At 73.2% G+C, this 94,464-nt stretch carries 99 protein-coding genes; 54 read left to right on the top strand and 45 right to left on the bottom strand.

Going from position 1 to position 94,464, the window contains the following annotated elements; genetic code table 11:
- Positions 1-66: 66 nt before the first annotated feature.
- Positions 67-426, bottom strand: a complete 360-nt coding sequence (locus HCJ94_RS22305) for a hypothetical protein (RefSeq protein ID WP_168002987.1) — start codon at positions 424-426, stop codon at positions 67-69.
- 97 nt (positions 427-523) lie between these two features.
- A complete protein-coding gene (locus HCJ94_RS22300; RefSeq protein ID WP_168002986.1) occupies positions 524-1,063 on the bottom strand; it encodes a GNAT family N-acetyltransferase in 540 nt (179 codons plus the stop codon).
- 206 nt (positions 1,064-1,269) lie between these two features.
- Here HCJ94_RS22300 and HCJ94_RS22295 point away from each other — a divergent pair, with 206 nt between their 5' ends.
- Entirely contained in the window at positions 1,270-1,974 is a 705-nt protein-coding gene (locus HCJ94_RS22295; RefSeq protein ID WP_168002985.1) for a VOC family protein, read from the top strand.
- Positions 1,975-2,052: 78 nt separating this feature from the next.
- Here the strand turns inward: HCJ94_RS22295 and HCJ94_RS22290 are convergent, their stop codons facing one another.
- A complete protein-coding gene (locus tag HCJ94_RS22290; protein ID WP_168002984.1) occupies positions 2,053-4,212 on the bottom strand; it encodes a transporter substrate-binding domain-containing protein in 2,160 nt (719 codons plus the stop codon).
- 216 nt (positions 4,213-4,428) lie between these two features.
- Positions 4,429-5,415, bottom strand: coding sequence for a DMT family transporter (locus tag HCJ94_RS22285; RefSeq protein WP_168002983.1), 987 nt, complete (start codon positions 5,413-5,415; stop codon positions 4,429-4,431).
- Between the two features lie 81 nt (positions 5,416-5,496).
- Here HCJ94_RS22285 and HCJ94_RS22280 point away from each other — a divergent pair, with 81 nt between their 5' ends.
- Positions 5,497-6,396: a LysR family transcriptional regulator gene (locus HCJ94_RS22280; protein ID WP_168002982.1), complete on the top strand. Its 900-nt coding sequence runs from the start codon at positions 5,497-5,499 to the stop codon at positions 6,394-6,396.
- Between the two features lie 49 nt (positions 6,397-6,445).
- Here the strand turns inward: HCJ94_RS22280 and HCJ94_RS22275 are convergent, their stop codons facing one another.
- The gene (locus tag HCJ94_RS22275; protein ID WP_168002981.1) at positions 6,446-7,186 is read right to left on the bottom strand and encodes a transglutaminase domain-containing protein; all 741 of its coding nucleotides are present in this window, start codon (positions 7,184-7,186) and stop codon (positions 6,446-6,448) included.
- A 97-nt stretch (positions 7,187-7,283) separates the two neighbouring features.
- Here HCJ94_RS22275 and HCJ94_RS22270 point away from each other — a divergent pair, with 97 nt between their 5' ends.
- Positions 7,284-8,429, top strand: coding sequence for a sensor histidine kinase (locus HCJ94_RS22270; RefSeq protein WP_168002980.1), 1,146 nt, complete (start codon positions 7,284-7,286; stop codon positions 8,427-8,429).
- A complete protein-coding gene (locus tag HCJ94_RS22265; RefSeq protein WP_168002979.1) occupies positions 8,426-9,088 on the top strand; it encodes a response regulator in 663 nt (220 codons plus the stop codon). Before HCJ94_RS22270 ends, HCJ94_RS22265 begins: the two co-directional genes overlap by 4 nt.
- Positions 9,089-9,117: 29 nt before the next feature.
- Here HCJ94_RS22265 and HCJ94_RS30960 read toward each other — a convergent pair whose 3' ends face one another.
- Positions 9,118-9,540, bottom strand: a complete 423-nt coding sequence (locus tag HCJ94_RS30960) for a DUF6223 family protein (RefSeq protein WP_168002897.1) — start codon at positions 9,538-9,540, stop codon at positions 9,118-9,120.
- Between the two features lie 424 nt (positions 9,541-9,964).
- On the opposite strand from HCJ94_RS30960, the gene HCJ94_RS22255 reads away from it, so the two are divergent.
- Positions 9,965-10,975 (top strand): trypsin-like serine peptidase, encoded by a 1,011-nt coding sequence (locus HCJ94_RS22255; RefSeq protein ID WP_240944422.1) that lies wholly within the window; start codon positions 9,965-9,967, stop codon positions 10,973-10,975.
- Entirely contained in the window at positions 10,972-12,045 is a 1,074-nt protein-coding gene (locus HCJ94_RS22250) for an NAD-dependent epimerase/dehydratase family protein (protein ID WP_309227381.1), read from the top strand. Before HCJ94_RS22255 ends, HCJ94_RS22250 begins: the two co-directional genes overlap by 4 nt.
- 30 nt (positions 12,046-12,075) lie before the next feature.
- On the opposite strand, the gene HCJ94_RS31545 is transcribed toward HCJ94_RS22250, so the two are convergent.
- Both HCJ94_RS31545 and HCJ94_RS22240 read right to left on the bottom strand, forming a co-directional pair.
- The gene (locus HCJ94_RS31545) at positions 12,076-12,546 is read right to left on the bottom strand and encodes a class F sortase (protein WP_373684400.1); all 471 of its coding nucleotides are present in this window, start codon (positions 12,544-12,546) and stop codon (positions 12,076-12,078) included.
- Between the two features lie 331 nt (positions 12,547-12,877).
- Positions 12,878-13,552 (bottom strand): hypothetical protein, encoded by a 675-nt coding sequence (locus HCJ94_RS22240; RefSeq protein WP_168002976.1) that lies wholly within the window; start codon positions 13,550-13,552, stop codon positions 12,878-12,880.
- A 206-nt stretch (positions 13,553-13,758) separates the two neighbouring features.
- Here HCJ94_RS22240 and HCJ94_RS22235 point away from each other — a divergent pair, with 206 nt between their 5' ends.
- A complete protein-coding gene (locus tag HCJ94_RS22235) occupies positions 13,759-14,544 on the top strand; it encodes a class I SAM-dependent methyltransferase (protein WP_168002975.1) in 786 nt (261 codons plus the stop codon).
- A gap of 16 nt (positions 14,545-14,560) precedes the next feature.
- Here HCJ94_RS22235 and HCJ94_RS22230 read toward each other — a convergent pair whose 3' ends face one another.
- Positions 14,561-15,175, bottom strand: coding sequence for a GNAT family N-acetyltransferase (locus HCJ94_RS22230; protein WP_168002974.1), 615 nt, complete (start codon positions 15,173-15,175; stop codon positions 14,561-14,563).
- Between the two features lie 130 nt (positions 15,176-15,305).
- On the opposite strand from HCJ94_RS22230, the gene HCJ94_RS22225 reads away from it, so the two are divergent.
- Positions 15,306-15,767, top strand: a complete 462-nt coding sequence (locus tag HCJ94_RS22225; protein ID WP_168002973.1) for an SRPBCC family protein — start codon at positions 15,306-15,308, stop codon at positions 15,765-15,767.
- 91 nt (positions 15,768-15,858) lie between these two features.
- Here the strand turns inward: HCJ94_RS22225 and HCJ94_RS22220 are convergent, their stop codons facing one another.
- The gene (locus HCJ94_RS22220) at positions 15,859-17,127 is read right to left on the bottom strand and encodes an IS110 family transposase (protein ID WP_168002972.1); all 1,269 of its coding nucleotides are present in this window, start codon (positions 17,125-17,127) and stop codon (positions 15,859-15,861) included.
- A gap of 179 nt (positions 17,128-17,306) precedes the next feature.
- On the opposite strand from HCJ94_RS22220, the gene HCJ94_RS22215 reads away from it, so the two are divergent.
- Positions 17,307-17,690, top strand: coding sequence for an ArsR/SmtB family transcription factor (locus HCJ94_RS22215; RefSeq protein WP_205801699.1), 384 nt, complete (start codon positions 17,307-17,309; stop codon positions 17,688-17,690).
- Positions 17,691-17,705: 15 nt separating this feature from the next.
- On the top strand, positions 17,706-18,149 hold the full coding sequence (locus HCJ94_RS22210) for an SRPBCC family protein (RefSeq protein WP_168002971.1): 444 nt from the start codon (positions 17,706-17,708) through the stop codon (positions 18,147-18,149).
- Between the two features lie 52 nt (positions 18,150-18,201).
- On the opposite strand, the gene HCJ94_RS22205 is transcribed toward HCJ94_RS22210, so the two are convergent.
- Both HCJ94_RS22205 and HCJ94_RS22200 read right to left on the bottom strand, forming a co-directional pair.
- Positions 18,202-18,639 carry a VOC family protein gene (locus tag HCJ94_RS22205; RefSeq protein WP_168002970.1) on the bottom strand — a complete coding sequence of 146 codons (438 nt, stop codon included), beginning with the start codon at positions 18,637-18,639 and terminating at the stop codon, positions 18,202-18,204.
- A 1-nt stretch (position 18,640) separates the two neighbouring features.
- The gene (locus HCJ94_RS22200; RefSeq protein ID WP_168002969.1) at positions 18,641-19,225 is read right to left on the bottom strand and encodes a DinB family protein; all 585 of its coding nucleotides are present in this window, start codon (positions 19,223-19,225) and stop codon (positions 18,641-18,643) included.
- Between the two features lie 62 nt (positions 19,226-19,287).
- Between HCJ94_RS22200 and HCJ94_RS22195 the strand changes: the two genes are divergently transcribed.
- Positions 19,288-20,247 (top strand): helix-turn-helix transcriptional regulator, encoded by a 960-nt coding sequence (locus HCJ94_RS22195; RefSeq protein WP_168002968.1) that lies wholly within the window; start codon positions 19,288-19,290, stop codon positions 20,245-20,247.
- A gap of 25 nt (positions 20,248-20,272) precedes the next feature.
- Here HCJ94_RS22195 and HCJ94_RS22190 read toward each other — a convergent pair whose 3' ends face one another.
- On the bottom strand, positions 20,273-20,863 hold the full coding sequence (locus HCJ94_RS22190; RefSeq protein ID WP_168002967.1) for a carboxymuconolactone decarboxylase family protein: 591 nt from the start codon (positions 20,861-20,863) through the stop codon (positions 20,273-20,275).
- Positions 20,864-21,121: 258 nt separating this feature from the next.
- Between HCJ94_RS22190 and HCJ94_RS22185 the strand changes: the two genes are divergently transcribed.
- The 5 genes from HCJ94_RS22185 (at position 21,122) to HCJ94_RS22165 (ending at position 25,605) form a co-directional block, all read left to right on the top strand.
- Positions 21,122-22,078 carry an alpha/beta fold hydrolase gene (locus HCJ94_RS22185; protein ID WP_168002966.1) on the top strand — a complete coding sequence of 319 codons (957 nt, stop codon included), beginning with the start codon at positions 21,122-21,124 and terminating at the stop codon, positions 22,076-22,078.
- Between the two features lie 72 nt (positions 22,079-22,150).
- Positions 22,151-22,864: a DUF1223 domain-containing protein gene (locus HCJ94_RS22180; RefSeq protein ID WP_168002965.1), complete on the top strand. Its 714-nt coding sequence runs from the start codon at positions 22,151-22,153 to the stop codon at positions 22,862-22,864.
- 5 nt (positions 22,865-22,869) lie between these two features.
- The gene (locus tag HCJ94_RS22175; protein WP_240944420.1) at positions 22,870-23,757 is read left to right on the top strand and encodes a redoxin family protein; all 888 of its coding nucleotides are present in this window, start codon (positions 22,870-22,872) and stop codon (positions 23,755-23,757) included.
- 41 nt (positions 23,758-23,798) lie between these two features.
- A complete protein-coding gene (gene msrA / locus HCJ94_RS22170; protein ID WP_168002963.1) occupies positions 23,799-24,317 on the top strand; it encodes a peptide-methionine (S)-S-oxide reductase MsrA in 519 nt (172 codons plus the stop codon).
- A 58-nt stretch (positions 24,318-24,375) separates the two neighbouring features.
- Positions 24,376-25,605 carry an epoxide hydrolase family protein gene (locus HCJ94_RS22165; protein WP_168002962.1) on the top strand — a complete coding sequence of 410 codons (1,230 nt, stop codon included), beginning with the start codon at positions 24,376-24,378 and terminating at the stop codon, positions 25,603-25,605.
- Positions 25,606-25,677: 72 nt separating this feature from the next.
- Here the strand turns inward: HCJ94_RS22165 and HCJ94_RS22160 are convergent, their stop codons facing one another.
- A complete protein-coding gene (locus tag HCJ94_RS22160) occupies positions 25,678-26,187 on the bottom strand; it encodes a DUF8737 domain-containing protein (protein ID WP_168002961.1) in 510 nt (169 codons plus the stop codon).
- A 430-nt stretch (positions 26,188-26,617) separates the two neighbouring features.
- Between HCJ94_RS22160 and xynA the strand changes: the two genes are divergently transcribed.
- Positions 26,618-27,592, top strand: coding sequence for an endo-1,4-beta-xylanase XynA (gene xynA / locus HCJ94_RS22155; RefSeq protein WP_168002960.1), 975 nt, complete (start codon positions 26,618-26,620; stop codon positions 27,590-27,592).
- Positions 27,593-27,666: 74 nt separating this feature from the next.
- Here xynA and HCJ94_RS22150 read toward each other — a convergent pair whose 3' ends face one another.
- The gene (locus HCJ94_RS22150) at positions 27,667-28,659 is read right to left on the bottom strand and encodes a hypothetical protein (RefSeq protein WP_168002959.1); all 993 of its coding nucleotides are present in this window, start codon (positions 28,657-28,659) and stop codon (positions 27,667-27,669) included.
- A 97-nt stretch (positions 28,660-28,756) separates the two neighbouring features.
- The gene (locus HCJ94_RS22145) at positions 28,757-30,235 is read right to left on the bottom strand and encodes a glutamate-cysteine ligase family protein (RefSeq protein ID WP_168002958.1); all 1,479 of its coding nucleotides are present in this window, start codon (positions 30,233-30,235) and stop codon (positions 28,757-28,759) included.
- Between the two features lie 188 nt (positions 30,236-30,423).
- Here HCJ94_RS22145 and HCJ94_RS22140 point away from each other — a divergent pair, with 188 nt between their 5' ends.
- Positions 30,424-30,762, top strand: a complete 339-nt coding sequence (locus tag HCJ94_RS22140) for a DUF3817 domain-containing protein (RefSeq protein WP_168002957.1) — start codon at positions 30,424-30,426, stop codon at positions 30,760-30,762.
- 12 nt (positions 30,763-30,774) lie between these two features.
- On the opposite strand, the gene HCJ94_RS22135 is transcribed toward HCJ94_RS22140, so the two are convergent.
- Together HCJ94_RS22135 and HCJ94_RS22130 are read right to left on the bottom strand one after the other, a co-directional pair.
- Positions 30,775-31,635, bottom strand: coding sequence for an alpha/beta fold hydrolase (locus tag HCJ94_RS22135; RefSeq protein WP_168002956.1), 861 nt, complete (start codon positions 31,633-31,635; stop codon positions 30,775-30,777).
- Between the two features lie 65 nt (positions 31,636-31,700).
- Entirely contained in the window at positions 31,701-32,249 is a 549-nt protein-coding gene (locus HCJ94_RS22130) for a hypothetical protein (protein ID WP_168002993.1), read from the bottom strand.
- A 144-nt stretch (positions 32,250-32,393) separates the two neighbouring features.
- On the opposite strand from HCJ94_RS22130, the gene HCJ94_RS22125 reads away from it, so the two are divergent.
- From HCJ94_RS22125 to HCJ94_RS22115, 3 genes are all read left to right on the top strand, one after another.
- Positions 32,394-33,518: a baeRF2 domain-containing protein gene (locus HCJ94_RS22125; RefSeq protein WP_168002955.1), complete on the top strand. Its 1,125-nt coding sequence runs from the start codon at positions 32,394-32,396 to the stop codon at positions 33,516-33,518.
- 649 nt (positions 33,519-34,167) lie between these two features.
- Positions 34,168-35,571 (top strand): hypothetical protein, encoded by a 1,404-nt coding sequence (locus tag HCJ94_RS22120; protein ID WP_168002992.1) that lies wholly within the window; start codon positions 34,168-34,170, stop codon positions 35,569-35,571.
- Positions 35,572-35,795: 224 nt separating this feature from the next.
- On the top strand, positions 35,796-36,932 hold the full coding sequence (locus tag HCJ94_RS22115; RefSeq protein WP_168002954.1) for a SigB/SigF/SigG family RNA polymerase sigma factor: 1,137 nt from the start codon (positions 35,796-35,798) through the stop codon (positions 36,930-36,932).
- Between the two features lie 133 nt (positions 36,933-37,065).
- Here HCJ94_RS22115 and ctaD read toward each other — a convergent pair whose 3' ends face one another.
- The 5 genes from ctaD to HCJ94_RS22090 form a co-directional block, all read right to left on the bottom strand.
- Positions 37,066-39,066, bottom strand: a complete 2,001-nt coding sequence (gene ctaD / locus HCJ94_RS22110; protein WP_168002953.1) for an aa3-type cytochrome oxidase subunit I — start codon at positions 39,064-39,066, stop codon at positions 37,066-37,068.
- A gap of 107 nt (positions 39,067-39,173) precedes the next feature.
- Positions 39,174-39,902: an ATP-binding protein gene (locus tag HCJ94_RS22105; protein WP_168002952.1), complete on the bottom strand. Its 729-nt coding sequence runs from the start codon at positions 39,900-39,902 to the stop codon at positions 39,174-39,176.
- Positions 39,903-39,995: 93 nt separating this feature from the next.
- Positions 39,996-40,457: a DUF4383 domain-containing protein gene (locus HCJ94_RS22100; RefSeq protein ID WP_168002951.1), complete on the bottom strand. Its 462-nt coding sequence runs from the start codon at positions 40,455-40,457 to the stop codon at positions 39,996-39,998.
- Between the two features lie 77 nt (positions 40,458-40,534).
- Positions 40,535-41,692 (bottom strand): glycosyltransferase, encoded by a 1,158-nt coding sequence (locus tag HCJ94_RS22095; protein WP_168002950.1) that lies wholly within the window; start codon positions 41,690-41,692, stop codon positions 40,535-40,537.
- A 76-nt stretch (positions 41,693-41,768) separates the two neighbouring features.
- A complete protein-coding gene (locus HCJ94_RS22090) occupies positions 41,769-42,752 on the bottom strand; it encodes a glucosyl-3-phosphoglycerate synthase (protein ID WP_309227382.1) in 984 nt (327 codons plus the stop codon).
- A gap of 226 nt (positions 42,753-42,978) precedes the next feature.
- On the opposite strand from HCJ94_RS22090, the gene HCJ94_RS22085 reads away from it, so the two are divergent.
- From HCJ94_RS22085 to HCJ94_RS22060, 6 genes are all read left to right on the top strand, one after another.
- Positions 42,979-43,989 (top strand): Gfo/Idh/MocA family protein, encoded by a 1,011-nt coding sequence (locus HCJ94_RS22085; RefSeq protein ID WP_168002990.1) that lies wholly within the window; start codon positions 42,979-42,981, stop codon positions 43,987-43,989.
- Entirely contained in the window at positions 43,982-45,070 is a 1,089-nt protein-coding gene (locus tag HCJ94_RS22080) for a zinc-dependent alcohol dehydrogenase (RefSeq protein WP_168002949.1), read from the top strand. Before HCJ94_RS22085 ends, HCJ94_RS22080 begins: the two co-directional genes overlap by 8 nt.
- 165 nt (positions 45,071-45,235) lie before the next feature.
- The gene (gene secA2, locus HCJ94_RS22075; protein ID WP_168002948.1) at positions 45,236-47,527 is read left to right on the top strand and encodes an accessory Sec system translocase SecA2; all 2,292 of its coding nucleotides are present in this window, start codon (positions 45,236-45,238) and stop codon (positions 47,525-47,527) included.
- Positions 47,528-47,714: 187 nt separating this feature from the next.
- The gene (locus HCJ94_RS22070; protein ID WP_168002947.1) at positions 47,715-48,455 is read left to right on the top strand and encodes a GAF and ANTAR domain-containing protein; all 741 of its coding nucleotides are present in this window, start codon (positions 47,715-47,717) and stop codon (positions 48,453-48,455) included.
- A gap of 73 nt (positions 48,456-48,528) precedes the next feature.
- Positions 48,529-49,029: a DUF2231 domain-containing protein gene (locus HCJ94_RS22065; protein WP_168002946.1), complete on the top strand. Its 501-nt coding sequence runs from the start codon at positions 48,529-48,531 to the stop codon at positions 49,027-49,029.
- A gap of 42 nt (positions 49,030-49,071) precedes the next feature.
- On the top strand, positions 49,072-49,830 hold the full coding sequence (locus tag HCJ94_RS22060; RefSeq protein WP_168002945.1) for a class I SAM-dependent methyltransferase: 759 nt from the start codon (positions 49,072-49,074) through the stop codon (positions 49,828-49,830).
- A 6-nt stretch (positions 49,831-49,836) separates the two neighbouring features.
- On the opposite strand, the gene HCJ94_RS22055 is transcribed toward HCJ94_RS22060, so the two are convergent.
- Both HCJ94_RS22055 and HCJ94_RS22050 read right to left on the bottom strand, forming a co-directional pair.
- Positions 49,837-50,784, bottom strand: coding sequence for a DUF3500 domain-containing protein (locus HCJ94_RS22055; RefSeq protein WP_168002944.1), 948 nt, complete (start codon positions 50,782-50,784; stop codon positions 49,837-49,839).
- Between the two features lie 150 nt (positions 50,785-50,934).
- Positions 50,935-51,291: an ankyrin repeat domain-containing protein gene (locus HCJ94_RS22050; RefSeq protein ID WP_205801708.1), complete on the bottom strand. Its 357-nt coding sequence runs from the start codon at positions 51,289-51,291 to the stop codon at positions 50,935-50,937.
- Between the two features lie 179 nt (positions 51,292-51,470).
- Here HCJ94_RS22050 and HCJ94_RS22045 point away from each other — a divergent pair, with 179 nt between their 5' ends.
- The 8 genes from HCJ94_RS22045 (at position 51,471) to HCJ94_RS22005 (ending at position 57,149) form a co-directional block, all read left to right on the top strand.
- Entirely contained in the window at positions 51,471-51,923 is a 453-nt protein-coding gene (locus HCJ94_RS22045) for a cysteine dioxygenase (protein ID WP_168002942.1), read from the top strand.
- Between the two features lie 26 nt (positions 51,924-51,949).
- Positions 51,950-52,438, top strand: a complete 489-nt coding sequence (locus HCJ94_RS22040) for a rhodanese-like domain-containing protein (protein WP_168002941.1) — start codon at positions 51,950-51,952, stop codon at positions 52,436-52,438.
- Positions 52,439-52,486: 48 nt separating this feature from the next.
- Positions 52,487-53,029, top strand: coding sequence for a winged helix-turn-helix domain-containing protein (locus HCJ94_RS22035; protein WP_168002940.1), 543 nt, complete (start codon positions 52,487-52,489; stop codon positions 53,027-53,029).
- A 386-nt stretch (positions 53,030-53,415) separates the two neighbouring features.
- Positions 53,416-54,027, top strand: a complete 612-nt coding sequence (locus tag HCJ94_RS22030; RefSeq protein ID WP_168002939.1) for a winged helix-turn-helix domain-containing protein — start codon at positions 53,416-53,418, stop codon at positions 54,025-54,027.
- A gap of 126 nt (positions 54,028-54,153) precedes the next feature.
- The gene (locus tag HCJ94_RS22025) at positions 54,154-54,783 is read left to right on the top strand and encodes a nucleoside/nucleotide kinase family protein (RefSeq protein ID WP_168002938.1); all 630 of its coding nucleotides are present in this window, start codon (positions 54,154-54,156) and stop codon (positions 54,781-54,783) included.
- A gap of 264 nt (positions 54,784-55,047) precedes the next feature.
- The gene (locus HCJ94_RS22020; RefSeq protein WP_168002937.1) at positions 55,048-55,446 is read left to right on the top strand and encodes a TraR/DksA family transcriptional regulator; all 399 of its coding nucleotides are present in this window, start codon (positions 55,048-55,050) and stop codon (positions 55,444-55,446) included.
- Between the two features lie 37 nt (positions 55,447-55,483).
- Entirely contained in the window at positions 55,484-56,353 is an 870-nt protein-coding gene (locus HCJ94_RS22015) for a DUF72 domain-containing protein (RefSeq protein ID WP_168002936.1), read from the top strand.
- A gap of 364 nt (positions 56,354-56,717) precedes the next feature.
- Positions 56,718-57,149, top strand: coding sequence for a DUF2267 domain-containing protein (locus HCJ94_RS22005; protein ID WP_168002934.1), 432 nt, complete (start codon positions 56,718-56,720; stop codon positions 57,147-57,149).
- Positions 57,150-57,212: 63 nt separating this feature from the next.
- Here HCJ94_RS22005 and HCJ94_RS22000 read toward each other — a convergent pair whose 3' ends face one another.
- Together HCJ94_RS22000 and HCJ94_RS21995 are read right to left on the bottom strand one after the other, a co-directional pair.
- The gene (locus HCJ94_RS22000; RefSeq protein WP_168002933.1) at positions 57,213-58,007 is read right to left on the bottom strand and encodes a DUF72 domain-containing protein; all 795 of its coding nucleotides are present in this window, start codon (positions 58,005-58,007) and stop codon (positions 57,213-57,215) included.
- 8 nt (positions 58,008-58,015) lie between these two features.
- Positions 58,016-58,768, bottom strand: coding sequence for a PIG-L deacetylase family protein (locus tag HCJ94_RS21995; RefSeq protein ID WP_168002932.1), 753 nt, complete (start codon positions 58,766-58,768; stop codon positions 58,016-58,018).
- Positions 58,769-58,982: 214 nt separating this feature from the next.
- Between HCJ94_RS21995 and HCJ94_RS21990 the strand changes: the two genes are divergently transcribed.
- Both HCJ94_RS21990 and HCJ94_RS21985 read left to right on the top strand, forming a co-directional pair.
- Positions 58,983-59,273, top strand: a complete 291-nt coding sequence (locus HCJ94_RS21990) for a hypothetical protein (RefSeq protein ID WP_168002931.1) — start codon at positions 58,983-58,985, stop codon at positions 59,271-59,273.
- Between the two features lie 10 nt (positions 59,274-59,283).
- A complete protein-coding gene (locus HCJ94_RS21985) occupies positions 59,284-60,606 on the top strand; it encodes a cupin domain-containing protein (RefSeq protein ID WP_168002930.1) in 1,323 nt (440 codons plus the stop codon).
- On the opposite strand, the gene HCJ94_RS21980 is transcribed toward HCJ94_RS21985, so the two are convergent.
- The 5 genes from HCJ94_RS21980 to HCJ94_RS21960 all read right to left on the bottom strand — a co-directional run bounded on the left by HCJ94_RS21980 (position 60,603) and on the right by HCJ94_RS21960 (position 65,850).
- On the bottom strand, positions 60,603-61,262 hold the full coding sequence (locus tag HCJ94_RS21980) for a hypothetical protein (RefSeq protein ID WP_168002929.1): 660 nt from the start codon (positions 61,260-61,262) through the stop codon (positions 60,603-60,605). The genes HCJ94_RS21985 and HCJ94_RS21980 overlap by 4 nt on opposite strands.
- Complete coding sequence (locus HCJ94_RS21975) at positions 61,259-63,934, bottom strand: FtsK/SpoIIIE domain-containing protein (protein WP_168002928.1); 2,676 nt, start codon at positions 63,932-63,934, stop codon at positions 61,259-61,261. The genes HCJ94_RS21980 and HCJ94_RS21975 overlap by 4 nt, the downstream gene beginning before the upstream one ends.
- The gene (locus tag HCJ94_RS21970) at positions 63,927-65,051 is read right to left on the bottom strand and encodes a hypothetical protein (protein WP_168002927.1); all 1,125 of its coding nucleotides are present in this window, start codon (positions 65,049-65,051) and stop codon (positions 63,927-63,929) included. The genes HCJ94_RS21975 and HCJ94_RS21970 overlap by 8 nt, the downstream gene beginning before the upstream one ends.
- A gap of 8 nt (positions 65,052-65,059) precedes the next feature.
- On the bottom strand, positions 65,060-65,320 hold the full coding sequence (locus HCJ94_RS21965) for a hypothetical protein (protein WP_168002926.1): 261 nt from the start codon (positions 65,318-65,320) through the stop codon (positions 65,060-65,062).
- 125 nt (positions 65,321-65,445) lie between these two features.
- On the bottom strand, positions 65,446-65,850 hold the full coding sequence (locus tag HCJ94_RS21960; protein ID WP_168002925.1) for a hypothetical protein: 405 nt from the start codon (positions 65,848-65,850) through the stop codon (positions 65,446-65,448).
- Positions 65,851-65,978: 128 nt separating this feature from the next.
- Here HCJ94_RS21960 and HCJ94_RS21955 point away from each other — a divergent pair, with 128 nt between their 5' ends.
- Genes HCJ94_RS21955 through HCJ94_RS21945 form a run of 3 tightly spaced genes read left to right on the top strand, consistent with a single transcriptional unit; the run spans position 65,979 to position 69,063 of the window.
- The gene (locus HCJ94_RS21955; RefSeq protein ID WP_168002924.1) at positions 65,979-68,531 is read left to right on the top strand and encodes an ATP-dependent Clp protease ATP-binding subunit; all 2,553 of its coding nucleotides are present in this window, start codon (positions 65,979-65,981) and stop codon (positions 68,529-68,531) included.
- A 14-nt stretch (positions 68,532-68,545) separates the two neighbouring features.
- Positions 68,546-68,713 carry a hypothetical protein gene (locus HCJ94_RS21950; RefSeq protein WP_168002923.1) on the top strand — a complete coding sequence of 56 codons (168 nt, stop codon included), beginning with the start codon at positions 68,546-68,548 and terminating at the stop codon, positions 68,711-68,713.
- Positions 68,713-69,063, top strand: a complete 351-nt coding sequence (locus HCJ94_RS21945; protein ID WP_168002922.1) for a DUF3140 domain-containing protein — start codon at positions 68,713-68,715, stop codon at positions 69,061-69,063. Before HCJ94_RS21950 ends, HCJ94_RS21945 begins: the two co-directional genes overlap by 1 nt.
- A 74-nt stretch (positions 69,064-69,137) precedes the next feature.
- Here HCJ94_RS21945 and HCJ94_RS21940 read toward each other — a convergent pair whose 3' ends face one another.
- The 3 genes from HCJ94_RS21940 to HCJ94_RS21930 all read right to left on the bottom strand — a co-directional run bounded on the left by HCJ94_RS21940 (position 69,138) and on the right by HCJ94_RS21930 (position 71,087).
- On the bottom strand, positions 69,138-69,383 hold the full coding sequence (locus HCJ94_RS21940; RefSeq protein ID WP_168002921.1) for a hypothetical protein: 246 nt from the start codon (positions 69,381-69,383) through the stop codon (positions 69,138-69,140).
- Positions 69,384-69,402: 19 nt separating this feature from the next.
- Entirely contained in the window at positions 69,403-70,401 is a 999-nt protein-coding gene (locus tag HCJ94_RS21935) for a LysR family transcriptional regulator (protein WP_168002920.1), read from the bottom strand.
- A gap of 77 nt (positions 70,402-70,478) precedes the next feature.
- Positions 70,479-71,087, bottom strand: a complete 609-nt coding sequence (locus tag HCJ94_RS21930) for a hemerythrin domain-containing protein (protein WP_168002919.1) — start codon at positions 71,085-71,087, stop codon at positions 70,479-70,481.
- A gap of 153 nt (positions 71,088-71,240) precedes the next feature.
- Here HCJ94_RS21930 and HCJ94_RS21925 point away from each other — a divergent pair, with 153 nt between their 5' ends.
- Both HCJ94_RS21925 and HCJ94_RS21920 read left to right on the top strand, forming a co-directional pair.
- Positions 71,241-72,569 carry a M20/M25/M40 family metallo-hydrolase gene (locus HCJ94_RS21925; RefSeq protein ID WP_168002918.1) on the top strand — a complete coding sequence of 443 codons (1,329 nt, stop codon included), beginning with the start codon at positions 71,241-71,243 and terminating at the stop codon, positions 72,567-72,569.
- 55 nt (positions 72,570-72,624) lie between these two features.
- Positions 72,625-73,281, top strand: a complete 657-nt coding sequence (locus HCJ94_RS21920; protein WP_168002917.1) for a hypothetical protein — start codon at positions 72,625-72,627, stop codon at positions 73,279-73,281.
- Positions 73,282-73,402: 121 nt separating this feature from the next.
- Here the strand turns inward: HCJ94_RS21920 and HCJ94_RS21915 are convergent, their stop codons facing one another.
- The 3 genes from HCJ94_RS21915 to HCJ94_RS21905 all read right to left on the bottom strand — a co-directional run bounded on the left by HCJ94_RS21915 (position 73,403) and on the right by HCJ94_RS21905 (position 74,983).
- A complete protein-coding gene (locus HCJ94_RS21915) occupies positions 73,403-73,594 on the bottom strand; it encodes a DUF5703 family protein (protein WP_088993715.1) in 192 nt (63 codons plus the stop codon).
- A 103-nt stretch (positions 73,595-73,697) separates the two neighbouring features.
- Positions 73,698-74,564, bottom strand: coding sequence for an SseB family protein (locus tag HCJ94_RS21910; protein WP_168002916.1), 867 nt, complete (start codon positions 74,562-74,564; stop codon positions 73,698-73,700).
- Complete coding sequence (locus HCJ94_RS21905; RefSeq protein ID WP_168002915.1) at positions 74,561-74,983, bottom strand: YbaB/EbfC family nucleoid-associated protein; 423 nt, start codon at positions 74,981-74,983, stop codon at positions 74,561-74,563. Before HCJ94_RS21905 ends, HCJ94_RS21910 begins: the two co-directional genes overlap by 4 nt.
- Before the next feature lie 94 nt (positions 74,984-75,077).
- Here HCJ94_RS21905 and HCJ94_RS21900 point away from each other — a divergent pair, with 94 nt between their 5' ends.
- Genes HCJ94_RS21900 through HCJ94_RS21890 form a run of 3 tightly spaced genes read left to right on the top strand, consistent with a single transcriptional unit; the run spans position 75,078 to position 77,399 of the window.
- Positions 75,078-75,407, top strand: a complete 330-nt coding sequence (locus HCJ94_RS21900) for a hypothetical protein (RefSeq protein WP_168002914.1) — start codon at positions 75,078-75,080, stop codon at positions 75,405-75,407.
- Entirely contained in the window at positions 75,404-76,465 is a 1,062-nt protein-coding gene (locus HCJ94_RS21895) for a WXG100 family type VII secretion target (protein WP_168002913.1), read from the top strand. The genes HCJ94_RS21900 and HCJ94_RS21895 overlap by 4 nt, the downstream gene beginning before the upstream one ends.
- A 22-nt stretch (positions 76,466-76,487) precedes the next feature.
- A complete protein-coding gene (locus HCJ94_RS21890) occupies positions 76,488-77,399 on the top strand; it encodes a hypothetical protein (RefSeq protein WP_168002912.1) in 912 nt (303 codons plus the stop codon).
- A 50-nt stretch (positions 77,400-77,449) separates the two neighbouring features.
- Here HCJ94_RS21890 and HCJ94_RS21885 read toward each other — a convergent pair whose 3' ends face one another.
- Positions 77,450-78,421 (bottom strand): aldo/keto reductase, encoded by a 972-nt coding sequence (locus tag HCJ94_RS21885; protein ID WP_168002911.1) that lies wholly within the window; start codon positions 78,419-78,421, stop codon positions 77,450-77,452.
- A gap of 191 nt (positions 78,422-78,612) precedes the next feature.
- On the opposite strand from HCJ94_RS21885, the gene HCJ94_RS21880 reads away from it, so the two are divergent.
- Positions 78,613-79,665: an LLM class F420-dependent oxidoreductase gene (locus HCJ94_RS21880; RefSeq protein ID WP_168002910.1), complete on the top strand. Its 1,053-nt coding sequence runs from the start codon at positions 78,613-78,615 to the stop codon at positions 79,663-79,665.
- Positions 79,662-80,498: an undecaprenyl-diphosphate phosphatase gene (locus tag HCJ94_RS21875; protein WP_168002909.1), complete on the top strand. Its 837-nt coding sequence runs from the start codon at positions 79,662-79,664 to the stop codon at positions 80,496-80,498. Before HCJ94_RS21880 ends, HCJ94_RS21875 begins: the two co-directional genes overlap by 4 nt.
- A gap of 91 nt (positions 80,499-80,589) precedes the next feature.
- Here the strand turns inward: HCJ94_RS21875 and HCJ94_RS21870 are convergent, their stop codons facing one another.
- Entirely contained in the window at positions 80,590-81,174 is a 585-nt protein-coding gene (locus HCJ94_RS21870; protein ID WP_168002908.1) for a hypothetical protein, read from the bottom strand.
- Between the two features lie 481 nt (positions 81,175-81,655).
- Between HCJ94_RS21870 and HCJ94_RS21865 the strand changes: the two genes are divergently transcribed.
- The 4 genes from HCJ94_RS21865 to mshC all read left to right on the top strand — a co-directional run bounded on the left by HCJ94_RS21865 (position 81,656) and on the right by mshC (position 85,178).
- Positions 81,656-82,372 (top strand): MSMEG_4193 family putative phosphomutase, encoded by a 717-nt coding sequence (locus tag HCJ94_RS21865; RefSeq protein ID WP_168002907.1) that lies wholly within the window; start codon positions 81,656-81,658, stop codon positions 82,370-82,372.
- 109 nt (positions 82,373-82,481) lie between these two features.
- Positions 82,482-83,057: a DUF3090 domain-containing protein gene (locus HCJ94_RS21860; protein ID WP_168002906.1), complete on the top strand. Its 576-nt coding sequence runs from the start codon at positions 82,482-82,484 to the stop codon at positions 83,055-83,057.
- Positions 83,054-83,872, top strand: a complete 819-nt coding sequence (locus HCJ94_RS21855) for an SCO1664 family protein (protein ID WP_168002905.1) — start codon at positions 83,054-83,056, stop codon at positions 83,870-83,872. Before HCJ94_RS21860 ends, HCJ94_RS21855 begins: the two co-directional genes overlap by 4 nt.
- 67 nt (positions 83,873-83,939) lie before the next feature.
- Positions 83,940-85,178 (top strand): cysteine--1-D-myo-inosityl 2-amino-2-deoxy-alpha-D-glucopyranoside ligase, encoded by a 1,239-nt coding sequence (gene mshC, locus HCJ94_RS21850; RefSeq protein ID WP_168002904.1) that lies wholly within the window; start codon positions 83,940-83,942, stop codon positions 85,176-85,178.
- Between the two features lie 120 nt (positions 85,179-85,298).
- Here the strand turns inward: mshC and HCJ94_RS21845 are convergent, their stop codons facing one another.
- A complete protein-coding gene (locus HCJ94_RS21845; protein ID WP_168002989.1) occupies positions 85,299-86,090 on the bottom strand; it encodes a GntR family transcriptional regulator in 792 nt (263 codons plus the stop codon).
- A 153-nt stretch (positions 86,091-86,243) separates the two neighbouring features.
- Positions 86,244-87,113 carry a PAC2 family protein gene (locus HCJ94_RS21840; RefSeq protein WP_168002903.1) on the bottom strand — a complete coding sequence of 290 codons (870 nt, stop codon included), beginning with the start codon at positions 87,111-87,113 and terminating at the stop codon, positions 86,244-86,246.
- A 262-nt stretch (positions 87,114-87,375) separates the two neighbouring features.
- Here HCJ94_RS21840 and metH point away from each other — a divergent pair, with 262 nt between their 5' ends.
- Positions 87,376-90,891, top strand: coding sequence for a methionine synthase (gene metH / locus HCJ94_RS21835; RefSeq protein ID WP_309227378.1), 3,516 nt, complete (start codon positions 87,376-87,378; stop codon positions 90,889-90,891).
- 77 nt (positions 90,892-90,968) lie between these two features.
- Here the strand turns inward: metH and HCJ94_RS21830 are convergent, their stop codons facing one another.
- The 3 genes from HCJ94_RS21830 to HCJ94_RS21820 all read right to left on the bottom strand — a co-directional run bounded on the left by HCJ94_RS21830 (position 90,969) and on the right by HCJ94_RS21820 (position 92,565).
- Complete coding sequence (locus HCJ94_RS21830; protein ID WP_240944423.1) at positions 90,969-91,430, bottom strand: DUF1877 family protein; 462 nt, start codon at positions 91,428-91,430, stop codon at positions 90,969-90,971.
- A gap of 449 nt (positions 91,431-91,879) precedes the next feature.
- Positions 91,880-92,086 carry a bleomycin resistance protein gene (locus HCJ94_RS21825; RefSeq protein ID WP_168002901.1) on the bottom strand — a complete coding sequence of 69 codons (207 nt, stop codon included), beginning with the start codon at positions 92,084-92,086 and terminating at the stop codon, positions 91,880-91,882.
- A 2-nt stretch (positions 92,087-92,088) separates the two neighbouring features.
- Positions 92,089-92,565: a VOC family protein gene (locus HCJ94_RS21820; protein WP_168002900.1), complete on the bottom strand. Its 477-nt coding sequence runs from the start codon at positions 92,563-92,565 to the stop codon at positions 92,089-92,091.
- A gap of 329 nt (positions 92,566-92,894) precedes the next feature.
- Here HCJ94_RS21820 and HCJ94_RS21815 point away from each other — a divergent pair, with 329 nt between their 5' ends.
- Both HCJ94_RS21815 and HCJ94_RS21810 read left to right on the top strand, forming a co-directional pair.
- Positions 92,895-93,272, top strand: coding sequence for a nuclear transport factor 2 family protein (locus HCJ94_RS21815; RefSeq protein ID WP_168002899.1), 378 nt, complete (start codon positions 92,895-92,897; stop codon positions 93,270-93,272).
- A gap of 97 nt (positions 93,273-93,369) precedes the next feature.
- Positions 93,370-94,116, top strand: coding sequence for a neutral zinc metallopeptidase (locus tag HCJ94_RS21810; protein WP_168002898.1), 747 nt, complete (start codon positions 93,370-93,372; stop codon positions 94,114-94,116).
- The last annotated feature ends 348 nt before the right edge of the window (positions 94,117-94,464 follow it).

Genomic DNA, 94,464 nt, shown 5'->3' with positions numbered 1-94,464 from the left:
GCGTTGCGCGGCTCGCGACGCTGGTGGGCCTCACCCGGTGAGCGTGCCGCGTCGGGGATGGTTGGCCTACTGGCCGAAGGTGGAGCGCAGGTTCTCGTTGATCAGTAGGTTGAGCCGCTTCCGCAGGTGCCCGAGCAGCGACGGGTCCGGTAGGGGCTCGGCGACCAGGAGCGTCCAGCGCAGCTGGGTTCCGTAACTACCGTCGGCCGCCAGGTGGAAATGCACCTCGGCGTCTGGCCGCCGTGGCCACAGGGACGACCAGACGACCAGGTGCGGGTGCTCAGCGCGCACGACCCGGGGTGCCTGTTCGTCGTCGAGCAGCCGCAGCCAGGGACGCGCGGGATCACGGTCGGGCGTCGTGAGCGCCTCGAAGACGACGGCCAGTGGGGGCGGCTGGTGACGCATGCGGCTGCCGGCTTCGAGCATGCCCCAGCGTAGCGACGCGTCGCCCGGTGGCACCGCGCTCCCGCTCGCGGTCCGGCCGGGCGTAGTTCCGGATCGAACCGGGTGGGCAGCCGCCCGGCTACGGCTTCCAGTCGCGCCGGAGCAGGCCGTAGAGCACAAAGTCGGCGAAGCCGTCGCCGTCGTACTCGCGCTCCCGCTGGATGCCCTCCTGCGTGAAGCCGCACGCCTCCGCGGTCCGCCGCATGGCCACGTTGCTGGCCAGCGTCTCCAGTTCCAGCCGGCGCAGGTTGCGGTTGCGGAAGCCGTACCGGCAGAGCAGCCGGATCACCTCGGTCCCGTACCCCTGGCCGCGCGCCTCGGGGACCAGCGCGATGCCGAGATGGGCGTACCCGTTGAACGTGTTGATCCCCCACAGCACGCCGCGACCCAGGAACGTGCCGTCGGCCACGGTCTCGGCCAGCAGGAACACCGGCGACTGGCCGTCGGGCGGCTCGGTGGTTTGCTTCTCCAGCCACGCCCGGAGCTGGCCGACGTGGCGCGGCAGGAACGGCTCGCCGTCGGTGATCAGGTGCAGCTCGGGATCGCTCTTCAGAAGGAACAGGTTCGGCGCGTCGTCAGGCGTGGGTGGGCGCAGTCGGACCCGTTCGGTGGCGAACACGGCACGACGCTAACAGCCGGCATGGCGAGCATCGACTGGGTTATCTGCCACAACTCCATACGCCGTTCGATCGGAAAGGGCGGCATGGCTGCGGGGCCCCCCGGGCGCGGGCTGGCGGAAGGGATTCGCTGGTGACGTTGGTCGGCCCGACCCGGTGACCAGCTTATTTCGTTGTTGCCCTGCTGGCCCGTCTCTACGGTGGCCTGATGAGCTCGCGACTGGTGGCGGTGACCTTCGATGCGCGCGATCCGGCTCGCCTGGCGCGGTTCTGGGCCGGCATGCTCGGCCGGGACGTCGTCGAGGACGCCGGCGGCGCGCTCCTGCCCGGCGACGACACCCAGCTCAGCCTCCGGTTCGCCCCGAGCCGCGCGGAACTGGTGCGGCCGAACCGCATGCACCTCCACCTGACCAGCGACAGCCCCGCCGACCAGCAGCACCGGGTGGCGACGGCGCTGCGGCTCGGCGGCGGCCACCTCGACGTCGGGCAGCGCCCCGAGGAGCGGCACGTCGTCCTGGCCGACCCCGAGGGCTACGAGTTCTGCGTGATCCCACCCGGCAACAACTTCCTCGCCGGGTGTGGCCTGCTCGGGGAACTCGCCTGCGACGGCACCCGCGAGGCCGGCCTCTTCTGGAGCGAGGCGCTGGGCTGGCCGCTGGTGTGGGACCAGGACGAGGAGACCGCGATCCAGTCACCGCACGGCGGCACGAAGGTCGCGTGGGGCGGCCCGCCGGTAGCCCCGAAACAGGGGAGGAACCGGCAGCGCTTCGACCTCGCCGTGGCCGGCGGCGACCAGCAGGCGGAGGTCGAGCGGCTGGTCTCCCTCGGGGCCACCCGACTCGACGTCTACGACGACGACGCCGTCGTGCTGGCCGATCCGGACGGCAACGAGTTCTGCCTGAGAGGGAACTGACCACGCGCGGTCTCCCAGCGCCGGCCGGCTGGCGTGCGAGTGCACAGCGTTGGAGGCGGACACGAGTTCGTTGGACGGTCATCGCAAGGGTGCGCCGACGTGGATGATGCACCGCGGATCCTCCAGCGTCGACGGGCGTTGCTGGCGCGCGAGCGCCTTCAGCAGCGATTCGCGCAGGGGCAGGCCGAACACCGTCGTCGAGTCCCCCGGCAGGTCGGTCAGGCTGGGGCACGAGATTCGTGACCTGACCTCGTCGTTGCGGACCGCTTCGACCCCGCCGGCGTCGGAGAGGACGGTGGTGTACTCGTCGTCGACGGAGACCACGTACCCACGCAGATGGCGCAGCGGCGGGTCCACCGCCGCGACGTCCGGGTCGGCGGCCGTCCCGGTTCGACTCGGTCCCGGCGTGCTGCTCGGCGGCGCCGGCGGGGCGACCTGCAGCGCGGTGGACGGCAGGATCGGCGTGGTCACCACGGCGTACACGACACCGAGCGCGAGCACCGCGGCCAGAGCGGCACTCGTCCGGAGGAAGGCCGGAACGTGCGTGGGCCGCAGGGGCGTGTCGACCCCGGCCAGGAGCAGCAGCACCGGCCAGCTGATGGTCAGGGCGAGCGCGGGTTCGCCCCGGGCGAGTGCCCGGAGGGCGAGCGCGCCGGTGATCATCCCCAAGGCCCACAGGGCGAGCCACCGCGGCCAGCGTGCCGTGGCCACCGGTCGCTCCGTGACCGCGGGTTGGCGAGCGACGCGGAGCGCCAGCGCCCAGGCCGGGGCGAACACCAGGGGCGTGCTGGCGGCGGCGGCCACCATGGACGCCCAGATCATCCAGCCGGGGGTCCGTGCGGTCCAGCGAGCCACCGCGTACGCGGCGCACAGGCGCTGCCGGTCGGCCCGGTCGACCGCGCTGCTGAGCACCACCGCGCCGACGGTGACGAGCAGCGCGGGCACCGCAGGGAAGATCCACACCACGGAGAGACTGACCGTCGCGAGAAAGTTGATCGGGTTCACGCTCTGGGCCAGCATCAGCGTGAACTGGCGGTCGCCGCCGGACTGAATCCACAGGTAGAGCGCCGAGACGGCGACCGGCACACCGAACAGCAGCGACCATGCCCCGGGCGACAGCGGACTGCTCCTGGTCAACTGGGCCGCCGTCGGCCCGCCCGGCGGTGCCGGTGGATCAGCGGGTACGGAGGTCGCCGGGCCCGGTCCGGCCTTGAGCTGGACGGAGCGCCGCGCCACGCGGCGGCGGCGTCGGTACGCGGATGTTCTCGACCGGCGCGCCGACCGTGATGTGTCGGTGGTGACCCCAGGCGGCATCCCGACGGGCGGACTGCTCTCGCGCGGTCCGTCTCCGGCCCCGCGCAACATGATTCCCTCCGGCCGTGGCTGACGGCCGGTGAACCCACCCTTGGCGAGATGGCGGTCGGCGGCCTGCTGCCAGGCGCCCTCCACCCCCCGGACGTAGCTGGCGTGCAGGAACGAGTTGACGACCGTCCTCAGAAACGGATCCCCGGGGACGACGCCGATGAAGTAGGGCTGCACCTGCTGCTCCGCAGTCAGTGGGAAGAGCTTCAGCCGCCCGCCCGCGGCGCGGACGTGGCCGCGTAGCAGGATGTCCTCACCAGCGACAGCGTCCAGGCGGCCGGCGAGCACCTCGGCGAGGCAGTCGCGGGTGGTCGAGTGACGGAACGGCACCGAACCCGTCCGCACGACGGCGTGCTCGGCGATTGATCCCGTGACCACACACAGTGACTGCTTCTTGGCCGGTGGCGGCCACGTGGTCCGGGTCGCGACGACCAGGCCCCCCTCCAGGTACGGGCCGGCCAACTGGACGAGTTCTTCCCGCTCCGGCGTCCTGAGCAGGCCGGCGAACACGAGGTCGACGTGGCCGTTCACCAGGGCGGAGAGCCGATCGGTCGGGTCCACCGCCCGGAAGCGGACGGTCATACCGAGCGAACGTGCCAGGGCGAGGGCGAGGTCGACGTCGAAGCCGTTGCTCGCCCCGTACAGGTCGCGCGCGGCCCCGAGTGGCTGGTCGACGAGGACGCCGATCCGCAGCTCCTGGCGACCTGCGACCGAGGAACGGCTCAGGTAGTCCGAAACGGTCGCCGACTTCGGTTCGTCCACGGCGAAAGTGATCGTTGAAACCGCCGCCAGCACCAGGGCGACGAAGACCAGGATGCCTCGCGACGGCATCGACGGGCGGGCACCACCCAGGCGTGGGCGAGCGGGAACACGCATGCCACCATCCGGTCATCGACGGGCGGTGTCCTTACCGACCGCGGTTGACGTACGACCGGCCACCGGGCTGCCGCTGACCGCTGATCAGATCACCGACCGTACTGTGCCACGCACCTTGTGCGAGTCATCGCGGCTGTCTCCAACCGGACACCGGCGGCGGGATCGGGCTCGCGGTCGAGCCGGATGCGCTGAGCGCTTGTCATCTCGTCGTGTCGGTCAGCGGCGCGTGGCGAGGACCACGCCGGTCAGGCAGAGCGCGCCGCCGAGCAGGGCGAGCGGCGCCGGCACCTCGCCCAGCAGCGTCCAGGACAGCAGCACGGTCACCGGCGGCGCCAGGTAGGTCGCGGCGGTGGTGCGCCCGGCGGTCCAGCGGGACAGGACGTAACCCCAGGCGAGGAAGCCGACCGCCGTCGGGAACACGCCCAGGTAGAGCATGCCGAGGGTGGCCGCCGGCGGGGCGGTGGCGAGCTGTCCGAGGAGCGTGGGGGCGAACGGCAGCAGCGCCGCGGTCCCGGCCAGCGCGCCGAGCCAGGTCATCGTCACGGCGTCCACCCGCGCCAGCAGGCGCTTCTGGAGCAGTACGCCGAAGGCGTACAGCAGGGCGGAGAGCAGCGCCAGCGCGACGCCGACCTTGTCGGCGTGCCCGGTGAAGCCGCTGGCCGCGATCAGGGCGACGCCGGCGAAGGCGATCGCCACCCCGACGCCGAGCCGGCCGGTGAGCCGCTCGCCCAGGACGAGGACCGCGGCCACCGCGACGAGGATGGGTGCGACCGCCACCAGCAGTGCCGCCGTCCCGGCGTCGACCAGCCGCTCGGCAGCGTTGAGCGCCACGTTGTACCCGCCGAACCAGGCCACGCCCCAGAGCGCGACCAGCCCGAGGGTGCCGCCGCGAGGCAGGGCGGCCCGGCTGGGCGCCGGGGCGTCCCGCACAGCGTGCTGGGGTCGGGTGCGTCGCAGCCGGGCGGTGAAGGCCACGAACGCGCTCAGCGCGATGGACGCCGCCGCCATGCGGCCCAGCGCCATGGCGCCGGGGGAGTAGTCGTGGCCGGCGAAGCGGATGCCGACGAACGCCGACGCCCACAGGAACACCGTGGTCCCGGCGGCGGCGACGGTCGGCCAGGACCGGGGGTACGCCGGGCGGGCGCGGTCGCCCTCGGTGGTGTCCGGCCGGCTCGGGGCGGCGGTGAGCTGCGCAGGCGTCATGTGCCGATTCTCGTGCGCCCGAATGTTCAGCACCAGCGACTGTTCCTTCACAACTGTTTAGCCAGGCTTTACTGTTGTGGCGTGCTCGACGTCCACCGCCTCCGTGTCTTCCGCTCCGTCGTCGCGTCCGGGTCCGTCCAGGCGGCCGCCGCCAACCTGGGCTACACCCCGTCCGCCATCAGCCAGCACCTCACCGCGCTCCAGCGCGAGACGGGCCTCACCCTCCTCGCCCGAGCGGGGCGGGGCCTGCGGCCCACCGCCGCCGGGCACGCCCTCGCCGCCGAGGCGGACCGGGTGCTCGACCGCCTCGGTGCGGCCGAGTCGCTGATCGCGGACCTGCGAGCAGGCCGCACCGGCGCACTGTCCATCGCGTACTTCGCGTCGGTGGGTGCCGCGTGGATGCCGCTCGTGGTGCGGCGCGTCCTCACCGAACACCCCGGTGTGCGACTCGACCTGGAACTGCGCGAACACATTCCGGACAGCCGGGAGGAACGCGCCGACCTCCAGGTGGTCGTGGCGGGCGCCGACTTCGACCCCGGCTCGGGCTTCACCGCCCACCATCTCCTCGACGACCCGTACGTGGCCGTGCTGCCCGCCGGGCACCACCTCGCCGGGCAGGAGGAGGTGGACCTGGCCGACCTCGCCGACGAGCGGTGGGTCGACAACGACTTCGCCCGCGGCTGGTGCCGCGCCAACCTCATCGAGGCCTGCACCGCCGCCGGCTTCAGCCCGACCTTCCGGGTCGAGGCGCACGACTACCCGACGGCGCTCGCCTTCGTCGCGGCCGGCATCGGCCTCACGGTGCTCCCGGCGCTCGGCGCGGCACACCTGCCCCACGGCGTGACCAGCGTCCGGGTGGTCCGTCCGACGCCGCTCCGGTCGATCCACGTGGTGGTGCACGACGCGGTCGAGCACACACCGCCGGTGCGGACGGCGCTCGCCGCGCTGCGGGAGGCCGCCGCCTCCGCGTACGGGCAGTAGGCCCATCTCCAGATGAGCCGCCGGCATCGTGCGCCGGCCGGCGGCCGGTTCACCCGCGGCGCAGGTCGACCGTGGTGGAGACGCCGGTGACGGGGGAGACGCTGCGGATCTCGGGGCCGGGGCGCAGGCGGGCGTCGGCCGCGTACCGGTCGGCGAGCGCCTTCTCCGCGGCCTCGTCGCCGTCGTCGGCGGCCAGCAGCAGCGCGGCGATCTCGTCGGCGAGCGTGAGATCCGCGCCCGCGATGTCGCCGGTCATCGCGCCGAAGCCGTCCCACAGCAGCAGTTCGTCCTTCTGCCGGTGGGCGAGTTCGTGCAGGACGTAGTCGTAGATGAACCAGGCACCGGCCGGGTCGAGTTCCGGGTCGGCCCAGACCCAGCGCTCGCCGTTCCAGTACTCCACCAGCACGTGGTCGTGGTGCCAACCGGGCGTGAAGTAGGAGGCGAAGCCGACCCGGCTGCGGGCGGGGACGCCGTGCTGCCGCAGCACGGCGACGGAGAGGAGCGTGTGGTCCCGGCAGCAGCCCGCGACGCGGTCGGCGACCGGACGCGCGGTGGTGAGCGGCAACGGGAAGCGGGACTGGTCGGTGTCGAGGATGCGGTCCACCCAGCGGCGGTTCACCTCGTCCATCCGGTCCGCGGGCAGCTCCACGCCACCGGCGCGGTAGTGGACGATCACGTTGCGGGCGGTCGCCGCGACGGTGGCGATGTCGGCGGGCACGGCGTCGAGGAGGAGACGGTGATGCCGGGGGTCACTGTAGGGGGAGTGCGTCCGGTAGTCGTCGATGTCCATGCGGTGAGCCTTCCCCATGACATCGTGTCAGGGTCAACACGTGCACTCCCGTTTCCTCGGCCTGGAATCCCAGCGGCGGGAGGTTAGGCTTCGGCGCATGGTGACGTGGCGATGGCACGGCCGCGCGGCGAACATCGCCCTGGTGCTCGTGGTCGGCCTGGTCGCCTTCGTCGGCCTGGTGGTGCAGTCGCGTGGCATCGACACCGCCGCCGAGTGGGCGGCGCTGCTGGCCGTGCTGGCCGCCTCCGGTGCGCTGCACTTCCGCCGCGCTCATCCGGTAACGGTGGGCGTGGTGGCGTTGGCCGCCGTCGGCGCGTACGGGGCGTTGCTGCACCGGCCCGGGCCGATCATGCTGGTGTTCGTCGTGGCGCTCTACACCGTCGTCGACGAGGGACACCTCACGGTCGCCATCGGGCTCGGCCTCGCCTCGGTGGTCGCCTTCGCGGTCGCGGACGGCAACAACAGGACAGCCGACGGCGGGAACGGGGCGACACTGCTGCACGCCGGTTGGCTCGTCGCCGTCATCGCCGGCGTGACCCGCAACCGCCGGGCCTACCTCGCCGAGGCGCAGGCCCGGGTGCTCGCCGCGGAGCAGAGCAAGGAGGAGGAGGCTCGGCGCCGGGCGACCGACGAACGGTTGCGCATCGCCCGCGAGCTGCACGACGTGCTCGGCCACCACCTCTCGCTGATCAACGTGCAGGCGAGCGCCGCGCTGCACCGTCCCGACCCCACCCGGTCCGAGCAGGCGCTGATCGCGATCAAACAGACGAGCAAGGAGACGCTGCGGGAGTTGCGTACGGCGCTGGGCATCCTGCGGCAGGAGGGTGAGGCGCCGACCGCGCCCGCACCCGGCCTGAACCGCCTCGACGAGCTGGTCACGACGGCTGGACGGTCCGGTTTGGAGATCCGCACCGAGCTGGCCGATATCCGGCCGCTGCCACCGGAGGTCGACCTGGCGGCGTACCGGATCGTCCAGGAGGCGCTCACCAACGTGGCCCGGCACGCCGGTGCGACCGCGGCGGTGGTCCGGGTCCGGCCCGACCACGACGAGGTGGTGGTGGAGGTCGAGGACGACGGCACCGGCGCACCGGGCCCCGCCGGCAACGGGATCCACGGCATGGGCGAGCGGGCCCGGGCGCTCGGCGGTTCGCTGACCACGGGCCCCGGGCCGGACGGCGGCTTCCGGGTGCGCGCCCGCCTGCCGCTGCGGCCCGGGCCGGCGCCGGCGGGAGCGCCGTCGTGATCCGGGTGCTGGTCGCCGACGACCAGACCCTGGTACGCGCCGGGTTTCGGTCCATCCTGGACGGCGAGGACGGCATCGAGGTGGTCGGCGAGGCCGCCGACGGTGCCGAGGCGGTGCGGCTCGCCCGGCACCTGCGGCCGGACGTCGTCCTCATGGACATCCGGATGCCCGGGCAGGACGGGCTGGCCGCCACCCGGGAGATCACCACGAGCTCCGACGTCCGCGTGATCATCCTGACCACGTTCGACCTGGACGACTACGTCTACGGCGCGCTGCGGGCGGGCGCGAGCGGCTTCCTGGTCAAGGACACCGAGCCGGCGGAGCTGATCCACGCGGTGCGGGTGGTGGCGCGCGGTGACGCACTCATCGCGCCGTCGATCACCCGCCGGCTGATCTCCGAGTTCACCGCCCGGGTCACCCACCCGGACCCGGGCCCGCGGCTGAGCGCGCTCACCGAGCGGGAGCGTGAGGTGATGGCGCTGGTCGCCGCCGGCCTGTCCAACGACGAGATCGCGGCGCGGCTGGTGCTGAGCCCGGCCACCGCGAAGACACACGTCAGCCGGATCATGACCAAGGCCCAGGTCCGCGACCGGGCCCAGCTGGTGATCCTCGCGTACGAGTCCGGGCTGGCCGTTCCCGGCTGGCTCGCCCCCTCCTGACGACGATCCCGCGGGGCCGGGGCGGCCGGTCAGACGGTGCGGCGGGAGCGAACCAGCGCCAGCCCGCCGAGGACGACGGCGACCAGCCCCACCACCAGGGCCACGTAGGCCCCGCCGCGACCGTTGCCGGTGCCGATGCCACTGTCGGACGTGGCCACCACCAGCCCGCCGAGGGCCACGCCGATCAGCCCCGCCAGCAGGGCCACCGTGGCTCCCAGCCGGCCGGAGCCGGTGCCGACACGACTGGCGGGACGGGCCAGAGCCAGCCCGCCGATGACCACGCCGGCCAGCCCCAGCACGGCGGCGACGCTGGCCCCGAGTCGCCCGGCGCTCATGGTGTAGGCGCTGGCGGCGATCGGCTGGGCCGAGACGTGCGCGGCCGCCGGGGCGGCAGACCCGAACCCCCCGAGCACGGCGGACGCGGTGGCGACAAGCAGGTGACGGACGTACATCGAGGACCCCTTCGCTCGCGTGACGAGTACCGGCGGCAGCGTATGTGCGGGTGTGGTCACCGGTCGTCATGCCGGAGTTGCCAGTGGGCGTACCACCGGGGTTGCGCGCGCTCGCGGCGTCGTACCACCGCGGTTGTCTTCCCCTCCACTCCGGATCGAATGGGGATTTCGATTCGTTGCCGGATTCGCAATTCCCACTCGTCGGCAGGAACAAGCGGAGAACGCGGATTCGCGACGCTGGGATTTGCGCGGCCGACGACGAACCCGCTGCTCAAGCTGGGCGCCGTTCTCATTTCCGTGAAGATTGCCATTCATGTTCTCGGTCGCCAAAAAGTCAGTGTCAGGTAGCTGCCATCCCATTACATTGCGGCGTCGATACATTTCGGTGGCCCAATTGGGGGCACCGAGAAAAAGGGGGCAGCACTTGAAAACAACCCTGCGATGGTCCGCAACGGCCGGCCTGGCACTCGCGCTGGTCGTGACCGGACCGACGGCCGCCGAGGCGAAGCCGACCACAGTGGACCGGAACGGCAACGCCACCACCGTCGCCCGCACCAGTGACGGTCGTGCGATCACCAACGCGAAGATCGCCGAGGAGGTCGCCGCGTTCTGGACGCCGGAGCGGATGGCCGGCGCCGTCGACCTGGACATCAAGAAGCCCGCAAGCGCCACCGAGTCGCCGGACCGGGCGCCGAGGCCCAAGGGACCGGCTGGCACGGTCGCGCCCGTGGCGTCGACCATCGCCAGCGACGATGACGTCAGCATCCAGCTCAACGAGTCACAGACCACCGGCAAGGTCTACTTCACCACCCCCACCGGCGGCACCGCCTCGTGCTCGGCGAGCACCGTCAACAGCGGCAAGCGCCGGCTGGTCATGACGGCGGGTCACTGCGTCCACCAGGGCCGCGGCGGGCAGTGGTACAGCAACTGGCAGTTCGTGCCGCGGTACCGCAGCGGTGCCCGCCCGTTCGGCACGTTCGTGGCCTACCAGCTCACGGCCCGCACGGCGTGGGTCGCCAACAGCAGCCTCGACGAGGACATGGGCATCGCCATCATGCACAACGGCGGTAACTGGGGTCTGAAGGTCGTCGACACGGTCGGCGGCAACGGCCTGCGGTGGAACTGGGGCTACAACATTCCCCTGATCACCGCCCTCGGTTACCCGTCCAACCTCGGTGGCGGCGAGATCCAGTACTACTGCCAGAGCGGCACCTGGTATGCCGGCGGCCAGCAGATCCGGATGTGGTGCAACATGACCTACGGCTCCAGCGGCGGACCGTGGTTCCAGGAATACAACGACTCGAATGGCCTCGGATACATCAACAGCGTCGTGAGCCACGGCGACAATCCGGGCAACGGTCAATTCGACGGCCCGTACTTCGACAACGACATCAAGAGCCTCTACGACTTCGCGGAGGGTCTCTCCCCGGCGTGAGTCACGTGTCCCACGGAGCCCCGGCCCATGGCCGGGGCTCCTCACGTGCGGCGAGCTTGCCCGATTGGTTCACCGAACACAGAGCCGCAGGCCACGATGGGGACCGGGGGTGGAGCCACCTATTACAGCGAGGAGACGCAGTGCGAATTTTCGTCGCGGGGGGAACCGGGGTCGTGGGCCGGCCCCTTGTCCAGGCGCTGGTGGACCGGGGCCACGACGTCACGGCCAGCACTCACCGGAGCGAGAACGTCTCCGTCGTCGAGACGCTCGGGGCGCGGCCGGCACTGATGAACGGGCTCGACGAGGCGGCGGTGCGCCAGGCGGTTCTCGACGCCGCACCCGAAGTGATCATCAACCAGATCACGGCGCTCTCCGCGCCCTCCCGTGACTACGGGAAATGGCTGGAGACGACCAACCGGCTGCGGAGCGAGGGAACGAAGACGCTGATGGCGGCGGCCCACGAAGCCGGCACCCGTCGGGTCGTCGCGCAGAGCGCCAGCTTCATGACCGAGCCGGGATCGGGACCCACGGACGAGTCGACGCCGCTGTACCTGGACGCCCCGGAGCCGATCCGGACCCACATACAGGCGAACATCGCGGCCGAGACACTCGTGGTGGGCACACCGGGGATCGAGGGCGTCGTCCTCCGGTACGGCTTTCTCTACGGCGAGGGCACCGCGATCGGGCCGGGTGGCGAATGGGCAACCGCGATCGAGTCTGGCGATCTGCCGATCGTCGGCGAGGGCACGGGCCGCTATCCGTTCGTTCATGTCCGCGATGCGGTGACGGCCACCGTGCAGGCGGTCGACCGGGGAGGGCCCGGTGTCTACAACGTCGTGGGGGACGAGCCCGCCCCGCAGGCTGAGTGGCTGCCGTACCTGGCGCAGATCCTGGGCGCTCCTCCGCCGCGGCGCATCTCCGCCGAGCAGGCAGAGGAGCAGATCGGCGTTCAGGCCGTGTACTACGGCACCCAGCTCCGCGCCGCCAGTAACGCCAGGGCCAAGGCCGAGTTGGGGCTGAGCCTCGCGTACCCGTCGTGGCGGGAGGGGTTCCGGGAGCTGTTCGCGTGATCGAGGGGAGCCTCTCGGCGGACCACGGCCTCAGGTGGTGCGGCCGGTGGCCAGGGTCGCGAACACCACGATGTTGTCCTTGTACGACTTCGCTGCCTTGTCGTAGGCGCCACCGCAGGTGATCAACCGGAGCTGAGCCGTGCCGGTGTGGCCGTAGACCTGGTTCAGCGGGAGTTTGGCCTTCGGGTAGCGGGCCACCCCGTCGACGACGAAAGTCGCCTTCTTGCCGTCCTGACGGAGCACCTCGATGGTGTCCTTCGGCTTCAGCGCGCCCAGGCGGAAGAAGACGGCCCGTCCGCTGACGCGGGAGTCGACGTGGCCCACCACCACCGCGGTCCCCACCTCGCCGGGAGTCGGCCCCAGCTTGTACCACCCGGCCGTCTTGGGCTGGTTCAGCGGCGGGACCGCGATCTGCTGGTTCCGGTCCAGCCCGAGCGCGACCGTCGGCGCGTCGACGCCGATGCGCGGGATCCGGACGCGGGTGGGTTGCGATCGCGGCATCGCGGCCACCTTCGGCGCCGGAGACGGGCGGGCTGCGGCGGGCCCGAGGTCGCCCTCGAGACGGCCGTGGGCAACGCGCCGCCCGCCGGGGGCCGGCGACGCGCTGGCTCCGCTCGGCGTCGGCGCTGCCGTGGCGGGTTCGTCCGCCGACGGCGCCGGAAGGAACTCGGGTGCGGCGGCCGGGTCGGGCTGTGGGGGCGGCCCGACCGGATCAGGAGCCGTGGCGGCGAGCGCGACCAAGCCTGCTCCGGTGAGGATGACAAGGACGACCAGGGTGAAGCCAGCGGCACGCCACGGGAAACCGTGGCGGCCGCTGGCGCTCCTCGCCGCCTCAGGCGGCAGTGCCATTGGCGGACCGCCGACGCAGCAGGGCGATGCCACCGAGCACGCCCACGCCCATCAGGCCGGCACCGGCCGCCGTCAGCGCACCGGTGTCGGTGTCGGAGAACGCGCCACCGTCACCGGCCGCGACGCCGGCCGTCTTCGGCAGCACGAAGGCTCCTTCCGGACCCGCGTACGCGCCGCCGGGCGCGGCGGTGGTGCCGGCGGTGGTGCCGGCACGCTGGCCCGCCGGCGAAGCGGCCTCGACCATCCGGAGGAGGTCGCCGAGGAGGTCGGCCTCCACGTCCACCGCGACGTCGAGGTCGCGGATGCAGACGACGATGGTGTTCGGCTGGGTCCGGTTGTCGTTCGTCGCCGACTGCGCCGCGTTCAGGTTGAAGGTGACGACGCTGTCCTCGATGGTGTTGTCCTTGATGATCTGGTTGATGTTCTGCTCGTTGATCTGCTTGGTGGTCGCGCAGATCACCCCGTTGCCCTTCTTGTCCTTCAGGTCGAAGGTCTTCGGCTTGTCGTCCGACTTCCGGTCCGACTCGTGCCCCCGGTCCGACGTCTTGCGGTCCTTGGATCCGTCGTCGGTCGCGGCGAGCGCGGTGGCGGGCGCGGCGAGCAGCAGGGCGGCGCTGCCCAGCACCACGCCGCCGGCGAGCTTGGTCAGAAAACTCATCGAACTGTTCCTCACTCTCTTGTGGTGGCTCTGGAGGACGAGCCATGTCGAACGCTAAGCCGATTCACACGAAATAAGAGGAACTTCCAGGTTTCGTAACAAGTATCGCGCGCCATGCCACAAGTAGTTAATTCATGTCTTCTGGGAGGTAAGGACCGTTCTGTCCGCCCAGCTCCTTGATGCGCCGCCCTCGGTAGGGTCCACCCATGGCGGCGCCACGGGAGCAGCAGCGGGTGTTCGGCGAGGTCGCCGACGCCTACGACGACGTCCGGCCGGGCTACCCGGCCGGGATCCTGGATCTGATCATCGCGTACACGGGCCGGGCGCCGAGGGCCGTGGTGGAGTCGGGCGCGGGGACGGGCAAGGGCACGGTGCTGCTGCGCGGCCTCGGCGTACCGCTGACCTGCGTCGAACCCGACCCGGCGATGGCCGCGCTGCTGGCCCGCCGCTTCAACGGCGACGACCTGGTGTCGGTGGTGGTCGGCCGGTTCGAGGACTGGAGCCCGCCGCCCGGCGGCGTCGACCTGCTGGCCAGCGCGCAGGCCTGGCACTGGGTCGACCACACCCGGCGCACCCGCCTGGCCGCCGAGGCGCTGCGTCCGGGTGGAGTGCTCGCGGTCTTCGGGCACGACTTCGGCTTCGCCGACGCAGGGCTGCGCGCGGAGATGGACGCGGTCTACCTGGAGCTCGCGCCGGAGATCGCCGATCAGCCCGGGCGGCCGGTCCACACCCGCCACCCGGGCGTGTTCCACTCCGACGAACTGCGCGGTTCACCGTGGTTCACCGACGTCGAGGAGCAGCGGATCGTGACGGTGGTGCCGTACGACACCGCCCGCTACCTGACCCTGCTGTCCACGTTCTCCCCGCACCGGATGCTGCCCGAGCAGCAGCGGTCCCGCCTGCACCGAGCCCTGGCCGACCTCGTCGACGCGCACGGCGGCGTCGTTGAGCAGAAGCTGACCACGCGGCTGTGGCTGGCGCGTAGGCTCTAGCCCCGTTGACCCACGGTCAGCCGCGTCGAGTCGGCTCCCACATCTCGCGGGTCAGCTCGTACTCGACCTCACCCTGTTCGCTGCCCGGCAGCGGGTCGTCCCAGGACGGGAAGTACGTGCGGACGTACCGCATGCCGACGGCCTCCATCACGCCCCGGGACCCGGTGTTCACGGCCATGGTCTGCGCGATCACCCGGCGCTGCCCGACGGTGTCGAAGGCGTGCCGCAGGAGGGCGCGGGACGCCTCGCTGGCCAGGCCCCGCCGCCAGCACCGGCGGAGGAGCCGGTAGCCCAGGTCGCTGACGGCGGGGTCGTCGGGTTGGTCGGGGCCGTGCGCCGGTGGGAGCATCATGAGCCCGACGAAGTCGCCCTCGTCCTCGTGCGCCGGCGGCGTCGAGCCGCGCGCCCCGCCGTCGGTGCCGAAGGCCATCCAGTAGCCCAGGCCGTCCACCTTGCCGGCGAGGGCCATCCGCTGCGCGTGCGAGGCGACCACCTCGTCCCGGGACCGCGCCCGGCCGTAGAGGTAGCGCAGCACCTCCGGGTCGGAGTCGAGCTGGACCTCCAGATCGAGGTGCCGGTCGGCGAGCGGGACCAGCAGCAGGCGGTCGGTGCGCAAGATCGGTTGGGGCACACCGCAACGATCGCACGACGCCTCCCGGTGCGGCGATCCGATTTGGCCCGCCATGCGCAACCGACGGTTGCGCATGGCCGACGCGTCGGCTAGCCTGATGTGCAACCAAACGTTGCGAAAGGTGGCGGGCATGGAGTACGGAACGATCGAGCGGGAGATCCACATCGACGCCTCACCCGAGGTCGTCTTCGACGTGGTGAGCAGCCCCGAGCACCTGCGCGAGTGGTGGCCGGACGAAGCGGAGTTCCCCGCCGTGCCCGGGGGAGCGGGGCGGATCTGCTTCGGGGACCCCACGCAGGGCGGCACCTGGGTGCAGTTCACCGTCGTCGACGCCGTGCCGCCGCGGCACTTCTCCTTCCGCTGGACCCACGCCGAGGGGGAGACCGCCGCCCAGGACAACTCGTTCCTGGTCGTCTTCGAGCTCGAACCCGCCGGCGACGGGACGCTCCTGCGGATGACCGAGAGCGGCTTCCGCGAGCGCGGCTGGGACGAGGCCAAGGTCGCCGCCGAGTACGCCGACCACGTCAGCGGCTGGGACCACTTCCTGTCGCGGCTGCCGGCGTACGCCGCGAAGGTCGGATCGGCCGCATGAGCGAGCGCAGCCGGCGAATCATCCGGCACGGCGCGGACGAGCCTCGTGCCGGCCGGAGGGAGGCAGCGGCATGAGACATCCTCCGTCAACCTCATGCCGCGAGGGCATGGTGTCGCTGTCGGTTCGCTGTATGGGTCGCTTCGTCGTAGAGGACCCCGAGGCGCAGGCAGTGCCACAGGATTTCCAGCCAGCGGTTGCCGAGAGCGCGCAGGGCGGCGTTGTGGCTCTTGCCGGTGGCGATCTTCGCGTCGTAGAACTGGCGGGCCCAGGCCGACTGTCGCAGGCTGCAGAAGGCCCACTGCTGGACGGCGTTGCCGAGGTAGCGGTTGTAGGCCAAGCGGCGGGCCACGATGTACTCGCTGCGCCCGGAGCGGCGGGTGACCGGGGCTCGGCCGGCATAGCATTGCAGGGCGTTGGGCGTGGCGAACTGCTCGACGTGTTCGCCGATTTCACCGGCGACCCTGGCGGCGAGACGATCACCCAGGCCAGGCATGCTCAGGTAGATCTCGCCGCCAGGGAACGCGTTCTCCGGCTGGGGATCCTTGGGTTGCTTGGCCCGGCCGTAGCGGGCGCCGCCGAGCAGGATCTCGCCCATCCGGTGCTGCCAGACGCGGCGTTGGGCGCGCAGCAGCAGCAACTGGGCCGCGGCCAGGCGGATGCTGCCGGCCTTGGCGCGGGCCAGCTCGGGGCGCACCGCCAGCCGGGGTTCGGCCAGGGCAGCGGCCACCCGGTCGGCGAATCGGTCGGGCCAGCCGTGCCGGTTGGCGCGGGCCAGGGCCTCGATGTCGTCGTAGCCGGCGGCGGCCAGTTCGGTCGCCGAGGGCCAGCGTTCCAGCAGGCGCAGGAACACCGCAGAGCCGAGGTCGCCGTCGGCGATGTCGATCGCGGCCGGGAACACTGCGAGCAGGTCGGCGCGCAACCGATTGGACAGCCGCCGCTCGTCGCGGGCGGCCCGCTCGTCATCGCGGGCGATGGCCCGCAGCTCAGCGCCCAGCGCGCCGTGCGGGACCAGCCGGCGCAGCTCGGCGTACTGATCCAAGGCCAGCAGGCAGCAGATCCGGGCGTCTTCGGCGTCGTCTTTCTTCTTGGCCGGTCCACGCCGCCGCGCGACCAGATCCGGGTTGACCGGCAGCACGGTGAACCCGGCATCAACCAGGGCCTCGACCAGCAGCCCATGCCGGGTTTCGAGGACCACCCGCACCTCAGCCGGGTCCGGCTCCAGCGCCAGGCACCGAGCTACCAGCCGCTGCACCCCGGCCGGGCCGTGGTCGATGCGGAACTGTTCGATCACCCCCTTACCCGGTACACCCAACGCCACGTCGTGGTAGTCCTCGGCCCAGTCCAGACCGACTCCCAGCAACCTTCGCCTCCTTCCCGCCGACGATCACGGTCGGTGCAGGCACGGCGCCGTGCTGATGGACCAGTCCTCACGGGACAACACCCTCGTAGGCGTCAGGCCTGCGCCGGCGACCCCCGAGGACGCCGTCTCATGTCAGTCCTCTCGGGACAAGCGTGTGGAGCGTTCCCCGGGGGTCTCCGATGACGAAGGAAGGTACTGCCATCAGCGTGCTGGTGGACGACGACCTCTGGTCGGCGGTCGGCGACCCGACCCGCCGCCGGATGCTCGACCTGCTGCTGAGCGACGGCAGCGGGACGGCGACCAGCCTGAGCGAGCACCTGCCGGTGACCCGGCAGGCGGTGGCGAAGCACCTCGCCGTCCTCGACCGGGTCGGCCTGGTGCACGCCACCACCGCCGGCCGCGAGAAGCAGTTCCGCGTCGATCAGGCCCAGCTCGCCCGCGCCGTCACCCAGCTCGCCGACGTCGGCGCCGCCTGGGACCGCCGCCTCCAGCGCATCAAGCGCATCGCCGAGACGATCCAGCGCGGCACGGACACGACCGACGAGACCGGGAAGAACGAGTAGAGAGGCACACGGGAGATGGCAGACATCCTTCACCGCATCGGCGTCGAGCAGTCCTCGCCGGAGCAGGTGTACGCCGCGCTCACCACTCTGGACGGCCTGTCCGGCTGGTGGACCGAGAAGACGTCGGGGCAGACCGACCTCGGCGGCGTGATCGAGTTCCGGTTCCGGCCGGGCGGGTTCGACATGAAGGTCGCCGAGCTGGACCCGGGCCGGCTGGTCCGCTGGGACGTCGTGGACGGGCCGCCGGAGTGGATCGGCACCAGCATCCAGTGGGATCTCCGCCAGGACGGCGACTACACGATCGTGCTGTTCCGGCACGAGGGCTGGCGGGAGCCGGTCGAGTTCATGCACCACTGCAGCACCAAGTGGGCCACCTACCTGATGAGCCTCAAGCAGCTCCTCGAGACCGGGGAAGGCGCCCCCGACCCGCGCGACGTGCGGATCAGCGACTGGCACTGACCCGCTGCCGCGCGGCCGGCTGGCACCGGCCCGCCGGCCGCGCGGCTCACAGTCAGTCGAGACAGAACTCGTTGCCCTCGGGGTCGGCCATCACGATGTGGCCGGTGCCGAGCGGGGGAGCGGGCTCGTGGCGCTGGAGCCGGGTGGCACCCAGCGACACGAGCCGCTCGGCCTCCGCCTCCAGGGCCGCCATCCGCGCGTCGCCCTCCAGCCCGGGCGCGGCCCGCACATCGAGGTGTACGCGGTTCTTCGCCTGCTTGCCCTCCGGCACCCGCTGGAAGAACAGCCGCGGCCTCGCGCCCTCCGGGTCGACCAACGCCGAGGCGTCGTTGCGCCGCTCCGGCGGCACGCCCATCGCCTCCAGCGCCTGCTCCCACGACTCGAAGTCCCCCGGCGGGTCCTGCAACCGGTAGCCGAGTGCCTCGGCCCAGAAGGCCGCCAACGCGGCCGGGTCGGCGCTGTCGAACGTGATCTGGACGTCGCGGGCCATCTCAGCTCGCCTCCTGTCGGGTCTGGTGGTCAGTGTGCAGGTACAGGTCACGGAGGAGGCACACCTCCGCCAGATGGTGGATCAGCTCGCGGTTGATGTGCAGCACCAGCGCCGCCAGCGGACGCTCGGCGTACGGTCCCTCCGCCTCCCCGCACGGGCGGGCGAGGCCGGTGTCGCCGAGGGACTCGACCCCGGCCAGCCACGTGGCGTACTCCGCGTCGAGCTGCGCCAGCGCGGCGGCCGCGGTCGGGGCGTACTCGAACGACTGGTAGTCGGTGGCCGCGCGACCGAAGTGCGCGGCGTTGCGCATCGCGAGCACGCCGACGATCACGTGCCCGAGCCGCCACGCGATCGTCGTGAACGGTGGCGGCTCGGGCGTCGGCATCGCGAAGTCGATGGTCATCGCGCCGGACCCGGCCTGCACGGGTGCGGTGCCGGTGCCGCGCGGGCGCACACTCCAGCCGCCGGGCGCCGGCTCCCAGAAGTACTCGTCGTCGGTGAGTCCGTCGAGGCGGTCGCGCAGCTGCGTGGTCCAGTGCCACGCGATCTGCTCGCGGAGCAGGGGGTTCCAGGTCTGGTCGGTCATGGCCCCACCCTGTCGCAGATAGCGGACAGGATCGTTCCTAGATTCGTGGAACGATTGGCCGCGTGACCGTCGAGGCGACAACCGAGCGGGTGCTGCGGCTGCTGGCGCTGCTGCAGCGGCGGCCGTCCTGGACCGCCGCCGAGCTGGCCGCCGAGCTGGGGGTGACCGACCGCTCGGTGCGCCGCGACGTCGAGCGGCTGCGTGTGCTCGGCTACCCCGTGCACGCGACGGCGGGTGTCGGCGGCGGCTACCGGCTCGGCGCGGGCACCCGGCTGCCGCCGCTGCTCCTCGACGACGAGGAGGCGATCGCGACGGCGGTCTCGCTGCGGCTGGCGTCCGGAGGCACGATCGCCGGGGCGGCCGAGGCGGCACTACGGGCGCTCGCGAAGCTCGACCAGGTGATGCCGTCCCGGCTGGGCGCCGAGGTGCGGGCGGTGCACGGCGCCACCGAGACCCTCGTCGGCGCCGGGGTCGAGATCGACGCGGAGCTGCTGGTGACGCTCGCGCGGGCCTGCCGCGACACGGTGCGAGTGCGGTTCCGGTACGCCGGCCGCGACGGCGGGGAGCGCGAGCGCACCGTCGAGCCGGTGCGGATGGTCACCACCGGCCGCCGCTGGTACCTGATGGCGCGGGACGTCGACCGCGACGACTGGCGCACCTTCCGGCTGGACCGGATGCGCGAGGTGGTGGCGACGACCTGGCGCTTCCGGCCGCGGGAACACCCGGACCCGGTCGCGTACGTGCAGCGGTCCGTGACCGCCGCACCGTACCGGTATGTCGCCCGGGTGCGGGTGCACGCCCCGCCCGACCGCGTACGGGAGATGGTGCCGCCGCAGGTGGGGCGCGTCGAGGACGACCGCGACGGGTGGTGTCTGCTCGTCCTCGGTGGGGACAACCTGGACTGGCTCGCCGTGCACGTGGCCCGGCTGGGCTTCGACGCGGAGGTGCTGGAGCCTCCCGATCTGCGCGAGGCCGCCGGCCGGCTCGCCCGCCGCCTCTCGGCGATGGCCGAGACCGGCTGACGGACCCCGCGCTCAGGGTCCTCGGTCAGCGCCGCGCCGCGACGCCGCTCGGCTGCGCCAGGGGCGCGAGGCCGCACGCCGCCGCGAACCCGTGGGCCTCGATGCCGAGCGCGACGTTCGTCCGCGCCATCTGGTTCGCCAGACCGATCCACGCGCTGAGTTCGACCAGTGCCGGCGCCCCGAGCTGTGCGAGCAGCCGGGCGGCGAGCTCGTCGGTGACGGTCGGCGGTGTCTGCGACATCGCCTCGGCGTACTCCAGGACGTCGCGCTCCAGCGGCGTGAAGACCTGCGATTCCCGCCACCGTGGCACCTCGCGTGCCTTGGCCAGGTCGAGCCCCTCGTTGTGGGCCTGGAAGTACCCGTAGTCGAGGCAGAACGAGCAGCCGATCAGGGATGCCGCCGCCATGTGGGCGTAGGACTTCAGGTCCTGGTCGCACTCCTTCCACCGGGCCGCCTTCCGGCCGGTGTCGAAGCCGGCCTTGAGCACCGGCTTGTGGTGCCACATCACGCCGAGCGCCTCGGGTACGTCGCCGAGCATCTTCCTGGCGAACCTCTTCAGCACGGCGCCGTAGACGCCGGTGATCTCAGTCGGGGGAACCCGGGTGTTGCCGGCCATGTCTCCTCCTCTGCTGCTGCCTTCGGCATGGAGACACCGGCCGGGCCCGACGTGTGACAGCCCCCGGCCGGCCACCGCCCCGGGACGGCCACCGACCCGCGCCCGCGGCCGTTACCTCCTCCGGGTGAGCCGCCGATGTACCGGTCCGCCGCCCGTGCCGTCGCCAGGAGAATCGGCGGTCGCAGGGCGTGGGCCGTGATGTGCGATGCCGGCATGGGCCCGAGGTGCCTCCCGACATGCGGTGAAAGGACATCGTCGATGAGTTCATCCGCCACCGGCTTCACCGTCGCGGACGGTCCCGGCTCGGTCTCGCACGCGCCGCGGCTTCCGGCGGGTTTCACCGACATCTTCACCAGCCGGTACGTCGATGCCGGTGGGTTGCGTCAGCACGTGGTGGTCGGTGGTGAGGGGCCGCCGCTGCTGCTGGTGCACGGTTGGCCGGAGAACTGGTACGCCTGGCGTCTGCTGATGCCGGCGCTGGCGCGCGACTTCACGGTCGTCGCCGTCGACCAGCGCGGTATCGGGCTGACCGACAAGCCCAAGGACGGGTACGACAGCGCGACTCTCGCCAACGACCTGGCCGCGCTGATGGACGCGCTCGGTCACGACCGGTTCGCCGTGGTCGGCCACGACACCGGTTACATCATCGGCTACGCGCTGGCCGCGGACTACCCCCACCGGGTCGACCGGGTGGCCCTGGCGGAGATTCCCGGGCCTCCGGGGGTGGCGCCGGCGCCACCGCTGTTCATCCCCGAGCAGGTCAACAACCGGCTGTGGCACATCCCGTTCAACCGGGTCAACGACGAGCTGACCGAGAAGCTGGTCCGGGGGCGGGAGGAGATCTTCTACGGCTACGAGTTCGCCATCCAGGGCGGGGAGCCGCTGCCCGACCATGCGCTGAGGTACTACGTCGACCTCTACTCCGACCCGGACGTCCTGCGCGGCAGCTTCGGGCTCTACCGCGCGTGGGACGCCACCCTGGCACAGAACGAGCAGCGCAAGACCCAACCGCTCACGATGCCCGTCCTGGGCATCGGGGGCGAGAAGAGCTGGGGTGACCTCGCCGGACACGCGATGCAGGGCGCCGCGAACGACCTGCAGACCGTCGTCATCCCCGGCGCCGGCCACTGGCTCGCCGAGCAGGCCCCCGACGAGATGCTGGCCGCGCTGACCACCTTCCTCCTTCCATACCGGGGAGGCGCCGCCGCGTCCTAGCAGCGCGGCATGGTCGCGGGCGGAACGGGAAGGCGAGGGCCGTCAGGAGGAGCGACCAGGGGAGGCTGCGCCATGACGGACACATCGCGCACCGGGGCGGGTAGCGCCCAGGCCGGCTTCGCCGTCGTGGAGCTGTTCACCTCCCAGGGCTGCAACAGTTGTCCCCCGGCCGAGTCGGCGCTGTCCGAGATCGACCGCGACGCCCGGGAGCGGGGGCGACCCGTCTACGCCCTCGGCTTCCACGTGGACTACTGGGACCACCTGGGCTGGCCCGACCCGTTCGGCGACGCTGCGCACACCCGCCGGCAGGAGGACTACGCCCGTGCCTTCGGCTCCGGTGGGTTGTACACGCCGCAGATGATCGTCAACGGCACCACCGAGTTCGTCGGCTCCGACCGTCGGCAGGCGTCGGACGCGATCGCGTACGCCCTGAAGACGGCACCCGTCACGCCGGTCGCGCTGTCGGTCGAGACCGCCGGCGGGCGCCGGGTGGGGGTGGACTACCAGGTCGAGCGGCCGCCGCAGCGAGGGATGTTGAACGTGGCCGTCGTGGAACGCGGCCTGGAGAACGACGTCCCCCGGGGTGAGAACGCCGGGCGGAGGCTGCGGCAGGACGCCGTGGTGCGCGCCTTCACGTCGGCCAAGCTGGACACGGCGCCCGGGCGGGTCGAGCTCGACGTGCCGGCGGATCTCGATCCGCGACGCGCCATGGTGGTCGGCTACGTGCAGAACGACGGTGACAAGGCCATCGTCGGCGCCACGGCCGTCGACCTGGCAGCGGGATGAGGCACATGACCTTGCAACTCCCGCCCATCACCGTCGAGCGGTGGGTCAACTCGCCGCCGCTGACCCCCGACGACCTGCGCGGCCGGGTGGTCCTGGTCGACATCTGGGAGTACACCTGCGTCAACTGGATCCGCACCGCGCCCTACGTCAAGGCGTGGCACCGCGACTACGCCGACCTGGGCCTGACCGTCATCGGCGTGCACGCCCCCGAGTTCGAGTTCGGCCGGCACGCCGAGAACATCGACCGGGCGATCCGGGACCACGGCCTCACCTACCCCGTCGCGCTCGACAACGACTTCACGTTCTGGCGGGCCCTCCGCAACGACGCCTGGCCCGCGAAGTACCTCTTCGACGCCGACGGACGACTCGTCGACCGGTGGGTCGGCGAGGGCGCGTACGAGCGCGTCGAGTCGGAGATCCGGCGGCTACTGGAGGTCAGGGCGCCGCGTACCAAGCTGCCGCCGGTGAGTCCGGAGGCGAGGGCCTTCGCCACGACCGGGGAGCCCTCCTACTTCGGCGTCACCCCGGAGACGTACGTCGGCGCCAACCGGGGGATACCGGGCACCTTCCACCTGACCGGCGACTGGGTCAACGGCGGCGAGTACATCGAACTGGCCGGCGGCACCGGCGAACTCGCCCTGCCCTTCAACGCCGGCGAGGTGAACGTCGTCGTCGACCCGGGACCCGCCGGGCCGGCCGCGATCCGGGTGCTGCTGGACGGGGACCCGATCGGCGACGGGCGCGGCGCTGACGTCGGCCCGGACGCGGTGGCGCGGATCGACCGGGCACGAATGATCCGGCTCGTCGCCGACGCGTCCCGGGTCGAGCACGTACTGACCCTCGTCACCGACCAGCCCGGCTTCCGCGCGTACGTCTTCACGTTCGGCCCCTAGGAGTGTGCCGATGTGGTGAGAACGGACAGGGGAGGGGAACGATGACCGACACGACCGAGAAGGCGATCCTGGCGGGTGGCTGCTTCTGGGGGATGCAGGACCTCATCCGAAAGCGCCCCGGGGTGGTCGCCACCCGGGTCGGATACACCGGCGGGGACGTGCCGAACGCGACGTACCACAACCACGGCTCCCACGCCGAGGCGATCGAGATCGTCTACGACCCGGACAAGCTGACCTACCGGGATCTTCTCGAGTTCTTCTTCCAGGTCCACGACCCGACCACGAAGAACCGGCAGGGCAACGACGTGGGGGTCAGCTACCGGTCGGCCATCTTCTACACCGACGACCAGCAACGGAAGGTCGCCGAGGACACGATCGCCGACGTCGACGCCTCCGGGCTGTGGCCGGGCAAGGTGGTCACCGAGGTCAGCCCCGCCGGCCCCTTCTGGGAGGCCGAGCCGGAGCACCAGGACTACCTGGAGAAGCATCCCGGGGGCTACACCTGCCACTTCGTCCGGCCGGACTGGAAGCTCCCCCGCCGGGGGCAGAGCGACGCCTAGTCTCCCGCCCCGCGCAGGGCTGGACGTCCGACCGAACCCGAGCGAGAAGGAGGCCCCCATGGCCGCCAGGACCCAGACACTGACCCGCACCGCCACGGACATCCGGCCGTTCCGGGTCGAGGTCCCCGAGGCGGATCTCGACGCGCTGCGGAAGCGTATCGCGGCGACCCGCTGGCCCGAGAAACAGCCGGTCAACGACCAGTCGCAGGGCGTACCGCTCGAGACGAGTCAGGCGCTCGCGCGCTACTGGGAGAAGGAGTACGACTGGCGCAAGGTCGAGGCGCGGCTCAACGCCCTACCGAACTTCATCACCGAGATCGACGGGCTCGACATCCACTTCATCCACGTCCGTTCCAAGCACGAGGACGCGATGCCGCTCATCGTCACGCACGGGTGGCCCGGGTCGGTGATCGAGCAGTTGAAGCTCGTGGGCCCGCTGACCGATCCCACGGCGCACGGCGCCGACGCGTCGGACGCCTTCCACCTGGTGATCCCGTCGATGCCGGGCTTCGGCTTCTCGGGCAAGCCGAGCGAGCCCGGCTGGGGGCCCGACCGGGTCGCGCGCGCCTGGATCGAGCTGATGAAGCGCCTCGGATACACGCGCTATGTGGCACAGGGCGGTGACTGGGGAGCGCTCATCACGGATCTCATGGGGTTGGAGGCGCCGCCGGAGCTGCTCGGCGTCCACACCAACATGCCGGGTGTGGTCCCGCCCGACATCGACAGCCTGTTGCAGTCCGACATCACCGGGGTGAACGACGCGCTGGGGAGGCTGCCCGCCGGTCTCTCCGACGAGGAGCGGCGCACGTGCGAGCGGATCGACTTCTTCTGGAAGCACTCCGCCTACGCCCTCATCATGGGGACGCGCCCGGAGACACTGACCGGATTCGCGGATTCCCCCGTCGGCCTGGCGACCTTCATGATCGACCACGACGCTCGAAGCCTCGACCTGATCTGCGAGGTCTTCGCCGGACAACCCCGTGGCCTGACCCCGGACGACATCCTCGACAACATCACGCTCTTCTGGCTGACGAACACGGGCGTCTCCGCGGCGCGCATCTACGCGGAGAACACCTTCTCCTTCTTCGCCGCGAAGAACGTCTCCGTCCCGGCTGCCGTCAGTGTCTTCCCGAATGAGATGTACGAGGCGCCGAGGAGTTGGGCGGAGCAGGCGTACCCGAACCTCATCCACTACAACAAGCTCGACAAGGGCGGGCACTTCGCGGCCTGGGAACAGCCGCAGCTCCTGTCCGAAGAGGTCCGCACGGCCTTCCGCTCGCTCCGATAGCTGACCAAACTCTGCACGTGCCCCACTCGGCGGGCGGCCGGGTGGCTCGACGACACGAGCCACCCGGCCGCGTCACCTGTCGACCGCTGCGCGGCCCGTGACGTTGACCAACGACAGGGTGTGCGCCACCAGCGTGACGGGGACGCCGAAGGCCGGGACGAGGCTCATCGGCAGGCTGGCCATGATGCCGGTGCCGACGTCACCGTGCAGGACGCCGACCGGGTTGTCCGAGTAGAGGACGCCCAGCGTGACGGCGGCGACCAGATCGGCGATCCCCAGTGCCGTCCAGGCGACGAACAGGCGCCGGGAGCGGCCGATCACGAACGCCGCCACGAGCGGCGCGGTCAGGCCGATCGCCACATCGCCGATGCCGGCGGGCAGGGCGAAGCCGGCCGGGAGAGCGTGGACGGCGGCGAGCGCCAGGAACGCGAGCCCGGCGACCCGCCAAGTTTGCAGCAGGGTGAGGAACCGTAGGTCGAGGCCGCGGGCCCAGGCGCGGAACCGCGACGAGCGGAGAGCGAGTACGACCACCGCCATCGCCGGCACGCTGGACCTCGTCGGCGACAGGTGGTCGTTGCTCATCGTGCGCGACCTGCCCGGCACCCGGCGTCACGGCCGCTGACTGCGCCGACCCGGCCCGGAAGAGTTCCGGAACATGCGGCCAGGTCCACGATGGCAGCTCGGCGTCAGACCGAACCTCGACCGGTTGCCGTGGGGCTGGTGCCAGGTCGTAAGCGAACCTCGCCGCCCAGGGCACCAATCCGCTTCCGAAACATTTCCGGGACATATTGACGACCTTACGGTGTCGTTCGATACTTTCGGCATCGACTGACCTCGACATCTGTCGATCCGGGTCGCCGCCGCGACCCGGTCTCCGGTCGTCGGCCGCACGGCGACCGGCCACCACCCCCTGCCGCGTTGTGCGATGCCGGCGCGCGGTGGTCGCCCACCGCCCCGCCCGGTCGTACGGCGCTGCCTGGCCCTCGCCAGCCTTCACGAGGAGGAAGCGCGCATGAACGACGCCCCCGTCCACCCGACAAGCCGCAGACCCGGCCGCCTCAGGCTGCTCGTCGGTGGTGCCTGCACCCTGGCGCTGGTCGCGGCATCACTGATGCTGCCCGGAGCCGCCAGCGCCGCCGTCACCTCCAACCAGACCGGCACCCACGACGGCTACTTCTACTCGTTCTGGACCGACAGCCCCGGGACCGTCTCCATGGAACTGGGCTCCGGCGGCAACTACAGCACCTCGTGGCGCAACACCGGAAACTTCGTCGCCGGAAAGGGCTGGAGCACCGGCGGGCGCCGGAGCGTGACCTACTCGGGCAGCTTCAACCCGTCCGGCAACGCCTACCTGACCCTGTACGGCTGGACGACGAGCCCGCTCGTGGAGTACTACATCGTCGACAACTGGGGCACCTACCGGCCGACCGGGACGTACAAGGGAACCGTCACCAGCGACGGCGGCACGTACGACATCTACGAGACCACCCGCTACAACGCGCCGTCCATCATCGGCACCGCGACGTTCAAGCAGTTCTGGAGCGTCCGGCAGTCGAAGCGGACCGGCGGCACCATCACCAGCGGCAACCACTTCGACGCCTGGGCGCGCAACGGCATGAACCTGGGCAGCCACAACTACATGATCATGGCCACCGAGGGATACCAGAGCAGCGGCAGCTCCACCATCACGCTGGGCGGCGGCGGCGGCGGTGGTGGTGGTGGTGGCTGCACCGCGACCCTGTCCGCGGGCCAGCAGTGGAGCGACCGGTACAACCTCATCGTCTCGGTGTCCGGCTCCACCACCTGGACCGTGACGATGACCGTGCCGTCCCCCGCCAGGATCATCGCGACCTGGAACGTCAGCGCCAGCTACCCCAGCGCCCAGGTGCTGACCGCCCGGCCGAACGGCAACGGCAACAACTGGGGCGTGACGATCCAGCACAACGGCAACCGGACCTGGCCGACGGTCTCCTGCAGCACGGGCTGACCCCGGACCGGCAGGTGGCGCGGCGGCCGGAAGCCGCCGCGCCACACCGGCCGGACGCGCGGGAGTCCCGCCCGTCAGGCCCAGGGGGCGATCGGGTACCAGGGGATGATCTCGCGGCGGGCGAGCAGGCGGACGTCCCAGTACAGGAACGTGAAGGCGCCCGCGACGAGGAACGCGGCGCCGGTGATCGCCGCCAGCCGGGCCGGGCGGGCCGCGAACCAGGCCTGGAGCCGGCTCCCGGCGAACCAGGCGAGCAGCAGGAACAGCACCGCCATGATGACGACGTTGCCGATCGACTGAAGGGTGAACGCCGCCGCGCCGTACAGCGGGTTCCCGCTCTCCGCCGCGTCCCGGAACATCTGGCGGAACAGCGGGTACGGCCGTCCGATGAGGAAACCGGCGACCAGCGCGCCCATGAAGACCAGCGGGGCGTTGGGGTGCCGGCGGGAGATCCGCGCGAACGGGTCCGGCACCACCTTCAGGGCGGCCAGGCCGAGGTAGACCATGATCAGCCCGATCAGGCCGAAGACCACCATGGACTGGATGCTGCGCGGCGACAGCGACCCGGGTGTGTTCTGGGCGGTGGAGAACTGCGGCATCGACGTCCCGACGAGCCCGACGATCGCGCCGTACACCGCGGACACGGCGACCATGCCGACGGCCATCCAGCCCAGTGGGCGCAGCGGCGCCAGGAAGCGGCCCAGCCGACCGCCGGACGAGCCGGCGAGGGGAGCGATGGCGCCGAACGCGGCGATGTTGCACGCGGTGAACGTGCCCGCGATACCGGAGACGAACGCGAACACCACGCCGGCCACGACCCCGGTCAGCGGCGTCTCCCTGGCGTCGTGGCCCAGCAGCGTGTCGGCGACGTTGTCCCCGATGGTCTGGTCGACGAACTCCGCCGACCAGACCACGGTGAGCAGGAAGCCGCCCAGCAGGCTGAGCAGGATGAGCAGCCCGCGTCGGCGCGGGACGTGGCCGTTGACGAACAGGGACGTGGCGCGGGGCGGCAGCCGGATCGGATCGGTGGCGTCGCGGGGGCTGCTGAGCCGGTCGGTCTGGGTCACGGAAGGCTCCTCAGGCGTCACGGAAGGTGAGCCTTCATGATGGAGCGGGCCGGGGGTGCGAGGGTCTTCCCGATTGCTTGATTGTGGGCGAGACCGGTCAGGGCAGCGGCCACTCGTGGACCGGCCGGTTGCTGTGCATGAGGTCCACGTAGTGGCGGACCACCTCGCGCAGCGCCGCGGGTCGGTCCAGGTGGTCGGCGGACTCCAGCCGGTGCAGCGTCTCCACCTGCCAGCTCGCGCCGTTGCGGCCGGTCAGGCAGCGCTTCTCGATGATGCCGAGCAGCCGGTCCCGCTCCTCCGGGGCCACGCCCCAGCGGTCCAGCCCGTGGTGGGCCAGCGGCAGCAGCCGGCGCAGCACCAGCTCGGTGACCGGCAGGTACCCGAGGCCCGGCCAGAACACCTGGGCGTCGATGCCGTACCGCGCGCAGGAGGTGAAGTTCTCCTCGGCGGCGCTGAACGACATCTGCGACCACAGCGGCCGGTCGCTCTCGGCCAGGGCCCGGACCAGCCCGAAGTAGAAGGCGCCGTTGGCGATCGTGTCGACGACCGTCGGCCCGGCCGGCAGGACCCGGTTCTCCACCCGCAGGTGCGGCCGGCCCTTCAGCACGTCGTACACCGGGCGGTTCCACCGGTAGATGGTGCCGTTGTGCAGCCGCAGCTCGGCGAGTTTCGGTACGCCGCCGGCCGCGAGCGTCTCGGCCGGGTCCTCCGGCTCGCAGATCGGCAGCAGCGCGGGGAAGTAGCGGACGTTCTCCTCGAACAGGTCGAAGACGGTGGTGATCCAGCGTTCGCCGAACCACACCCGGGGGCGGACGCCCTGCGCCTTGATCTCCTCGGCGCGGGTGTCGGTGGCCTGCTCGAACAGCGGGACGCGGGTCTCCCGCCACAGTTCGCGCCCGAAGAACAGGGGCGCGTTCGCGCCGAGCGCGACCTGGATGCCGGCGATCGCCTGCGCCGAGTTCCAGTAGTCGGCGAACTGGCCGGGGCTGACCTGGAGGTGGAACTGGGTGCTGGTGCAGGCGGCCTCCGGGGTGATCGTGTCGGCGGTGACGGCCAGCCGCTCGACCCCGTTGATCGCGATCCGCAGGTCCTCGCCGCGGGCCGCGAAGATCTGCTCGTTGAGCAGTCGGTAGCGGGGGTTCGCGGACAGCGTCGCCGCGGTCAGGTGCTCCGGACGCAGCGTCGGCAGGATCCCGATCATGACCATGTGGGCGCCGACCGTCCGCGCCTTGGCCTCGGCGGCGTTGAGGCTGGCCCGGACCTGCTCCTCGAACTCGGCGGTGCCGGTGCCGGCGAGCCGCCGGGGCGCCACGTTGATCTCGACGTTGAACTGGCCCAGCTCGGTCTGGAAGTCCGGGTCGGCCACGGCGGCGAGGACGTCGGCGTTGCGCATGGCGGGCATCGACTCGTCGTCGACGAGGTTGAGCTCGATCTCCAGCCCGGTCATCGGCCGGTCGACGTCGAACCGGGACTCCCGCAGCATCTCGGCGAAGACGTCGAGGCAGCGGCGTACCTTCTCGCGGTACCGGGCTCGATCCTCACGGCTGAAGGTCCGCGCGCCGACATCCTCGCCCATGGTCACCACCCTGTCACCGCTGGTTCCCCCTAAGTTCGCATGCCGTTACCGGTGGGGGAAGTGCCATCGGTCCTCTTCTACCCACCCGGGGGCTCCGTGATCCCCGTCGCGCGCCGCCCGTCCGCGCCCGGCGGGCACAGTCGGCGCGGCACTAGCATGGCCGGGCGGAAGGGGTGGGATTCGTGACGATGCGGGAACGCGTGACCCGGCTGTTCGTCGTGGCGGCGATCGCCGAGGCGATCTCCTGGGCGGGCCTGCTGGCCGGCATGGCGATGAAGTACGGGCCGCCGGCCAACGAGCTGGGCGTGCAGATCTTCGGCCCGATCCACGGCGCGCTGTTCGTCACGTACGGCGTCCTGGTGCTCGCGGTGGCCCGGCTGCGCCGGTGGAGCCTGCTCACGACCGGGGTGGCCCTGGTCTGCGCCGTGCCGCCGTTCGCCACCCTGGTCTTCGAACGGTGGGCCCGCCGCCGGGGCCGGCTCGCCGACGCGCCCGCCCCGGCCCGGGACGCCGCCCCCGTCGGCTGACCCGCTCGGCGCTCACCCCGCCAGGAACGCCGCCAGGGTCGCGGCGAGCTGCTCCGGCGCATCCTCGGCCATGTGGTGCCCGGACTCGATCGGGGCGGCGCGCACGTCGTCGGCCCACTCCCGCCAGATCCCCGCGGGGTCGCCGTACAGGTCCACCATGTCGTCCCGGGTGGACCAGCAGAACAGCACCGGGGAGGTGATCTTCCGCCCGGCGGCCTTGTCGGCGTCGTCCGCCGCCCGGTCCGGGCCGAGCCCCGCGCGGTAGTCCTCGCACATCGCGTGCACCGTCGCCGGGTCGTGGATGGCCCGCCGGTAGTCGGCGTACGCCTCCTCGCCCATCTGCTCCGGCGACCCGCGGTACCAGGCGTCCGGGTCGGCGTCGATCACCCGCTCCGCCGGCTTGCTCGTCTGCCCGAGGAAGAACCAGTGCCACCAGAGGGAGGCGAACCGGGCGTCGGCCCGGGCGAGGGCCTCGCCGATGGGCACCCCGTCGAGAACGGCGAGTCGTTCCACCCGGTGCGGGTGGTCGAGCGCCGTCCGCATCGCCACGTACGAGCCGCGGTCGTGGCCGGCCACCGCCGCCCGTGGGTGGCCGAGCGCATCGAGCAGGCCGACCACGTCGCGGGCCATGGCCCGCTTCGAGTACGGGGTGTGGTCCGGGGTGGTCGGCGGTTTCGACGAGCGGCCGTAGCCGCGCAGGTCCGGGCAGATGACGGTGTGCCGGTCGGCGAGCAGCGGCGCCACCCGGTGCCAGGTGGCGTGCGTACGGGGGTGGCCGTGCAGCAGCACCACCGGCGGGCCGGACCCGCCGTGGCGTACCCGCAGCCGGACCTCGCCGACGTCGATCTCGTCGAGGGTGAATCCGTCGAACATGGCTGCCTGCCGTGCCCGCCGCCCGGCGGGCCGAAACGTCGAGCCGGGTCAGGAAGGGCGTTCCGTCAGGTCAGCGCGGAACAGGCCGCGACGCCGGCGAGCAGCAGCGCGCCGAGTGCGGCCTGGAGCAGCAGCGGTGGCCCGAGGTGCGACCAGAGCGTCGCGGTACGCGGCGTGAGCAACTGACCGGTGGTGAGGTTGACGATCCGCTCGATCTTCGGCGGCAGGTCGCGGTCGCGCTGGCGGCGCAGCGTGACCTGCACGTGGTCGGCCGGGTGCAGGGCGCTCTGCGGCAGGTGCCCGTGCAGCTCCACCTCGCAGAGCCGCCCCGCGGTGTCGCGCAGGCGGACCGGGGTGACCAGGTACTCCGGGCCCTTCTTCAGGTCCTTGAAGCGGCGGCGCGCGCCCCCGGAGCCGGCGGAGAGCGCGGTGCGGACGAGAGCCACCAGCAGCCCCGCCACGCCGGCCGCGACCAGCACCACCACCAGCACCGGCTGACCCACCCGCACCTCGCGGGGGTAGCCCTCGAGCAGTCGGACGACCCGGCCGGTGACGATCCGCGCCGTCGGATGGACGATCCGCGGGGTTTGCAGGTCGCTGTCCATCGCCACCACCCAGAGTCCGGTTCCGTGCACCGATCGTATCGGGCCCGTCGGTTGAACGACGTGAATGAATGCAGGTCACGCCCCACCCGGCGGCACAGGTGACAAGCCGGGCGGCATGGGTAAGCGCAGGGCCGAGCTGGAAAGGGGTCGAGCATGCAGCTGTCCTTCCTGCGCCCGCTCTACGACCGGCCGGGCCCGTGGTGCTCGGTCTACCTGGACGCCTCCGCCGACACCGAGGACGCCCACCCCGCGCTGGACCTGCGCTGGCGCGCACTGCGGGACCAACTTCAACAGCAACGGGCCGACCTGGCGTCGATCGAGGCGATCGAACGGGTCGTACGGGGCCACGACCCGATGCCGGGCGACTACGGCATCGCGGTGTTCGCCAGCCACGGGCGGGTGGCGCTGTCGGAGTACCTGGCCGCCCCGCCGCTGCGGGACCTCGCCGCGTTCGCGCCGCTGCCGCATGTGATGCCGCTGCTCGCCCAGCGCGGCGAGCAGGTGGCCTGGGTGCGGGTCCTGGCCAACCGGGAGGGCGCCGACGCGATGGCGGTCAGCGCCGGCGGCGTTCCCCGGCGCGCCACCGTGACCGGCCGCGAGGACTTCCAACTGCGGCGGGTCAACCCGGGCGGCTGGTCGCAGTCGCGCTACCAGCGGGCCGCCATGGAGGCGTGGCACCACAACGCCGGCGACGTCGCCGCTGCCACGGTGCAGCTCGCCGAGAAGGTCGGCGCCGACGTGGTCGTGGTGGCCGGCGACGTCCGGGCCACCGGGGTGATCGCCGCCCAGATGCCGGACCGCTGGCAGGACGTCCTCGTCCGCACCGACGCCGGCTCCCGGGCCAGAGGAGCCGACGACACCCTGCTGGACGACCTGACCGTGCAGACCATCGCCGAGGTCGCCGACCAGCGCATCAGTGCCACCCTGGACCGGTTCGGCATGCAGGAGGACGTGGGCGCCGGGCTGGACGCGGTGGTGTCGGCGTTGCAGCGCAACCAGGTGGAGAACATGCTCATCGTCGACGACCCCTCGGCGAACGGGGAGCTGTGGATCGGGCCCGAGCCCACCGAGATCGCCACCGACCCGCAGCAGCTGACCGCGATGTCGGTACGCGACCCGGCGAAGGTCCGCGCCGACGCCGCCCTGGTGCGGGCGCTGGTCGGGACCGACGCCGAGCTGACCGTGCTCGGCCCGGACGAGGCGCCGGAGCTGACCGACGGGGTGGGCGCCGTGCTGCGCTACGTCGACGCCGGCACCCCCGGGCGGGGTGGTGGTTGATCGCACGGCGGACGACCTGGTCGTCGAGCGGCTCCGAGCCTGGCGGGTTCCGCGCCCGCCGCGCCGGCCGAGCCGGTGAACCCGTAGCTGGTGCCGCACGAGCTGGCCACCCGGGTGCCGCTTGCCGGCACGACCGGACCGTGCCGCCCGAGCCGGTGTTAGCCGACCTGCGTGGTGTGTTCGCCGGGGGCGACGCCGCCCGCCGCGTCCGTGACCGGATGCTCGACGCCGGGGTCGCCGTGGAGGACCTCGTCTAGCCCCACGGGCCGGACGACCGGCGGCGCCGGTCGCGGCGCTCGTCCGGCGTGGGCAGCGTCCGCCTGTCGAGCTGCCCCATCCACGGGACCGGGCTCGCCCCGCCCCGACGAGGACCGGCCTGCCCCGTCTCTGGGGGCAGCTCGACAGTGTGCGCGCCGCCCGTCCTGATGCGGTGTCGGCGTGTCGTCTGGCGGCATCGGTGCGGAAGCCGCCCCGCTGGGTGGGCCCACACCTGGCGGGAGCGGCAGCCGGTAGCCGACGCGGACCGGCGATCCGTCGGAGATCATGGGATTACGCCCGAGCAGTCTGGGATGCCCTGTTTGAACCGCATCGGGACGGGAAGCCGGGCCGCGTGGTGAGCGAACGAGGCAAGGTAGGGCCGGTGCACAAGGTGCGCGCGGGGCTCACGGCCGACGGTGCCGGCCTGGCCGGCGACCGCGTCGTCGCGGCCGGCAGCGCGGCCCGGATCCTGGTCGGGGCCACGGCCCGGGCGCTGCGTGGCGCCGACTGCGCCGACCTGGGCCACCCCGGCCCGCTGTCGCGCTTCACCGGCGCTCCCGAGGCGGTGCGGCGGGCCGCGGCGACCCGGGCCGCCGGCCGGGTCGCGCTGACCGTGGGCCAGACGGCGGAGGTGGACGCCGACCGGGTCGCCGGCTGGTTCGTCGACCAGTACCCGCGCCGCCGGTACCCGGGGCTGCTGCTCGGCTCCCCGCACGGCGCCATGGCCCACCTCGCGGTGGCGCTCGGCATGCCGTGGCTGCCCGCCAGCTTCGAGATGAGCGTGCACTGGGCGCAGGGCGCGGTGGACCGCCCGGAGGCCGCGCTGGACCACGGCGCCGCGCTCACCGCGCGGCTGCTGGCCGGCAACCCCGACCTGCACGTACGCCAGGTGCACTGCCCGGCCAGCCGGGGCGCCCTCGCGGGTGCCACCGTCTCGCTCGCCGCGCGGTGGCGGCGGTTGCCCGCCGCGTACGTCCGGTTCCTGGCCGACCGCCTGGAGCCCGGCGCGCCGGTGCTGCTGTTCCGCGACGCCCGCACCTGGCCGGTGCTGGACTCCGCGCCCGGCCACAGCTTCCAGGTCGGCTGCCCCGGCAGCGGGCTGGACCCGGTGGACTTCCACCCGGACAGCCACGCGCTGCGCCAGGTGCTCCGCTCGGCCGGCGGCGACGGCACCCGGTGGACGCCACCGGAGGTCGTCGAGCCACCCCGCCCGGCCGAGCACGGCGTGGAGTCCGGTTTCGACCAGGCCGTCCGGGAGTGGGCCGACGCGCACCGGCACCCGCTGCACCGGGTGCTCGTGCCGGAACCGGCGGCGTTGAGCGCGGCGACCGCCGACCTGTACCGGCGCTGGCTGCGCGCGGCCGGCAAGACCGGCGACCGCCTGGTCGTCGAGTGCGGCCGGCTGCTCGACCCGTGGCAGGTGGTCCGCGCGGGAATGGTGCCGTACTGGTGCGAGAACGCCACCCGGCGCAGCGTGGAGGGGGTGGAGTGGTGGCTCGCCGGCAGCGAGCCGTTCAGCTCGGTGGACGTCCTGCCCGAGCCGCCGGGGCTGCGGTCACCCGCCCTCGCGGGGCTGCCGCAGTGGCTGGCCGTGGCAGCCTTCGGCCGCCGCCGGCGCGCCCTGGACCGTACGGCGGCCCGGGGGTACCCGGTGACCTCGGTGCCCACCCGCCGGGCCACCGAGGTGTTGCGGGCGCAGCCGTACGACCTGCCGACACCGCCGGCGATGAGCGTCGGCCGGGCCCTGGAAGCGCTCCGCGACAGCGGCTCCCACCAGGGGCTTCTGGTCTGTTGAGACCGGCACACCGAAACATCCTCGCGAACCCGGGGTCCCGTGATTGAGTACCTACGGAGCGGGAACACCGCTGGCTGCGACGGCCTGATCACGCCGTGCAGCGCGGCGCCGTCGCCCGCTGACGTCCCAGTCACGTAACCCACTTCCGGCCCGGTGCGTGGTTCCACCACGCGCACGACCGGTTTCCCAAATCCGGGCGGGGGACCTTCCTGAGGGAGGCGCGGATGTTCGGACAGACCACCACAAGTACACCGCCACCCACCGAACGGGGCCTTGAGGACCTCGACGCGGCGGCCCTGGCGTACGCGGCACGGATCGAGGGACTACCGCCCGAACGGCGGCAGGAGGCACGCGACGACCTGGTCCGCTTCGCGCTGCCGTTCGCCGGGCGGCTGGCGCGCCGGTACCGGGGCCGTGGCGAACCGCTGGAGGACCTGGAGCAGGTGGCCCGGCTGGGACTGGTCAACGCGGTGGACCGGTACGACCCGGAGCGGGGCTCCTTCACCGCGTACGCGGCGATCACGATCGTCGGGGAGATCAAACGCCACTTCCGGGACCGCACCTGGGGCGTGCACGTACCCCGGCGGCTGCGCGACCTGATCCTCGAGGTGGGGCAGGCGACGGCGGCGCTGACCAGCGAGCTGTCCCGCGCTCCCACCGTGGCGGAGCTGGCCGAGCGGCTGGAGACGCCCGAGGAGGAGATCCTCGCCGCGCTGGAGTCGGCGGCCGGGTACAGCCCGGCGTCGCTGAACGCCCCGGTGGGCGGGGAGAGCTCCGCCGAGTTCGGCGACCTGGTGGGGGAGTCCGACAACGCCCTGGAGTCCGTGGACGACCGGGTGACCGTCAGCGGCCTGCTGCACCGGCTGCCCTGGCGCGAGCGGCGGATCCTCGCCATGCGCTTCTACGGCAACCAGACGCAGGCCGAGATCGCGGCCCGGTTCGGCATCTCGCAGATGCACGTCTCCCGGCTGCTGTCCCGGGCGCTCACCTGGCTGCGGCAGGCGATGCTCGCCGACGCCCCGCCACAGTGGCAGAACGGCGCCGCCGAGGCCGACACGGCGAGGACGAAGATCTCGGTGAAGCAGAACGGCGACCGGGTGGTGGTCGAGGTCGGCGGCGAGGTCGACCGCGAGGGCGCCGACCAGCTGCGCCGGGCGATGCTGGAGGCGGTGACCGGCCAGCCCGCCGAGGTGGTGGTCGACCTGGTCGGCGCGGGCGGCTTCGACGCCGGCGGGATCGCCGCGCTGATGGCCGGCCAGGAGGCGGCCGCCCGCACCGGCGTACCGCTGCGGCTGACCCGGGTGCAGCCCGCGGTCCGCCGCTCGCTCGCCGCTGCCAGCGTCCCGCCGACCCGGGACTAGGGACCGGCCGTCCGACCGTCGATCATGGAGTCGTGGTGCCGGACGGACGTGCGGATCGGGGCGGAACGTCCACCACAAGTCCATGATCGACGCGAGTGGGGCCGGCGCATCGCGCCGGCCCCGTCTCGTACGGTCAGTTCTCGGTCGTGTCGCCGCGACCCCGCGGATGGCGCCAGCGGTCGTTCATCTCCTGCTCGTGCTGGGCTCCGAAGATGGTGTCCTCCGGCTCGTCGGTGTCCTCGAAACTGGGCCGGCGGACCTCCTCCGGGTTCGGCACCTCCACCGGGCGGGCACCCGACTGCGGGGCCGGGTGGTGGGCGACGGCCTCCCGGGCGCCGGTCGCGCCCTCGGCGCTCGGCGACTCCGGCAGGTGCTTCTCCCGGTGCAGCTCGTCGCGGAACTCCTGGGGCGGCTTGACGGTGCGCTGCGGCAGGTCCCGGCCGAGATCGGCGACGAGCGGGCCGTACTTGACGTCGAACGCGGGCCGCTCGGAGCGGATCCGGGGCATCCGGTCGAAGTTGCGCAGCGGCGGCGGGCAGGTGGTCGCCCATTCGAGGGAGTTGCCGAAGCCCCAGGGATCGTCCACGTTGACCATCGCGCCGTACCGCCAGGACTTCCACGCGTTCCAGATGAAGAACAGGGTGGAGGCGCCGAGCACGAACGCGGAGATGCTGGAGATGGTGTTCAGCGTGGTGAAGCCGTCGGTGGGCAGGTAGTCGACGTACCGCCGGGGCATGCCCTCGTTGCCCACCCAGTGCTGGACCAGGAAGGTGCCGTGGAAGCCGAGGAACATCGTCCAGAAGTGGGCCTTGCCGAGCCGCTCGTCGAGCAACCGGCCGGTCATCTTGGGCCACCAGAAGTAGAACCCGCCGAACAGCGCGAACACCACGGTGCCGAAGAGCACGTAGTGGAAGTGGCCGACGACGAAGTACGTGTCGTGGGTGTGGAAGTCCGCCGGCGGCGCGGCCAGCAGCACCCCGGTGAGGCCGCCGAACAGGAACGTCACCAGGAAGCCGATGGCGAAGAGCATGGGCGTCTCGAAGGTGATCTGCCCCTTCCACATGGTGCCGATCCAGTTGAAGAACTTCACCCCGGTGGGCACGGCGATCAGGTAGCTCAGGATGCTGAAGAACGGCAGCAGCACCTGGCCGGTCGCGAACATGTGGTGCGCCCAGACCGTCATCGACAGGAAGGTGATCGCTGCGGTGGCGAGCACCAGGCCGGTGTAGCCGAAGATCGGTTTGCGGGCGAAGACCGGGATGATCTCGGTGATGATGCCGAAGAACGGGATCGCGATGATGTAGACCTCGGGGTGACCGAAGAACCAGAACAGGTGCTGGAAGAGCATCGGCCCGGTGGTCGCCGGGTCGTAGACGTGGGCGTTGAGCACGCGGTCGGCCAGGAGCGCCAACAGCGCCGCGGCGAGCAGGGGGAAGACCAGGATGACCAGCAGGCCGGTGAAGAGCATGTTCCAGGTGAAGATCGGCATCCGGAACATGGTCATGCCGGGCGCGCGCAAGGTCAGGATCGTGGTGATGAGGTTGACCGCGCCGAGGATGGTCCCCAGTCCGGAGATCACGAGTCCGACCACCCACATGTTGGCCCCGACGCCGGGGGAGTGCTCCGCCGAACTCAACGGGCTGTACGCGGTCCAGCCGAAGTCCGCCGAGCCCTGCGGCGTGGCGAAGCCGCCGATCACCATGAGCCCGCCGAACAGGTAGAGCCAGTAGGCCAGCGCGTTCAACCGGGGGAACGACACGTCCGGGGCGCCGATCTGGATCGGCACGATGTAGTTGGCGAACCCGAACGCGGCCGGGGTCGCGAACAGCAGCAGCATCACCGCGCCGTGCGAGGTGAACAGCTGGTTGTACTGCTCGGACGACAGGAGCTGCAGGCCGGGCCGGGCGAGTTCGGCGCGCATCAGCATGGCCTGCAGCCCGGCGACCAGGAAGAACCCGAACGAGGTGAGCAGGTAGAGCAGGCCGATCTGCTTGTGGTCGGTGGTGGCCAGCCACTTGGTCAGCTTGCTGCCGGGCAGCGCCGGCCGGAGTGGGCCCGGGTAGCCGCCGAAGCGTGCCGGTGCCAGGATCGCCGGACCCCGGTCGCGTGGTTCCGTGGTGACCCGCTTGGGCATGGAAGTATCACCCCGCCGTGACGACAGATGGACCCGGCGCGCCTACCCGCGCCTCTGCCCATAAAACCAGGCGAGGGAGACCATTAAGGCTATAGCGGCAATTTCGGTCAATTGGCGGCCACGGTGGCCCAGACGGCCTTGCCCGCACCGGCCGGGACGCAGCCCCAGCGCTCGGCCAGCTCCCGCACCAGCAGCAGGCCCCGCCCGCCCTCGGCCCGCAGGTCCGGCCGCCCGGCGCGGGCCGGGGCGTGGCTCCCGTCCTGCACGGCCACGTGCAGGTACGGGCGGCGCAGGGTCAACGTCACCTGCATCGGGGTGTGCGCGTGCCGGACCACGTTGCCCACCAGCTCGCTGAGCACGATCGACGCCGGCCCGACCGCCCCCGGCACGTTCCACCGGGCGCAGGCGTCGCCGACCAGCTCGCGGGCCAGCCGGCAGGCCTCCGCCACCGGCTCCAGCCGGGCGCGCAGCCGGGGCGCCACGGCCCGCCGGGCTTCGTGGGTGGCCTCGGCGCAGTCCCGCCGTACCGGCAGCACCCGGGCGACGGTCGACTCGGCCAGCCACTTCGCGGCCTCCGGCGGCGGGGCGCAGAGGACCATCGGGACCGCCGGCCAGTCGGCCGCCCGACGGGCGGTGGTGGCGAAGACCGACAGGGCCAGCCGGTCGCGGACGGCGACGCCGGCCAGGTCGACCACCAGCGCGTCCGGCTGCGTGGACAGGCACCGGTCCAGCACCGTACGCACCACGCGCATGGTGCCCAGATCGAGACCGCCGTACAGCCGCACGACGGTCACCGGTGCCCAGTCCCGCACCTCGCAGGTGATCCGGCTCGGCATTGCGGCCCTTGCCTCTCGTCGTCGGAACCTGCGAACTACCCGCGCCTGACCAGGGCGAAACCGGGCGAGACCGGGGTCACCGGGCCGCCGCCGTCACCGGCGGGCGTGGCGCGGGACCAGCGTGCCCAGTGCGACCATCCCGCCGCCGAGAGCGAGGTGCAGCCAGTCGTCGGCGTCGTTCACCGGGAGGAAGTTCGCCGCGCTGCGGTGGTCCACCGCCATCCCGTACAACCACAGCACGAGGTAGATCGCGCCGCCGCCGATCAGGTACACCCGGGCGGCCGGGACCGACCGGGCCAGGACCAGCCCGGCCACACCGAACATCAGGTGGACGAGGTTGTGCAGGACGGACACCCCGAAGACGCCGAACAGCTCGGCCCCCGACTGGTGGCCCGCGATCCGGAGGTCGGCGAAGTTCTCGGTGACCCCGGGTACGAAGCCGAGCAGACCGCTGACCAGGAAAACCACGGCGAGGGCGAAGGCGGCCCGGCGTACCGGCGGCTGGCCCTCGGCCGGGTTGCGCCGGGCGCGCGCGTGGGCGGGCGGGACCGTCACCGGTGGGCCGTACCCGTCACGACGGGGTCGAAACGCACCCGGCCGCCCCCGGTGCGGGGGCGGCCGGGTGCGGCGCGTCAGACGGGTTGCAGCCGGGGCGCCGTGGCGAGCTGGCGGACCTGCTCGTACAGGGCCACGTACCGCTGCGCCATCAGTGCCGGCGTGAACCGGGCGGCGGCCTCCCGGCGGCAGTCGCCCTCGTCGATCAGGCTCGCCGCGAGGAGCAGGTCGCCCAGCTCCTCCTCGTCGGTGGTCAGCAGCCCGGTACGGCCGTGGTCGATCAGCTCGGGCAGGCAACCCCGGGCGGTGGACACCACCGGCGTGCCCAGGGCGAGGGACTCGACCACCGCCGTGCCCCCCGGTTCCTCCCACCGCAGCGGGAAGAGGGTGGCGCGGGCGCCGGCCACCAGGTCGTCGCGCTCCTGCCCGGCCACCGTGCCGACCCAGCGGACCAGGTGACCGTCGACGTGCGGGGCCACCTTCTCCAGGAAGAACCGCACGTCCGGGTTCTGCCGCGCCTCCTCGCCGGCCGCGGCCAGGTCCTCCGGCCGGTGGTACGGCCCGACCGGCCCGGCGAGCACCAGCGGGACGCCCACCCGCTGCGCCACCCGGGCACCCAGGTCCTGCCCCTTGCCCGGGTTGATGCGGCCGAGGACGACCGCGTAGTCGCCCTTCGCCGCGGCGGGCCGACGGTCCGCGCCCACGGCGAGCGGCGTGGATAGGTGCACGTGCCCGACCGAGTGCTCCTGCAGCGCGCGCGGCGCCCGGGCCAGCTGCGAGGCGGACACACCGTTGACCCGGACCCGGTCCCCGCCGTCGACGTTGCCGTACAGCTCGGGATGCTTGGCCAGGTCCCAGTGGAGGGTGTGCAGCGCCGGCGGGGCGTCCGGGCCCATCGCGGTGAGCGTGGCCAGCCCGACCGCCTCCACGTGGTCGTGCACGAGGTCGATGTCGTCGCGGGCGTGCAGCTCCCGCACCACGCCGTTCAGGTGCGCCTGGGAGATGCCGCAGACCTGGTTGTACGGCCGTTGCAGCGCGTGGAACTGCCCGTCGGGGAAGACGGAGAACATCTCGTCGACCGGGAGGGTGCTGGTGCCGACCGAGGCGAACACGATCCGGACGCCGAGTCGCCGCAGCTCCGGCACCAGGGTCGCGATGACGTTCTCGATGCCGCCGTAACCGGGCGGGGGCACGGACAGCCAGGGGCCGGCGTTCATCAGGACGGTGAGGCTCATCGCGCGCGGTCCCTTCCCTCGGCGGGGGCGTGGACGCCCCGCGCTCCACCACCGACCGGGCGGTGCGCCCGGCTCCTCACGCCGCCGCCATCCGGCGCCGGGGGACCCGGTGCCGCAACTCGGCCAGGGGCGGACGCTCCTCGATGGAGACGTCCGTGACCACGATCTCCCGCTCCAGGTTCGGCAGGGCCTCCGAGCCGCCGCGCCGGAACTGGGTGAGCAGCTCCGCGGGGAACGCGCCCGGTGCCGCCCACCCGCGGCGCTGGAGCCGGGACCAGGCGGTGAGCATGATCTGCGCGGACATCCGGCCCAGGGCCGCGGTGTCCTGGTGCCGGTGCTTGCGCTCACCGAGGTCGACCTGGGCGAGCGCGTCCAGGCCCACCAGGTCGAGCAGGTCGATGAGCATCGCCGTCTCGACGCCGTACCCGGACACGAACGGCACCCGCTCCAGCACGTCCCGGCGGCCGGCGTACTCCCCGGCCAGGGGCTGCACGAAGCCGGCCAGCTCGGGCCAGAACAGGTTCAGCAGCGGGCGCGCCATCAGCTCGGTGACCCGGCCCCCGCCGTCGGCCTCCACGCCGGCCGTGCCGACCAGGGGGCGGTGGTAGAAGCCCTTGACGAAATCGACGGACGGGTCCGTGAGCAGCGGGCCGATCAGCCCGGTCACGAAGTGCGGACGGAACTCGCGGAGGTCGGCGTCGACGAACGCGACCACGTCGCCCTCGGCGGCGGCCAGCCCGGCCCACAGCGCGTCGCCCTTGCCCGTGAGTCGCGGCAGACCGCGGGTCATCGCGTCCTGGCTGACGACCTCGGCGCCGGCGGCCCGGGCGACCTGGGCCGTCCGGTCGGTGGACCGGGAGTCGACGACGATCAGCTCGTCGACCAGGGCCACCCGGTCCATCAGGTGCTCCCGGATCGTCGACACGATGGCGCCGACCGTGGCCTCTTCGTTGCGGGCGGGCAGCACCACGCTGACCCGGCTGTCCCCCTTGGCGCGCAGCAGGCGCCGCGCCGGCCAGTCGGCGGCCGACGTCGTCCGGTAGGTGGCCCAGGCCTCCACCACCGGTGAGACGATCGTTTCCGTATTCCGCACAGGCACCCCCTGATCGTGGCGGAAAAACTGGTCTTGGTTTTCCCACTACCTCGCTCCTGCTAACCGGATCATCCCTAACAGGGTGATCACGAGAGTGGTGACGGGGCGTTCCCGGGGGATGAACGTTTGATTGCGCCCACACGGGGGGAGAGCTGGCGCGGAACACTGAAACGTCATGGAGAGGCGTGATGAGATGCGCACGTGCCGGGTGGGACTGATCGGGGCCGGCGGGGTGGCACAGCGCCACGCCCGGGTGTTGAGCGGGTTCGACGACGCCGAGCTGCTCGGGGTGACCGACGTCGTGTCGGCGGCGGCCGCCGCCCTGGCCGACACGTACGGCGTCCCGACCTTCGCCGGCGTCGAGGACCTGCTGGCCGCCGGCCCGGACGCCGTGTACGTCTGCGTCCCGCCGTTCGCCCACGGGCCGGCGGAGGAGGCGGTGATCGCGGCCGGCGTGCCGATGTTCGTGGAGAAGCCGGTGGCGGTGGACCTCGGCACCGCCGAGCGGATCGCCGCCCTCGTGGCCGAGCGCGGCCTGCTCACCGGCGTCGGGCACCACTGGCGGTACCTGCCGATCGTCGAGCAGGCCCGGGAACTGCTCGCCGACCGTCCGGTGCGGATGGTCGCCGGGTCCTGGCTGGACAAGGTGCCCCCGGTGGCCTGGTGGTCGCGGCGCGACCACTCCGGCGGGCCGGTGGTCGAGCAGGCCGCACACGTGCTGGACCTGATCCGCGTCCTGGTCGGCGAGGTCACCGAGGTGACCGCGTACGGGAACGGCACGCCGCCGCCGGTCGACGGCGCCGACATCGACTCGGTGACCACCGCCGCGCTGCGGTTCGCCTCCGGCGCCGTCGGCACCCTCACCGCCGCCTGCGTCCTCGGGTGGAAGCACCGGGCCGGCCTGGAGATCCTCGCCGACGGGCTCGCCCTGGCGCTGACCGAGGACGGCCTGGTGGTCCGCGACGCGGACGGCGAGCGGTCGTTCGCCGCCGACCCGGACGCCGCCCGGGTGGCCGTGGACCGGGCGTTCGTCGACGCCGTCCGTGGCGTCGGCGACGACGTGCGCGTCCCGTACGCGGAGGCGCTCGGCACCCAGCGGCTGGCGGTCGCCGTGGCCGACTCCGCCCGCGCCGGCCGGGCGGTGCGCCTGACCGCCCCGGCCACCGCGCCGACCCTCGCGACCGGGGTGACCGTCGATGCGTGACCGGATCGTGGCCGTCACCGCCCCCGGGCGGGTGGAACTGGTCGAGCAGGACGCCGCTCCTATGGAGGAGGGCACCTTCCGCGTGGAGACGCTCTACAGCGGCGTCTCCGCCGGCACCGAGCTGAGCTTCGTCAAGGGCACGAACCCGTACCTGAACGTCAGCTGGAACGCCGACCTCGGCCTGTTCCAGCCCGGCGCGGCGAGCACGCCGTACCCGGTGAACCGGCTCGGCTACATGCAGGTCGGGCGGGTGGTGGAGAGCGCCACCCCGGCCATCGCCGTCGGCGCGGTGGGCGCCATGACGTACGGCCACCGCACCGGCTACGTCGCCGACCCGGTCAAGGAGCGGTTCGTCCCGCTGCCCGACGACCTGGACCCGCTGCTCGGCGTCTACGTCGCGCACATGGGGCCGATCTGCGCCAACGGCATCCTGCACGCCGCCGCCGACGTGCACGGGACCGACGTGCGCTCGCTCGCCGACGGGGTGCGCGGCCGGCGCGTCGCGGTGGTCGGCAGCGGCGTGGTGGCGCTGCTCACGGCGCTGTTCGCCAAGCGGCACGGCGCGGCGTCCGTGGTCGTGCTCGACCCGACGCCGCAGCGCCGGGCGGTCGCCGAGGCGCTGGGCCTGGAGACCCTCGACCCGGAGGCGGACGATCCGGCGGTGGTGCTGAAGACCCGGTGGGGGCACGCCGCCGGGGACCGCGGCGCCGACGTGGTGTTCCAGTGCCGCGGCCAGGCCTGGGCGATGCACCTCGCGCTGCGCCTGCTCCGGCCCCAGGGCACCGTCATCGACCTGGCCTTCTACCAGGCCGGGGCGGACGAGGTCCGGTTCGGCGAGGAGTTCCACCACAACGGGCTGTCCGTGCGCTGCGCCCAGATCGGCCGGGTGCCCCGGGGGCTCGCACCGATCTGGGACCGGGAGCGGCTGAGCGCGGAGACGATCGACCTGCTCCGCGCGTACGGCGAGGAGATCCGCAAGCACCTGATCTCGGCGGTGGTGCCCTTCGACGAGGCGCCGGCGCTGCTCACCGACCTCGCCGAGCGCCGCCGCCAGGAGCTCCAGGTCGTGCTCACCTGCTGACCGTGGACCCGCCCCGCTCCCCGCGATCTTGCACTTTCGGCCCTCCCTTTGGGGTGGATGTGGCATTTGTCGGGGCAGTAAGTGCAAGATCGCGGGGATCGAGGGGTTCGGGGCGTGGGCGGGCGGGACGCGGGAGATCGGTCCGGTCGCGTACCGTTGCCGCTCATGGGTGTGTCGCAACGGTTGAAGAGCAGGTTCCGGCGGTTTCTTCAGCGCCCGGGCACGACGGTGGACCTGGGACCGCTGGAGAAGCTGCTGCCCGCCATCGAGGCGCGCGAGGAGGAGCTGCGGGCGCTCGACGACGCCGAGCTGACCGAGGCCGCCGGAAAGGCCGAGGGCTACGAGGAGATCTGCGCGATCGGCCGGGAGGCCGCCCGCCGCGGGCTCGACCAGCGGCCGTACGACGTGCAGCTGCTCGGCGCGATGGCGCTGCTGTCCGGCAAGGTCGCCGAGATGGCGACCGGTGAGGGGAAGACCCTGACCGCCGTGATCGCCGCGTACGGGCACGTCCGCGTGGGCAACGGCCCGGTCCACGTGCTCACCGTCAACGACTACCTGGCCCGCCGCGACGCCCAGTGGATGGAGCCGGTCTACACCCTGCTCGGCCTCACCGTCGGCTGGGTCAACGAGGCGTCCACGCCGCAGGAGCGGCGCGAGGCGTACGCCTGCGACGTCACGTACGTCTCGGTCAGCGAGGCCGGCTTCGACTACCTGCGCGACCAGCTCGTCACCGACATCGAGGACCGGGTGCAGCCCGCGCTGCGCACCGCGATCGTCGACGAGGCCGACTCGATCCTCATCGACGAGGCCCGGGTGCCGATGGTCCTCGCCGGTGCGGTCGCCGGCGAGCAGGACCCGGTGCACACCGCCGCCACGCTCGTGCGCGGCCTGCGCAAGGGCAAGCACTACACCGTCGCCGAGGACGGCCGCAGCGTCGCCTTCACCGCCGCCGGCCTCGCCGCCGTCGAGGCCAAGCTCGGCATCGACCTGTACGACGAGGAGCACGTCGCCCAGCTCTCGGCGGTGAACGTGGCGCTGCACGCCCACGCGCTGCTGCACCGCGACGTGGACTACATCGTCCGCGAGGGCACGGTCGAGCTGATCGACGAGATGCGTGGGCGGGTCGCCCAGCGGCGCCGGTGGCCCGACGGCCTCCAGGCGGCCGTGGAGGCCAAGGAGGGCCTGGACGCCACGGCCGAGGGCGAGGTGCTCGGCACGATCGCCGTCCAGGCGTACATCGGGCTCTACCCGACGGTCTGCGGCATGACCGCCACCGCCGTGCTGGTCGGTGACCAGCTCCGGGAGTTCTTCGGCCTGGAGGTGGCGGTGATCCCGCCGAACACCCCGTGCATCCGGGAGGACGAGGCGGACCGGATCTACGCGACCCGCGCCGAGAAGGAGGACGCGCTGATCGACGAGATCCGGCGGAACCACGAGCGCGGGCGGCCGGTGTTGGTCGGCACCCTCGACGTCAAGGAGTCCGAGGGGCTGGCCGCCGGCCTGAACGCGGCCGGCGTGCCGTGCGTCGTCCTCAACGCGAAGAACGACGACGAGGAGGCGGCGATCATCGCCGAGGCCGGCGCGTACGGCGCGGTGACCGTCTCCACCCAGATGGCCGGCCGGGGTGTCGACATCCGCCTCGGCGGCAGCGACCAGGCCGACCGCGACCGGGTCGCCGAGCTCGGCGGCCTGTACGTGATCGGCAGCGGCCGGCACGACAGCCGTCGCGTCGACGACCAGTTGCGCGGGCGCGCCGGCCGGCAGGGGGACCCGGGTGGCTCGGTCTTCTTCGTCAGCCTGGAGGACGACCTCGTCGCCCGCCACGCCGGCGACACCGTGCCGGCGTCGCCCCGGATGAACGCCGACGGCCTGGTCACCGACCCGCAGGTCGACTACGCCGTCGAGCACGCCCAGCGGGTCGCCGAGGGCGTCAACCACGAGATCCACCGCAACACGTGGCGCTACAGCGTGGTGATCGAGCAGCAGCGCAAGGCCCTCGCGGAGCGCCGGGAGCGCCTGCTGACCACCGACGTCGCGGCGTTGATGCTGCTGGACAAGGTGCCCGACAAGGCCGGCGAGATGGACGAGGACCTGCTCGCCCGGGTCGCCCGGTCGATCGCCCTCTTCCACCTCGACCGGCTCTGGGCCGAGCACCTCGCCGAGCTGTCCGAGGTCCGCGAGGGCGTGCACCTGCGGGCACTGGGCCGGCTGGACCCGCTCGACGAGTTCCACCGCGCTGCCGTGCCCGCGTTCAACAACCTGGTCCCGGAGATCGAACGGCGCACCATCGAGACCTTCACCGAGACCGAGTTCGACGAGACCTGGGAGCCCGAGGAGGCCAAGCTGGTCCGGCCGAGCGCCACCTGGACGTACCTGGTCCACGACAACCCGTTCGGCTCGGAGCTCGACCGGCTCATCGCCTCGGTGGGCCGCCGGCTCAGCTCCGGCTCTCGATAGTCGCCTAAAGGGTGCCCTTCCGGTGACGTGTGACACCGGAAGAGCACCCTTTTGCGTCGTTTCGACCCCTGTTCCTGGGGGTAGTAGCCCGGGTCCGGAGAGTCGGGAGAGATCAGGAAATGGAACAGGGAACGGCCCCGGTGGGGCGCGCGGTGTCGCGCGCATTCGCGGTGGGGGCGGAGGACCGGTGAACCTCGGGATGCGTGAGCCGGTCGCGGAGACACTCGGCGTGCTGGAGACCGCGGCCCTGCTGCGGGAGCTGACCGCCGGACTGATCGGCGTCGACGACTTCGACGAGGCGCTGGCCGCCCTGGTGCGGATCGCCCGCGACGCGATGGCCGGAGTGACCTGGTGCGGGTTCACCGCCCTGCGCGCCGGGGAACCGGCCGCCGCGGCGGCGTCCGACGAGCGGCTCGCCGGTCTGGACGACCTGCGGCACGGCCCGGACTCGCCGGCCATGGAGGCGATCCGGCGGCGGGAGATGGTGCTCTCCGAGCACCTGGGCCGTGAGTCGCGCTGGCCGGACTGGACGGCGCGGGCCCGCGAACTCGGCGTACGCGGGGTGATCTCGGCCCAGGTCGACGTGGACGAGCAGGTGATCGGCTCGCTCAACCTCTACGCCGGCGCCACCGACGCGCTCACCCCCCGGCACCAGCTCACCGCCATGCTGCTCGCCGAGCACGCCGGGCTGCTGCTCGCCGCCGTACGGGACCGGGCCCGCTCGGCCGCCGAGGCCGACCAGCTCGGCGCCGGCCCGCTCGGCGACGGGGTGGTCGGCCAGGCGGTGGGTGTGATCATGACCCAGCGCGGCTGCCGGGCCGAGGAGGCCCTGGAGGTGTTGCGCAGCGCGGCCACCTCGCTCGCCATCCCGCTCCGCGAGGTCGCCGAGCGGCTGGTGAGCACGGTCTCCCGGCCCCGGGACAGCTGACCGCGTCGTTTCGCCCCGTGTGCGCCCGGGTAGCACCGTTGACTGGTGACGGGACGCGACCTGGGGAGAAGCGATGCAGAGCCGGCTGCGGGTGCAGGGGCACCCGATCCAACCGATGCTGGTGACGTTCCCGTTCGGGCTCTTCGTGAGCGCGACGGTGTTCGACCTGACCGACGTGATCGGAGGACCGGCGTTCCTCGGTGAGGTGGGGTACTGGACGGCGGTGGCGGCGCTCGTCGCCGCCGCGCTGGCCACCGTCGCCGGCATGATCGACCTGTGGGACGTACCGGGCGGGAAGACGCGCCGGACGGCCACGACGTTCAACCTGGTCAACGCCGCGATGGCCGGCCTGTTCCTGATCGCCTGCCTGATCCGGGCGGACGCGCCGCAGCGGGGTGCCAGCGTCGTGCTGCTCCTCACCGAGCTGGTCGCCCTCGTCGTGGGCGGGTACGGCGTCGCCCTGGGGGCCCGCCTGATCCGCCGGTTCGACGCCGGCCGCGCCGAGCCCACCACCCTCGACGCCCTCGGCGGCGTCGCCGGCTCCACCGTGGAGATCGTCCGCCCGCGCCCGTGAATTTCGTTGCCGGGTCCGGACCCGGCCGGGCAGGCTGCCCGGATGACGGACGGACGGTTCGACGACCTGATCGCGGAGGGGGCGGCGGCCCCGGTGGACGGCTGGGGTTTCGACTGGCTCGCCGGACGGGCGACCGAGGAACGGCCACCCTGGGGGTACGCCCGCCTGGTCGCCGCCCGGATGGCGGCCGCGGACGCGGCGCTGGACGTGGACACCGGCGGGGGAGAGGTGCTGGCCGAGGTGCCGTCACCGCCCCGCGTGCTGGTCGCCACCGAGGGGTGGCCACCGAACGTGCCGGTCGCGGCCCGGGCGCTGCGCCGGGTCGGCGCCACCGTGGTGGCGGTGACGCCGGACGCGCCGCTGCCGTTCGCGGACGCGTCCTTCGACCTGGTGGTGAGCCGGCACCCCGTCCGGACCGACTGGTCGGAGACCGCCCGGGTGCTGCGGCCGGGCGGGACGTTCCTGTCCCAGCAGATCGGCCCGGGCACCGTACGCGAGCTGAGCGAGGCGATCCTCGGCCCGTTGCCCCCGCCGGCGAGCCGCCACCCGGAGCAGGCGGTGACCGCCGCGACGGCCGCCGGCCTGACCGTGGTGGACCTGCGGGAGGCCACCTTGCGGACCGTCTTCCACGACATCGCCGCCGTGGTGTGGTTCCTGCGCAAGGTCGTCTGGACCGTCCCGGACTTCGACGTCGACCGGCACCGGCCCGCGCTGGCCCGGCTGCACCGGCGGATCGAGGTCGAGGGTCCGTTCGTGACCCACGCCCGCCGCTTCCTCATCGAGGCGACCAGGCCGGCCTGACGGGCGTCAGTGGGCCTCGCCGTGGTGGGCGGCCAGGACGTCCCCGCCGAAGTCGCTCGCCGGGCGGCGGAGCACGGTGTGGGCGTGGTTGCCGTCGTCGGTGGTGTTGTCGTATTCGATCAGCAGGTCGTCGCCCTGCACCCGGTAGTAGTGGCGCTGCCCCGGACGGGTCGGCCCGGCCCAGGCGAAGTGCAGCGGTGAGCCGGCGAGGCGGCGCGCCTCCCGGATCGCCAGCTCCGGCGGGAGCCGGTCCAGGTAGAGGGCGACGAGCTGGTCCAACAGGGACCGGCCGGTGGGACCGAGCCGGTCGGCCGGTACGCCGAGCGGCTCGACCGGCGCGTCGACCCGGGGCCGGGTGGCGCTGACGATGTCGGCGGGCGCCTCGTCGGCGACGATCGCCGCGGCCCGGCCGGCGGGGCCGATCGCGTCCAGGAGCGCCCGGCCGAGGTCCTCCTCCGGCCCGAGTGGCCGCGACACCGGGTGGCCGGCCCACCGGACGGCGGCCGGGTTCGCGCCGAAGAAGACGGGCGCGGGGGAGACCTGGTCGTCCACCACGGTCATGCTGACCGACAGGTGGTGCCCCTCGACCCGCCACGCCCACGCGTCGTCGCGGGCCGGGTCGCCGAAGACCGCCACCCAGTAGTCGTCGCTGTGCCGGCCGCGCCGCCACCCCTCGGCCCGGTCGAGCACCTCCTCCAGCGCGATGATCGCCATCGCCTGCGCGTACGCCGGCGGGCTCAGCGCGGTCGCCAGCAGGCGGTGGGCGGCCTTGCGGGCGGTGCGGTCGAGGTCGGCGAGACACACGCCGGGACGGGGCCGCGGCCGGTACTCCAGCCAGCGCCGCGCCGCGACGTCGTCGAACCGGTACGCCGCGCCGGCCCGGGCGGGCCCGTCCAGGGCGGCGAGCAGCGCCGTGCCGGCGGTGCGCATCTGCTCGGGCAGCGGATCCTCCACCGCCCCTGTATACCGGGCGGCGCGGGCACCCGCCGGCCGACGGGGCGACCGGCGGGTGTCCCGGCGATCGGATGACGCGGCGCCGCCCCGGGACCGTACGGTCCGCCCGGCGCCGCACCACGTGATCACGACCGACGACGGCGCGCCGGCTCAGCCGGCCGGCCGTGCGGTGAGCAGGGCGAGCATGTCGGGCAGGTCGAAGAAGCCGGCGGTCTCCACGGCCGACGGGCTGCCGTGACCGGGATCGGCCCCGGCGGCGAGGAGTGCCCGGACGCTGCCCTCGCTGCGACGGAACGCCGCCGCGGCCAGCGCGGTCTGCCCCCGGTCGTTGGTGCGGGAGTGGTCGGCCCCCCGCCTCAGCAACGCGGCGACGGTGTCCGGATGGGCGTGGGACGCGGCCAGGATCAGCAGCGTGTCGCCCTTGTCGTTGGTCAGGTCGACCGGCAGTCCGGCGTCGACGTACGCGGCGAGTTCGTCGGTGGCGCCCTCGCGCGCCAGGTCGAACATCCGGTGCGCGAACGCCAGCGTCTCGGCGTCCAGTTCCTCGATCACCGGTTCAGGCTAGTCCGGTCGGCCGAGGCGCGCCCGTCGGAAGCGCCATCCCAGCATCCAGGACTACCTACTAAACCGATAGGATTTACCGTCTAAGCTGTCGGTGGACCCGCCCACCGACCTGTGGAGACCCGATGAGCGCGCACCGCACCGACCTGTCCGCCGTCGCGCGACGCTGGGCCGCCGACCTGGACTCCTGGCCGGTGCCGCTGCGTTTCGACGCCGACCAGCGGTGGTACGCCCGGCTGGCCGGCGACGTCGACCACGAGGTGTGGGCGCTGAGCTGGCTCCCCGGGCAGGGCACCGACCTGCACGACCACGGCGGCTGCTCCGGCGCGTTCGTCGTGGTCTCCGGGGTGCTGACCGAGGAGACGGTGGCCGGCACCCGGCTACGCCCGCACCGGCTTCCCGCCGGGGCCGGACGTCGCTTCGGTTCCCGGCACGTGCACCAGGTGACCAACCGGGGCCCGGACCCCGCGGTGAGCGTCCACGTCTACCGGCCCGCGTTGCGCCGCATGACCCGGTACCTGCTCGCCGACGGCCGCCTGCGCGTCGCCGAGGTGGCCGAGGCCGGGGTCGCGTGGTGATCCACTTCAGACACGGAAGGACCGAGATGCCGCACACCCACCCCTCCACCGCGTGTCCACCCCCACCGACGGGGTCCCGCGGGATCGACGAGATCCTGGCCGACGCCCGCGGCCGGCTGCGGCGGCTGGACCCGGAGGATGCGCACGTGGCCCACCGGCAGGGTGCGCTGCTGGTCGACATCCGGCCGGCCGCCCAGCGCGCCGCCCACGGCACCGTGCCCGGCGCCATCGCCGTCGAGCGCAACGTGCTCGAGTGGCGGTTCGACCCGCGGTGTCCGGCCCGGCTGCCGCAGGCCGGCTCGTACGACCTGCCGGTCGTGGTCCTCTGCCAGGAGGGCTACACCTCGTCCCTCGCCGCCGCCGCCCTGCAGGATCTCGGGCTGCACCGCGCCACCGACGTGGTGGGCGGCTTCGCCGCCTGGCGGATCGCCGGGCTGCCCGCCCTCGGCCCCACGTCGTTGCTCCGTCCCCACCCCGTCGCGCCCCCGGTGACCGCCGGCCAGGTGCGCCGCTGACGCCACACCGCACCGGTCGTGGCGGCACCCGTCGTCGCAGGAGGCACCATGTCCGTCGTCGCACTCCCCGTCCGTACCCCGCCGGCCGCCCGTCCCGACGGCGCCGATCCGCGCCGGTCCCGCTCGCGGGCCACCGTCACCGTCGACCTCGCCGCCGGCCCGCTGAGTCCCCGGGTCGTGCGACTGCTGGACCTGCTCGGCGAACTGGCCGAGTCGGGCGAGGGTCGGCTCGAGTCGGGCGAGGGGCGGGCGGGTCCGCCCGTCACGGAGCCACGGCGGGCCGAGGCCCACCCGGACGAGGTGATCATCCACGCCGGCAGCCGGGTGGTCCGGCACCGCGGCCGGGTCGTGCCCCTGACCCGGATCGAGTACGACCTGCTGCTGTTCCTGGCCGAGCGGCCGCGTACGGTCTTCACCCGGCTGCAACTGCTGGCCGCCGTCTGGGGCTACGAACACGCCGTGATGCGGACCGTGGACGTCCACGTGCGCCGGCTGCGCGCGAAGCTCGACACGGCGGTCGTGACGACCGTCCACGGCGTGGGGTACCGCCTCGCCGACGAGGCGCACGTCCTCGTCGCTCACAGCTACTGAATCGTTCGGAAACCTAACCGGGCCGAGGCGCGCCGACCGGGGTGCCTCGGCCCGTCGCGGTTGTCACACATCCGGTACGCGGAGCGTCCACATGGGAGCGCGTCCAGGCGCGCCACCTCGGCATGAATCACGTTCGTCAACCACGCTCCGTGACCGGGTTCGGCGAATGTGAACCGGGCAGGCACCCCCCGTATCGGGTCATCTCGGCGACTCTGCTGTAATCATCAGACCTCGTACGCAGAGCGAGCATCCGGCTCCGATGCGTTCGTCAATTGTCACATTCATGCAACGCAGCCGCCCCTTGACCCTCGCACGAGCGCCGGGAAGCATCGATGAAGCGGCGTTCCCGGGCCGTGGGGAGATACCCGGACCAGCCAAGGAGGACCATGTCGGTCAGCCCTGCTTCGTCGCGCGCCGGATGGCATACGTCCCAGCCCGCTGTTCCCGGTCGACCCCCGGGTGGCCAGCGCCGTCCCGCGAACACCGCGGCGCCGGTGCTCACGGTGACCCTGTCGATCCCGCTGGCCAACGAGGAGGCGCTCACACCGCCGGCGCGCCGCCTGCTGGAGGCCGCCCGCGAGATGCTGGAGCGGGGCGAGGGCACCATCACGGCCGCCGGGTCCGGCGGTGCGGAGCGCCGGGCCGAGCCGGTCCCCGCCGGCCGGTCCCCGGGCCGTCAGCTCGCCCCGACCATCCCCACCCTGCACATCCTCGCCTCGTCCCGGTCGGTGCTGCGCGACGGCGAGCCGCTGCCGCTGACCCGCCTGGAGTTCGATCTGCTGCTGCACCTGGTCGCCCATCCCCGCCGGGTCTTCACGCGGCTCCAGTTGCTCAACGCCGTCTGGGGTTACGAGCACGCCGGGGTGCGCACGGTGGACGTGCACGTCCGCCGGCTGCGCGGGAAGGTCGGGGTGGACGTCCCGCTGGTCACCACCGTCTACGGCGTCGGCTACCGGCTCGCCGACGACGCGCGGGTCACCATCGACCGCAGCGGCTGAGCGACCGTCCGGCCCGGCGAGCCGTCCGCGGCGGCCGACCGACACCCGACCCGGCCGGCCGACCGCCGGCGCCCCACGATCCGCCCGACCGGCGCCGGGGCGGTCCGACCGGGCACGATGGTCGGCGTGCGTGTCCGTCCGATCTCTCCCGAGCGTCTCGTCACCGAACTGGCCGACCGGCTCGCCGGCACCACGGTCGCCGGCCGGTTGCGGGTGGCCGTCGACGGTCCGCCGGCGGCCGACCCCGACGCCCTGGCCGGCGCGCTGGTCGACCCGCTGCGCGCCCGGGGCCGTCCGGTGCTGCACGTCCGGGCGGCCGACTTCCTCCGCCCGGCCTCGGTGCGGCTCGAACACGGCCGCACCAACCCGGACGCGTACTACGAGGGCTGGATCGACGAGGCCGGGCTGCGCCGGGAGGTGCTCGACCCGGCCGGCCCGGACGGCTCGGGACGGGTCCTGCCGTCGCTGTGGGACGCCGACGTCGACCGTGCCAGCCGCGCCGCGTACGTCGAGGTGCCCGAGCGCGGCGTCGTCCTCGTGAGCGGGGCGCTGCTGCTCGGCGGCGGCCTGCCGTTCGACGTCACCGTGCACCTGGCGCTCTCGCCGTCCGCCCTGGACCGGCGCACGGACCCGGAGCAGCGGTGGACACTGCCCGCGTTCGCCCGCTACACCGACGAGGTGGCTCCGGCGACGTTCGCCGACGTGGTCGTCCGGGTCGACGACCCCCGCCACCCCGCACTGGTCGACCTGGCATAGGGCCGGTCCGACCGGTGCCGGTGGCGCCATCCGGGTCGGCCAGTCCCTCGACCGCCCCGGGACCGACGCGCGCGGCCGGTGGACGCCGGGCGCGGAACGTCGCGAACCGGACCGGAGATCCGGCGGAAGTCGCCGGTTTGATCCACCGGGCCCCGGGGTATTCGCCCGGCTCACAGAGCACGGGTGATCCACCCGCGCGGGCGACGACGACACCGGGGCCGGTGGCCCCGGTAGACCGCGAGGTTCGGAGAAAGGCAGGCAGCGATGCTCGTCCACGACACGGTCGGCACGGGCCGATCCCAGGCGGAGATCGACCAGATCCGGCAGTCCCTCCAGGCCCGCTACAACGAGCTCACGGCGGAGTACGAGCAGGCCGTGGTGCAGAGTCAGGTCCTGCGCCTGGTGGAGGTGGGCGACACCGCGGGCGACGACCAGGCCGACAGCGGCACCAAGACCGCGGAGCGGGACACCGCGCAGTCCCTGCTGCGGACCATCCTGGACCGTCGGGCCCAGTACGAGCACGCCCTGACCCGGCTGGACGAGGGCACGTACGGCTTCTGCGAGGGCTGCTCGGCGCCGATCCCGGTGGAGCGGCTGGAGATCTTCCCGTCGGCCACGACCTGCGTGACGTGCAAGCAGACCCGGGAGCGTCGGGCGGCCTGACCTTGCCGATCGGTCCGGGGCGCGGTGGACTCCACCCATGGGCGACATCAAGGTGGGCACCGCCTCCTGGACCGACCGTACGCTGCTCGACTCCGGGTGGTACCCGCAGACCGCGGACACGCCGGAGAAGCGGCTGGCGTACTACGCCAAGCAGTTCCCGCTGGTCGAGGTGGACGCCACCTACTACTCGCCCCCCGCCGAGCGGACCGCCCGGCTGTGGGCCGAGCGGACCCCGGCCGGCTTCACCTTCAACGTCAAGGCGTTCAGCCTGCTCACCGGCCACCCGACGAAGGTCAGCTCGCTGTACAAGGACCTGCGGCCGGAGACGGAGAAGCGGAACGTCTACCCGGACGACCTCACGCCGCAGGCGTACGAGGAGGTCTGGACGCGGTTCCTCAGCGCGCTGGACCCGCTGGTCGAGGCGGGCAAGCTGGGCGCGCTGCTGTTCCAGTTCCCGCCCTGGTTCACCATCAAGCGGGACAACAAGCAGTACCTGCGGGAGGTGACGGCGCGTTGCGCCCCCCTGCGTCCGGTCTTCGAGTTCCGGCACGCCTCCTGGTTCGACGGTGCCAACGCCGATGAGACCCTCGCCTTCCTGCGCCAACACCGGCTGCCGTTCGTGTGCGTGGACATGCCGCAGGGGCACCGCTCGTCGGTGCCCCCGGTGCTCGCCGCCACCGCGGACCTCGCGGTGGTGCGCTTCCACGGGCACAGCGACAAGTGGACCAGCACCGACATCCACGAGAAGTTCGGTTACCGCTACTCCGACCGGGAACTGCGCGACTGGGCGCCGAAGCTGCGCGAACTGGCCGGTGAGACCGGACAGACGCACGTCCTCATGAACAACTGCTACCGGGACTACGCGCAGACCAACGCCGCCACCCTCGCCCGGCTGCTCGACGCCTAGGGCCCGCCCGAAGCCCTGGGCGGACGCCGCCCGGACGCCGTCGACCGAGGACGTCGACACCGGCCCTCGCGGATCATCCCGATCGGGTGAGCCGGCCTCACCCCGCGGGGCGGAAGCATGGGGAGTGCCTCGTGGTCGTCGGTCCGGCGACCGCGGATCCGACACGGAGGTGGCGTCATGACCACTCGGGTGGTGGCGGACCGGCGACGTGGGGGCGTCCTGCACGTCGTCGGCGCGACCGGTGACAGCCGGCGCCCGCCGCGGGCCGGCCGGGCCAGCCCGCTCCGGCAGTGGCGCGGTCCGGCGGGGCCGCCGCGGCGGGACGATGACCGACGGTGGGAAACCGACGTACGGGGGTGGAGAGATGGCTGAGCAGCTGCAGTCGGCGATCGACGCGTCGACCGAGAAGACCAACCTGATCCTCAAGGGCATCGAGAAGGAGTACGGCTGGCCGAAGGAGCAACGGAACCAGTCCTACTGCGCACTGCGTACGACGCTGCACCTGCTGCGCGACCGGCTGCCGGTGCAGGAGAGTGTGGAGTTCGCCGCGCAGTTGCCGTTGGTGCTCCGCGGGATCTATTTCGACGGCTGGAAGCCGATGGACGTGCCGGTCAAGCTGAACCGCGACGACTTCCTCCTCGAGTTCCGGAAGCAGTTCACGTACGACATGGAGGGCACCCCGCAGCACCTGATCCAGGTGGTGCTGAACTCCCTGCGCCAGCACGTGACGAGCCCGGGGCAGTGGGACGACGTGATGGACAACATGCCGAAGGACCTGGCCCGGATGATGTCCTGACCGCCGCACCCCGACGGCTCGCCCCGCGCGGCGGGGCGGGCCGTTCGCATCCTCCCGGCCGGTTCAGGCGCCGGCCGGCCCCGACCGGTCGTCTCCGGCGCCGGCGTTCCCCGGGACCCGACTCACCGGCCGACCGGTCCGCCGGGCCAGCGCGGCGAAGGCGGCCGCGTCGACGACCGCCGCGCCGCCCGGGTCGTTGTTGAAGTAGACGTACGCCGGCTCGTCGGCGGCGAAGGCGTCGGTGAGCCGCCGCACCCAGGAGGCGAGGGCGGCCGGCCCGTAGCGGGGGTGCGGCCGGGCCCGCCCCTCGTGCAGGCGCAGGTAGCCGAAGTCCGTGGTGCGCCAGCGCGGTGCCACCGGCCGGCCCAGCCGGTCGGCCCACACCAGCGCCGCCCGCCGCCGCTCCAGCACCGCCCGCGTGGTGGCGGTCCACCACGACGGGTGGCGCGGCTCGACGGCGACCCGCACCTCGGCCGGGAACCGGCGCAGCGTGGCGTCCAGCGTGTCCGGGTCGGCGGGCAGGTTCGGCGGCAGTTGCAGCAGCACCGGCCCCAGCCGGTCGCCGAGCGCGGTGGCCCGGCTCAGGAACCGGGCGACCGGCTCGGCCGGATCCCGCAGTCGCTTGATGTGGGTCAGGTAGCGGCTCATCTTCACCGCCACCCAGAAGTCGTCCGGGGTGCGGGCCCGCCAGGCGGCGAAGGTGTCCCGCTCCGGCAGCCGGTAGAAGGCGTTGTTGACCTCGACGGTGGCGAAGCGCGCGGCGAAGTGCTCCAGCCACAGCCACTGCGGCAGCCCGTCCGGGTAGAACCGGCCCCGCCAGTCGCGGTACTGCCAGCCGGAGGTGCCGACCAGGATCATCGCCGCCCCTACCAGAGGTCGAAGCGGAACACCTCGAACGCGGCGCCGTAGCGGACGCCGAGGCGGGTGCCCACCGGCCGGTTCAGTCCCTCCAGGAACTCCTCGGCGTCGAAGCTGCCGTCGCCCAGCCCGGTCAGGTACGCGTCGTGCGCCCGCAGCGACGCGACTCCCTTCTCGAAGGTGTCGGTCACGTCCACCCCGTGCGCGGCGAGGGGTGACGCGGCGGCCCACACCTGCCGTACGCCGTTCCACGGCTGCACCCCGTCGACCAGCTGCTCCGGGAAGACCCAGCGGTTGCCGGCGTCCCGAACGGCGTCCAGCACGGCCCGGCCCGTCGCGATGTGGTCGGCCTGGTTCAGCGCGTACGCGCCGTCCCAGGTCTCCCGGAAGTTCGTGGTGAGCACGATCTCCGGGCGGTGCCGCCGGACCACGCCCGCCAGCTCCCGGCGCAGCGGCACCCCGTACTCCAGGATGCCGTCGGGCAGCCCGAGGAACTCGACCGTGTCGACCCCGACGAGGGCGGCGGACTCCCGCTGCTCGGCCTCACGGACCGTCCGGGCGCGCTCCGGCGGCATCCCGTCGATGCCCGCCTCGCCGCTGGTCACCAGGCAGTAGGCGATCTGCTTGCCCTGGCCGGTCCAGCGGGCGACGGCGGCGGCGGCGCCGAACTCCAGGTCGTCGGGGTGGGCGACGATCGCCAGCGCCCGCTGCCACTGCTCGTCGAGCGGTTCCAGCGCCGGGACGTCGGTCAGGTCGGTCATCGACACCTCCTCGGTCCGCCCCATCCTGTCACCGTCGCCGGCCGCCCGCTGCGCACGACCGGCGGCCCCGGCGGATCCGAGCCCGGGGTGCGAACCGCCCGTGCCGGACACTCGGGACGTCTACCGTGTGGTTAGAGAAGATCGGGCGTGGGGTACCACCCGCTGCACGACGGACCCCGGCGCACGGCGGGGCGGCACATCCGAGGGAGCACCCATGGCACTCAACGACGACGACATGACGACCACCGGCGGTGGCGGCCTCGAGGGTCCGGCCGACGGCGGTGCGACCCCGGGCCACCAGGACGGTGGTGCCGACGGTGGCGCCGACCGCGGTGCCGAGCGCGGCGCCGACCAGGGTGCCGACCAGGGCGCCGAGGGCCCGGCCGACGGTGGCGCGACCCCGGGCCAGCAGGACGGTGGCGCCGACGGTGGCGCGGAAGGCCCGGCCGACGGCGGCGCGACCCCGGGCCAGCAGGACGGTGGCGCCGACGGCAGCGCCTCCTGAGCAGCACGTCATGACGCACCTCGACCCGCCGGGCGGCCGTGGCCGCCCGGCGGTTCCGTCCATCGCCACCGCCGCGCCGGGGCCTCGGCCGACGTCCCAGCCCGGCCGCGCCGGAACGTCGACCCAGGCCCTGGCCCGCTGCGTCTCGGTCGAGCCGGCGAAGTTCGCCGCCGCCCACTGGGGACGCACCCCGCTGCTGTCCCGCGCCGACGAACTGCCCAACCCGCACGGCTTCACCGACCTGCTCAGCCCCGCCGACGCCGACGAGCTGCTCAGCCGGCGCGGTCTGCGTACCCCCTTCCTGCGGGTCGCCAAGGACGGCGCGCTGGTGCCGGCGGCGCGCTACACCGGCGGCGGCGGCGCGGGCGCCGAGATCGGCGACCAGGTCCTCGACGAGAAGGTCCTCGACCTGTACGCCGGCGGCGCCACCCTGGTGCTCCAGGGCCTGCACCGCACCTGGCCCACCCTGATCGACTTCGCCCGCGACCTCGGCCTCGCCGTCGGGCAGCCGTTGCAGGTCAACGCCTACCTGACACCGGCCGGCAGTCAGGGCTTCGCCACCCACTACGACACCCACGACGTCTTCGTGCTCCAGGTCGACGGCCGCAAGCACTGGCGGATCCACCCGCCGGTGCTGCCCGACCCGCTGGAGAAGCAGCCGTGGGGCGGCCGGGCCGACGAGGTCTCCGCCACCGCGGACGGTGCTCCCGCGCTCGACGTGGTGCTCGCCCCCGGCGACGCCCTCTACCTGCCGCGCGGCTGGCTGCACAGCGCGCAGGCGCAGGAGTCCAGCTCGCTGCACCTGACCGTCGGCGTGCGCGCGCTGACCCGGTACGCGCTCGTCGAGGAGCTGCTCGCCCTCGCCGCGGAGGACCAGCGGCTGCGGGCCACCCTGCCGTTCGGGGTCGACGTGTCCGATCCGGACGCGATCGAGCCGGAGCTGACCGAGACCGTGGAGGCGCTGCGGGACTGGCTGCTGCGGGCCGACCCGGCGGCGGTGGCCGGCCGACTGCGGCAGCGGGCGTGGCCGGCCGCCCGGCCCGCCCCGATCCGCCCCCTCGCCCAGGCCGCCGCTCTCGACGCGCTGGGCCCGGACAGCCGCGTCGCCGCGCGTCCCGGCCTGCGCTGGCAGCTCAGCCCGGTGGGGGAGAAGGTGGCGCTGCGCGTCTTCGACCGCACGATCACCCTCCCCGGCACCTGCGAGCCGGCCGTTCGGGCGCTGCTCGCCGGCGACGTCACCCGCGTCGGCGACCTGCCCGGCCTCGACGACGACGCCGACCGCGTCACCCTCGTCCGCCGCCTGCTCCGCGAGGCGGTCGCCGTCCCCGTCTAGGGAGCCAGGGTCAGCAGCAGGACCGTCGCCACCAGGCCGGCGATCAGGACGATCGCGGCCGGGCGGGGGCCCAGCAGCGCGTGCCGGCGGTCGGCGAGCACCTTCGCCGGCACCAGCCCGGCCAGCGGTCCGAGCAGGGTCACCACCAGCGCCAGCACCGGCAGCCCGACCGCCAGGTCGCCGCCGTACCGGTCGCCCGCCGCCCGGGCCGCGGTGCCCAGGGCGTACGCCACCAGCGCGCCGGCCACCCCGCAGAGGGCGAGCAGCGGGTTCACCGAGCCCGGTAGCTCGCCGGGTTGCCCGGTGCGGGCCAGCAGGTCCCGGACCGCGGCCAGCAGCACCGACGGGTCACCGGCGGCGCCCGCGACCGGGCCCGGCGGTCCGCCCACCCGCCGCGTTCCCATCAGTCCGCGCAGCTCCTGCCACAGCACCGTGGCCTCGGCGTCGACCCGCTCCTGCAGCTCGCGGGCCGCCGCCAGGTCCCGCTCGGCCCGGTGTACCTGGTCCTCGGCGTCGGCCACCGCCCGCCGCGCGGCGGCACACTGCTGGTCGTACCAGGTGTGCGCCTCCGCGCGCTGCGCCGACACGCGCTCGGTCAGCTCGGCGAGCCGTCGTACCAGCGCCGCGTACGACTCGCTCGTCACCGGTTCGTTCACCGCTCCGGCCCGTACGGGATGATCGTCTGACCGGTACGGTGCACCGCCCGGTCGAAGAAGAGCCCCCGCCACGGGCGGGGATACCAGTCCGGGCCGCCGGTGCCCGGGTACAGCGACGAGCCCAGCTCGCCGCCGTGCGCGTCCAGCGCCACCCAGGCTCCGATCTGGTCGGTGCGCGCGGCCGGCCCACCGAGGTCGGCGCGCATCCGCGCCACGCCCCGCCACCAGGCCAGCACGTGGGTACGCCGTTCCGGCCCGTCGTGCAGGATGCGGCGCAGCTGCTCCAGCCCGGTCCGCCCACCGATCCGGGTGGCGAGGGCGCCGGCCGCGGCGTCGACCGCGTACAGCAGCAGGTAGTGCGGGGCCCCGGCGGCACCCGGGGAGCCCAGTCCGGCGGCGGTCTCGGCCATCAGTTCGGTCACGCTCTCCTCGTCGTACCAGGCGGCGTCGTCGGCCAGGTCCTCGTAGAGGGCCCGGGCGGCGGGGTCGGCGTCCGGGTCCAGGCAGGCGATGGAGAACCGCGCGGTCCCGGGGCGGTGCTGGCGGGCGAGGGACCGGGCGGCGGCGTCCAGCACCGCGCACGCCTCGTCGACCCGGGTGCCCAGCACGGCGAGGTTGCGGCCGGGCGCGCGGGGCAGCCGCAGCGCCGCGGAGCGGGCCTGTACGTCGATGATCTCGCCGAGCAGCGCCACCGGCGCCCGCAGCGTTCCGGTCTCCGGGGCGGACAGCGCCCGGAAGTCCGGCGCGTCGGCCAGCCGGGGGATCGCGTCGCCGTCGAACAGCCGCGCCGGCGCGGCGTCCGGCGGGCGCATCCGCCACAGCCGGTGCTGCAGCTCGCTCCACGTCTCCCAGTCGCTCGCCGACGGGATGCGGGCGATCTCGTTGCCCTCGACCAGGCCCGACTCGGCGTTGACGACGGCGTGGTGGCGGGGCAGCGACTGGGCCGCGTCGTTGCGCTCGGCGAGGATCCGCAGCGCCTTCGGCAGGGCGATGCGCAGGGTGAACTGGGCGACCAGGGCGGGCCGCCCCCACAGCGCCTCGATGCCGCGGACGTCCTGCGAGGCGAGCACCAGGTGGATGCCCTGGGAGCGACCCCGGCGGGCCAGGTCCTCCAGCAGGTCGGCGGCCTCGCGGGCGACCGCGTCCCGGCCGGCCAGCAGCATCTGGAACTCGTCGACCACCGCGACGATCCGCGGCCAGTGCCCGGTCGGGTCGACCGCGCGCAGCTCGGCGAGCTTGGTGACCTCGTGCTTCTTCGCCGCGTCGGCGCGTCGGCGCAGCTCCTCGGCGAGGAAGCGCAGCAGCGCGAGGCCGAACTCCCGGTCGGTGTTGACGTTGATGCCGACCAGCCGCATGTGCGGCAGCCAGCTCGGGTCGCGCCGGCCCTGCGCGAACCGGGCGAAGGACACGCCCTCCTTGAAGTCGAGGAGGTAGAACTCCAGCTCGGCGGGGGAGTAGCGGGCGGCGAGCGCGCCGATCCAGGCGAAGATCAGGTTGGTCTTGCCGGTGCCGGACGGGCCGCCGATCAGGGCGTGCGGCGGGTAGTCACCGAGGGAGAGCAGCACCGGCCGGCCGTGCGGGCCCTCGCCGATCGGCGCGGTCAGGCCGGTCGCCGAGTCCTCCCGCCACATCCGGTCCGGCGGCGGGAGCAGGTCGGTGAACGGTGTCGGCGCCGGACCGGCGTTGACCCGGGCGGCCACCTCGCGGCAGGTCTCGGTGACCAGGCTCGCCGGGGGCGGCGGGTCGAGGTCGACCGGCGGTGCGCCGGCCAGGCGGGCACGGCCCGGCTCCACGCGGATCCGGGTCACCGTGGGGTCGCCCGGCAGCCCCAGACCACGCACCACCAGGTGGACGCCGCACGCCGCGCCGGTGCGGACCACCCGGTCGAGCTGGCCACGCTCGTGCCGGGACGGCTCCTCCCCGCCGAGCAGCACCGCCACCCGCCACGGCTCCGGCCGGCGACCGGTGGCGGCGGCCAGCTCGCGCAGCGAGGCGTGCTCACCGGCGAGCACCGTGGAGTTGATCCGGCGGATGTGCTCCACCAGGTCGTCGAGCAGCCGGCCCAGCCCGCCCGGGCCGACGGACGTCAGCAGCCCCGCCGTGCCGAGCGGTGCGAAGCCGGCCAGGCCGCCGCCCAGGTGCTCCGGGTCGTACGCGGTCAGCCTCACCGCGCCCGGGTCGGCGCGGCCGACCGCGCGCAGCAGCAGCGCCGACACCACCGCCTCGCTCGCCGCCCGGTCGTCCCCGGTCAGCTCGACGTGACCCGCGTCGAGCAGTGGCACCAGCGCGGGCACGCTGTCCGCGCCGGGCACGGCGAGCGTCCCGACGCGCAGCGCCCCCGGCGGCTCCGCCCGGCCCGCGGGGGTGGGCCGCCACCGCGCCCACTCGGCGGACGCGGCACCGGGCGCCTCCCGCCGCGCCGCGTCGGCCGCCCGGCGGGTCAGCTCGGCGATCCGGGCGGCGTGCCGGCCGTCGACCTCGGCGAGGCGGCGGTCCCGCTCCGCGCCCACCCGCTCCGGCACGGCCGCCGCGGCCCGCCGGACCCGGGCCAGCCGGTCCCGCTCGGCGGCGAGCTCCGCCTGCGCCGCGGCGACCCGGGTCCGGGTGGCGCCGAGGGCCTCGCCGAGCGTCCGCCGGACCCGGGCGGCGAGCTGCGCCCGCCGGTCAGCCATCGACGTCCCGCCGGATCGGTGTCCGCCACGCGGGGGTGCCCGCCGGGCCGGGACGACCCGCCGTCGGCGGCGCGGTCCGCCGTACGTCGGCCGCCCGCTGCTGCGCGGCGGCGACCCGCGCCCGGGCGGCCGCCGCCTGCTCCCGGGCCGCCGCGGCGCGGCGCTCCCACTCGGCGTCCGCCGCCCGCGCGCGCTCACCGGCGGCCCGCCGCCGGTCGTCCGCCTCCGCCCCGTCGGCCCGCGCGTCCTCGGCCGGGCGCTCCCGCTCGTCGGCGGTCGGCAGCTCGCGGCCCAACCGGTCCAGCAGGACACCGGCGAGCACCCCGGCGGTGACCGCCGGGTCGGCCGCGTGCGGCTGCTCGCCGTCACCGCGACGCGGTGGGGGCATCCGGCAGATCCGGGTCAGCAGGGTGTCGAGCACCGGCGCCGGCAGCCCCGGCAGCAGGTCGCGGACCCGGCCGTCCAGCTCACGTCGCAGCCGGGGCAGGTCCTCGGCGCGCGGCGGGTGCCCGACCAGCTCGCCGGCCAGCTCCCGCAGCAGCGGGGGCGCGACCGCCGCCAGGCCCAGTCCCACGTCGGCATGCGCGCGGCCCAGCTCGGCCCGGAGCCGGTCCCGGTCGCCCGAGCGCACCTCGCGTACGACGCGACGCAGCAGCTCACCCGGGTCGGCGACGGTCCCGTCCGGACGGTCCGCCGGCGCGGTGCCACCGCCGGTCAGTTCCGCGACCCGCGCCGCCCACCAGCGCGGCGCGGGCGCGTCGGCCGGCGGTTCGGGGGTGACCGCCACCGGCGGCGCCGCGCCGGGCGCGTCGTGCCTCGGCCGCCGTTGCTCCGGGGCCGGCCGTGCGGCGGGCGCGCCGTCGGGGGCCAGCCCGATCGCCGCCAGGTACGCCGACAACTGCTCCTGGGCGACGCGCAGCGCGTACCCGGCGGTCTCGGCGTGTTCGATGGCGCTGGACAGCTCCGGGACACCCATCGGGTCGGCCGACTCCTGGCGTACCCAGCGCAGCCGCTCGGCGGCCAGCCCGAACCGTTCGAGGGCCTGGGCGAGCTGACCCAGCGGCAGGTCATCGACGGCGGCGCGCACCTGGGCGCCGAGATCCTCGACGATGGACACGGCGGCGCTCAGAGGGTCGCGACGTACAGCTGCGCCTGCTCGACCGCGACGAGCGTCGCGGCGAGGCACTCCTCCAACTCCTGGCCGGCCTGCGTCAGCGAGGCCTGCGCGGCCTCGACCGTCTCGTGCCCGCTGCCCTCCAGCGCGCCGGCCAGGGTCTGCTGCGCCTCGGCCAGCTTCTCACCGGCCGCCTGCACGGCACTCTGGCCGTCGCCGATCTGTTGGAGCGCGACATCGATGGCTGCCTTGAGCTCGGCGACGCTCGCCACGGCGGAACCTCCTGGGGGCGGGGGAGGTCTCCATTAGAGCCTATCGGCCCCGGGGAGAGAACATCCGCCCTGTCAGTGTTCCTTCCCTACTGACCGGTTGCCACCCGGACGCGCCGGGAGTCCGATTAATGGGACTCCCGAGGATGGGTGTCCCGGTCGGTCAACCACCGTGGGCCGTACACCTCAGCGCCCCGCTCCCGCACGCGTTCCCGCAGCTCACGGTCGGCGGTGACGACCACCCGGCGGCGCCGCGGGGCCGCCGCCACCAGGTCGACCACGGCGTCGTCGCCGGAGCGGTCGGCGGCCACCACCCGTACCCCCGGCACCGGCGTCACCTCCCGGGCGGCCCCCTCCACCACCAGCACCACCTCCACCGGCGGCGGCAGCTCCGGCGGGACACCGGAGGCGGCCAGCGCAACGAGGCTGTCCCGCAGCCGGGTGGTGGCCCCGGCCCGGTCCCGCCACCACCCGTTCGGCCGGGACCCGACCACGTTGGCGGCGTCCACGATCAGCAACGGTGTCGCGTCCATGCCGCCAGCCTGCCACCCGCGGCACCCGCGACCCGTGCACCCCCGGCGTGGCACCCGGCGGCGTTTGTCCGGGCGACCGCCGGGTAGCCCCTGGCGACCGTGCCGCGCCCGAGCAGCGGAGGACAGAGATGATGGGACCCGGCGACTTCGGCACCGATCCCTGGGACGAGTTCCTGGCCCGGTACTTCGGCCGGGGCGAGGGTGGGCGCCGACCCGCGCACCGGGTCGACATCACCCGTCTGATGACCGCCGACGCCCGGGAGATGCTCGCCGACGCCGCCCGGCGGGCCGCCCAGAAGCACAGCAACGACCTGGACACTGACCACCTGCTCTGGGCCGCCCTGCAACGCGAACCGCTGCGCGACCTGGTGCGGCGGGCCGGCGCCGACCCGGACACCCTGGTCAACGCCCTCGGCGGGCGCGGCGACGGCGCGCCCGGCGGCGAGGTCCCGCCGAACCTGTCGCTCACCCCCGCCGCCAAGCGGGCGCTGCTGGACGCCCACCAGCTCTCCCGGGCGATGGGCGCCAACTACATCGGCCCCGAGCACATCCTGATGGCGTTGCCGCTGAACCCGGAGTCGCCGGCCGGGCGGATGCTCGCCGCCGGCCGCATCCAGCCCGAGTCGCTGCAGGCTGCCAACGCCGAGCGTGGGCCGATGGCCGGCCCGCGGCCCGACCGGGGCACCCCGACCCTCGACCAGTACGGGCAGGACCTGACCGACCTCGCCCGCAACGACCAGATCGACCCGGTGATCGGGCGGGCCGACGAGATCGAGCAGGCGGTGGAGATCCTGTCCCGGCGGACCAAGAACAACCCGGTCCTGATCGGCGAGGCCGGCGTCGGCAAGACCGCGATCGTGGAGGGCCTCGCCGAGCGCATCTGCGACGGCGACGTGCCGCAGACCCTGCTCGGCAAGCGGGTGATCCAGCTCGACCTCGCCGGCCTGGTCGCCGGCACCCGGTACCGCGGCGACTTCGAGGAGCGGCTGAAGAAGGTCATCGACGAGATCCGGTCGCACAAGGAGGAACTGATCGTCTTCCTCGACGAGATCCACACCCTGGTCGGAGCGGGCGGCGCCGGCAGCGAGGGCGGCATGGACGCGTCCAACATGCTCAAGCCGGCGCTGGCGCGCGGTGAGCTGCGGGTGATCGGCGCGACCACGTTGGACGAGTTCCGCAAGAGCATCGAGAAGGACGCCGCGCTGGCCCGCCGCTTCCAGCCGGTCTTCGTACCCGAACCGACCGTCGAGGACACCGTGGCGATCCTGCGCGGCCTGCGCGACCGCTACGAGGCCCACCACCAGGTCCGGTTCACCGACGAGGCCCTGGTCGCCGCCGCCGAACTGTCCGACCGCTACATCACCGACCGCTACCTGCCCGACAAGGCCATCGACCTCATTGACCAGGCCGGCGCCCGGGTCCGCCTGCGCACCCGCACACCGGCCTCCGACGTGCGGGAGCTGGAGCAGCAGCTCGACGAGGTACGCCGGGACAAGGAGCAGGCCGTCGCCGACGAGCAGTACGAGAAGGCGTCCGCGCTGCGGGACCGCCTGGCCGAGCTGGAGGAGCAGATCCGCCGCGCCCGCGGCGACGAGGGGGCCGGCAACCAGGTGCCGGAGGTCGGCCCGAAGGAGATCGCCGAGGTGGTGTCCCGGGCCACCGGCATCCCGGTCAACCAGCTCACCGAGGAGGAACGGGACCGGCTGCTGCGGCTGGAGGGCTACCTGCACGAGAAGGTCGTCGGCCAGGACGACGCCGTCTCCGCCGTGGCCGAGGCGGTGCGCCGCTCGCGGACCGGCCTGGCCGACCCGAACCGGCCGATGGGCAGCTTCCTGTTCCTCGGCCCGACCGGCGTCGGCAAGACGGAGCTGGCGCGGGCGCTCGCCGAGGCGCTGTTCGGGGAGGCCGACCGGATGGTCCGGGTCGACATGAGCGAGTTCCAGGAGCGGCACACCGTCAGCCGGCTCGTCGGCGCGCCACCCGGCTACGTCGGGTACGAGGAGGCCGGCCAGCTGACCGAGGCGGTGCGCCGTCGACCGTACGCGGTGGTGCTGCTGGACGAGATCGAGAAGGCGCACCCGGACGTGTTCAACATCCTGCTCCAGGTGCTCGACGACGGACGGCTCACCGACAGCCAGGGCCGTACGGTGAACTTCAAGAACACCGTACTCATCATGACGAGCAACCTCGGCTCGGAGCTGATCACCGGCACCCAGCGGGCGGTCGGCTTCGGCGCCGGCGCGGAGGGCGGCGGGGAGAGCGACGAGCTGCGGGAGCGGCTCATGCGCCGGCTCCAGGAGAACTTCCGGCCGGAGTTCCTCAACCGCATCGACGAGGTCATCATCTTCCGCCGCCTCGAAGCCGAGCAGCTGCGCCAGATCACCGAGCTGCTGCTGGAGGACACCCGCCGGCGGCTGCACGCGCAGGACATCCAGGTGGACTTCACCACCGCCGGCATCGACTGGCTGGCCGAGCACGGCTACCAGCCGGAGTTCGGCGCCCGGCCGCTGCGCCGGGTTATCCAGCGGGAGGTGGACAACCGGCTCTCCCGGATGCTGCTCGAGTCGGCGGTCTCGCCCGGCCAGAAGGTCATCGTGGACGCCCGTGACGGGCAGCTCACCATCGACGTCCGCGAGGGCGAGCGCGGCTACACCGCCGCCACGACCTCGCACCCTCGATGAGCCGGAGGCGGGCGATGACCGAACCGGAGGAGAGCCGGGAAGACACCGAACCGACCGAACCGATCGTGGCGCCACCCACGGCGAACCCCGCCCGGGTGCAGGTGCCGCCGGAGGGCCTGGGCCAGCAGGCCGACGAGCCGGACCCGGCGGCGGCCGACCGCCGCTGGCGAGAGGAGGGCTGATGGTACGCGACCAGCGGGTCGAACCCGAGGTGGAGGAACTCTGGGAGGCCTTCCACGAGCAGGTGAACATGCCGTCCGAGAAGCTGCGGCAGTGGCTGCTCACCCGGGGCTCCGGCGAGGAGGCGTTCGGTCCGGACCCCGATCTCGACCTGCCCGAGCCCGGTCGGCACATCCTGCGCATCCTGGGCAAGCGCAAGACGGACCTCACCCCGGACGACATCCAGACGATGCGCGACACGCTCGACCTGATCCAGGACCTGATGGACGCCAAACCAGCCCGGGGCAACGCCGACGACGAGTGGCGGCACTCCCTCCTGGACCTGGGTCACGACGTCCTCGTGGAACGCTGAGCGGACCGCGGAACCCGTCATGAAGTTGTCGTCACGCGTGTCGTGACGACAACTTCATGATCGCGTGCCCCGGGTCAGCGACCCTGGTCGGACTCCAGGCTGGCGATCGTCAGGCCCACCGCGTCGGCGGCGGCCTCCCGGTCGGCCCGGGTGCGCTCCTCCCGGGTGAGCAGATTGGCGTACTCGGTGACGGCGGCCGGGTCGGGCACCTCGGGCAGGCGCCGCAGGAAGGCCTCCACGTCCTGGGCAGCGGCGGTGTGCGCGGCGGCCGCCTGGCGCAGGATCTCGCGGTCGTCGGCGGCGGTGTACAGATCGGTCATGCCCGCCTGATACCCGGCGTCACGCCGTTCGCACCCCGGCGACCGGTCCGGCGGCCGCCGGACCCCGGGCCCCGAACCCGGGGTTGCGCAGCAGCCAGGCCAGGTAGGCCGGGTGCGCCGCCAGCGAGTCGGTGTACGCGGCCAGCGCCGTCTCCAGCACCAGGTCGGCGACGCGGGCGGCCGGGGCGTCCGGGTGCCAGCCGAGCATCAGCCGCCACCGCAGCGGGATCCCCGCCAGCCGCCGGGTCACCAGGCCGGCGACCGGACGGAAGGTGGCCTGGCACAGGGCGATCGCCTCGCCCGCGTCCACCAGGTCCAGGCAGCCGCGCACGTCCGCCTCGTACACCTTCCGGGGGGTGAACCCGGCGCGGGCGCAGGCGGCGGCGAAACAGTCCCCGAAGCAGCCGTCGCCCGGCGCGGCCACCCACTGCTCGTGGCGCAGGTCCTCCAGGCGGATCTCGTCCCGGTCGGCCAGGGGATGGGTCTCCGGCAGCAGCACGTGCACCGGGTCGATCGACACCTCCCGCCAGCACAGCCCGAACTCGCCCGACGGGGAGGAGTCCCCGCAGACCCCGGTGAGCGCGAAGTCCAGCCGCCCGCCGGCGACGAGCTGGGCCAGCTCGTCCACCGACCACGAGGCGTACGTGGTGATCTGCGCGTGCGGCTGCTCGGCGGCGAGCCGGTGCACCAGCCGGCCGAGGATGGGGCTGTTGACCCCGCCGAACCGGTACCGGCGCGGCGCGTCCCCGGCGCCGGCCAGCCGGGCCGCCTCGTCCTGCAGGCCCTTCATCGCCGGCAGCAGCACCCGGGCCCGGGCGAGCACCAGCTCGCCCAGCGCGGTGGGGCGGGCGCCGCGCCGGTCGCGCTCGAACAGCGGCCCACCCAGGGTGCGCTCGATGCGCTGGAGCTGGGCGGTGAGCGCCGGCTGTGCCAGGCCGAGCGTCGAGGCCGCCTTGGTCACGCTGCCCGTCTCGGCGATCGCGCAGACCACCCGGAGGTGGCGGAGCTCCAGGTTCATAGACAGACGGTAGGGCGGCGTGGCGGCCGGGGGAAGGGTTCGGAGGGATCAACGATTTGCGATGTGTGCAGGACCACTCACTCGTGCGTCGGCTCCGCCAGATCACCCAGGTACGTGGGCCGCCCGGTCACCGCGTCGCGCAGCTTGTCCACGACGCCGACGGCCGGCTCGACGATCCGGTTCCACGGCGGCGTGGCCGGGGTGCCCGGATGGGGCCGGGTCGGCGCCGCCTCCTCGGCGATCTCCAGGCGGTTGCCCAGCCGGATCAGCTCCTCGGTGGTGGCCACCTCCCGCAGGCCCCGCACCAGCGCGCCCACCTCCTCGACGTGCCGGCGTACCCGCTCGGCGACGTCGGCGAGCCCGCCGGCCGTCAGCCCCTTGAGCGCGGCGAGCAGCACGCCGTCCGCCTCGATCACCCGGTCGACCCGCTCGCTGTCCGCCGGGCGGGCGGCCCGGACGGCCGGCAGCAGGTACTGCTCCTCGGCGGACAGGTGCCGCGACAGCGCCGCGGTGAGCACGTCCAGACCCCCCTCGGGGGCCGGCTCCGGATCGGGGTCGGTCAGCCGCCGCACCAGCTCCCACAACTGCCGGTGCTCGCCGTCGACGATATCGGCGACGCTGCGCCCGCCCGGCCGGTAGCGCTCGTCCTCGCCGGTGGGCGGCAGCGGGGGCAGGGGAACGGTCATGGTGCCCTCCCTCAGGCGGCGGAGCACGGGGATGCGGTCGCCGACCGCCGGTACCCCATCGCCCGTCTCACGAAACCGCCCGCGGGTGGGCGCCCACTCCGGCGGCCGACCCGGGCCGACCGGACCGGGCCGCGCGGCTGGTATGAAGAGGCAATGACGACCGACGCCGCCTCCGCCCACCCCTCGCCCACCGACGAGGTCGTCGACCTCTGCCGGGACCTGCTGCGCATCGACACCACCAACACCGGCGACAACGACACCAGCGCCGGCGAGCGCCGCGCGGCCGAGTACGTGGCGGAGAAGCTCGCCGAGGTCGGCGTGGAGTCGGTCCTCCACGAATCGGTTCCGGGCCGGGCGAACGTGGTCGCCCGCATCCCCGGCGCCGACCCGGCCCGCCCCGCCCTGCTCGTGCACGGCCACCTGGACGTGGTGCCCGCCGACGCCGACGAGTGGTCGGTGCACCCGTTCTCCGGTGAGCTGCGCGACGGCTACCTGTGGGGCCGGGGCGCCATCGACATGAAGGACTTCGACGCGATGGTGCTCGCGGTCGTCCGGCACTGGCAGCGCACCGGCGTCCGCCCGCCCCGCGACATCGTGCTCGCGTACACCGCCGACGAGGAGGCCGGCAGCGACTACGGCGCGCACTTCCTGGTGGAGCGGCACCCGGACCTCTTCGACGGCTGCACCGAGGCGATCGGCGAGGTCGGCGGCTTCTCGTACTCGGTCGACGAGAACCGGCGGCTCTACCTGATCGAGACCGCCCAGAAGGGCATCGACTGGCTGCGCCTGCACGCGAAGGGCCGCCCCGGCCACGGCTCGATGATGCACGACGACAACGCCGTCACGGCCCTCGCCGAGGCCGTCGCCCGCGTCGGCCGGCACCGCTTCCCGATCGTCGTCACCGACACGGTGCGGGCGTTCCTGGAGCAGGTGTCGGAGGTGCTCGGCATCGAGCTCGACCCGGACGACCCGGAGACGGCCATCGCCAAGCTCGGCCCGATCGCCAACATCGTCGGCGCCACCATCCGCAACACCGCCAACCCCACCCGCCTCGCCGCCGGGTACAAGGACAACGTGATCCCGGGGCGGGCCACCGCCACCATCGACTGCCGCAGCCTCCCGGGCCAGTCCGAGCTGCTGGAGCGGCAGCTGCGCGAGCTGGTCGGCCCGGACATCGCCATCGAGTACGTCCAGCGCCAGCCGGCACTGGAGACCACCTTCGACGGCGACCTGGTGGAGGCGATGTGCGCCGCGCTGCGCGCCGAGGACCCCGGAGCCCGGCCGGTGCCCTACATGCTCTCCGGCGGCACCGACGCGAAGGCGTTCTCCCAGCTCGGGATCCGCTGCTTCGGTTTCGCGCCGCTGCGGCTGCCGGCCGACCTGAACTTCTCGGCGCTGTTCCACGGCATCGACGAGCGGGTTCCGGTGGACGGACTACAGTTCGGCGTGCGGGTTCTCGACCGGTTCCTCCGCACCTGCTGACCCGCGTCCGGTTCCCGGCGCGGTACCTCCCCGAACATCGAAGGGAATTCCACACATGACCGACCAGCACGGTGAGCTGGATGCCGCCCTCGAACGCGTCATCGAAGCGGCCCGCCACCACCTGGCCGCCGTACGCGCCGCGCAGGGCCGCATCGACGACGACGACGTCTGGCAGGCGTACGTGGCGTTGAACAACGCGTCGTACGCCTACGACGAGCAACTGATGGACGCCTTCGGCGAGGTCACCCCCTGGGACGTGGAGTCGATCGACCCGGACGAGGCCGACCAGCGGTTCGCCGGCCTCGAAGGGGTCGAGGCGACCGACCCGCACCCGCACGTCATCTCGGTGCGCCAGCGGCGCGACTACCGGGTGCCGAGCGTCTCGTCGCTCATCCGCGCCGCCGAGGCGGCCCGCCGCGCGGGCACCCCCGCCGACGACGAGCCCGCTCCCGTCGAGGGCGTCGGCGAGGCGGTGCTGGAGCTGCTCCAGAGCGGGGACGGTTCGCTCGCCGCGCTGGACGTCCCGGAGCTGGAGCCGCTCGACGGCGTCGTGATGGTCAGCGAGGTCAGCGCCCCGGTCGACCTGGAGTCGTTCGACGACGACGACGCGGTCGGCCCCTTCCAGCCGGCCCCCGACGACCGCCTCGTCGGCCGGCTCGACGAGCACCCGTTCCTGGAGCTCGAGGACGAGGAGCACGACCACGCCCACTGAACACGCCCCGCCGGACCGGCGTGCAAACCGGTCAGGCGGCGACGCCCGGGGGACCGGCCGGACGGCCCGGACCCCGGGCGCGGTGGGGGCCACCGGCGTACGGCGGCCGGGTTCGGCCCCGTCAGTACGACAGGCCCGGCTGCGGCTGGTTGATCCGCCGACGGCGCAGCATGACCTGCCGCGTCCCGTCCCGGAACAGCCGCACCCGGGCCAACTCCCAGCCGGAGAACTCCGCCTGGATCGCCAGCTGCGCCGCGGCGGTCAACCGGTCGACATTCGGCGGCAACCGCAGCGGCGCGTATTCGTAGTCCATGGGAACTATGCTGCCCAGCCCGGCGGCCCGGCGCCACCCCCCGGCGGGTGACCCGCGCCGCCGTGCCCGGCGGACCGCCGCACCCGCGCCCGCCCGAGCGGGCTCACGCGGTGGGGACGTTCGCCGCCAGCAGCGCGGCCAGCGCCGGCGCGGCCAGCGTGACGGCGGCCGGGCTGCCGGCGTCCACCGCCAGCCCCCACCGCCCGTCCGGCCAGTCCGCGAACAGCTCGGCGCAGGGTACGGCCACGAACGGCACCCCCGGCCCGGCGAACGCGGTCAGCGCCTCCGGCGAGGTGAACACCGGCAGCAGCGGCGCCCCGTCGGGGTCGGTGACGACCGCCCAGGGGAAGCCCCGCTCCGGGGACGGTTCCGCGGTCAGCGGCACGCACACCACCGCCCCGGCGAGCACCGCCAGGTAGCCGGCCAGGTCCCGGCGCCCGGCGGCCGCCACCAGGCGCTCCCGGACCGCCCCGTCCGCCGCCGGCCACCCGGGCCGCTCGCCACCACCGCCGGCCGGCTTCCCGGCCACCGGCCCGGCGATGTCGGGGCTCCCGTCGTCCCGGCCCGCAGCGGTCGGCTCCGCGCCGTCACGCGCCGGCTCGGCGCCGTCACGCGCCGGCTCCGGACCCTGCGGGGGAACGGCCGGTGGTGCCACCCGGCAGGAGAGCGCGTCCGGGTCGTCGGTCAGCACCGCCGCCGCGGTCCGCACCGCGAAGTCGCTCCACCAGCGCAGCGCGGGCGGGGTACGCGGTGTCTCGAACCACCAGCCGCCGCGGGCGCCGGGCGGCTGCCAGCCGAGACCGGCCAGCCGTCCCGCGTCGTACCCCGGGCACACCCCGCGGACGGTGTCCCGCCGCACCATCAGGCGCAGCCGACGGTCCCCGGCGGCGAGGTCCAGGTCGGTGTCCCGGCCGCACCGGCCCAGCGTGTCGTGCAGGCGGGCGACCAGGTCGGGCCAGCCCGACGTCATGCCGGCGGCCCCGGCAGCCGCCCGTCCAGGCGGCCGAGCCGTTCGATGGCCTCCTCCAGCCGGCGGCCCTCCGCGGAGAAGTCGCCGGGCGCGCCGAACAGGCCGCCGAGACCCGCGCCGAGCGTCGCCTCCAGTCCCTCGGTCCGGTCGGTGAGCTGCTCCGCCGCCGCCGAGCGGGCCTGCCGGTACGCGGCCAGCACCATCGCCGCGAGCTCCTCCGTGCCGGCACGGAGCGCGGCGGGCGCGAAGGTCACGCCCGTCAGCTCCCCGGCGGCGTCCACAGTGGCCGTGACCAGCCCGGAGTCGTCGGTGGCGGTGCCACTGAGCTCGGCCAGATCCTCCTGGAGCCCGGCGAAACGGCGTTGGATGTCGGCGATCCGTCCGGCGAGCGCGTCGAACGCGGACAGCGGGTCACTCATGCGAAACCTTCCCCCTGCGCGGCACCGACCGGGGTGGCGGTCGGCGGCCGCGTGATCGTATCGTCGGGGCGCCGCGACGGTGGGGGAGGACGGCTTGGCGGACATCGACGTCGACGTGCAGGCGGTACGACGGTTGGAGGCGGCGGCGAAACGGGTCGCCGCGTCGCTCGGCGCGCTGGAGAGCCGGGTCGTGTCCGCGGGCGACCTGCCCGACGACGCGTTCGGCCACCTGCCGTTCGCCAGCGACATCCTCCGCGCCACGTACGCGGAACAGGTCAGCGGCGGGATGGAGCTGTTCCGTTCCGGCCGCGACGCGTTCGAGCGGGTCGGCACCGCGCTGGGCGCGACGGCGGAGACGTACGAGCGCAACGAGCAGGACATCGACGCGGGCTTCCGCGCGATCGGCAGCGGGATGGCCCGGTGAGCGGGCCCGCCGGCACCGCCGTCGAGCTGTGGAACGGGCTCGACAACGCTCTGTCCGGAGTGGACCGCGCGGTGGACAGTGTCTGCCGCACCCTGGCCTGGCCGCTGATCCAGCTCGTCGACCTCGTCGACGGCGAGCCGGCCGCGCTGCGCGCCAAGGCCTCCGAGTGGGACGCGCTCGCCGCCGAGGTGCGCGAGCTGGCCATGGGCCACCGCGGTGTCCGCGAGGCCGAGCAGGCCGGCTGGCGCTCGCCCGCCGGCGAGGCGTACGGCACGCGCCTGGCCGAGGTGGAGCAGCAGCTGCTGGACGTGGCCGAGCAGTTCGCCGCCACGGCCGAGTACCTGCGCGGCACGGCCGACGCCCTGCAGACCGTCCACGACGTGCTGGTCGACATCTGCGTCGAGTTCGTCAACTTCCTGCTTGTCACGCTGGTGACCGCGCTGCTGATGGCGCCGTTCACCGCCGGCGCGTCCTGGGCGGCGGGGCTGGCCCTCGGGGTCACCCGGGGCATGATCGCCCTCGCCCGGATGCTCAAGGTGATCCGGCCCCTCGCCGCCCACCTGCAGAAGGTCATCAAGCTGCTGCAACGGGTCCTGTACTACCTGCGCAGGCTGCGCAACCACCTGGACAAGCTGGTCGACAAGCAGAAGGCCCTGCGCACCGGCATGAAGTACGCCGACAAGCGGCGCGCCGCCGGCGAGGCCGACAAGTGGTTCCACAAGTTCCTCGACCCGACGAAGGGCACTTGGAAGCTCGGCAAGTCCGGGTCGCCGTTCGACATGAGCACCGTCGAGCGCCTCGGCGCGCTGCGGGCGCACGGCCTCGGCGACGGGGCGCGGATGATCGGCCGGGACTGGGCCACCAACCTGCCGTGGAACGTCCCCAACTCGGTGGTGCACGGTGTCACCTGGGGCAGCGTGGCCGTGGTCAGCGGCCTCTCCGTGCCGGGGATGGACCAGGTTGGCGACCGGGTCGACGAGGCGGTGCGGGACGGCGCGGACTGGATCGACCAGAATGTCTTCGGGCAGCCGCCCGCGACGCAACCGGCCGGCCGGTGAGGGCCGATCGAGGAGGTACGGCGTGACCGCAGCACGAGGTCGACTCGGCCGCCTGACCGACGCGGTGCTCGGCGGCGCCCGGGCCGCCCGGGACAAGGCCCGCGAGCTGCGCGACGAGTTCCGCACCAGCGACGAACCAGAGCGCGCCCTGGTCGCTCCGCTTGTGCCCGACCAGGAGCTCCGTTACGTCGGCCTGGCGCCGGTCCGCACGCCGGAGACGCACCGGGCGGGCAGCCAGTTCGCCGACCGCGTCGGCACCGAGGTCGCCGAGGCCCTCGACCCCCGTGCCCTGTTCGGGCTGCTCAATATCGCCAACCCGGTGGCCTGGGTGGAGGCGGTCCTCACCCCGGTCCGGATCGCCGCCGGCGTCCTGCTGCTGCCGGGCAAGGCCGCCGCCGTCGCCGCCGGGCTGCCCGAGACCGCCGGTGACCAGCCGGAGCGTCCCGCCCCGCCGCAGCCCGCCGAGCCGCGCGAGCCCCTGCCGCTGACCCCCGAGCAGGAGGCCTTCCGCACCCTGTTCCGGCTCAGCCGGTACCGCCCGCTGGCCGACCAACTCGCCGAGATCGCCTACCGGCGGCGGTACGTCTTCAGCGGCGACCTCGCCACCCTCGCCGGCAGCCTGCTGCTGTTCCTGGAGCGCTACACCGGCACCCCGCTCGCGGTGACCGACACCCACCTGCTCCTGCTGCGGATGGGCCGCCGGCCCGACGAGGGCCGGCCGGACCGCCGCCGGCCGCAGGTGCTGTGGAGCGTCGAGCGGCGGCGGATCGCCCGCATCGACTCCGAGGGCGGGTCCCGGCTCATGCAGTTCCCGTCGACCGTCGTCTTCGACGACGGGTCGTGGATCCGCATCGTCAACCCGGCGACCCGCGACGACCAGTCGCGTTTCCTCGCGGCCGTCCGCGACGTCCCCGGCGACCGTCCGACGCCCTGACCCCCGCCCGGACGGCCCACCCCGCCCCGGAGTCGGCTCCCGGCCGTGCGTCAGCTGTCGCGTTCCGGGTAGCCGACCTCCACCGCCGAGACGTCGTCGAGCGCCGTCACGATCTCGTCCGGCAGGGTCATCCGCTCGACCTGGAGCGCGCCGAGCAACTGCCCGACGGTGCGGGCGCCCAGGATCGGCGCGACCACGCCCGGCCGGTCACGGACCCAGGCCAGCGCGACCTCCATCGGGGACACCCCGAGGCCGCCCGCGGCGGTGGCGACCGCCTCCACGATGCTGGAGCACCGCGGCTCCAGGTAGGTGGCGACGAACCGTTCGAAGTGCGGCGACGCGGCCCGGGAGTCGGCGGGGCGGCCGTGCCGGTACTTGCCCGTGAGCACCCCCCGACCGAGCGGCGACCAGGGCAGGACGCCCAGGCCGAGCGCCTCGCAGGCCGGCAGGACCTCCCGCTCGATGCCGCGTTCCAGCAGCGAGTACTCCACCTGCGCGGCGACGACCGGGGCGCGGCCGGGCCAGGCGGCCTGCCACGCGGCGGCCCGCGCGGTCTGCCAGCCGGAGAAGTTCGACACGCCCACGTAGCGGACCCGCCCGCTGGCCACCGCGTGGTCCAGCGCGGCGAGGGTCTCCTCGAGCGGCGTGTCGGGGTCGTACCCGTGCACCTGGAACAGGTCGACGTGGTCGGTGCCGAGCCGGCGCAGCGAGGCGTCCAGCGTCCGCAGCAGGTGCCCGCGGGAGCCGTCGCGGCGGCGGCCGCTGCCCGGCCGCAGCCCCGCCTTGGTGGCGATCAGCAGCTCCTCACGGGGGACCAGGGTGCCCAGCAGGGAGCCGATCACCGACTCGGCGTCGCCGTCGCCGTAGACGTCGGCGGTGTCGATCAGGTTGCCGCCCGCGTCGAGGTAGCTCTTCAGCTGGGCGGCCGCATCGTCGGCGTCGGTGTCCCGGCCCCAGGTCATGGTGCCGAGCGCGAGCCGCGAAACCGCTAGCCCGCTTCGGCCGAGCGGTCGCTGTTGCATGCGTGAACCTTATTTCCAACGGGGGCCGCACCGATATCCTCGCTCCCGTCAAGTCTGCCGGCACGTCCGTGGATCCGCTCGTCCGGGTCGCCGTACCGCCGCTCGGGCCGGTTTTCCGTGAGCCGGTGATCGGGTGCGGCGAGGGCATTGCGTAACCTGGTGCGACCTGTGGTGCGGATGGGGGAGGACTAGTGCGACTCGGGCTCAGCCTCGGTTACCAGACGGCGTGGAGCACACCGGCCGACCACCTGGCCCTGGCCCAGGAGGCGGACCGGCTCGGCTACTCGGTGGTGTGGGCGGCGGAGGCCTACGGCTCCGACTCGCCGAGCATGCTCGCCTGGATGGCCGGCCAGACCCAGCGGATCGATCTCGGCAGCGCCGTGATGCAGATCCCCGGCCGGACGCCGGCGATGACCGCGATGACCGCGGCGACCATCGACGCCCTGTCCGGCGGCCGGTTCCGGCTGGGCCTGGGCGTGTCCGGGCCGCAGGTCTCGGAGGGTTGGCACGGCGTACGGTTCGGCAAGCCCCTCGCCCGGACCCGCGAGTTCGTCGACATCGTGAAGCTGGCGGTGGCCCGCAAGGAGGTCGCCTACGACGGCGAGTTCTACACGCTGCCGCTGCCCGACGGGCCGGGCAAGGCGCTGCGCCTGGGCTTCCACCCGCCGCGCGAGCACATCCCGATCTACCTGGCCGCCGTCGGCCCGAAGAACCTGGAGCTCGCCGGGGAGATCGCCGACGGCTGGCTGGCCGTCTTCTACGCGCCCGAGTTCGCCGACGAGCAGCTCGCCAGCGTCCGGGCCGGCCGGGCGAAGGTCGGCAAGGACCTGGCCGGGTTCGACGTCGTGCCGTCGGTGCCGGTCGTGGTCGGCGACGACATCGCCTCCTGCGCCGAGCTGGTCCGCTGGTACGCGGCCCTCTACGTCGGCGGCATGGGCAGCCGGCAGCAGAACTTCTACAACCAGCTCGCCACCCGGATGGGGTACGGCGACGCCGCCCGCGAGGTGCAGGACCTGTACCTGGCCAAGCGGCAGCGCGACGCCGCCGCGGCGGTGCCGATGGAGTTCATCGACCGCACCTCGCTGCTCGGCCCGAAGGAGCGCATCGCCGACCGGATGCGGGAGTACGCGGCCGCCGGTGTCACCACCCTGTCGGTGACGCTGTTCGCCGCCGACCAGGAGAGCGGCGTGCAGACGTTGCGTACCGTCGCCGAGGCGCTGGACCTCTCGGGAGTCGGGGAGTGACCTGGGTCGAAGCCATCGTCCTGGGCATCGTTCAGGGGCTCACCGAGTTCCTGCCGGTCAGCTCCTCCGGGCACCTGCGGATCACGTCGGCGATCTTCTTCGAGCGGGACGCCGGGGCGTCGTTCACCGCGGTGACGCAACTCGGCACCGAGGCGGCGGTGCTGATCTACTTCGCCAAGGACATCTGGCGGATCACCCGGACGTGGGTGGTCGGCCTGTGGGACAAGTCCGTGCGCTCCAGCCTCGACTACCGCATGGCCTGGTACGTGATCGTCGGCTCGATCCCGATCGGGTTGTTCGGGTTCCTGTTCAAGGACCAGATCCGTACCGCCGGCCGGAACCTGTGGCTGGTCGCCACGACCCTGATCGTGTTCGCGTTCGTGCTCGCGTTCGCCGAGTACTGGGGCCGGCAGACGCGCACCCTGGAGAACTTCCGGATGCGCGACGGCGTGGTGATGGGTTTCGCGCAGGCGATGGCCCTGATCCCGGGGGTGTCGCGCTCCGGCGGCACGCTCACCGCCGGCCTGCTGCTCAACCTGACCCGGGAGGCGGCGGCCCGCTACTCGTTCCTGCTGGCCATCCCCGCCGTGGTCATGTCGGGCATCTTCAGCCTCGGGGACGTCTTCGAACCGTCGGCGCCGGGCACCTCGGTGCCGAGCGGCGCGCAGATGGTCGTGGCGACGATCATCGCGTTCGCCGTCGGGTACGCGGCCATCGCGTGGCTGCTGCGCTACGTCGCGCACCACACCCTGTACGTCTTCGTGCTGTACCGGGTGGCGGTGGGCACCCTGGTCCTCGCCCTGCTGTTGACCGGCACGATCAGCGCCACCTGAGCCGCCCACGCAGAACGCCGCTGGCCGGCACCCGTGTTCGGGTGCCGGCCAGCGGCGTGTTTCCCCTGTGCGGAAAGCCTGTGTTCGGTTGTCAGTTGTTCCAGTGCTTGGCGACGAGGTCGGCGGCCTGGGTTTCCCACTGGGCGTAGTGGAAGGGGTAGGCCGAGATCTGCACGGTCTGGGCGGCCTTGGTCAGGGGCATGTCCTGCCAGCCGTCGACCTGCTTGAGACCCTTCAGGAACGCCATCGTGCTGTATTCGGGGTCGGTGATCTGCTCCACCGTGCCCCACCCGCTGGAGGGACGCTGCTGGAACAGGCCCTGCGAGTCGTGGTCGTTGCGCTCACCCAGATGACCCAGGTTCACCAGCTTCGACTCCTGCAACGCGGTCGCGATGGCCACCACGGCGGCCCGCTCGTCCATGTCGGCCTTCTTCGTCGCCGCGATGATCGCCTTCACATTCGCGACCTGCTCGTCGTCCAGATCGATCCGCGACTGCTCGCCCTGAGTCCCGTGCGGGATCAGCGTGCCCTTGTCCACCTTGTCAGCCTGCACGCTCACCGCGACCGGCTTCGACTCGACCGACGGGGCGGCCGTGGCAGGACCGGCGACCACACCGGAGGCGAAGGCCAGACCAGCGATACCGAGAACACCCTTACGCAGCAGCTTCGAGTTCATCACCAAGCTCCATTCGGGGGATCGACACCCACACCGAAGGGGGATTCGGGTGGGAGCGAGCACCGTCCGGCGCTCAAAAGACAGTTGGGGGATGATCACCAGGCCCAGGGGGGTGGGGTGGTGATCGGATCGGCGACCCGGGCCCGGGGGGCCCTCGTGGTGCCGGGTCCAGATGTAACGACCGGCCGGCCGCCATCATTCCGGGGCCGCCCCGCTGGGCGGGGCCTCTTGCTCGATCGTCCAGGTGATGTAACGACCCCGCCCCCGCCACGATTCCACCCCCGGGATGCCGCCGATCACACCCCCAAACCGGACACCTGGCACTCCAGGGCCGGACATACCACCCACCGCACCCAGGTGGCGGCCCGGACCAGGGGCTGAGCCGACGCACTCGGGCGGAGCGGACCGGGCACACCGCCCAACCGCGACGACCACGCCCGACACCCGACGGGACCGGACCGCACCCACGACACCGCCTAGGGTGGTCACCGTGGCGACCCTTCTGCTTCTGCGACACGGCCGGACGACCGCGAACGCCGACGGCGGGCTCGCCGGCCGGCAGCCGGTCGAGCTGGACGAGACCGGTCGGGCGCAGGCCACGGCCGTCGGGGAGCGGCTCAAGCCGGTGCCTCTCGCGGCCGTGGTGACCAGCCCGCTGATCCGCTGCCGGCAGACCCTGGAGTTGGCGCTGCCGGAGGCCGCGCCGGTCGTGGAGGACGGGCTGATCGAGTGCGGGTACGGCAGCTGGGAGGGGCAGCCGCTGAAGAAGCTGGCGAAGGAGCCGCTGTGGCCCGTCGTCCAGCAGCATCCCAGCGCCGCCGTCTTCCCCGAGGGTGAGGCGATGGCCGCCATGGCGGCGCGGGCGGTCGCCTCGGTGCGCGCCTGGGACGCGCGGGTGACCGCCGAGCACGGCGCCGAGGCGGTGTGGCTGGCCTGCACGCACGGCGACGTGATCAAGGCGATCGTGGCCGACGCGCTCGGCGTACACCTGGATCTCTTCCAGCGCATCGTCGCGGACCCGGCGTCGGTCACGGCGATCCGCTACACCCCGCTGCGGCCGTTCCTGATGCGGCTCAACGACACCGGCGGCGACCTGGCGGCGCTGGTCCCGCCGCCGCGGAAGCGGCGCCGGCGGGCGGCCCGCCCGGCCGACTCCGACGCGGCGGTCGGCGGGGGAGCGGGAGCGACCGCCCGGTGAGACCCCGCCGGGGGATCCGCGGACGCGGCCCGCGACGCCCGGCCCCACCGGGCGGCGATTCGGGTCGGTGGGGTGCGCGCTGCGTGGGCGCGCCGGATAGGGTCGAGGCATGACCCACCAGGTGCACGCCTTCGAGCCGCCGGAGCGGTTCGTCGCCGGGACCGTCGGGCCGCCGGGGGATCGGACGTTCTTCCTCCAGGCGCGCGGCGGAGGCCGGCTGGTCAGCGTCGCGCTGGAGAAGGTTCAGGTCTCGCTGCTGGCCGAGAAGCTGGAGGAGCTGCTCTCCGAGGCCCAGCGCCGGTTCGGGGTGAAGGTTCCCGAGCCCAGCGCCACGCTCGGCGACAACGACCCGCTGGACACGCCGGTCGACGAGGAGTTCCGGGTCGGCACGTTGGGGTTGGCCTTCGACGTCGACACCGAGACGGTGGTGATCGAGGCGATCGCCGTCGGTGAGACCGAGACCGAGGTCGAGCTCGGCGAACCGGACGACGAGGAGTCCGACGACGACGAGCCGGACGACGACCTGGACCGGCTCCGGGTGCGGCTGACCCCGGAGGCGACCCGCCAGTTCATCGAACGCGCCCGGCGGGTGGTCAACGCCGGCCGTCCGCCCTGCCCGCTGTGCGGCCAGCCGCTCGACCCCGCGGGTCACCTCTGCCCGCGCCACAACGGTTACCACCGGTGACCTCGTCCGACCTGCAACCCCGCCAGGACGGCGACGCCGCGCTCCGGTTGCTCCGGGACGGCACGCTCGACCTGGAGGGCCGGCTGGTGGACGCGTCGAACACCACGCTGCGGGGCGTGCTGACCCTGGACGGGGTGAGCGCCCGCTGCGTCTACAAGCCGGTCCGGGGCGAGCGGCCGCTCTGGGACTTCCCCGACGGCACCCTCGCCGGCCGGGAGGTCGCCGCGTACCTGGTGTCCCGCGCCACCGGGTGGGACCTGGTGCCGCCGACGGTGCTCCGGGACGGCCCGCTGGGCCCCGGTTCCTGCCAGCTCTGGATCGACGAGCCGGCCGAGGGGGAGCCGCTGGTCGGGTTCGTGCCGGTCGACGCGCTGCCGCCCCGCTGGTTCCCGATCGCCGCCGCCCGGGACGACGACGGCACCCCGTACGCCCTCGCGCACGCCGACGACCCGCGGCTGGCCCGGCTCGCCGTGCTCGACGCGGTCATCAACAACGCCGACCGGAAGGGCGGCCACGTGGTGCTCGGCCCGGACGACCGGATCTACGGCGTGGACCACGGCGTGAGCTTCCACGTGGAGGAGAAGCTGCGGACGGTCCTGTGGGGCTGGGCCGGCCGCGCGCTGCCGCCGGACGCGGTGGAGATGCTCGACGCGCTCGCCGGCCGGGTCGCCGGTGATCTCGGCGAGGAGTTGGGCGAGCACCTCACCCTCGGCGAGATCGCCGAGCTGGCGGCGCGGATCGAGCGGTTGCGTGCCACCGGCCGGTTCCCGCAGCCGCCGCAGGACTGGCCGGCGGTGCCCTGGCCGCCCATGTGAGCGACTGTCACGTTGATCACCGGTGGCGCGGCCCGGGGCCGCCCGGCGGCTGGTTAGGCTGGCGGTCATGGAGTCTTGGGTGGGGCATGAGGTGCCACGGCTGCCCGGCAGGGGCGGCCCGCTGTCGTTGTTCGACTCGGCGCGGCAGGGCGCGGCGCCCAGCACCCCGACCGGCGCGGGCACGATGTACGTCTGCGGCATCACCCCGTACGACGCCACCCACCTCGGCCACGCCGCCACGATGATCACCTTCGACCTGGCGCAGCGGGTGTGGCGGGACGCCGGGCTCGACGTGACGTACGTGCAGAACGTCACCGACATCGACGATCCGCTGCTGGAGCGGGCGGCCCGGGACGGCGAGGACTGGAAGGTCCTGGCGATGCGGGAGACCGCCCTGTTCCGGGAGGACATGGAGGCGCTGCGGATCATCCCGCCGGCGCACTACGTCGGTGCGGTGGAGTCGATCCCGGACATCGCCGAGAAGGTCCTCGTGCTGCTCAAGGAGGGCGCCGCGTACCGGCTGGACGACGGCACCGGCGACGTCTACTTCGACATCTCCGCCGCGCCCCGCTTCGGGTACGAGTCCAACCTGACCCGCGAGCAGATGCTGGAGATCTTCCCGGAGCGCGGCGGTGACCCGGACCGGGCCGGCAAGCGCGACGCGTTGGACCCGCTGCTGTGGCGCGGCGCCCGGGAGGACGAACCGTCCTGGCCCGGCGGTGACCTGGGTCCGGGCCGTCCCGGCTGGCACATCGAGTGCGCGGTCATCGCGCTCAACCTGCTCGGCGACCGGATCGACGTGCAGGGCGGCGGCAACGACCTGCTCTTCCCGCACCACGAGTGCTCCGCGGCGCACGCCGAGCGGCTGACCGGCCAGGCGCCGTTCGCCGGGCACTACGTGCACGCGGGCATGATCGGCCTGGACGGCGAGAAGATGTCGAAGTCCCGCGGCAACCTGGTCTTCGTGTCCCGGCTGCGGGCCGACAAGGTGGATCCGATGGCGGTCCGGCTGGCCCTGATGAGCGGGCACTACCGCACCGACCGCTCGTGGACCGACGACCTGCTGACCGCCGCGCAGGAGCGGCTGGCTCGCTGGCGGCGGGCCGGTGCCGCGCCGTCCGGGCCGTCCGGCGCGGCCTTCCTCGCCGGGGTACGCGAGCGCCTCGCCGACGATCTCGACACCCCCGGCGCGCTCGCGCTGGCCGACGCCTGGGCCGACCAGGCGCTCGCCGGCACCGGCGACGACCCGGAGGCGCCGGCCCTGTTCACGGCCACCGTGGACGCCCTCCTCGGCATCCGCCTCTAACCCGCCCTCCCCTTCCGTCCCGCCCTCCTCGTCGATCTTGCACTTTCGGCCTTCGATTCGCGGCTTGTGTCCCGGTCTGTCGGGGCAGAAACTGCAAGATCGCGGGCGGGGAGGGGTGAGTCAGCCCAGGACCAGGCCGGGGTCCGGGTCGGGGTCGGCGGTGGGGGCGGGGACGCGGTACTCCTCGGTCAGGGTGGTGACCGGGCCGGGCCAGGTGGCCTGGGCGACCTCGATCGGTTTGCGGTGCCCGTCGTACGCGACGTGCAGCAGGTGCAGGACCGGCGTGTCGGGGCGGATCTGGAGGATCTCCGCCTCCTCCCGGCTGGGCTGGCGGGCGCTGATCGTGTCGGTGGCGGTGACGTACCGCCGGCCGGTCGCCTCCTCGGCCTCCTGGTAGAGCGGCCGGCCGAACGCCTCGGCCCGCTCCAGCGAGGTGCCGGCGGTGTCGGCGGGCAGGAACCAGGAGGCGCCGACCTCGACCGGGGAGTCCTCGGTGCGGACCAGGTGCCGCCGGCAGAGCAGGTCGGTGCCGTCGGCGACCCCGAACGCGTCGGCAACCTCGGGCGGGGCGGGGGCCCGGCCGACGGAGAGGAGCTGCTGGCGGTACCGGGCAGCCAGGTCGGTGTGGTAGCCGCGGAAGCCGCCGTACCGGCCCCGGGAGAGGCGGTTGAGGCGGCGCCGGGTGCCGCGGACGTACGTACCGGAGCCGGGTTTGGTGATCAGGATGCCCTCGACCCGCAACTGGTCGACGGCGCGCTGCACGGTCTGCTTCGCGACGCCGAACATCTCGGCGATGGCCGGGATGGACGGCAGCCGCTCGCCCGGCCCCCAGTCGCCGCGGCGCACCTGGGCCTTGAGCTGCGCGGCGATCTGCCGGTGCGGGAACTCGGCCGCGCCGGGGTTGATCTGCACACCCGCCTCCTCGATCACAGCTAGGTTCCTAGGATGCCCTACGCGGTGTGGCGCGCGCCACCCCTGACACGCGGGGGAGCAGTGCAGAGCGAACCAGGGCACGAAGCGAGCCGGGCCCCAGGACGGATCCGGGGCCCGGTCAGCGGACGGACGTCACCAGGAGCCGGCGGTGGGACCGGCGGAGCCGCCACGGCGGCGCAGGTACTTCTCGAACTCCTGGGCGATCTCGTCCCCGGTCAGCGGGGTGATGCCGGCGTCGCCGACCCGCTCCTCCAGCTCGCGGACGTACTCGCCGAGCTCGGCGTCCTGCTCGGCCGCGCTGCGCACCCGCTGCTCCCACTCCGCGGCCTCCTCGGCGAGGTCGGCCATCGGCACCGGCAGGTCGAGCACCTCCTCGACGCGGTGCAGCAGGGCGAGGGTGGCCTTGGGGCAGGGCGGGTTGTTGGCGTAGTGCGGCACGTGCACCCAGAACGACACCGCGTCCACCTCGGCGCGGGTGCACGCGTCGTGCAGCACCCCGACGATGCCGGTCGGGCCGTCGTAGCGGGTCGGCGTGAGCTGGTAGCGCTCGGCGGCGTCCTTGTCGGAGGCGCTGCCGCTGATCGGCAGCGGTCGGGTGTACGGCACGTCGGCCAGCAGCGCGCCGAGCAGGACCACCCGCTCGACCTCCAGGCTGTGGCAGATCTCCAGCACCTGCTCGCAGAAGGTGCGCCAGCGCATGCTCGGCTCGATGCCCCGGATCAGCACCACGTCCCGTTCGGTGCCGGCCGGGCTGGCGACCATGAAGCGGGTGGTCGGCCACTCCACCCGGCGGGTCTCCCCGTCGGACATGGTGATGGTGGGACGGCTGACCTGGAAGTCGTAGAAGTCCTCCGGGTCGAGCTCGGTGACCGGCCTGGCCTGCCACACCTGCTCGAGGTGCTCGACGGCCGCGGTCGAGGCGTCGGCGGCGTCATTCCAGCCCTCGAAGGCGGCGATGGCCACGGGGGACCGCAGCACCGGCAGTCCGTCGAACTCGGTCATGCCGTCACCTCGCCCTGCTCGTCGGGGACGGCGCCGGGGTGGTGTCCGGCCGGCCGCCCGCCGTGCACGGTGGTGTCGCTGTAGTCCCTCACGTCCGTCAGCCTACGTGCCGGGACGGGACCCGGCCCGTCGGCCGCGCCGGTCGTGCCCGCCGCCGGCCGGTCATAGCATGGTGAGCCGGCCCGGGTGATCCCGGTGACAGAATGTGGGACCGGCGAGCCGGGGTCGACCACGCCGCGACCACTCCCACTAACCTGAACCTGTGCGGATCTCTTTGCTCGACGCGCTGGCGGACCGGATCCTGATCGCTGACGGGGCGATGGGGACGATGCTCCACGCGGCGGACCTGACCCTCGACGACTTCGACGGCCTTGAGGGCTGCAACGAGATCCTCAACGTGACCAGGCCGGACGTCGTCCGCGGGGTGCACGAGGCGTACCTGGCCGCGGGCGCGGACTGCGTGGAGACCAACACCTTCGGCGCGAACCTGCCGAACCTCGCCGAGTACGGCATCGAGGGGCGCATCCGCGAGCTGTCCGAGGCGGGCGCCCGGCTGGCCCGCGAGGCCGCCGACGCGTACGCCACGCCGGAACAGCCCCGGTTCGTCCTCGGCTCGATCGGCCCCGGCACGAAGCTGCCCACCCTCGGCCACGCCGCGTACGCGGCGTTGCGCGACGCGTACCAGGAGAACGCCGCCGGTCTGATCGCCGGCGGGTCGGACGCGCTGATCGTCGAGACCTGCCAGGACCTGCTCCAGGTCAAGGCGGCGGTGGTCGGCTCGAAGCGGGCGATGGCGGAGCTGGGCCGGCAGGTGCCGATCATCTGCCACGTCGCCGTCGAGACCACCGGCACCATGTTGCTGGGCAGCGAGATCGGCGCGGCGCTGACCGCGATCGAGCCGCTCGGCGTGAACCTGATCGGCCTCAACTGCTCGACCGGCCCGGCCGAGATGGGCGAGCACCTGCGCTACCTGTCGCAGCACGCCCGGGTTCCGCTGTCGGTGATGCCGAACGCCGGCCTGCCGGTGCTGACCTCGGAGGGCGCGTACTTCCCGCTGACCCCCGTCGAGATGGCCGACGCCCTGGAACGGTTCGTCGCCGACTTCGGCGTCTCGCTGGTCGGCGGCTGCTGCGGCAGCACACCGGAGCACATCCGGGTCCTCGTGGAGCGGCTGCGCGGCCGTACGCCGGTGGCGCGGGAGCCGCGGCCGGAACCGGGTGTCTCGTCGATCTACCACCACGTGCCGTTCGCCCAGGACGCCAGCGTGCTGATGGTGGGGGAGCGCACCAACGCGAACGGCTCCAAGGCGTTCCGCGAGGCGATGATCGCCGGTGACTGGCAGGCGTGCGTGGAGATCGCCCGCAGCCAGGCCCGGGACGGCTCGCACCTGCTGGACCTCTGCGTCGACTACGTGGGTCGCGACGGCACGCAGGACATGCGCGAGCTGGCCGGCCGGTTCGCGACCGCCTCCACCCTGCCGATCATGCTCGACTCGACCGAGCCGGCGGTGGTCGAGGCCGGGCTGGAGATGCTCGGCGGCCGGTGCGTGGTCAACTCGGTGAACTTCGAGGACGGCGACGGCCCCGACTCCCGCTACGCGCGGGTGATGCCGGTGGTCAAGGAGCACGGGGCCGCCGTGGTCGCGCTGCTCATCGACGAGGAGGGCCAGGCCCGCACCCGGGAGTGGAAGGTCCGCGTCGCCTCACGGCTGATCGAGGATCTGACCGGCCGCTGGGGCATGTCGCGGTCCGACATCCTCATCGACGCGCTGACCTTCCCGATCGCCACCGGGCAGGAGGAGACCCGCCGCGACGGCATCGAGACGATCGAGGCCATCCGGGAGATCGCCACCCGGTACCCGGGGGTGAACTTCACGCTGGGCATCTCCAACGTCTCGTTCGGCCTCAACCCGGCGGCGCGGCAGGTGCTCAACTCGGTGTTCCTGCACGAGTGCGTGCAGGCCGGGCTCACCTCGGCGATCGTGCACGCCAGCAAGATCCTGCCGATGTCGAAGATCCCCGAGGAGCAGCGGGAGGTCGCGCTCGACCTGGTGTACGACCGGCGTCGCGAGGGGTACGACCCGGTGCAGCGCTTCATCGAGCTGTTCGAGGGGGTCGACGCCGCGTCGGCGCGCGCCACCCGGGCGGAGGAGCTGGCGGCGCTACCGCTGAACGAGCGGCTCAAGCGGCGGATCATCGACGGGGAGCGCAACGGCCTGGAGGCCGACCTGGACACGGCCATGGCCGAGGGCCGGACGCCGCTGTCCATCATCAACGACATCCTGCTGGACGGGATGAAGGTCGTCGGTGAGCTGTTCGGCTCCGGCCAGATGCAGCTTCCGTTCGTGCTCCAGTCCGCCGAGGTGATGAAGACCGCGGTGGCGTACCTGGAACCGCACATGGAGAAGGCCGACGACGGCGGCAAGGGCCGCATCGTGCTCGCCACGGTGAAGGGCGACGTGCACGACATCGGCAAGAACCTGGTGGACATCATCCTGTCCAACAACGGCTACGAGGTGGTGAACATCGGCATCAAGCAGCCGATCAACGCCATCCTCGACGCCGCCGAGCAGCACCGCGCCGACGCGATCGGCATGTCCGGGCTGCTGGTCAAGAGCACGGTCATCATGAAGGAGAACCTGGCCGAGATGGCGTCGCGCGGGGTCGCGGAGCGCTGGCCGGTCCTGCTCGGCGGGGCGGCGCTGACCCGGGCGTACGTCGAGGACGACCTGCGGTCGATGTTCCCCGGGCAGGTGCACTACGCGCGGGACGCGTTCGAGGGGCTGTCCCTGATGGACCGGGTAATGACCGCGAAGCGCGGTGGCGCGCCCGTGGTCGACGCCGAGCGGGAGGCCGCCCTTGCGGCCCGCCGGGCCCGCCGGGAGCGGCAGCGAGCGGTGGTCACCGAGTCCCTGCCGGAGCTGAACGACTCGTCGGTCCGCTCCGACGTGGCGGTCGACGTGGAGCTGCCCACCCCGCCGTTCTTCGGCACCCGGGTGGTCAAGGGCGTTCCGCTGGCCGACTACGCGGCGCTGCTCGACGAGCGGGCCACGTTCCTCGGGCAGTGGGGGCTGCGTGGCGCGCGGGGCGGCCAGGGACCGTCCTACGAGGAGCTGGTGGAGACCGAGGGCCGGCCGCGGCTGCGCTACTGGCTGGACCGGCTCATCTCCGACCAGGTCCTCGAAGCGGCCGTCGTGTACGGCTACTTCCCGGCGTACTCCGAGGGCAACGACCTGGTGGTGCTGGACGAGAACGGCCACTCCGAGCGGGCCCGGTTCTCGTTCCCCCGGCAGCGGCAGGAGCGACGGCTCTGCCTGGCCGACTTCTTCCGCCCCCGCGGCGAGGAGCTGGACGTGGTGGCGTTGCAGCTGGTCACCGTGGGCCAGCCGATCAGCGAGTACACGGCGAAGCTGTTCGCCCGCAACGAGTACCGCGACTACCTGGAGGTGCACGGCCTGTCCGTGCAGCTCACCGAGGCCCTCGCGGAGTACTGGCACCGGCGGATCCGCGCCGAGCTGACCCTGCCCGGCGGGCGTACGGTGGCCGACGACGACCCGGCGGACCTGGCCGGCCTGCTGCGCACCGACTACCGCGGCTGCCGGTACGCGTTCGGCTACCCGGCCTGCCCCGACCTGGAGGACCGCGCCAAGATCGTGGACCTGCTGGGGGCGGACCGGATCGGCGTGCAGCTGTCCGAGGAGTTCCAGCTCGTCCCGGAGCAGGCCACCGACGCGATCGTCGTCCACCACCCGGAGGCGAGCTACTTCAACGCCAAGTGACGCCGTCACCGGGCCTTGAGCTGCGCAATCACCCTCCGATCACCCGCCTACGCCCTTCGGGAGGCGTCCAGAGCGGGTCAGAACGAGAAGTGCTTGACCACCGCCGAGCCCTGCTCCGCGGACCTGGCGTAGAAGGCCCGTAGGTCGTCGTGGTACTGAGCCAGGCGCTCCCGCAGCTCCTCATCCGACTCGGACGAGGGCAGTTGCCGCCACTCCTGCCACTGGTCCGGGAACGAAACTCTCTCCAGATACGCCGCCGTGCGTGCCACCTCCGGCGGGTCGAGCGCCACGTGGCCCGGGCCGCCGCCGGGGTCCGGTATGTGCCGACCTTCGAAGATGGGGAGCTCCCGGTCACGGCCCAGGTGCGACTGGAGCAGGTAGATCTCGTCAAGTTGGAAGAAGCCGGCCTCCAGCCATACTGCGTCACCTGCGCGGACCCGCCGGCGTAGCTCGTCGAACTCCACATCGAACAGGGCGTCGAAACCCGCCGGGCGCACGGGCAGCTCGGAAGATTCGAGCCCTTGAAAGTAGATCCACATGCTCACTCTCGGCAAACTACCTGGCGCCACCGACGCGAGCCCCGTGGCCAACCGGCACCGCAGGCACGAGCGCGTCGTCGACGAAGACCAGGTCCGGGCGGCCGACAGGCCAACGCCAAGTAGGAGGCACCGAGGGCTAACCGACGACGGCTCTCATGCTGTAGGTCGTGCGCAGCGCATCGTGGCTCAGTTCTTCTGCTTCCACCAGGCCGTGAGGACGGCAAGGAGAAAGAGGCAGCTAGGGACTGCGAACACCATCAGAGCAAACTCGATGATGGCGCCGGCATCCATAGGCCGACTGTAGATGACTCGCGAACCTCTGGTCCACGACGTCGAGAGACGCCCCGGCCGCGTGGGATCCAGGTCAGTTCTGCGGTTGCTGTCTCGCTGGCCATGACGCCGTTCCCCGGGCCTGACCGTTTGCTCGCGCCTCGGCCTCGATGATCACGTCAATCGGATGTCACGTCGACGTGCTTGACGTCCGCCATGTAGCGCGCGGCGGCCGCGGAGGCCTCGTCCGGCGTGCTTCCCTCTTCGCGGGCATGCAGGTACGCGGCGTACCAGTCCCACCAGTCGTGTGGTGGCGCGGCCGCCTCGAACGGGCCGTGACGTTCGGCTGTCTCGTGCAGCAGCGTTGCGAGCGTGGCGATATCCATGGTCAGTCGTCCCACTCCCGACCCGGGAGCCGGGTCGTGACCTCCTGAAGCAGCCACTCGTTGCCGTCCGGGTCGCTGAACGAGGCATGCGACAGGTAGGAGCGACGTTGCGGATCCGGGCCGGGAAGAAAATTCGCCCCGTCCCGGTGGAACACGTCGCTGACGTCGACGCCGCGGCGGACGAGATCCTCACGCGCCTCCTCGATGTCGGAGACCACCAGCTCCAGGCGCTTCGCGGAGCCCGGCTCGGCTGTGGTGAGGCCCTTCCCGAAGGCGATCGAGCAGGCCGAGCGAGGGGGCGTGAACTGGACCGCTCGGACGTCCTCGCTGAAGGCGAAGTCGATGTCGAGTCGCCAGCCGAGGCTCTGGTAGAAGCTCTTCGCCCGATCGACATCGGTGACGGGCAACGTCACGACCTCGAGCTTCATGTCGACGGTTCCCACTTCCTGCGTCTCCGTCGAGGTGTCGGTGCCGCTCATGTGGATCCTCCGGCCATCGGTGGGAATGTGCCGCTGCTTCGCGTCCGCTGGTCTGTCGCGACCGTGGGAACCTCCCGCCAACTCTCGGCCACCAAGGCCGCGATCAACGCACGCGTGACCGAGAACCGGGAGGGACTCCTGCCGCCTTGTTCCTACCGCCGGACGCTACCTGCGATTCGGCCATGTCACGGGAGGATCCGGAGGTTGTGCTGGTCGACTTCGTAACCGGTCCGTGTCACCGCCGTGGTCGGGTACGGAACGATCGATACGGCTGGGCGGCGGTGCCCGGGCAGGATGGACCAGGAGGCGAGGTTGCCAGCTGGAGGTGCGTGATCGACAGGGAAGCCCTCAAGAGGTTGGATGACGCCCGGCTCGATGCATGGGACATCCACCGTCTCGATGCCTTCGTCGGCCTGCTCGCCGATGATCTCGTGCTTCGCGACACCACGATCGGCGCGCCCGTGACCACCAAGGAGGGCGCGCGTGAATACGTACGGGCATGGCTGGACGCACTGCCGGACATGCGCGTTCGCCGTACCAGCCGCGTCGTGGACGAGGATGACGGTGCGGTCGCGGGCGAGGTGGAGTTCACCGGAACCCACAGCGGTCCCATGGTGGTGGGTTCGAACATCGGAGGCGGTGGTCGCCGAGCGTACGGCACCCGGGCCGCAGGCCGGCGCCGTTCGGCGCTGGTGGCGGCCGGCTGAACCGTCCGGGTGCCCGGGGCGTAGATACCTCCGATCGGCATGACGGGCGTACCGCCGGGGTACTGCACGCCGCATCGCCGACGGCCGGGAGGGCGCAGTGACGACGCGGACGGGACGACGGCCCGGTGCCTCGCTGGTGGGCCTGACGGTGGCCCTGGTGACGGCGGCCGGCTGCGTGGTGGGGGGAACGTCCGAACCCGGGGGAGCGCCGCCGCCCGAACGGCCCGCATCATCGGGTACGCCCGGTGCCGAGTCCACCCGCGCCGACGGTACGACCAGCGTCGAGGAGTTCCAGCAGGACGTCGCCGACGCACGCAGCATCGCCGAGCGGTACTGGGCGACGCAGTTCCGCGCCTCGGGGCAGGGGTTCCAGCCGATCCGCCGGGTCATCCCGTACCGGCGCAGCGGCGAGGTGAGCTGCGGCGGGCAGGAGATCCCCCGCAACAACGCGGTCTACTGCTCGGCCAGCGACTACATCGCGTACGACGTCAACTGGTCCTTCGGGGCCTTCCGGCAGATCGGCGACGCGTTCGTGTTCTACCTGCTCGGCCACGAGTACGCCCACGGCATCCAGACCCGCCTCGGCATCCGCTACAACTTCACCATCCAGCAGGAACTACAGGCCGACTGCATGGCCGGCGCGTTCCTCGGCGACTCCGTACGGTCGGGGACCCTGCGCCTCGACGACGGCGATTTGGAGGAGTTCCGGGAAGGGCTGCTCGCCGTCGGCGACGCCCCGGACCAGCCGTGGTTCGCCGAGGGGTCGCACGGCACCCCCGAGCAGCGCACCGGAGCGTTCTTCCGGGGGTACGAGAAGTCCCTGGACGCGTGTGACCTGACGTAGCGGCTCTGCCGCTGTGGTGTGGGTCGCTTGGGTCTTCCTGGGTGGTTGCGGTTGGGGGTGTGGCCCGCCGTGCCCGGCTCTGGGCGGTCAGGCTTGATCCCTGCGCCGGTCACGGCGGGCCACACCCCTGACCTGCTCCTGGTCCGCCCGGCCGCGCCGGCTCAGCCCCGTATCCGGGCGACATCTTGGAGGGAAATGGCCCCTGAAAGGCCGAAATCGTTCCATGACCTCGGTGCGCCACCTGCGCTGGTTGGGCGGTATGTCCGGCTGGGGGGTAACCCTCTGGCGCCGGGCGTCCGGTTTGGGGGTGTGATCGGGGGCATCGCGGGGGTGGAATCGTGGCGGGGG

Origin of the sequence: Micromonospora thermarum, assembly GCF_012034245.1 — a bacterium.
In the GTDB taxonomy this organism is placed as follows: Bacteria; Actinomycetota; Actinomycetes; order Mycobacteriales; family Micromonosporaceae; genus Micromonospora; species Micromonospora thermarum.
This window is presented reverse-complemented; position numbering and strand designations above follow the sequence as displayed.

Bases quoted from the DNA above. Each gene is read 5' to 3' on its own strand.
- HCJ94_RS21955 (WP_168002924.1), top strand. From the start codon at position 65,979: ATGATGGGACCCGGCGACTTCGGCACCGATCCCTGGGACGAGTTCCTG.
- HCJ94_RS22080 (WP_168002949.1), top strand. From the start codon at position 43,982: ATGCGTGACCGGATCGTGGCCGTCACCGCCCCCGGGCGGGTGGAACTG.
- HCJ94_RS22115 (WP_168002954.1), top strand. From the start codon at position 35,796: ATGTTCGGACAGACCACCACAAGTACACCGCCACCCACCGAACGGGGC.
- HCJ94_RS22045 (WP_168002942.1), top strand. From the start codon at position 51,471: ATGAGCGCGCACCGCACCGACCTGTCCGCCGTCGCGCGACGCTGGGCC.
- HCJ94_RS22290 (WP_168002984.1), bottom strand. From the start codon at position 4,212: ATGCGTGTTCCCGCTCGCCCACGCCTGGGTGGTGCCCGCCCGTCGATG.
- HCJ94_RS22015 (WP_168002936.1), top strand. From the start codon at position 55,484: ATGGGCGACATCAAGGTGGGCACCGCCTCCTGGACCGACCGTACGCTG.
- HCJ94_RS21985 (WP_168002930.1), top strand. From the start codon at position 59,284: ATGACGCACCTCGACCCGCCGGGCGGCCGTGGCCGCCCGGCGGTTCCG.
- HCJ94_RS22305 (WP_168002987.1), bottom strand. From the start codon at position 426: ATGCTCGAAGCCGGCAGCCGCATGCGTCACCAGCCGCCCCCACTGGCC.
- mshC (WP_168002904.1), top strand. From the start codon at position 83,940: ATGGAGTCTTGGGTGGGGCATGAGGTGCCACGGCTGCCCGGCAGGGGC.
- HCJ94_RS22140 (WP_168002957.1), top strand. From the start codon at position 30,424: ATGCGGGAACGCGTGACCCGGCTGTTCGTCGTGGCGGCGATCGCCGAG.
- HCJ94_RS22235 (WP_168002975.1), top strand. From the start codon at position 13,759: ATGGCGGCGCCACGGGAGCAGCAGCGGGTGTTCGGCGAGGTCGCCGAC.
- HCJ94_RS21905 (WP_168002915.1), bottom strand. From the start codon at position 74,983: ATGAGTGACCCGCTGTCCGCGTTCGACGCGCTCGCCGGACGGATCGCC.
- HCJ94_RS21885 (WP_168002911.1), bottom strand. From the start codon at position 78,421: ATGCAACAGCGACCGCTCGGCCGAAGCGGGCTAGCGGTTTCGCGGCTC.
- HCJ94_RS21915 (WP_088993715.1), bottom strand. From the start codon at position 73,594: ATGGACTACGAATACGCGCCGCTGCGGTTGCCGCCGAATGTCGACCGG.
- HCJ94_RS21820 (WP_168002900.1), bottom strand. From the start codon at position 92,565: ATGAGCGGCACCGACACCTCGACGGAGACGCAGGAAGTGGGAACCGTC.
- HCJ94_RS21930 (WP_168002919.1), bottom strand. From the start codon at position 71,087: ATGACCGTTCCCCTGCCCCCGCTGCCGCCCACCGGCGAGGACGAGCGC.
- HCJ94_RS21940 (WP_168002921.1), bottom strand. From the start codon at position 69,383: ATGACCGATCTGTACACCGCCGCCGACGACCGCGAGATCCTGCGCCAG.
- HCJ94_RS22145 (WP_168002958.1), bottom strand. From the start codon at position 30,235: ATGGGCGAGGATGTCGGCGCGCGGACCTTCAGCCGTGAGGATCGAGCC.
- HCJ94_RS21960 (WP_168002925.1), bottom strand. From the start codon at position 65,850: ATGGACGCGACACCGTTGCTGATCGTGGACGCCGCCAACGTGGTCGGG.
- HCJ94_RS21945 (WP_168002922.1), top strand. From the start codon at position 68,713: ATGGTACGCGACCAGCGGGTCGAACCCGAGGTGGAGGAACTCTGGGAG.
- HCJ94_RS22185 (WP_168002966.1), top strand. From the start codon at position 21,122: ATGAGTTCATCCGCCACCGGCTTCACCGTCGCGGACGGTCCCGGCTCG.
- HCJ94_RS22190 (WP_168002967.1), bottom strand. From the start codon at position 20,863: ATGGCCGGCAACACCCGGGTTCCCCCGACTGAGATCACCGGCGTCTAC.
- HCJ94_RS22295 (WP_168002985.1), top strand. From the start codon at position 1,270: ATGAGCTCGCGACTGGTGGCGGTGACCTTCGATGCGCGCGATCCGGCT.
- xynA (WP_168002960.1), top strand. From the start codon at position 26,618: ATGAACGACGCCCCCGTCCACCCGACAAGCCGCAGACCCGGCCGCCTC.
- HCJ94_RS22135 (WP_168002956.1), bottom strand. From the start codon at position 31,635: ATGTTCGACGGATTCACCCTCGACGAGATCGACGTCGGCGAGGTCCGG.
- HCJ94_RS22040 (WP_168002941.1), top strand. From the start codon at position 51,950: ATGCCGCACACCCACCCCTCCACCGCGTGTCCACCCCCACCGACGGGG.
- HCJ94_RS22005 (WP_168002934.1), top strand. From the start codon at position 56,718: ATGGCTGAGCAGCTGCAGTCGGCGATCGACGCGTCGACCGAGAAGACC.
- HCJ94_RS30960 (WP_168002897.1), bottom strand. From the start codon at position 9,540: ATGTACGTCCGTCACCTGCTTGTCGCCACCGCGTCCGCCGTGCTCGGG.
- HCJ94_RS22275 (WP_168002981.1), bottom strand. From the start codon at position 7,186: ATGGACATCGACGACTACCGGACGCACTCCCCCTACAGTGACCCCCGG.
- HCJ94_RS22105 (WP_168002952.1), bottom strand. From the start codon at position 39,902: ATGCCGAGCCGGATCACCTGCGAGGTGCGGGACTGGGCACCGGTGACC.
- HCJ94_RS22285 (WP_168002983.1), bottom strand. From the start codon at position 5,415: ATGACGCCTGCGCAGCTCACCGCCGCCCCGAGCCGGCCGGACACCACC.
- HCJ94_RS21935 (WP_168002920.1), bottom strand. From the start codon at position 70,401: ATGAACCTGGAGCTCCGCCACCTCCGGGTGGTCTGCGCGATCGCCGAG.
- HCJ94_RS21825 (WP_168002901.1), bottom strand. From the start codon at position 92,086: ATGGATATCGCCACGCTCGCAACGCTGCTGCACGAGACAGCCGAACGT.
- HCJ94_RS22205 (WP_168002970.1), bottom strand. From the start codon at position 18,639: ATGGCCCGCGACGTCCAGATCACGTTCGACAGCGCCGACCCGGCCGCG.
- HCJ94_RS21925 (WP_168002918.1), top strand. From the start codon at position 71,241: ATGACGACCGACGCCGCCTCCGCCCACCCCTCGCCCACCGACGAGGTC.
- HCJ94_RS21840 (WP_168002903.1), bottom strand. From the start codon at position 87,113: ATGACCGAGTTCGACGGACTGCCGGTGCTGCGGTCCCCCGTGGCCATC.
- HCJ94_RS21995 (WP_168002932.1), bottom strand. From the start codon at position 58,768: ATGACCGACCTGACCGACGTCCCGGCGCTGGAACCGCTCGACGAGCAG.
- HCJ94_RS22125 (WP_168002955.1), top strand. From the start codon at position 32,394: ATGCAGCTGTCCTTCCTGCGCCCGCTCTACGACCGGCCGGGCCCGTGG.
- HCJ94_RS22165 (WP_168002962.1), top strand. From the start codon at position 24,376: ATGGCCGCCAGGACCCAGACACTGACCCGCACCGCCACGGACATCCGG.
- HCJ94_RS22270 (WP_168002980.1), top strand. From the start codon at position 7,284: ATGGTGACGTGGCGATGGCACGGCCGCGCGGCGAACATCGCCCTGGTG.
- ctaD (WP_168002953.1), bottom strand. From the start codon at position 39,066: ATGCCCAAGCGGGTCACCACGGAACCACGCGACCGGGGTCCGGCGATC.
- HCJ94_RS21950 (WP_168002923.1), top strand. From the start codon at position 68,546: ATGACCGAACCGGAGGAGAGCCGGGAAGACACCGAACCGACCGAACCG.
- HCJ94_RS22020 (WP_168002937.1), top strand. From the start codon at position 55,048: ATGCTCGTCCACGACACGGTCGGCACGGGCCGATCCCAGGCGGAGATC.
- HCJ94_RS22200 (WP_168002969.1), bottom strand. From the start codon at position 19,225: ATGACCGACCAGACCTGGAACCCCCTGCTCCGCGAGCAGATCGCGTGG.
- HCJ94_RS21990 (WP_168002931.1), top strand. From the start codon at position 58,983: ATGGCACTCAACGACGACGACATGACGACCACCGGCGGTGGCGGCCTC.
- HCJ94_RS22030 (WP_168002939.1), top strand. From the start codon at position 53,416: ATGTCGGTCAGCCCTGCTTCGTCGCGCGCCGGATGGCATACGTCCCAG.
- msrA (WP_168002963.1), top strand. From the start codon at position 23,799: ATGACCGACACGACCGAGAAGGCGATCCTGGCGGGTGGCTGCTTCTGG.
- HCJ94_RS22210 (WP_168002971.1), top strand. From the start codon at position 17,706: ATGGCAGACATCCTTCACCGCATCGGCGTCGAGCAGTCCTCGCCGGAG.
- HCJ94_RS22000 (WP_168002933.1), bottom strand. From the start codon at position 58,007: ATGATCCTGGTCGGCACCTCCGGCTGGCAGTACCGCGACTGGCGGGGC.
- secA2 (WP_168002948.1), top strand. From the start codon at position 45,236: ATGGGTGTGTCGCAACGGTTGAAGAGCAGGTTCCGGCGGTTTCTTCAG.
- HCJ94_RS22225 (WP_168002973.1), top strand. From the start codon at position 15,306: ATGGAGTACGGAACGATCGAGCGGGAGATCCACATCGACGCCTCACCC.
- HCJ94_RS22035 (WP_168002940.1), top strand. From the start codon at position 52,487: ATGTCCGTCGTCGCACTCCCCGTCCGTACCCCGCCGGCCGCCCGTCCC.
- HCJ94_RS22060 (WP_168002945.1), top strand. From the start codon at position 49,072: ATGACGGACGGACGGTTCGACGACCTGATCGCGGAGGGGGCGGCGGCC.
- HCJ94_RS31545 (WP_373684400.1), bottom strand. From the start codon at position 12,546: ATGCCGCGATCGCAACCCACCCGCGTCCGGATCCCGCGCATCGGCGTC.
- HCJ94_RS22050 (WP_205801708.1), bottom strand. From the start codon at position 51,291: ATGTTCGACCTGGCGCGCGAGGGCGCCACCGACGAACTCGCCGCGTAC.
- HCJ94_RS21910 (WP_168002916.1), bottom strand. From the start codon at position 74,564: ATGACGTCGGGCTGGCCCGACCTGGTCGCCCGCCTGCACGACACGCTG.
- HCJ94_RS22085 (WP_168002990.1), top strand. From the start codon at position 42,979: ATGCGCACGTGCCGGGTGGGACTGATCGGGGCCGGCGGGGTGGCACAG.
- HCJ94_RS22095 (WP_168002950.1), bottom strand. From the start codon at position 41,692: ATGAGCCTCACCGTCCTGATGAACGCCGGCCCCTGGCTGTCCGTGCCC.
- HCJ94_RS21830 (WP_240944423.1), bottom strand. From the start codon at position 91,430: ATGTGGATCTACTTTCAAGGGCTCGAATCTTCCGAGCTGCCCGTGCGC.
- HCJ94_RS22065 (WP_168002946.1), top strand. From the start codon at position 48,529: ATGCAGAGCCGGCTGCGGGTGCAGGGGCACCCGATCCAACCGATGCTG.
- HCJ94_RS22175 (WP_240944420.1), top strand. From the start codon at position 22,870: ATGACCTTGCAACTCCCGCCCATCACCGTCGAGCGGTGGGTCAACTCG.
- HCJ94_RS22215 (WP_205801699.1), top strand. From the start codon at position 17,307: ATGACGAAGGAAGGTACTGCCATCAGCGTGCTGGTGGACGACGACCTC.
- HCJ94_RS21920 (WP_168002917.1), top strand. From the start codon at position 72,625: ATGACCGACCAGCACGGTGAGCTGGATGCCGCCCTCGAACGCGTCATC.
- HCJ94_RS22160 (WP_168002961.1), bottom strand. From the start codon at position 26,187: ATGAGCAACGACCACCTGTCGCCGACGAGGTCCAGCGTGCCGGCGATG.
- HCJ94_RS22240 (WP_168002976.1), bottom strand. From the start codon at position 13,552: ATGAGTTTTCTGACCAAGCTCGCCGGCGGCGTGGTGCTGGGCAGCGCC.
- HCJ94_RS22180 (WP_168002965.1), top strand. From the start codon at position 22,151: ATGACGGACACATCGCGCACCGGGGCGGGTAGCGCCCAGGCCGGCTTC.
- HCJ94_RS21870 (WP_168002908.1), bottom strand. From the start codon at position 81,174: ATGAACTCGAAGCTGCTGCGTAAGGGTGTTCTCGGTATCGCTGGTCTG.
- HCJ94_RS21975 (WP_168002928.1), bottom strand. From the start codon at position 63,934: ATGGCTGACCGGCGGGCGCAGCTCGCCGCCCGGGTCCGGCGGACGCTC.
- HCJ94_RS21860 (WP_168002906.1), top strand. From the start codon at position 82,482: ATGACCCACCAGGTGCACGCCTTCGAGCCGCCGGAGCGGTTCGTCGCC.